At 34.2% G+C, this 115,343-nt stretch carries 107 protein-coding genes, 3 pseudogenes and 1 riboswitch (1 of these 111 running past the window's edge); of the genes and pseudogenes, 44 read left to right on the top strand and 66 right to left on the bottom strand.

Annotated elements, in window-relative coordinates; translation table 11 throughout:
• Positions 1 to 430 (bottom strand): annotated as a pseudogene (gene abc-f, locus AL499_RS09775) (ribosomal protection-like ABC-F family protein) (it extends 1,184 nt beyond the left edge of the window).
• Positions 431 to 757: 327 nt separating this feature from the next.
• On the bottom strand, positions 758 to 1,390 hold the full coding sequence (locus tag AL499_RS09770) for a stage II sporulation protein M (protein WP_080589016.1): 633 nt from the start codon (positions 1,388 to 1,390) through the stop codon (positions 758 to 760).
• A gap of 127 nt (positions 1,391 to 1,517) precedes the next feature.
• On the opposite strand from AL499_RS09770, the gene AL499_RS12685 reads away from it, so the two are divergent.
• Positions 1,518 to 1,697 carry a hypothetical protein gene (locus AL499_RS12685; protein WP_037540592.1) on the top strand — a complete coding sequence of 60 codons (180 nt, stop codon included), beginning with the start codon at positions 1,518 to 1,520 and terminating at the stop codon, positions 1,695 to 1,697.
• 449 nt (positions 1,698 to 2,146) lie between these two features.
• Here AL499_RS12685 and AL499_RS12775 read toward each other — a convergent pair whose 3' ends face one another.
• From AL499_RS12775 to AL499_RS09745, 4 genes are all read right to left on the bottom strand, one after another.
• Positions 2,147 to 2,500: a DUF443 family protein gene (locus tag AL499_RS12775; protein ID WP_226952540.1), complete on the bottom strand. Its 354-nt coding sequence runs from the start codon at positions 2,498 to 2,500 to the stop codon at positions 2,147 to 2,149.
• 229 nt (positions 2,501 to 2,729) lie between these two features.
• A complete protein-coding gene (gene rarD / locus AL499_RS09755; RefSeq protein ID WP_002492854.1) occupies positions 2,730 to 3,635 on the bottom strand; it encodes an EamA family transporter RarD in 906 nt (301 codons plus the stop codon).
• 498 nt (positions 3,636 to 4,133) lie between these two features.
• Positions 4,134 to 5,870 (bottom strand): phosphomethylpyrimidine synthase ThiC, encoded by a 1,737-nt coding sequence (thiC, locus tag AL499_RS09750; RefSeq protein ID WP_002492852.1) that lies wholly within the window; start codon positions 5,868 to 5,870, stop codon positions 4,134 to 4,136.
• A 311-nt stretch (positions 5,871 to 6,181) separates the two neighbouring features.
• Positions 6,182 to 6,283, bottom strand: a riboswitch (TPP riboswitch).
• A gap of 305 nt (positions 6,284 to 6,588) precedes the next feature.
• Entirely contained in the window at positions 6,589 to 8,364 is a 1,776-nt protein-coding gene (locus AL499_RS09745; RefSeq protein WP_002492824.1) for an oleate hydratase, read from the bottom strand.
• Positions 8,365 to 8,567: 203 nt separating this feature from the next.
• Between AL499_RS09745 and AL499_RS09740 the strand changes: the two genes are divergently transcribed.
• Positions 8,568 to 9,155: a TetR/AcrR family transcriptional regulator gene (locus AL499_RS09740; RefSeq protein ID WP_002492814.1), complete on the top strand. Its 588-nt coding sequence runs from the start codon at positions 8,568 to 8,570 to the stop codon at positions 9,153 to 9,155.
• 219 nt (positions 9,156 to 9,374) lie between these two features.
• Here the strand turns inward: AL499_RS09740 and yut are convergent, their stop codons facing one another.
• Entirely contained in the window at positions 9,375 to 10,271 is an 897-nt protein-coding gene (gene yut / locus AL499_RS09735) for an urea transporter (RefSeq protein WP_002492837.1), read from the bottom strand.
• Between the two features lie 208 nt (positions 10,272 to 10,479).
• Between yut and AL499_RS09730 the strand changes: the two genes are divergently transcribed.
• The 12 genes from AL499_RS09730 to AL499_RS09675 all read left to right on the top strand — a co-directional run bounded on the left by AL499_RS09730 (position 10,480) and on the right by AL499_RS09675 (position 20,499).
• Positions 10,480 to 10,782, top strand: a complete 303-nt coding sequence (locus AL499_RS09730; protein ID WP_002492818.1) for an urease subunit gamma — start codon at positions 10,480 to 10,482, stop codon at positions 10,780 to 10,782.
• 12 nt (positions 10,783 to 10,794) lie between these two features.
• The gene (locus AL499_RS09725; protein ID WP_002492822.1) at positions 10,795 to 11,202 is read left to right on the top strand and encodes an urease subunit beta; all 408 of its coding nucleotides are present in this window, start codon (positions 10,795 to 10,797) and stop codon (positions 11,200 to 11,202) included.
• Positions 11,202 to 12,917, top strand: a complete 1,716-nt coding sequence (ureC, locus tag AL499_RS09720) for an urease subunit alpha (protein WP_002492807.1) — start codon at positions 11,202 to 11,204, stop codon at positions 12,915 to 12,917. The genes AL499_RS09725 and ureC overlap by 1 nt, the downstream gene beginning before the upstream one ends.
• A gap of 12 nt (positions 12,918 to 12,929) precedes the next feature.
• Entirely contained in the window at positions 12,930 to 13,382 is a 453-nt protein-coding gene (ureE, locus tag AL499_RS09715) for an urease accessory protein UreE (protein ID WP_002460241.1), read from the top strand.
• On the top strand, positions 13,375 to 14,064 hold the full coding sequence (locus tag AL499_RS09710; RefSeq protein WP_002492794.1) for an urease accessory protein UreF: 690 nt from the start codon (positions 13,375 to 13,377) through the stop codon (positions 14,062 to 14,064). Before ureE ends, AL499_RS09710 begins: the two co-directional genes overlap by 8 nt.
• A 13-nt stretch (positions 14,065 to 14,077) precedes the next feature.
• Entirely contained in the window at positions 14,078 to 14,692 is a 615-nt protein-coding gene (gene ureG / locus AL499_RS09705) for an urease accessory protein UreG (protein WP_002460243.1), read from the top strand.
• Complete coding sequence (locus AL499_RS09700) at positions 14,692 to 15,549, top strand: urease accessory protein UreD (RefSeq protein ID WP_002478723.1); 858 nt, start codon at positions 14,692 to 14,694, stop codon at positions 15,547 to 15,549. Before ureG ends, AL499_RS09700 begins: the two co-directional genes overlap by 1 nt.
• Positions 15,550 to 15,868: 319 nt before the next feature.
• Positions 15,869 to 17,431: an ABC transporter substrate-binding protein gene (locus tag AL499_RS09695; protein ID WP_037540593.1), complete on the top strand. Its 1,563-nt coding sequence runs from the start codon at positions 15,869 to 15,871 to the stop codon at positions 17,429 to 17,431.
• A complete protein-coding gene (locus AL499_RS09690) occupies positions 17,424 to 18,383 on the top strand; it encodes an ABC transporter permease (RefSeq protein ID WP_002460247.1) in 960 nt (319 codons plus the stop codon). Before AL499_RS09695 ends, AL499_RS09690 begins: the two co-directional genes overlap by 8 nt.
• A complete protein-coding gene (locus AL499_RS09685; protein ID WP_002492811.1) occupies positions 18,373 to 19,140 on the top strand; it encodes an ABC transporter permease in 768 nt (255 codons plus the stop codon). The genes AL499_RS09690 and AL499_RS09685 overlap by 11 nt, the downstream gene beginning before the upstream one ends.
• Positions 19,107 to 19,880 (top strand): ATP-binding cassette domain-containing protein, encoded by a 774-nt coding sequence (locus tag AL499_RS09680; RefSeq protein WP_002492849.1) that lies wholly within the window; start codon positions 19,107 to 19,109, stop codon positions 19,878 to 19,880. The genes AL499_RS09685 and AL499_RS09680 overlap by 34 nt, the downstream gene beginning before the upstream one ends.
• On the top strand, positions 19,867 to 20,499 hold the full coding sequence (locus AL499_RS09675; protein WP_002492839.1) for an ATP-binding cassette domain-containing protein: 633 nt from the start codon (positions 19,867 to 19,869) through the stop codon (positions 20,497 to 20,499). The genes AL499_RS09680 and AL499_RS09675 overlap by 14 nt, the downstream gene beginning before the upstream one ends.
• Before the next feature lie 271 nt (positions 20,500 to 20,770).
• Here AL499_RS09675 and AL499_RS09670 read toward each other — a convergent pair whose 3' ends face one another.
• The 4 genes from AL499_RS09670 to AL499_RS09655 all read right to left on the bottom strand — a co-directional run bounded on the left by AL499_RS09670 (position 20,771) and on the right by AL499_RS09655 (position 24,896).
• Positions 20,771 to 21,217, bottom strand: coding sequence for a DUF2871 domain-containing protein (locus AL499_RS09670; protein ID WP_002492821.1), 447 nt, complete (start codon positions 21,215 to 21,217; stop codon positions 20,771 to 20,773).
• Positions 21,218 to 21,401: 184 nt separating this feature from the next.
• Positions 21,402 to 22,760: an MATE family efflux transporter gene (locus AL499_RS09665; protein ID WP_002478718.1), complete on the bottom strand. Its 1,359-nt coding sequence runs from the start codon at positions 22,758 to 22,760 to the stop codon at positions 21,402 to 21,404.
• 100 nt (positions 22,761 to 22,860) lie between these two features.
• Positions 22,861 to 23,289, bottom strand: coding sequence for a MarR family winged helix-turn-helix transcriptional regulator (locus AL499_RS09660; protein WP_002460253.1), 429 nt, complete (start codon positions 23,287 to 23,289; stop codon positions 22,861 to 22,863).
• Positions 23,290 to 23,618: 329 nt separating this feature from the next.
• On the bottom strand, positions 23,619 to 24,896 hold the full coding sequence (locus AL499_RS09655; protein ID WP_002492848.1) for a YhgE/Pip domain-containing protein: 1,278 nt from the start codon (positions 24,894 to 24,896) through the stop codon (positions 23,619 to 23,621).
• A gap of 156 nt (positions 24,897 to 25,052) precedes the next feature.
• Here AL499_RS09655 and AL499_RS09650 point away from each other — a divergent pair, with 156 nt between their 5' ends.
• A complete protein-coding gene (locus tag AL499_RS09650) occupies positions 25,053 to 25,667 on the top strand; it encodes a TetR/AcrR family transcriptional regulator (protein WP_002492806.1) in 615 nt (204 codons plus the stop codon).
• Between the two features lie 68 nt (positions 25,668 to 25,735).
• A complete protein-coding gene (locus AL499_RS09645; RefSeq protein ID WP_002492827.1) occupies positions 25,736 to 26,677 on the top strand; it encodes a magnesium transporter CorA family protein in 942 nt (313 codons plus the stop codon).
• A 154-nt stretch (positions 26,678 to 26,831) separates the two neighbouring features.
• On the opposite strand, the gene AL499_RS09640 is transcribed toward AL499_RS09645, so the two are convergent.
• Complete coding sequence (locus AL499_RS09640) at positions 26,832 to 28,274, bottom strand: sucrose-specific PTS transporter subunit IIBC (RefSeq protein WP_002492840.1); 1,443 nt, start codon at positions 28,272 to 28,274, stop codon at positions 26,832 to 26,834.
• A 156-nt stretch (positions 28,275 to 28,430) separates the two neighbouring features.
• On the opposite strand from AL499_RS09640, the gene AL499_RS09635 reads away from it, so the two are divergent.
• The 4 genes from AL499_RS09635 to AL499_RS09620 all read left to right on the top strand — a co-directional run bounded on the left by AL499_RS09635 (position 28,431) and on the right by AL499_RS09620 (position 32,698).
• Positions 28,431 to 28,814, top strand: coding sequence for a YbgA family protein (locus AL499_RS09635; protein WP_002492829.1), 384 nt, complete (start codon positions 28,431 to 28,433; stop codon positions 28,812 to 28,814).
• Positions 28,815 to 29,553: 739 nt separating this feature from the next.
• Complete coding sequence (gene rsp / locus AL499_RS09630; protein WP_002460261.1) at positions 29,554 to 31,659, top strand: AraC family transcriptional regulator Rsp; 2,106 nt, start codon at positions 29,554 to 29,556, stop codon at positions 31,657 to 31,659.
• Between the two features lie 62 nt (positions 31,660 to 31,721).
• Positions 31,722 to 32,150 carry a pyridoxamine 5'-phosphate oxidase family protein gene (locus AL499_RS09625; RefSeq protein ID WP_002492825.1) on the top strand — a complete coding sequence of 143 codons (429 nt, stop codon included), beginning with the start codon at positions 31,722 to 31,724 and terminating at the stop codon, positions 32,148 to 32,150.
• 203 nt (positions 32,151 to 32,353) lie between these two features.
• Positions 32,354 to 32,698 (top strand): DUF4889 domain-containing protein, encoded by a 345-nt coding sequence (locus AL499_RS09620; protein WP_002460263.1) that lies wholly within the window; start codon positions 32,354 to 32,356, stop codon positions 32,696 to 32,698.
• Between the two features lie 226 nt (positions 32,699 to 32,924).
• Here the strand turns inward: AL499_RS09620 and AL499_RS09615 are convergent.
• The 3 genes and pseudogenes from AL499_RS09615 to AL499_RS09600 form a co-directional block, all read right to left on the bottom strand.
• A pseudogene (locus AL499_RS09615) lies at positions 32,925 to 33,107 on the bottom strand (IS5/IS1182 family transposase); the annotation flags it as partial.
• 379 nt (positions 33,108 to 33,486) lie between these two features.
• Complete coding sequence (locus AL499_RS09605) at positions 33,487 to 34,764, bottom strand: cation:dicarboxylate symporter family transporter (protein ID WP_002460267.1); 1,278 nt, start codon at positions 34,762 to 34,764, stop codon at positions 33,487 to 33,489.
• Between the two features lie 165 nt (positions 34,765 to 34,929).
• Positions 34,930 to 35,289: a DUF3139 domain-containing protein gene (locus AL499_RS09600; protein WP_002460268.1), complete on the bottom strand. Its 360-nt coding sequence runs from the start codon at positions 35,287 to 35,289 to the stop codon at positions 34,930 to 34,932.
• 249 nt (positions 35,290 to 35,538) lie between these two features.
• On the opposite strand from AL499_RS09600, the gene AL499_RS09595 reads away from it, so the two are divergent.
• Positions 35,539 to 35,967, top strand: a complete 429-nt coding sequence (locus tag AL499_RS09595) for a MarR family winged helix-turn-helix transcriptional regulator (RefSeq protein ID WP_037540505.1) — start codon at positions 35,539 to 35,541, stop codon at positions 35,965 to 35,967.
• Positions 35,968 to 36,190: 223 nt separating this feature from the next.
• Here the strand turns inward: AL499_RS09595 and AL499_RS09590 are convergent, their stop codons facing one another.
• The 14 genes from AL499_RS09590 to AL499_RS09525 all read right to left on the bottom strand — a co-directional run bounded on the left by AL499_RS09590 (position 36,191) and on the right by AL499_RS09525 (position 53,527).
• The gene (locus AL499_RS09590; protein ID WP_002460271.1) at positions 36,191 to 37,345 is read right to left on the bottom strand and encodes a nitrate/nitrite transporter; all 1,155 of its coding nucleotides are present in this window, start codon (positions 37,343 to 37,345) and stop codon (positions 36,191 to 36,193) included.
• A 355-nt stretch (positions 37,346 to 37,700) separates the two neighbouring features.
• On the bottom strand, positions 37,701 to 38,354 hold the full coding sequence (gene nreC / locus AL499_RS09585; RefSeq protein WP_002460273.1) for a nitrate respiration regulation response regulator NreC: 654 nt from the start codon (positions 38,352 to 38,354) through the stop codon (positions 37,701 to 37,703).
• A gap of 20 nt (positions 38,355 to 38,374) precedes the next feature.
• The gene (gene nreB, locus AL499_RS09580) at positions 38,375 to 39,409 is read right to left on the bottom strand and encodes a nitrate respiration regulation sensor histidine kinase NreB (RefSeq protein WP_002492810.1); all 1,035 of its coding nucleotides are present in this window, start codon (positions 39,407 to 39,409) and stop codon (positions 38,375 to 38,377) included.
• A gap of 12 nt (positions 39,410 to 39,421) precedes the next feature.
• Entirely contained in the window at positions 39,422 to 39,871 is a 450-nt protein-coding gene (nreA, locus tag AL499_RS09575; RefSeq protein ID WP_002478710.1) for a nitrate respiration regulation accessory nitrate sensor NreA, read from the bottom strand.
• A 22-nt stretch (positions 39,872 to 39,893) separates the two neighbouring features.
• On the bottom strand, positions 39,894 to 40,568 hold the full coding sequence (gene narI, locus AL499_RS09570; RefSeq protein WP_002478709.1) for a respiratory nitrate reductase subunit gamma: 675 nt from the start codon (positions 40,566 to 40,568) through the stop codon (positions 39,894 to 39,896).
• On the bottom strand, positions 40,561 to 41,136 hold the full coding sequence (narJ, locus tag AL499_RS09565; RefSeq protein ID WP_002478708.1) for a nitrate reductase molybdenum cofactor assembly chaperone: 576 nt from the start codon (positions 41,134 to 41,136) through the stop codon (positions 40,561 to 40,563). The genes narI and narJ overlap by 8 nt, the downstream gene beginning before the upstream one ends.
• Complete coding sequence (gene narH / locus AL499_RS09560; protein ID WP_002492798.1) at positions 41,129 to 42,682, bottom strand: nitrate reductase subunit beta; 1,554 nt, start codon at positions 42,680 to 42,682, stop codon at positions 41,129 to 41,131. The genes narJ and narH overlap by 8 nt, the downstream gene beginning before the upstream one ends.
• On the bottom strand, positions 42,672 to 46,355 hold the full coding sequence (locus AL499_RS09555) for a nitrate reductase subunit alpha (protein WP_002492838.1): 3,684 nt from the start codon (positions 46,353 to 46,355) through the stop codon (positions 42,672 to 42,674). The genes narH and AL499_RS09555 overlap by 11 nt, the downstream gene beginning before the upstream one ends.
• Before the next feature lie 254 nt (positions 46,356 to 46,609).
• Positions 46,610 to 47,542 (bottom strand): uroporphyrinogen-III C-methyltransferase, encoded by a 933-nt coding sequence (gene cobA, locus AL499_RS09550; protein WP_002478707.1) that lies wholly within the window; start codon positions 47,540 to 47,542, stop codon positions 46,610 to 46,612.
• The gene (gene nirD, locus AL499_RS09545; protein ID WP_002460283.1) at positions 47,533 to 47,847 is read right to left on the bottom strand and encodes a nitrite reductase small subunit NirD; all 315 of its coding nucleotides are present in this window, start codon (positions 47,845 to 47,847) and stop codon (positions 47,533 to 47,535) included. Before nirD ends, cobA begins: the two co-directional genes overlap by 10 nt.
• 3 nt (positions 47,848 to 47,850) lie before the next feature.
• Positions 47,851 to 50,256 carry a nitrite reductase large subunit NirB gene (gene nirB / locus AL499_RS09540; RefSeq protein ID WP_002492809.1) on the bottom strand — a complete coding sequence of 802 codons (2,406 nt, stop codon included), beginning with the start codon at positions 50,254 to 50,256 and terminating at the stop codon, positions 47,851 to 47,853.
• A gap of 231 nt (positions 50,257 to 50,487) precedes the next feature.
• Positions 50,488 to 51,207 carry a sirohydrochlorin chelatase gene (locus AL499_RS09535; RefSeq protein ID WP_002492799.1) on the bottom strand — a complete coding sequence of 240 codons (720 nt, stop codon included), beginning with the start codon at positions 51,205 to 51,207 and terminating at the stop codon, positions 50,488 to 50,490.
• 185 nt (positions 51,208 to 51,392) lie between these two features.
• Entirely contained in the window at positions 51,393 to 52,211 is an 819-nt protein-coding gene (locus AL499_RS09530) for a formate/nitrite transporter family protein (RefSeq protein WP_037540506.1), read from the bottom strand.
• A gap of 311 nt (positions 52,212 to 52,522) precedes the next feature.
• On the bottom strand, positions 52,523 to 53,527 hold the full coding sequence (locus AL499_RS09525) for a YdcF family protein (RefSeq protein WP_037540507.1): 1,005 nt from the start codon (positions 53,525 to 53,527) through the stop codon (positions 52,523 to 52,525).
• Positions 53,528 to 53,661: 134 nt separating this feature from the next.
• Here AL499_RS09525 and AL499_RS09520 point away from each other — a divergent pair, with 134 nt between their 5' ends.
• Genes AL499_RS09520 through AL499_RS09510 form a run of 3 tightly spaced genes read left to right on the top strand, consistent with a single transcriptional unit; the run spans position 53,662 to position 55,805 of the window.
• Positions 53,662 to 54,351 carry a lantibiotic protection ABC transporter ATP-binding subunit gene (locus tag AL499_RS09520; protein WP_002492834.1) on the top strand — a complete coding sequence of 230 codons (690 nt, stop codon included), beginning with the start codon at positions 53,662 to 53,664 and terminating at the stop codon, positions 54,349 to 54,351.
• Positions 54,352 to 54,357: 6 nt separating this feature from the next.
• Positions 54,358 to 55,116, top strand: a complete 759-nt coding sequence (locus AL499_RS09515; RefSeq protein ID WP_225306484.1) for a lantibiotic immunity ABC transporter MutE/EpiE family permease subunit — start codon at positions 54,358 to 54,360, stop codon at positions 55,114 to 55,116.
• The gene (locus tag AL499_RS09510) at positions 55,113 to 55,805 is read left to right on the top strand and encodes a BsaG family lantibiotic immunity ABC transporter permease subunit (RefSeq protein WP_002492793.1); all 693 of its coding nucleotides are present in this window, start codon (positions 55,113 to 55,115) and stop codon (positions 55,803 to 55,805) included. The genes AL499_RS09515 and AL499_RS09510 overlap by 4 nt, the downstream gene beginning before the upstream one ends.
• 159 nt (positions 55,806 to 55,964) lie before the next feature.
• Here AL499_RS09510 and AL499_RS09505 read toward each other — a convergent pair whose 3' ends face one another.
• The 4 genes from AL499_RS09505 to AL499_RS09490 form a co-directional block, all read right to left on the bottom strand.
• The gene (locus AL499_RS09505) at positions 55,965 to 56,144 is read right to left on the bottom strand and encodes a hypothetical protein (RefSeq protein ID WP_002460294.1); all 180 of its coding nucleotides are present in this window, start codon (positions 56,142 to 56,144) and stop codon (positions 55,965 to 55,967) included.
• 61 nt (positions 56,145 to 56,205) lie between these two features.
• Positions 56,206 to 56,685, bottom strand: coding sequence for an SRPBCC family protein (locus AL499_RS09500; protein WP_002460295.1), 480 nt, complete (start codon positions 56,683 to 56,685; stop codon positions 56,206 to 56,208).
• 53 nt (positions 56,686 to 56,738) lie between these two features.
• Positions 56,739 to 57,347 (bottom strand): thioredoxin domain-containing protein, encoded by a 609-nt coding sequence (locus tag AL499_RS09495; RefSeq protein WP_002460296.1) that lies wholly within the window; start codon positions 57,345 to 57,347, stop codon positions 56,739 to 56,741.
• Positions 57,348 to 57,368: 21 nt separating this feature from the next.
• Positions 57,369 to 57,728 carry a DUF4467 domain-containing protein gene (locus AL499_RS09490; protein ID WP_002478697.1) on the bottom strand — a complete coding sequence of 120 codons (360 nt, stop codon included), beginning with the start codon at positions 57,726 to 57,728 and terminating at the stop codon, positions 57,369 to 57,371.
• 252 nt (positions 57,729 to 57,980) lie between these two features.
• Between AL499_RS09490 and AL499_RS09485 the strand changes: the two genes are divergently transcribed.
• Positions 57,981 to 59,228: an aminoacyltransferase gene (locus tag AL499_RS09485; protein WP_002492835.1), complete on the top strand. Its 1,248-nt coding sequence runs from the start codon at positions 57,981 to 57,983 to the stop codon at positions 59,226 to 59,228.
• A 421-nt stretch (positions 59,229 to 59,649) separates the two neighbouring features.
• Here the strand turns inward: AL499_RS09485 and AL499_RS09480 are convergent, their stop codons facing one another.
• The 4 genes from AL499_RS09480 to AL499_RS09465 all read right to left on the bottom strand — a co-directional run bounded on the left by AL499_RS09480 (position 59,650) and on the right by AL499_RS09465 (position 63,399).
• Entirely contained in the window at positions 59,650 to 60,381 is a 732-nt protein-coding gene (locus AL499_RS09480; protein WP_002460301.1) for an amino acid ABC transporter ATP-binding protein, read from the bottom strand.
• The gene (locus tag AL499_RS09475) at positions 60,378 to 61,097 is read right to left on the bottom strand and encodes an amino acid ABC transporter permease (protein WP_002460302.1); all 720 of its coding nucleotides are present in this window, start codon (positions 61,095 to 61,097) and stop codon (positions 60,378 to 60,380) included. Before AL499_RS09475 ends, AL499_RS09480 begins: the two co-directional genes overlap by 4 nt.
• Entirely contained in the window at positions 61,078 to 61,857 is a 780-nt protein-coding gene (locus tag AL499_RS09470; RefSeq protein ID WP_002492813.1) for a transporter substrate-binding domain-containing protein, read from the bottom strand. Before AL499_RS09470 ends, AL499_RS09475 begins: the two co-directional genes overlap by 20 nt.
• 120 nt (positions 61,858 to 61,977) lie before the next feature.
• On the bottom strand, positions 61,978 to 63,399 hold the full coding sequence (locus AL499_RS09465) for an MDR family MFS transporter (protein WP_002492795.1): 1,422 nt from the start codon (positions 63,397 to 63,399) through the stop codon (positions 61,978 to 61,980).
• Positions 63,400 to 63,567: 168 nt separating this feature from the next.
• On the opposite strand from AL499_RS09465, the gene AL499_RS12565 reads away from it, so the two are divergent.
• Positions 63,568 to 63,669 carry a putative metal homeostasis protein gene (locus AL499_RS12565; RefSeq protein ID WP_002478693.1) on the top strand — a complete coding sequence of 34 codons (102 nt, stop codon included), beginning with the start codon at positions 63,568 to 63,570 and terminating at the stop codon, positions 63,667 to 63,669.
• Between the two features lie 180 nt (positions 63,670 to 63,849).
• On the opposite strand, the gene AL499_RS09460 is transcribed toward AL499_RS12565, so the two are convergent.
• Entirely contained in the window at positions 63,850 to 64,536 is a 687-nt protein-coding gene (locus tag AL499_RS09460) for a 2,3-diphosphoglycerate-dependent phosphoglycerate mutase (protein ID WP_002460306.1), read from the bottom strand.
• Between the two features lie 312 nt (positions 64,537 to 64,848).
• On the opposite strand from AL499_RS09460, the gene AL499_RS09455 reads away from it, so the two are divergent.
• A complete protein-coding gene (locus AL499_RS09455) occupies positions 64,849 to 65,274 on the top strand; it encodes an aggregation-promoting factor C-terminal-like domain-containing protein (protein ID WP_002478692.1) in 426 nt (141 codons plus the stop codon).
• 225 nt (positions 65,275 to 65,499) lie between these two features.
• Here the strand turns inward: AL499_RS09455 and AL499_RS09450 are convergent, their stop codons facing one another.
• Together AL499_RS09450 and AL499_RS09445 are read right to left on the bottom strand one after the other, a co-directional pair.
• Positions 65,500 to 66,366, bottom strand: coding sequence for a cation diffusion facilitator family transporter (locus AL499_RS09450; protein WP_002460309.1), 867 nt, complete (start codon positions 66,364 to 66,366; stop codon positions 65,500 to 65,502).
• A gap of 159 nt (positions 66,367 to 66,525) precedes the next feature.
• Positions 66,526 to 66,912 carry a GtrA family protein gene (locus AL499_RS09445; protein WP_002478691.1) on the bottom strand — a complete coding sequence of 129 codons (387 nt, stop codon included), beginning with the start codon at positions 66,910 to 66,912 and terminating at the stop codon, positions 66,526 to 66,528.
• Between the two features lie 154 nt (positions 66,913 to 67,066).
• On the opposite strand from AL499_RS09445, the gene AL499_RS09440 reads away from it, so the two are divergent.
• The 3 genes from AL499_RS09440 to AL499_RS09430 all read left to right on the top strand — a co-directional run bounded on the left by AL499_RS09440 (position 67,067) and on the right by AL499_RS09430 (position 70,403).
• Entirely contained in the window at positions 67,067 to 68,242 is a 1,176-nt protein-coding gene (locus tag AL499_RS09440) for a glycerate kinase (protein WP_002492841.1), read from the top strand.
• 37 nt (positions 68,243 to 68,279) lie between these two features.
• On the top strand, positions 68,280 to 68,993 hold the full coding sequence (locus AL499_RS09435; RefSeq protein ID WP_002460313.1) for a hypothetical protein: 714 nt from the start codon (positions 68,280 to 68,282) through the stop codon (positions 68,991 to 68,993).
• 210 nt (positions 68,994 to 69,203) lie between these two features.
• Positions 69,204 to 70,403 (top strand): putative multidrug effflux MFS transporter TcaB, encoded by a 1,200-nt coding sequence (locus AL499_RS09430; protein ID WP_002478689.1) that lies wholly within the window; start codon positions 69,204 to 69,206, stop codon positions 70,401 to 70,403.
• A gap of 200 nt (positions 70,404 to 70,603) precedes the next feature.
• Here AL499_RS09430 and AL499_RS09425 read toward each other — a convergent pair whose 3' ends face one another.
• Positions 70,604 to 71,077, bottom strand: coding sequence for a GyrI-like domain-containing protein (locus tag AL499_RS09425; protein WP_002492816.1), 474 nt, complete (start codon positions 71,075 to 71,077; stop codon positions 70,604 to 70,606).
• 162 nt (positions 71,078 to 71,239) lie between these two features.
• Between AL499_RS09425 and AL499_RS09420 the strand changes: the two genes are divergently transcribed.
• Positions 71,240 to 71,887, top strand: a complete 648-nt coding sequence (locus tag AL499_RS09420) for a C39 family peptidase (RefSeq protein WP_002478688.1) — start codon at positions 71,240 to 71,242, stop codon at positions 71,885 to 71,887.
• A 167-nt stretch (positions 71,888 to 72,054) separates the two neighbouring features.
• On the opposite strand, the gene AL499_RS09415 is transcribed toward AL499_RS09420, so the two are convergent.
• The gene (locus AL499_RS09415; protein WP_002478687.1) at positions 72,055 to 72,870 is read right to left on the bottom strand and encodes a metallophosphoesterase; all 816 of its coding nucleotides are present in this window, start codon (positions 72,868 to 72,870) and stop codon (positions 72,055 to 72,057) included.
• A 252-nt stretch (positions 72,871 to 73,122) separates the two neighbouring features.
• Here AL499_RS09415 and AL499_RS09410 point away from each other — a divergent pair, with 252 nt between their 5' ends.
• A complete protein-coding gene (locus AL499_RS09410; RefSeq protein ID WP_002492812.1) occupies positions 73,123 to 74,481 on the top strand; it encodes an amino acid permease in 1,359 nt (452 codons plus the stop codon).
• Positions 74,482 to 74,610: 129 nt separating this feature from the next.
• The gene (locus tag AL499_RS09405) at positions 74,611 to 76,674 is read left to right on the top strand and encodes a cation:proton antiporter (protein WP_002492802.1); all 2,064 of its coding nucleotides are present in this window, start codon (positions 74,611 to 74,613) and stop codon (positions 76,672 to 76,674) included.
• A 59-nt stretch (positions 76,675 to 76,733) separates the two neighbouring features.
• Here the strand turns inward: AL499_RS09405 and AL499_RS09400 are convergent, their stop codons facing one another.
• Together AL499_RS09400 and AL499_RS09395 are read right to left on the bottom strand one after the other, a co-directional pair.
• A complete protein-coding gene (locus AL499_RS09400; protein ID WP_002492845.1) occupies positions 76,734 to 77,678 on the bottom strand; it encodes a hypothetical protein in 945 nt (314 codons plus the stop codon).
• 388 nt (positions 77,679 to 78,066) lie between these two features.
• Positions 78,067 to 79,893 carry an APC family permease gene (locus tag AL499_RS09395; protein WP_002460323.1) on the bottom strand — a complete coding sequence of 609 codons (1,827 nt, stop codon included), beginning with the start codon at positions 79,891 to 79,893 and terminating at the stop codon, positions 78,067 to 78,069.
• 281 nt (positions 79,894 to 80,174) lie between these two features.
• On the opposite strand from AL499_RS09395, the gene AL499_RS09390 reads away from it, so the two are divergent.
• Positions 80,175 to 81,686, top strand: a complete 1,512-nt coding sequence (locus tag AL499_RS09390) for a serine hydrolase FLP (RefSeq protein WP_002492815.1) — start codon at positions 80,175 to 80,177, stop codon at positions 81,684 to 81,686.
• Positions 81,687 to 81,797: 111 nt separating this feature from the next.
• Positions 81,798 to 82,619, top strand: a complete 822-nt coding sequence (yidC, locus tag AL499_RS09385; RefSeq protein WP_002492843.1) for a membrane protein insertase YidC — start codon at positions 81,798 to 81,800, stop codon at positions 82,617 to 82,619.
• Positions 82,620 to 82,682: 63 nt separating this feature from the next.
• Here the strand turns inward: yidC and AL499_RS09380 are convergent, their stop codons facing one another.
• From AL499_RS09380 to AL499_RS09365, 4 genes are all read right to left on the bottom strand, one after another.
• Positions 82,683 to 83,534: an NAD-dependent epimerase/dehydratase family protein gene (locus AL499_RS09380; RefSeq protein WP_002460327.1), complete on the bottom strand. Its 852-nt coding sequence runs from the start codon at positions 83,532 to 83,534 to the stop codon at positions 82,683 to 82,685.
• 203 nt (positions 83,535 to 83,737) lie between these two features.
• Positions 83,738 to 84,004 carry a GNAT family N-acetyltransferase gene (locus AL499_RS09375; RefSeq protein ID WP_002492797.1) on the bottom strand — a complete coding sequence of 89 codons (267 nt, stop codon included), beginning with the start codon at positions 84,002 to 84,004 and terminating at the stop codon, positions 83,738 to 83,740.
• Positions 84,005 to 84,184: 180 nt separating this feature from the next.
• On the bottom strand, positions 84,185 to 85,117 hold the full coding sequence (locus tag AL499_RS09370; protein WP_002492820.1) for a 2-dehydropantoate 2-reductase: 933 nt from the start codon (positions 85,115 to 85,117) through the stop codon (positions 84,185 to 84,187).
• Between the two features lie 182 nt (positions 85,118 to 85,299).
• The gene (locus AL499_RS09365) at positions 85,300 to 86,694 is read right to left on the bottom strand and encodes an MFS transporter (protein ID WP_002478679.1); all 1,395 of its coding nucleotides are present in this window, start codon (positions 86,692 to 86,694) and stop codon (positions 85,300 to 85,302) included.
• A gap of 307 nt (positions 86,695 to 87,001) precedes the next feature.
• Here AL499_RS09365 and AL499_RS09360 point away from each other — a divergent pair, with 307 nt between their 5' ends.
• The 4 genes from AL499_RS09360 (at position 87,002) to lrgB (ending at position 91,307) form a co-directional block, all read left to right on the top strand.
• Positions 87,002 to 88,756 carry a sensor histidine kinase gene (locus tag AL499_RS09360; RefSeq protein ID WP_002492853.1) on the top strand — a complete coding sequence of 585 codons (1,755 nt, stop codon included), beginning with the start codon at positions 87,002 to 87,004 and terminating at the stop codon, positions 88,754 to 88,756.
• Complete coding sequence (locus AL499_RS09355) at positions 88,757 to 89,518, top strand: response regulator transcription factor LytR (RefSeq protein WP_002492804.1); 762 nt, start codon at positions 88,757 to 88,759, stop codon at positions 89,516 to 89,518.
• Positions 89,519 to 90,144: 626 nt separating this feature from the next.
• Positions 90,145 to 90,606 carry an antiholin-like murein hydrolase modulator LrgA gene (gene lrgA, locus AL499_RS09345; protein ID WP_002492530.1) on the top strand — a complete coding sequence of 154 codons (462 nt, stop codon included), beginning with the start codon at positions 90,145 to 90,147 and terminating at the stop codon, positions 90,604 to 90,606.
• A complete protein-coding gene (lrgB, locus tag AL499_RS09340) occupies positions 90,606 to 91,307 on the top strand; it encodes an antiholin-like protein LrgB (RefSeq protein WP_002492514.1) in 702 nt (233 codons plus the stop codon). Before lrgA ends, lrgB begins: the two co-directional genes overlap by 1 nt.
• Positions 91,308 to 91,579: 272 nt before the next feature.
• Here the strand turns inward: lrgB and AL499_RS09335 are convergent, their stop codons facing one another.
• From AL499_RS09335 to AL499_RS09295, 9 genes and pseudogenes are all read right to left on the bottom strand, one after another.
• Entirely contained in the window at positions 91,580 to 92,221 is a 642-nt protein-coding gene (locus tag AL499_RS09335) for a DUF443 family protein (RefSeq protein WP_037540441.1), read from the bottom strand.
• A gap of 132 nt (positions 92,222 to 92,353) precedes the next feature.
• Positions 92,354 to 92,665 carry a DUF4176 domain-containing protein gene (locus AL499_RS09330; RefSeq protein WP_002460342.1) on the bottom strand — a complete coding sequence of 104 codons (312 nt, stop codon included), beginning with the start codon at positions 92,663 to 92,665 and terminating at the stop codon, positions 92,354 to 92,356.
• Positions 92,662 to 93,296: pseudogene (locus AL499_RS09325) on the bottom strand (DUF443 family protein). The gene AL499_RS09330 and the pseudogene AL499_RS09325 overlap by 4 nt, the downstream one beginning before the upstream one ends.
• Positions 93,297 to 93,379: 83 nt before the next feature.
• A complete protein-coding gene (locus tag AL499_RS09320; protein ID WP_226952589.1) occupies positions 93,380 to 93,964 on the bottom strand; it encodes a DUF443 family protein in 585 nt (194 codons plus the stop codon).
• Between the two features lie 103 nt (positions 93,965 to 94,067).
• The gene (locus AL499_RS09315) at positions 94,068 to 94,616 is read right to left on the bottom strand and encodes a DUF443 family protein (RefSeq protein WP_002492549.1); all 549 of its coding nucleotides are present in this window, start codon (positions 94,614 to 94,616) and stop codon (positions 94,068 to 94,070) included.
• Between the two features lie 504 nt (positions 94,617 to 95,120).
• The gene (locus tag AL499_RS09310) at positions 95,121 to 95,801 is read right to left on the bottom strand and encodes an ABC transporter permease (RefSeq protein WP_002460346.1); all 681 of its coding nucleotides are present in this window, start codon (positions 95,799 to 95,801) and stop codon (positions 95,121 to 95,123) included.
• Positions 95,801 to 96,742 (bottom strand): osmoprotectant ABC transporter substrate-binding protein, encoded by a 942-nt coding sequence (locus tag AL499_RS09305; protein ID WP_002460348.1) that lies wholly within the window; start codon positions 96,740 to 96,742, stop codon positions 95,801 to 95,803. The genes AL499_RS09310 and AL499_RS09305 overlap by 1 nt, the downstream gene beginning before the upstream one ends.
• A 22-nt stretch (positions 96,743 to 96,764) precedes the next feature.
• Complete coding sequence (locus tag AL499_RS09300) at positions 96,765 to 97,400, bottom strand: ABC transporter permease (RefSeq protein WP_002460349.1); 636 nt, start codon at positions 97,398 to 97,400, stop codon at positions 96,765 to 96,767.
• On the bottom strand, positions 97,400 to 98,650 hold the full coding sequence (locus AL499_RS09295) for a betaine/proline/choline family ABC transporter ATP-binding protein (RefSeq protein WP_002478670.1): 1,251 nt from the start codon (positions 98,648 to 98,650) through the stop codon (positions 97,400 to 97,402). The genes AL499_RS09300 and AL499_RS09295 overlap by 1 nt, the downstream gene beginning before the upstream one ends.
• 385 nt (positions 98,651 to 99,035) lie before the next feature.
• Here AL499_RS09295 and AL499_RS09290 point away from each other — a divergent pair, with 385 nt between their 5' ends.
• Positions 99,036 to 100,088, top strand: coding sequence for a 2,3-butanediol dehydrogenase (locus tag AL499_RS09290; protein ID WP_002492437.1), 1,053 nt, complete (start codon positions 99,036 to 99,038; stop codon positions 100,086 to 100,088).
• Between the two features lie 160 nt (positions 100,089 to 100,248).
• On the opposite strand, the gene AL499_RS09285 is transcribed toward AL499_RS09290, so the two are convergent.
• Positions 100,249 to 100,845, bottom strand: coding sequence for a YdeI/OmpD-associated family protein (locus AL499_RS09285; protein WP_002460352.1), 597 nt, complete (start codon positions 100,843 to 100,845; stop codon positions 100,249 to 100,251).
• A gap of 120 nt (positions 100,846 to 100,965) precedes the next feature.
• Here AL499_RS09285 and AL499_RS09280 point away from each other — a divergent pair, with 120 nt between their 5' ends.
• Entirely contained in the window at positions 100,966 to 102,315 is a 1,350-nt protein-coding gene (locus tag AL499_RS09280; RefSeq protein ID WP_002492534.1) for a carboxylesterase family protein, read from the top strand.
• Positions 102,316 to 102,471: 156 nt separating this feature from the next.
• Here AL499_RS09280 and AL499_RS09275 read toward each other — a convergent pair whose 3' ends face one another.
• Positions 102,472 to 103,647 (bottom strand): MFS transporter, encoded by a 1,176-nt coding sequence (locus AL499_RS09275; protein WP_002492478.1) that lies wholly within the window; start codon positions 103,645 to 103,647, stop codon positions 102,472 to 102,474.
• 126 nt (positions 103,648 to 103,773) lie between these two features.
• Positions 103,774 to 104,001, bottom strand: coding sequence for a hypothetical protein (locus AL499_RS09270; protein ID WP_002460355.1), 228 nt, complete (start codon positions 103,999 to 104,001; stop codon positions 103,774 to 103,776).
• 157 nt (positions 104,002 to 104,158) lie between these two features.
• On the opposite strand from AL499_RS09270, the gene AL499_RS09265 reads away from it, so the two are divergent.
• Positions 104,159 to 104,836 carry a response regulator transcription factor gene (locus tag AL499_RS09265; RefSeq protein WP_002478666.1) on the top strand — a complete coding sequence of 226 codons (678 nt, stop codon included), beginning with the start codon at positions 104,159 to 104,161 and terminating at the stop codon, positions 104,834 to 104,836.
• A complete protein-coding gene (locus tag AL499_RS09260; RefSeq protein ID WP_002492527.1) occupies positions 104,829 to 106,292 on the top strand; it encodes a HAMP domain-containing histidine kinase in 1,464 nt (487 codons plus the stop codon). Before AL499_RS09265 ends, AL499_RS09260 begins: the two co-directional genes overlap by 8 nt.
• Positions 106,293 to 106,782: 490 nt before the next feature.
• On the opposite strand, the gene AL499_RS09255 is transcribed toward AL499_RS09260, so the two are convergent.
• The 4 genes from AL499_RS09255 to AL499_RS09240 all read right to left on the bottom strand — a co-directional run bounded on the left by AL499_RS09255 (position 106,783) and on the right by AL499_RS09240 (position 109,907).
• Entirely contained in the window at positions 106,783 to 107,559 is a 777-nt protein-coding gene (locus tag AL499_RS09255) for an ABC transporter permease (protein WP_002478664.1), read from the bottom strand.
• Positions 107,552 to 108,214, bottom strand: coding sequence for an ABC transporter ATP-binding protein (locus AL499_RS09250; RefSeq protein WP_002460359.1), 663 nt, complete (start codon positions 108,212 to 108,214; stop codon positions 107,552 to 107,554). The genes AL499_RS09255 and AL499_RS09250 overlap by 8 nt, the downstream gene beginning before the upstream one ends.
• Before the next feature lie 126 nt (positions 108,215 to 108,340).
• Complete coding sequence (locus AL499_RS09245; protein WP_002460360.1) at positions 108,341 to 109,120, bottom strand: CPBP family intramembrane glutamic endopeptidase; 780 nt, start codon at positions 109,118 to 109,120, stop codon at positions 108,341 to 108,343.
• Positions 109,121 to 109,142: 22 nt separating this feature from the next.
• Positions 109,143 to 109,907, bottom strand: a complete 765-nt coding sequence (locus AL499_RS09240; RefSeq protein ID WP_002478662.1) for a CPBP family intramembrane glutamic endopeptidase — start codon at positions 109,905 to 109,907, stop codon at positions 109,143 to 109,145.
• A 315-nt stretch (positions 109,908 to 110,222) separates the two neighbouring features.
• Between AL499_RS09240 and AL499_RS09235 the strand changes: the two genes are divergently transcribed.
• On the top strand, positions 110,223 to 111,800 hold the full coding sequence (locus AL499_RS09235) for an FMN-binding glutamate synthase family protein (RefSeq protein ID WP_002492398.1): 1,578 nt from the start codon (positions 110,223 to 110,225) through the stop codon (positions 111,798 to 111,800).
• A gap of 253 nt (positions 111,801 to 112,053) precedes the next feature.
• On the opposite strand, the gene AL499_RS09230 is transcribed toward AL499_RS09235, so the two are convergent.
• Positions 112,054 to 113,592, bottom strand: a complete 1,539-nt coding sequence (locus AL499_RS09230) for a bifunctional metallophosphatase/5'-nucleotidase (protein ID WP_002492393.1) — start codon at positions 113,590 to 113,592, stop codon at positions 112,054 to 112,056.
• Positions 113,593 to 113,608: 16 nt separating this feature from the next.
• Positions 113,609 to 115,132, bottom strand: coding sequence for a hypothetical protein (locus AL499_RS09225; RefSeq protein WP_002492436.1), 1,524 nt, complete (start codon positions 115,130 to 115,132; stop codon positions 113,609 to 113,611).
• Positions 115,133 to 115,343 lie beyond the last annotated feature (211 nt).

Raw genomic sequence — 115,343 nt, 5'->3', positions numbered from 1 at the left:
CTTTACGTATTTTAGCATGTATTTCATACCCGCCATTTTCTTCATAATATGTCTGCAATTCACCATAGCGCGCTACTAATGAATTTATATTTTCTCTTTCTTCAATCATTTTAGTTTCAATTGTTTCCAGCTATTTTGATATCGTATCTAATTCTTTAAATACAGATTTTATACATTGATAAACACTTTCACTTTTTTCATAGTCAGGTATTTGATTTAAGTAACCTATCTTAATATCCTTCTTCCAACTAATCACACCAGTCGAAGGTCTTTCCATGCCAGAAAGTAGTTTTAATAAAGTGGTCTTCCCTTCACCATTACGACCTACTAATCCTACAGTATCACCAGAATTAAGTGCTATTTTAATATGATCGAATAATATATCTTCCGTATATTTTTTAGAAATATTCGATGCATTTAGTATATTCATTTTTCTTCCTCCAATTTATCTATAAGGAAGAAATATATTGTGTCAGTTCCTTATAGATTGATCATTAACTTCAAAATAGACAGACTCCGCCAATTTTGTAATTAAGATCGAAAATTTGTTGCGTATGATTTGTAAATATCTGCAACAATGAACTATAAGAAACATTTAGACACCTCCTCAAATGTAATTTATAAACATTTTACAATAAAAAAGGATTCACTTAAAGCGTATGCAGAGCATGATTATTAATATGCTTATTTCGAAGATTTCTTTTCAATATTTTTTAAGGAAAATATCATTAATTAAATATTAATCAACTTTATTACCTTAGTTCATCAATTGATATATCCAATCTGCGACATAAGTTTCTGTAAATGCAGCAAGTATAATTAATGGTAAGGTGAAAATAAAATATATTTTAATAACTTTAAATAGACTCTTTTTAAAAGGATAATTGTCTTTCTTCTTTTTTCTAAACAGATTGGTTACTTTTCTTACAATGGCTTTGTTTAACATATATAAGCCACTTGCAAGAATACAATATGCCATGATTTCAAGCGTATAGTGTGGTATGTATGCAATGATTGCGGTAAATGCTTTGTGTAAATCAAAATTAAGAAAAATTCCAAACATGATTCCTGGTATAATAACTGAGATAACAATGTTTAACATATAAAGAAATGGTATCGGTATAAGTGCTAATATAAACATTTGAACTGGCACGAAACAACCATTATTTACTATAAAATGCCAAACTTTATTTAGCCCTTGGGGGTTACTACTTATATTCGTAGATGAATTCCCTAAATGTTTGACATCATTAATTGCAGGATGACAGAAATACGTAATGATTGTCGTTATCATCAATATAATTGTAGCTAAAGCGAATACTTTCAGTGCATGTTTATATACATTTTTATCTATTGATTTTATCAAAGTATCTCCTCCCATATTTATCATATTATCAAACACTCTAAAATTTCAAACTATTTAAAAACCAAAACAAAGTAAAATATTGTAACGTTGATTAATGTCATTATCCTGCTTTTTTAATTGCATGTGTTAAGCAAATTAAGTTTATCGATTATTGAACGAAATTAATCAACAACATATAACTTATTCTATAAAAGACCTTATTTTCAAAACATTACAACAAGCCAAGCAAATTGGAGTGGGGCCCCAACAAAAAGGCTTTCCAAAAGAAAACCAACGGACAAAGCAAGTTGGGGTGGGGCCCCAACAAAAAGGCTTTCAAAAAGAAAGCTAACGGACAACGCAAGTTGGGGTTGCTAAGACAGTATCATAGACACACGAAACCATATCATACGAAGTACTATAAACAAAAAAGCCAGTAAATGCATTTACAAAAACGCATCTACTGGCTCATTTTTCTAGGATTAATATCCCAGACTGTACTCATTTGATTTAAGCCTTTACTTTAATATGACTCATTTTACCGGAAGTTTCTGAATTACTATAGAGTAGTTGATCAAATGATAAAATAATAGCTAACATGATAATCAATACATTAGAATTGAGATGGGGCTCCCCCATTGAACCAAAAATTTTGAAGCTTAAGAATACGAAACTCACAACTGCAATAACATATAAAATAATACTTATCACCATTGTGAATATCTCTGGAAAGATATAAGCACGTTTCTCAGTTTCTATTTATTCAATATTTAATCTTTTTCTTTTTCGCTTATCTATTAGCTATTTTATAATAAATATTAAAACCATCAATGCAATGATAATAAGCGGAGGATAATGTTTTAGAAAAAAATTGTCGACCACATTGGCTCTATAGTAAATGAACAATATCACGATGCCAATTAATGTTATCATCATATTTTTGACTTTTCTTTCCACCGATTGTTGTACTGTTGTTAAACTAAAGTATGCGTCGTCACTGATTTCCATTAAACGATGCGGGAGAAGGTAATTTAATAATGGAAAAATGTAAGTTAATTTATTTCGATTAAGATCAATGACATAGTGCTTTTCTCCATCATGAATAATTTTATATTTGCTATTATTTTTAATTGAATCGATGGTTACATGCTTCATAACGAATCTTTCCCTTTCCATTGAATTACGTTTGTATCATCAGTCTTGCAAGTATTTTAAACTTTTCAATTCATAGTCATTTCATATTATATAATAATTTCCCTAATATTTATCATATAAATTGATTTTTTTGTAAAATTTTAAGCTTTTCATGCATAGCTCACATTAAAAAACCAAATGAACACCGTCTTATGTATACATAGACGATAGTCATTTGGCTTCTCCATATTTATTCTGGTCGAACGTTGCGCTTCATTTTCACGTATTGAGAAATACTGTATAATGCAATGCCAATCCAGATAAAGATAAATGTAATAAATTGATGAATATCAAATGGTTCTTTGAAGACAAAGATGCCCAGTAAGAAAATAATAGTTGGGCTAACATACTGAATAAATCCTGTTAACGATAATGGTATGCGACGCGCACCTGCTGAGAACAAGATTAATGGCACTGCTGTTACCGCACCTGAGAATAGCAACCAGAATGATGCCATATTGATACCTACTGAAGTATGGTGTATTTGCCATAAGTAAATGATATAAATGAGTCCTGCTGGTGCTGTCACAATACATTCAATGGCAATACCCGTCATAGCATCTACACGAACTAATTTTTTCAATAAGCCGTAAATGCCAAATGAGAAAGCCAACATGAGTGAAATCATTGGAAATTCCCCTACTCGAATGGTCATATAAAGCACACCAATTGCGGCAAATACAATGGCTAATGACTCAAATTTATTAAACCTTTCTTTTAGAAAAATAAATGCCAATAAAATACTTACGAGTGGGTTGATATAATAACCTAAACTGGTTTGTAGCACATGTCCATTTGACACAGCCCAAATAAATGTCCCCCAATTAAGCGTAATAACATAACCAGCGACAATAATGGCAATAAGCTGTATCGGTGTCGCAAATAAGTGTGTTAAATCACGTTTAAATGAAGTACTTTGTTTGAGTATGTAAATCATGATAATCATAAAGATCATTGATAAGATAATTCGATACGCTAGAATTTCAAAAGCGCTGATATTGCCAATGAGCCTCCAATAAATAGGTAAAATTCCCCATAATAAATGCGCACCTAACGCAAACAGTACGCCTTTTTTAAATTCAATATTGGAATTCATAACTAAACCTCCTAACACAATTCCCCTGGAAATAAGTCTCAATAATATTATGTTATCAATAGTTATGACATTTTAGTATACTTCCTGCTCAAAAAATTAAAATTTGTCATACTATGCAACTATGATTAGGTCATGTCATCTTTATACTGACATTAAAATCGCATGGTCAATCAATGACATATAAATATTCAATATTTTAGCAAGACACTAGATAGAACAAGCCCCGGGGCCCCAACAAAAAGGCTTTCCAAAAGAAAGCCAACGGACAACGCAATTTGGGGTGGCCTCAACAAAAAGAATTTCAATAAGAAATTCCACAAGCAAAGAAAAATTGGCTAAACCAGTTTTTTCTAGCAACGTAAACCGACCCTTAAGCAAGCGAACCAATCATCATAAGCATTGAATTATAAAGAAAGCACAAAGACGATTTTTAATGTCAAATCATCTTTGTGCTATTATTTTGATATTTATGTTCCAGCCTATAATAAATCATGTATCCTAATGATAAATTTTATTGCCGGCTGCTTGGAATTCTTTCGCTTTTTCTTTCATACCTGCTAGCTGTTCTTTGTATGAATCACGAATATCATGTGATAATTTCATTGAACAGAATTTAGGACCACACATACTACAGAAGTGTGCAATTTTCGCAGATTCTGATGGCAACGTTTCATCATGGAATTCTCTTGCGCGATCTGGATCTAATGACAAATTGAATTGGTCTATCCAACGAAATTCGAATCGCGCTTTACTAATTGCATCATCACGCACAGTAGCACCTGGTAACCCTTTTGCTAAATCTGCGGCATGGGCTGCTATTTTATAAGTAACTACGCCGTCTCTCACATCATCTTTATTTGGTAAGCCAAGATGCTCTTTCGGTGTAACGTAACATAACATTGCTGTGCCATGACTTGCGATTTGAGCCGCACCAATTGCCGATGTAATATGGTCATACGCTGGCGCGATATCTGTAACTAATGGTCCTAATGTGTAGAACGGTGCTTCCTTACAATAGAAATCTGCTAAGTCTTGGTTCTCTTTAATCTTATGCATTGGAATATGTCCGGGACCTTCAATCATAACTTGAACATCATGTTTCCATGCAATTTCAGTTAGCTCTCCTAATGTTTTTAACTCTGAAATTTGACTTTCATCATTGGCATCATAAATGGAACCTGGGCGCAAACCATCTCCGAGTGAAATTGCCACATCATATTTATTTAAAATTTTACAAATATCTTCAAAATGCGTGTATAAGAAGCTTTCTTCGTGATGTGCCAGACACCATTGTGCAATGATTGAACCGCCGCGTGAGACAATGCCGGTTAAGCGATCGACAGTTAACGGAATATAGTGTAATAGCAAGCCAGCATGAATGGTAAAGTAATCAACACCTTGCTCCGCTTGTTCAATAAGTGTATCGCGATATACTTCCCAAGTTAAATCTTCCGCCACGCCATTCACTTTTTCTAGAGCTTGATAAATGGGTACAGTCCCAACCGGAACTGGTGAATTACGAATCAAATATTCCCGTGTTGAGTGTATATTTTTACCGGTTGATAAATCCATCATCGTATCTGTCCCCCAATGAATTGCCCAAACGAGCTTTTCAATTTCTGCTTCTATCGATGATGACACGACCGAATTACCGATATTGGCATTGACTTTAACGGCAAAGTTTTTCCCGATAATCATCGGTTCTGATTCTGGATGATTAACATTATTAGGAATAATTGCACGTCCTCTAGCGATTTCATCTCTGACAAATTCGGGTTCTACCTGTTCACGAACCGCAACAAATTTCATTTCTTTCGTGATGATGCCTTGTTTCGCATAATGCATTTGTGTCACATTTCCACCTTGTTTGGCACGCTTCGGTTGATATTGAAAAGGATGTGCCACATAATTTTTATGGCCTTCCTTTTTAAAACCGTTATCGATGGATTGTATTTTTCGTCCTTCATAGCTTTCAACATCTTGTCGTGCATCAATCCATGACTTTCTAAGCTGAGGAATACCGCTGTCAATGTTCACATCATAGTTATCGTCATGATAAGGTCCAGCAGTGTCATAGACGGTAATAGGATCGTTGTGAAATGCATCGTTCTCTAATTGCGTATCCGATAATTCAATTTGACGAAATGGCACTGCAATATCGTCATCGCTTCCCTTTTTAAAAATACGTTTGCTTGCCGGAAAATTCTTTTTAAAACGAATCATTTCTTGTTTCATATAAACAGCCTCCTAGATGCTAGACGTGTTTAATATTACTTTGAGAGAAATCCACATAAAAAAGCATTCAGCCTAATACTGAATGCATAAGAAAATAAGCGAATTTATACAAAAAACATATATGTATCAGATAATAGCCAATATCTTTAAAATATTGGTATTTTAACTTGAGTTAACGATATGCCCTATATCTATAACTAACTCTCGTGTTTACTGTACAATCTGTTCTGGCAAAAAGTAAGCAACAGACTACGAGTGAAACACATGCTTAAATAAACTGATAAACATGATGATGTTCTAATTCTTTAGTATAAATGGCTCACTTGCTTCCCTACGCTAGTATTATCTAGATCAGGTTAAAAGGGTTGGAGAAATTCTCCTTTCAGCAAATCAAAGCACCCCTAGCAGATGATATTATGTTGCAGGTATAATTATACCAAACGTGTCATTTTCCTTCAAACCGCTATAAAATAGCACATTTATCTTAGATTATTATGTTGATAGTGATTCTATGGTCATCAATGTCGTCGTATCCCTCAGTCTATCAATGTGATGATTTTTATTATCTATTGTTTGAAAGCATTCGTATCATTGCCTTGATAACTATTTAGATAGACAATTTGTAATCATCAGAAATCAATTCATTCTAAATAAAAAGAAGCCCCACTTCTACTTTGCTAAGCGGGGGTTCTTTTTCAAAATGAAACATCTCTTGCACCTATAGCAACTTATGTTGTTTCAATAATTGCTCTATATACGTGCCTTTTATTTTTTTCAAGAAAGCATTAAGGGCAACTTGTTTTAGTTTCTTTTGCTCGACCAGTTCAACCAAGCCTTTACCATCATTGAGTTCGTACATCGCGTCCATTAAGACACGCAAATCAAATTCTGTCGCAACAACTTCTGGGACACCTCGATCTATGTTCAACAATTGATATACGGCTTCCATGGCAGTTCTTACTGAATATTCTGTAGTAAAGACCGTATCTCTCTCTGTTTCTGCAAAATTACCAATAAATGCTAAATTGCGTGATTGATGTGGCACAACAAGTGGTCTATCACCTATGGCTCTTGGCATAAAATATGAGCAAATATAAGGCATATAAACTGGTATGCTATTACATTGGTTTTGAGCAAGATCTTTAATTTGATTAGTAGGCACACCCATATGATATAACCATTCTTGGCAAATTTCGTTACCACTACATTCCACAATCGGCTTGTTGATATAATCCCCTTTGACATTAGAATAGAGTGCATAAATCCATACACTCACCTCATCTTTAGGTTGTGCTTTAAATTGTTGTTGGCGATTAACAGTAAAACTCATTTGCCATGCCGAATCATTAACCGTAATAATACCTCCAGTTACCGTCTTGCCGGCAAGGGGATCCCTCTTACATATGCTTTCGATAGTATCAATGATTATCTTATTATTTGTCGTTGCAGTTGCTGACACAAACCAACTTTTTTCAGGTAAATCTTGATAAAACTTTTCTGGGTGACCAAACTCAGGGCTTTGTTTAGCAAGATTACGCCATAAGTTCCAACTACCTCCTGTGACTTTCGTAGGAGGTGCTGGGATTTCATTATCTCCATAAGTTGAGCTTTCAGTAATACTACCATTTGTCACAAAGACGAGGTCATTCGGCGTTAATAGCATTGTCTCCTCTTTGCCTTGACGTTTAAGTTTCATTTCGCGAGCAACCTTCTCTGTCGTTGTAACATCTACTTTAATATCAAGTACTTGAACATCATATTCAAACTGTACACCATGGGATTCTAGATAGGCAATCATAGGCAGTACTAGTGATTCATATTGATTATATTTTGTAAACTTAAGGGCACTGAAATCTGCTAATCCACCAATGTGATGCACAAAACGCATCAAATAGCGGCGCATTTCCATCGCAGAATGCCATGGTTCAAAGGCGAACATCGTCTTCCAATAAATCCAAAAGTTCGAATTCATAAAATCTTTTGAAAAGACCTCAAAAATCATCACATCATTTAAATCTTTTTCTGTCATCAAGCATAAATCTATCATTTCTTTGATTGCTTGTTTCGTTAAAGTGAAGTCACCATCCGTTGGTAACTGATGACCTCTTTTTTCAATCACACGGCATCTTGAGTAATTGGGATCTTCTTTATTTAACCAATAAAATTCATCTAATACAGAAGCCCCCTCTACTTCAAGTGATGGAATAGATCTAAATAAATCCCATAGACATTCGAAATGATTCTCCATTTCTCTTCCGCCACGTACGACATAGCCTTTCATAGGAAGTTCATCTCCATCTAAACTTCCACCAGGTTTAGCTAATTCTTCTAACACATGGATTTTTGCCCCATCCATTTGCCCGTCTCTAACTAAGAAACATGCAGCTGCTAAAGATGCTAATCCTGATCCAATTAAATAAGCTGACTTTTGTTCTACGTTTTCAGGTTTTTTTGGTCGCGCAAACGCTTCATAATTTCCATTACTATAGTACATTGATATCACTTCCAAAATTTGTCATATTTTTTAATTTTAAAGATGAAAAGTAGTAAACTATAAGTAATTATTCAGAAAATAAATCTACCCTTCTCTTATATTATAAATAGATGAAGGTCTATTATTGTGAGGCATTTATATGTGTCTGTAACTTAAGCGACATTTACGAAAAATTGTCCTATATCGTATTGGGAGTGAATATAATGAATAAACAAGATTTACGTGTGCAAAAAACACATCAAGCACTCATGACAGCTTTTCATCAACTGCTAAAAACAAAGACTTTTGAACAAATCACGATTCAGGATTTATGTCATAAAGCAAATATTAGACGGTCAACCTTTTATCGCCACTTTAATGATAAATACCATTTACTTAATCATGTCGTCGGGATTTTGATTGACCATTTCAGAGAACTGTACTTACCTGAAATTAATCCAGATAACCCAAGACAATTTTTTGAAAAGCTAATGACTGATATTTTAACATTTATTCATCATCATAAAGATACGGTTCGTAGCGTTATTACTTTAAATTTTTACGGAGAAGTTTATAACATTTTTTATGATCAAATCTACGCAGCAGTAAAGAAGCAAATCGATTTTGATAAACAAAATGGTCAATTTTATGTAGACGTCACGATTTATAGTGAGTTTTTAACAGGTGGTATTTTAAGTATTATTACAAATTGGATTCAACATGGTCAACAACAACCTATCGATAAAGTAGTAAATGAAATTGTAACAATTATTTGTGGTGCTAGAGAAATCCATTTGAAGAAATTGAAATAACGTAAAAAAATTTTTAATCCCCAATAGAGACAGACTCAGTAGAATTTGTCTTTATTGGGGATACATTATAACCATTTCATTATGAATAACATGTTTTATTTTTAAAGGTTAATTTATGAATCATTTTTTGTCGGCTTCCATAGTCGGTTAATTCATTTCTGGTATAAGCGTGCGTTTTTTGAACATTCACTTTACGCTTCTTGCATGTTTTTGCATCACTTAATTTTCATTTGACATTTTTCCCGCAAACAACACGAGCCACGTGGCAAAAATAAATGGTGCCGTTAATATAGGTAATCCAACTGGCGTAAGCAACGTTGCTAGTGCACCATGCATCACTATCGTTAACAGCAATCCTGTGATAACTGCAATATACTTATTCAATTTAGTCATGAATGTTGCACCTAAAGCAATCCCTGTAAGGACAGCATTATAACCATATAAGCCATTTGCGATGGTTGGATAATCTCCACCTAATAATGCAATACATGCAACTGCAAATATACTTGAAATTAGCGCATATACTCCACCCTTAATTGAACCTAAAAAGATACCAATCAATATCAACACACTACCACCAATAGATGTCACTAAGAAAATTTCACTAAAATTCGTCGTTATGCCACTTAACCAACTTATATGATGGTGGCTAATCACTGGATGTTTAACATGTAGGGGTAAAATATCAACAGTAACACTTAATTTTGAAAACTGAGTCGTCATTGCTAGGATTAACCAAGTCATTAAGACAAATGGAAAAGTTAACATAGGAACGCCATAAGACTTTAAAAATTCACGTGTAGCAGCACCTACTGGCAACGTTAAAATAACACTAATAACTAAAACAATCCAAGCGATAGTGGTTGATTGTAAGAATAACGCCAGTCCAATCGCTGTTAGTACTGAGTTATAACCTGCTAATCCATTGTGAATTTCCTCGGCACTATAATTAAAATATGGTGCCAACAAAACTGACAATGCACTGCCTAATGCTGCAGCTAAACCCAATTCCCAATCCGCCACAAATAATCCAATCAAAATAAATAATCCAGTCCATTTACTATTAATCAAGACAACTTGAGCAATGTTCTTCAAAAACACATCTATTTTTTCCACAAACTCACCTTACTTATAAATTTTTGAGATAATACAAATTTTAGCATTTTAAAGCTGTGAAAAAAATATTTTTGTATTAGTTATAATTTTATAACAGCAATTTGATGTATAAAAATTTATTAAAAATAGTAAAATACTTGTTAAACTCCTTTAGTAGTTCTAATATGGTTTATGCACTTAAATTTAAATTTAGAAAGAAGGAATTGATTTGCACTTTACACAGCGTGAGCAAGATAAATTAATGATAGTTGTTGCCGCAGAAGTAGCAAGACGCCGTAAAGCACGAGGCTTGAAGCTTAATCACCCTGAAGCACTTGCCCTGATTAGTGATGAATTATTAGAAGGGGCTCGGGATGGCAAAACAGTAGCTGAGCTTATGAGTTATGGTAAAACAATTCTAAATGAAGAGGATGTTATGGATGGCGTAGCAAGTATGATAACTGAGCTTGAAATAGAAGCGACGTTCCCAGACGGCACGAAACTTATCACTGTCCATCACCCTATTGTATAAGGAGGCAAATTTATGATTCCTGGAGAAATTAAAGTCAAAAACACTGATATAGAAATTAATCAAGGTCATCCAGAAACTGTTCTTACAGTTAAAAATACTGGTGATCGTCCTATCCAAGTTGGTTCTCACTTTCACTTTTATGAAGCAAATAAAGCTTTAAAATTTGAACGTGAAAAAGCTTATGGCAAACATTTAGACATTCCAGCAGGTGCAGCCGTTCGGTTTGAACCAGGTGACGAAAAAAAAGTACAACTTGTTGAATATGCTGGTCATCGTAATATCTATGGTTTCAGAGGTATGGTCAATGGCAAAATTGATGAAACACGCGTCTATCGCCCTACTGGTGAGCATGATGGCTATGCTGGTGTCTTCAATGACCAAGGTGAAGAAAACCTTAATAAAAAAGGAGGACAAGATTAATGAGCTTTAAAATGACGCAATCTCAATATACAAGCTTGTACGGACCAACTGTAGGTGACTCAGTACGACTTGGTGATACTAATTTATTTGCACAAGTTGAAAAAGATTATGCCAATTATGGTGATGAAGCGACATTTGGTGGCGGTAAATCTATCCGTGATGGCATGGCACAAAACCCAAACGTCACTCGAGATGATCGCAAAGTGGCTGATTTAGTGCTAACGAATGCCCTTATCATTGATTACGATAAAGTTGTAAAAGCAGATATTGGCGTTAAAAATGGCTATATTATGGGTATTGGTAAAGCCGGCAACCCTGATATTATGGACAATGTAGACATTATTATTGGTGCAACCACAGATATCATCGCTGCTGAAGGTAAAATCGTAACTGCAGGTGGCATTGATACACACGTGCACTTTATTAATCCTGAGCAAGCTGAAGTAGCACTTGAAAGTGGTATTACAACACACATTGGTGGTGGCACAGGTGCTTCTGAAGGAACAAAAGCAACAACAGTGACACCAGGTCCTTGGCATATCCATCGCATGTTAGAAGTAGCTGAAGCGCTACCAATTAATGTCGGGTTCACTGGCAAAGGTCAAGCAGTCAATCATACAGCTTTAATTGAACAAATACATGCTGGTGCCATTGGCCTCAAAGTACATGAAGACTGGGGAGCAACACCTTCAGCATTGCGTCACGCATTAGATGTTGCAGATGAATTTGATGTACAAATTGCTTTACATGCTGACACCTTAAATGAAGCTGGCTTCATGGAAGATACAATGGCAGCCGTAAAAGATCGTGTACTTCATATGTACCATACTGAAGGCGCTGGCGGTGGACATGCACCCGACTTAATCAAATCCGCATCATATCCAAATATTTTACCGTCCTCTACGAATCCTACATTACCATATACACAAAATACAGTTGATGAACATTTAGACATGGTCATGATTACACATCATTTGAACGCTTCAATTCCAGAAGACATTGCATTTGCTGATTCCCGTATTAGAAAAGAAACCATTGCTGCCGAAGATGTCCTTCAAGACATGGGTGTCTTCAGTATGATTAGCTCTGATTCTCAAGCGATGGGACGTGTGGGCGAAGTGATTATACGAACTTGGCAAGTCGCACATCGTATGAAAGAACAACGCGGTGTTTTAGAAGGTGATACAGAATATAACGACAATCATCGTATTAAACGTTATATCGCAAAATACACAATAAACCCTGCCATTACACATGGTATTTCTGATTATGTGGGTTCAATCGAAAGTGGAAAATTAGCTGATTTAGTCATGTGGGATCCTATCTTCTTTGGCGTTAAACCTGAGCTTGTAGTTAAAGGAGGTTTAATCAATTCTGCTGTCAACGGTGATGCCAATGGTTCTATACCAACATCAGAACCTCAAAAATATCGTAAAATGTATGGCCAATATGGTACAAACATACAACATACAGCCATTACATTTGTTTCTACCACGGCTTATGAAAATGGTATTTATAATCTGCTTAACTTGAAACGTATGGTACGTCCAGTACATGGTATACGTAACTTATCCAAAAAAGATATGAAGCATAACCACGCAACACCAAAATTAGACGTAGATCCACAAACATACGAAGTATTTGTTGACGGTGAAAAAATTACAAGTGAAGCTGCGACTGAATTACCACTAACTCAAAGATACTTCTTATTCTAGGAGGATATGTTAATGATTATTGAAGAAATACAAGGCAATATTGCTAATCTTACTGCAGAAGAAAAAAGTAAACATATTGAAAAAGTGTACCTTGAAAATTCAGACTTGGTTAAACGTATTCAACGCGTGACAACAGATCATGGCACTGAACTTGGTATTCGTTTAAGACAGCCTATCGATCTACAATATGGCGATATTTTATATCAAGATGAGACGAATATGATTGTCGTAGATGTTAACTCGGAAGACTTACTTGTTATTCAACCACGCACATTACAAGAAATGGGAGACATTGCGCATCAACTCGGTAATCGTCACCTACCAGCACAATTTACTGAAACTGAAATGCTTGTCCAATATGACTATTTAGTAGAAGACTTACTTAAAACATTAGGTATCCCCTATAGTCATGAAGATCGAAAAGTAAATAAAGCATTTAGACATATAGGACATTCGCATGATTGATCATTCACATTTAAGACTATTCCAGTTTTGTGATTCACAGTTTCCAACAGGTGCGTTCAGTCATTCATTTGGGCTTGAAACTTATATTCAACGCGATGCAGTTAAAGATGCTGCAACATTTAAAGCATGGTTACAATTATTCTTAGATGAACAATTGACTTATTCAGATGGCTTAGCTATGCGCCTCGTTTATCAAGCTTTGGAAGATGGAGATACCGAGAAACTATTAAAAGTCGATCGTTTAATCTTTGTACAAAGTCTCCCTCGCGAAACACGCGTAGGCGCCAAACAAATGGGTACGCGCATGGCGAAATTAGCCAATGAGCTTTATGACAGTGAATGGATAGCATGGTATCTTAAGCAAATGGCTGAGAAGCAAGCTAAGTTGCATCCAGCTATCTGTTTCACCATATTAGGACATTATTTAGGTGTAAATATCGAAACAATTATTGATTATTATCTTTATCAAAATGTTTCCAGTTTGACTCAAAATGCAGTCCGTGCCATTCCACTTGGCCAAACAACGGGTCAACAAGTTGTGAAAGACTTGATTCCTTATATCGAACATACGCGACAACATATTTTCACATTAAATGAGGAAGATTTCGGTATTACAGCACCGGGTCTAGAGTTGAACCAAATGGAGCATGAAAATGTTAATGTGAGAATTTTTATTTCTTAGGAGGTTATAAGTTATGGCAAATCCAATTAAAATTGGTATTGGCGGTCCTGTTGGTGCAGGTAAAACACAATTAGTTGAAAAAATAGTGCGCCGCCTGTCTAAAGATTTAAGTATCGGGGTTATTACTAATGACATTTATACGAAAGAAGACCAAAAAATATTAGTGAATACTGGCGTATTAGCTGAAGATAGAATTATTGGTGTTGAAACAGGCGGTTGTCCACATACAGCCATCCGTGAAGATGCTTCAATGAACTTTGCAGCCATTGATGAGTTGTTAGAACGCAATGAGGATATCGAGCTAATCTTCATCGAATCTGGCGGCGATAATTTAGCAGCAACATTTAGTCCTGAACTCGTTGATTTTTCTATTTACATTATTGATGTGGCCCAAGGTGAAAAGATTCCACGTAAAGGTGGACAAGGTATGATTAAATCTGACTACTTTGTAATTAATAAAACAGATTTAGCTGAATTTGTTGGTGCGTCTTTAGATCAAATGGCCGAAGATACAAAAACATTTCGTGGTAATCGACCTTTTACCTTTACAAATCTTAAAACCGATGATGGTTTAGATGATGTGATTGAATGGATTGAACGTGATGTATTACTTAAAGGATTAGCTTGATGGCTGACAAAGCAAAGCAAGACATCGAACCATCTTGGACAGGTCAGCTTGATTTAACTGTCTTTCATAATGGCAAGCGTTCGGTTGCACGCAATATCTTCTTTGAAAAGGCATTAAAAGTGATGCGCCCTGTCTATTTAAATCAATCTAAAATTCCCACGTTCTATATTGTTAATGTGGGTGGCGGCTATCTAGATGGCGATCGCTATCGTATGAATATTAATATTGATAACGGGGCAGCAGTCACGCTTACATCACAAGGTGCCACGAAAATATATAAAACATTAAGCGATCGCGTTGAACAGTATCAAACGTTTAACATTGCGCAAGATGGCTACATGGAATACGTTGCAGATCCTATTATCGCTTATGAAAATGCGAAGTTTTTCCAACATAACGTATTTAACTTAAAAGATAATGCCTCTATGTTTTATACAGATATATTAACACCTGGTTATTCAACAACTGACAAGAACTTTACGTATCATTATATGCATTTAATTAATGAAATCTATATAGATGAAGCATTAGTCACTTATGATAATTTACTCATGGATCCAAACAAAACCAATATGAATTCAATTGGTTATATGGAGCACTATACACATATAGGGTCAGCCTATTGTATTCACCCGAATATAACACAAAAGCTTATCGATGAGGTTTATGCCCAGATTAAAGATTTTACACAAACGTATGATTGTCGACTTGGTATTACACAATTGCCAACACACGGTTTTACCGTTCGCGTGCTCTCAAACATGACTCAAGACATTGAGACAATTCTATATAACGTTCAAGCTTATATCGCAGATAAATTATATCATCGTAAGCTAGATTTCTTAAGAAAATATTAAACTCAAGAACAAGCACCTTATCGTTGATATTATTTCTAACAATAAGGTGCTTGATTTTATGAATGGCGATGATTTATAATTTTCAGCTTATGTTTGCGATATAAACTTTTTAACAATTTAAAATAAGCGTGAGTCTAGTACATCATTATATTTTAGACTCTGATATTGGCAGTAGTTGACTGGATTGAAAATACGCTGATACCAAGCTTTATCAAACCTAGTCAACCTTGGCGGGGCAGGACTACGAATTCATAATGAATTTTTCCCGTTCCCTGCTTATATCAACTCTATATCAATATAATCGAAAGAAGGTTAAATAATGAAAAAGCACATGTTGTTTTCACTTTCCATGTGTGCTGTACTCATCCTAAGTGGTTGTGGGTATCAACACCGTGATAATAAAGAAGTAACATTGTCACTACCACGAGAATTTAATCCTAATCAACTTGATGCACAAGGATTTGATGTACCTATGCCAGTGTATAGTGCAGTGTATCAATCGCTCGTAAAATATGGTGAAAATGGCAAAATAGAACCTGGACTAGCTAAATCATGGGACGTATCAAATGATGGTAAAGATTATACCTTTCATTTAAAACAGCATGTAAAATTTAATGACGGATCTAACTTTGATGCATCAGCAGTCAAATTTTCAATAGAAAGAGCCAAAGCAACTGATAAGACAGATCCTATGGAAACGTTGGATAAACTCAAATCCATTACTGTCAAAGATAAATATACTGTGGAGATTAAACTTAAAAAGCCTTCTAACCAAGTGTTACCAGAGCTTACCCAGATTAGACCACTGCGTGTAATGAGTCCGCATGCAGTTCAAGGCGGTAAAATAACTGGTAAATTTAAGAAAGCAATCGGCACTGGGCCTTTCAAAGTAGCCGGTTCGACAAATGAGACGGTGACGTTTAAACCCAATAAATATTATCGTAATGGCCATCCATTAGATTATCGTCTTACTTTTCAATCGATTGAAGATAGTGATTCACGACATCTAGCGATTGAAAGCCATTCCATTGACATTACTGGTGGCGCATTAGGTCAGATGACACCGCAACAAGTTAAGGAATCTTATCGTAACAAGCATTTAACCGTACATAAATATCCAAGCACTGAAACGCAATTTATGGGTTTCAATCCAACTAACAAAGTATTACAAAATAAAAAGATGCGCGAAGCAATAAGTAAGGCTATCAATGTCAATCATCTTTCTTCAAATAAAACGTTAAAAGGTTTATTCCAAAGTGGCGTGCAATTTGTAAATAAAGCTAATCAAAATGACCATACGTATGCCCCAGCTGAAGCGCAACGCTTGATTAAGCAATTAGGTTATACAAGAAATGGTGATGGTTACTTCGAAAAGGACGGTAAAGTACTTTCACTGAAACTCGCCCTTCAAACGGACGAATTTCCTGAATGGAAAATGAAAGCTGAAATCATGCAACAAGCATTGAAAAAAGCAGGCATTAAGTTGGATATTAATGTCTTAGATGCACAAACCTATTATGAAACATTGACGGTACGTAAAGACTTCGATCTTATCTATTATCGTAGTTATACGAATGGGTTGATGCCTTATAATTTCTTGAATGCACGTTTTAAACAAAATGGTAAACAGCCAGGGGCTTTTGCGGATAATCAGAAATTAACATCAATGATAGAACAATTTCCTACAATTATTAATACGCATCAACAGCAACAAGCCTTTAACCGATTGTCTAATTATATTGACAGCCAATATCTTGCTGTGCCTATCGCATACCCTAATGAAACATTTGTTACGAGTCCTAAGATTAAAGATTTCGACTTCTCTGGACAAACGGACGCACCTATAAACTTTGATAAATTGAAGGTGTCAAATCATGATTAATATCGTTAAACACATCATTAAACTAATGATTTATTTGCTCATTATTTCATTTATACTATTTATTCTGTTAGAAAACACAACCGGCAATCCGGCGATTCAATATTTACATGAACATGGTGTTGCTCAAATTACTCAAGAACGCATCAAGTTTGCGCAAGATAAACTTGGCTTGAGCCAAGCTTTGCCCGTTCGTTATGTTCAATGGGTTGGCAATGCCTGTACTGGTAATTTAGGAACAAGCTTTAGCAATGGTGAACCCGTTACTGAACGAATTATCAAAGCAACTGCGCCAACACTTAAATTAATTTTAGGGTCAGCGATGATTCTATTTCCACTTGGTTATATTATTGGATACATATGTGGGAATCATCCAAATCACCTATGGTCAAAAGTCACTACACGTATTGCTCAAATCATCACATCATTACCTGAATATTGGTTAGCGATTATCTTTATTTATTACTTTGGCGTAAAGTGGCACTTATTCCCTTTTGTAGGAAGTAATAGTTGGGCTTATTTTGTACTTCCGATTACGATTTTAGTACTCGTTGAAGGGAGCCATATGATTTTATTAAGCAGCCACCTTTTTGAACAAACATTATATAGTCAACCTTATCAATTAGCTCAATTACGTCACTTCAAATTAAAAGATCGTATTTATTTACAACTGAAAGAAATTTTAGCACCGTTGTTGACGATTACAATTAACAATTTCATTCACTTATTTAGTCGTATCATTATTTTAGAAGTAATTTTTAGTATTTCTGGTTTAGGAAAATTATTAATCAATGGTATAAATATGCGTGATTATCCTTTAATTCAAGGTATCTTAATGATGATTATATTCATTATTTTACTTCTCAATTTCTTTGGAGATATTTTACTTGAAAAAAGTGATCCTCGACTAAAAATGTCTAAAACGTTAGGAGGCCATATAACATATGAAAATTAAGTACTGGATATGGCCTGTCATTATTTTAATTCTAATCATGCTTACCTATCTATTATATGATCAAGCAAATATGATTCATCAAACAGCAGCACTCATGCCACCCACTTGGTCACATTGGCTAGGGACAGATCATTTAGGCCGAGACTTTTTAACTCGCCTCTTTGTAGGAAGTATGGTCACATTGGGATTAACCTCGTTTATCTTAATTGGCACGGTGATACTAGGCCTTATTCTAGGTTTATTGTCAGCAATGATTGGTCACTGGTTTGATTCCATCATGATGGCCCTGGCTGATATGTTAATTGCTTTACCAGCCATTATAATTGCCCTCGTTGTACTTGGATTTATGAATAATTCTATTTTAGGCTTATGCTTTGCCTTAATTATTGGCTGGTTAGGACGTTATTTACGTTATTTTAGAAATTTAGCACGCGATGCGCAAAAGCAACCTTTCGTCAAATATGCGCCATTGAGCGGTTTATCTAAGCTAGAAATAATTATCTATCATATTGTACCTCATTTATTAAGCAATGTGATGGCCTTAGTTACTGCAGATTTCGGTAAATTAATGCTTAGTATTCCTGGTTTAGCATTTATAGGTTTAGGCGTTAAGCCACCCCTACCTGAGTTAGGCGCCATCCTTTATGATGGTAAGAGTTATTTCTATTCTGCACCTTGGCTATTCTTTTTCCCAGGTGTCTTACTAGGAGGTTTCGCATTGATATGTCAGTATCTCAACCGTCGTTTCATTCATTAAAGTCGCTATTACATTTGCAAGATGTCTCTGTCTATCATCATAAAGTTGCTTTACTAAAACAGCTTAATTTAACAGTTAAAGAAGGTAGTTTTCATTGTTTAGTAGGTGAAAGTGGCAGTGGTAAATCATTATTGGCGCGCACCGCACTAAACATGCTACAACCTGAGCTTCACTACACTGGACAAGTGGACATTAACCTTGAAGATACGGATGCAATGTTCCAAGATACAAATAGTAATTTCTTTCAAAATGTGCGTATCCAAAAACATTTCGATGCCTTGTTTGACTCGGTACATTCTAAATTATCAAGACAAGAACAGCATCACTTTGTTGAACGCCAATTTAATCATCTTGGTCTCAAAAACAACTCGAAATTACTTGACTACTACCCTTTTCAACTTAGCGGTGGTATGGCACAGCGCATTGCATTAATTATGTCTATTGTACGAGAAGCCAAATTTCTCATTGCTGATGAACCAACAAGTGCATTAGACTATGATAATCGAAATCATTTAATGCTTTTATTACATCATGTGATACAACAACATGGTATGACAATTCTATTTATTACGCATGATTTAGAACTTGTCATAGATTATGCAACACATATCAGCGTGATGTACGAGGGACAAATCGTTGAAAGTGGTAGCTCTAAAGAGGTTTTAACGTCCCCTCAACATCCATATACTCAAAAGTTAATTGACTTAGCAAATAGGAGAACACAATATGTTACAGATTAAGCAATTAAAAAAATCGTATTCTGACAAACAAATATTCACGAACTTCGATTTAACTGTAGGTAATGGTGAGCATTTAATCATTAGCGGCGTAAGCGGGAGTGGTAAGTCTACATTAGCTCAAATCATAGCAGGTCTAGATAAAAACTTTCACGGTAGTGTCAGTTATGACAACTTAGTTCTAGGTAACGTCTCTGACATTGAATGGATGAAATACATTCAATATGTGCCTCAGTATAATGCAAGTACTTTAGACCCTTTAAAGTCAGTGGCATGGATACTTAAACAACCTTTGAAACACTTTGATATACCTGTTAGTGAACATTCAGAGCGACTGCATCAAGTAATACGACAATGTAAAATAGATGATCATTTACTAAACAAAAAAGTAAGCCACTTAAGTGGCGGCCAATTTCAACGTTTATGGATAGCTAAAGCATTGCTAGTTAATCCCGATATCTTAATATTGGATGAAGCGACAACAAATTTAGATGTCATTAATGAAGAATTGATATTACAAATGTTGCGGGAAATGAAAGACTTGCAACTCATTGTTATCACACACGATCCTTATTTATTAAACAGTCTTCCAGGTAAACATTTAGAAATTGCACATGCGTAAGCAATTGAATAGGGTATGAAAATGACTTTATAGATATCAAAGCAGTATATTGATAGTACTAAATCGTCGACTGTCATGACCTACCCAGTATTCTTGTCACAATACGAAATACATTTATTTTGAAAAATAAGCCGCTACGTATAATTAAATACACAACACTAATTAAAAAATGCATAACAAAAATGGCAGTTTCTATATTATTTCAATAGAAATTGCCATTTTTCTTTAACTCTGAAACGATTTATGTTCTAAATTATTGCATTTATCTTGATTAATGTTTGTCTGTTTTATGTCTTGTTCTAGATTCTGCTTTGGGCTCTGTTAAGGCAGCCTGACGCAATAAGAAAAAGAGTAATAATAAGCCGGCCAACATACCAGTGTGCCCCATTCCTGCAAAGCCTGAAAATGATTCCGGCACATGTTTACCCATGACTTGGAATGAACCTTTTGTAGCCATCATACCAATTGTAGTCAATACGCCAATATTATAAATTACAAAGAACCAATTAAATAAATAATAGCTACTTAATTGAAAGACTTTTTCTAGCCCAATAAGTATTAAAAACATGAACATACCTAAAATCAATGTATGTGTATGTACGACTGATAATTGTGTATCACCAGTAAAGTTATATGCTTTTGTCAATTCCCGATAGTAAAAGCCACTTAATAAACCTACAATCATATACGTTAAAAATGCATAAAGTATTCTGCGCATCTTCAATCCTCCCTCACATTCTTATTATAAAATAAAATGAATTTCTTTAAAGTGACAAAATAAAGAATGTTCCACTTTTATGTCCCAGACTGTTCTTTTTTTACAATAAAGAAGCCAGTAAATGAAGTTATAAAAATCATTTACTGGCTATTTTTCTAGGAATCATGCCCCAGATTCCACTTTACTACTCTGCTTCTATTAATGCACTTTTATCAACGGTAAGTTGATTGCGTGATAAGTAAACAATGAACATAGCTAACAATGAACAAATTGTTTCAGCCACAAGTAATGACCATACTACACCTGTTAAACCGAAGTATTTATCTAACACAAAGAGCACTGGAATAATAATAAGTCCTTGTGCTAACGCCATAATCATTGCACCACGCCCTTGACCTGTCGCTTGTAACATCCCAGTGAATAAGAAACCAATACCATTTAGTAATAATGATGTCATCGTTACTTTTAACATAAAGGTTGCTAATGCCACAATGTGTATATCGGTACTAAATAGTTGAACAATTGATGTACCAAACAACATCACGATAACCATGCTTACTGCGAAAATCACACCAATTGAAAGTACAACCGCTTCAATCGTATGTTTCATTCGTTCTTTATTTGACATAAAATTATAAGCAATAAGCGGTACAACACCTTCAGCTAAGCCCATAATAATAAGTTCAGGAAATTGTACTAATCTAAATGAAATACCATAACTTGCAATCGCTTCGTTACCATATTTAGCTAAAAACAAATTGAGTATAAGTCCTGTAATACCCATTAAAACAACCATTAAGAAAGCAGGAATACCGATTTTAAAGATATCAACCATAACTTCTTTGCTTGGCAACGCTTCTTTAATATTTGCTGAAATAATATCCTTTTTTACTACAAAATAAATAATAAAGAATAATGCAGCTACAACATTTGAAATTGCTGTTCCTAAAGCAGCTCCTACAACATCTAAATGAAAGCCAAAGATTAAAATAGGGTCTAGAATCATATTTAATACCACACTAGAAAGCATACCTGCCATAGATATCATTGGTTTACCAATTGCTCTAGCAAATTGTTCTAACACAAAGAATAATATGACAGCTGGCGAACTCAAAAACATCACTTTCAAAAAAGAACTCGTAAAGTGTACAGTCTCTCCACTTGCTCCCAATACTTGCGCGATTTGATCTGTAAATGGAAAGGCAAGTGCAGCTACAATAATACCTAATATAAGGCTACTATATATTGAAAAACTACTAATCACTTTACTTTTACTATAATCTTTCGCACCTAACATACGAGAAATAAACGTCCCCCCACCTACGCCAAATAAATTACCAAAAGCCATTAACAAAGCAAAAATCGGCATTGTTAAAGAAATTGCAGAAATCATATGACTGTTATCTAAAAATCCAATAAAGTAAATATTTAAAATACCATATATCACACTTAATAATGAACCAATCATCATAGGTAATGAAAAGTGCATCATAGATTTAAATATGGGTGCTTGTTCAAAATAATATATTTGTTCGTCTTTCATTTTCAAATTCTCCCTTAAATTAATTCGATATCTAATAATTAGATATCTAACGATATATTTAAAATTTAAAGTGACCATGATAGCCATGTATCACTTATTATTATGACTCTATTGCTAAATTGTTTAACATTCGTTTAAAGTAATTTTGTAATTGTAGCTTTTCAACATCAGAAAAATCTTCTAACATTTTTTGTTCAACTTCATCAAATATACCGATAAATGATTCTACAAAAGCTGTTCCTTCTGTCGTTAAGCGTAATATTTTACGTCTTGAATCTTGTGCATCAACCGTACGATAAATCAAATCCATCTTTTCCAAATTCTTTACTGTTGCACTAACAGTAGCGCCTTTACGATTAAAGGCTTTAGAAAGATCCTGTTGTGAAATCCCATCATGTTGATGACGATATAGATAGCCTAGTGTATGGCTTTGTTCTTGTGTAATGCCATACTCATCAAGCTTACGATCAGCATAACGTTTCATCTCATGTGCGAGTGTTCTGATTAAATATTGATACGTATAATTCATATTATGACCTCATTAGTTAGATATCTAACGATTATCATACGCTCTTTTTTAAAATAGTCAACCGATATATTAAAGTTTAAATTTTCAGTTTATAATCAGCTGTTGCCGAATGTCTAATCAGGGATATCATTATGTTTTAGGCTATGAACTAAATTTCGGCAGTAGTTGGCTGGACTGAAAATACGCTTATACCAAGCTTTTTCAATCCTAGTCAACCTTGCCGGGGGGACTATAAATTCATAATCCATTCTGTACCGCTCCCAAGAAACGCAAAATGCTAATCACTGCACTTTGCGTTTCAAATTTTATATTGTAAATGTATTAATATCTTATGATGGTACTTCGGTACGTTTTGTACTGTGTTTTCTCACTAAAGCTGCAACTAAACTTGAAATCGCTCCAAAAATCATAAAGCCAATCAACATCCATATCGTTGTTGAAAATTCGATTTGATGATTTAAATAAATCAATTCCTTCAAACTTGTGGCGTAATGCGTGAACGGATTCCAATCATAAGCATAATGTTGATAGCCTTTAGGTAACATTTGTTTTGGTAATGTGACCATTTGCATACTAAAGAACATTAGAATGAAGAATAATGGTATTGATTTCATTCCTAACCACACCATCACACCTAAAATCAATCCTACAAATCCAAGAATTGACAAACCTACAAACACTGCAATACGCACAGGATGATCAAAGTCAAAGCCGAGTACATCTTTCATAAAATAAATATAAGCAAAGCTACCAGCAAATGCTGATACCGCAGCCATAATCATTTGACCAAATGAAGCGATGACTCTATGCTGAATTGCAAAGTTATTACTCGTTCTAAAGGCAAAGAATAATAAGATAGAAATAACTAATGAGCCTATCCATACTGGCATAAACATTAAGAATGGTGCATTACCTCCACCTTGATGGTCTTTCACTTTATTTACTGTATGACTATCCACGTTTACTGGATTCGTTAATCCTTCGATATCACTTGCTTTAACATCAACATGCTGTTGTTCCAATGTATTAATGCTTTGTTTTGTAATTTGTTGGTTAATATTTTGCCCCATTTTCGTTAAAACGCTATTAGCCAATTGTGAACCTTGCAAACTTGAACCTTGGCTGACATACGTTTTAAATTGAGCTTGTTTCACGTCAACTTTTTGGTTACCCACCTTTTTCTGCATTTGTTGCACAGCTTGTGGTGGAATTTCACCAGATGCAACCTTTTCTTTCATTTCTGCTTTTTTACTATCCATCACAATCTTTTGCGTTTTGCTCATCGCATTTTTAGAAAAGTCTTTATTGAAGACAGCAGCACCGTAATATTTTTCATCCTTCATGCCTTGCTTTAAGTCTGCTTCATTTTTAACTTTAACCCATTTAATGGTGTCTGAGTCACTATTTAATAATTTATCTTCTAATTTATCTCCAATATTTACTTTTTTACCTTGTATATTAATACCTTCATCATGATTAACAATTGCGATAGGCATTTCTTTAGGTTTTGGATTATATGCTGGATAAAACGCTAATGAAAAGATGATTAATAGTAAAATCCCTGCAATAGGCGCAATCCATAATAATTTGCTTTTAAAAATATTCATCAAACTTACCTCCTTTATAAAACAACGTGTTGAATATTTATCACGTTGTTTATTATAATAGGTATGAACAAATAAACAATAAGCAATGTATGACAAAGTGTACGTTAATGAACACATTCGTTCAATTTGTCTTATAACTAGGAGGTTTCAGTAATCGTGAAAGAAGATCGTCGCATTAGACGGACTAAATCTGCCATTAAAGAGGCATTTATTGATTTGTTAAATGAAAAAGAAATCGAAAAAATTACGATACAAGATATTACCAAACGTGCCGATATTAATCGGGGGACATTTTATTTACACTTTGAAGATAAGTATCTACTATTAGATAAAATGGAAAATGAATGTATCGCTGAAATTTCCAATGTAACAGAATTTTACAATGTCTTAGGTAACGATGCTGAAGAAACGGGACGCTTATTTATTAAAAATGTACTAACTACTATTTTTCATCATATTGATCGTAACATCAACTTTTATCGCACAATTTTAAAATTAGACCGTACAAGTCGCTTGGAAGAAAAAATGAATTCATTATTCAAAGAAAACATGCAAAATTATATAAGTGTAGACCATGTTATCGCTGGCATACCCGAAATGTATTTCTATAGGTATGTGTCCGGTGCCACGATTTCGGTAATGAAGTATTGGGTTCAAGACCCCAAACGCTTGCCTGTGGATGAACTGATTTTATATATTTATAAAATTGTCTACAATGGCCCCTTACGTCTTTTATCAGAACATCGCCATCATATGCATCAACATGATTGAGCACAAAAAGTTAAAGTGTGGTAAAGTATTAACAACTTAGTAAGTAATATTGAAAGGAATCAGTAAGTATGATTGCAGCATACAAACATTTAACACAAAATGAAATAGTAGAAACAGATTTGGACCACGCACCTTCTTGGATTAACGTTGTAGAACCTGACCGTGATGAGGCAGATGCGCTAATTGAGCGTTATCAAATTCCCGAAGACTTTATACGTGACCCTTTAGACGCAGAAGAAAGTGCACGTATTGAGTATGACGAAGACTCTGGTTATTCACTAATTATTATTGACTTACCTATTGTCAATTCAACCAATCGACGTGTGCTGTCATTTGTCACGATTCCACTAGGTATTATTATTGGAAATGGCATCATTATGACTGTCTGTGATGCTGAAAATGAATTTTTAGAACATTTTGCGCGACAACAAGATATTAATCTGAAATTCCATAGTCGTTTTGCTTTAAATATATTATTAACCATTGCGAATCATTATAATCGCAACTTGCGTTTGTTGAACAAATCAAGAATTCGCATTGAGCGTGAATTGAAAAATAATATTACGAATCGTCAGCTATATAATTTGATGGAAGTTGAGAAAAGTTTAGTTTATTTCTTAGCTGCATTAAAAGGAAATGATACAATTATCAAAAAATTATTCCGTTTACCTGCGATTAAACGTTTTGAAGAAGATGAAGATTTATTAGAAGACTTAATGATTGAAAACAATCAAGCGATTGAAACAACAGAATTGTATACACGTATTTTAGAAAGTATTACCACGTCATATGCTTCATTGTTGTCTAATGAAATGAACAATATTATGAAAACTTTAACGTTGTTTACCGTATTACTGACCTTACCAACTTTAGTCTTTAGCTTCTTTGGTATGAACGTCCCGTTACCGATTGACGATCACAGTTACGCCTCTTGGATTATCGTTATAGTCGTATCATTAATTTTAGTCACAATTGTTGGCACCTTTTTATGGCGCAAACAAAAAATATAATAAACAGGTTAGGACATAAATCCGAAAAAAACGGCAGTAAGATGATTTTCAATTAGAAATTATCTTACTGCTGTTTTCTATTTACAATACGACACATGAAAACATTTTTGGCGTTGTAATTTTAAGACGTTATATTTATGTCTTAAACAATTTTCTATGATTTAACGTCTTGATAAGCTTTTCTACGTGATAATATAATAGTCAGCCCTGCTGCGATGATAAACGAAATCACCATTCCAATAAAGTAATGTAACCATCCACTATGAGATGCGCTGATTGAAATAAATCCAGGTAACCCCGCTGTACCAAGCGCAATGGCTTTAACTTTAAAGAATGAAATATAAGCTGCTCCAAAGGCTGAGCCAACAATTGCTCCAATAAATGGGTATCTTAATTTTAAATTAACCCCAAACATGGCTGGTTCAGTAATACCAAGTAACGCTGAAATTCCAGCAGCAGATGCTACACCTTTTAATTTTTTATTTTGTTTAATAATAAAGAAAGCTGCTAACGCTGCACCACCTTGTGCCACGTTTGACATCGTCGCAATTGGAAAGATAAATGAACCTCCTGTATTTTTCACATCTGCAATCAGTGTTGTTTCAACAGCAATAAAGCTATGATGCATGCCTGTAATAACGATTGGAGCATAGAATAAACCAAAGATAAAGCCACCAATCGCACCTCCAAATTCATATAACCATGTTAAACCATCAGATAACCAATAGCCTAACTGACGTGTAATCGGTCCAACAAATAAAAATGTTAAAAATGCTGTTGATAAAATAGCTAATAAAGGTGTTAATAGGTTATCTAATACCGTTGGAATGACTTTACGTAGTCCCTTTTCAATATTTGCTAAAATATAAGCTGCAAATAACATAGGTAATACTTGGCCTTGATAACCTACTTGATTAATATGTAATCCAAAGATATCCCAATGTGGTATCGCTTTACCCGCTTCCACTGCCTTTGGAAAATCATAGGCACTCATCAATGATGGATGTACTAAAATCATCCCTAACGCTGCCCCTAAAAATGGATTTCCACCAAAGCGTTTAGCTGCACTAAATCCAATTAAAATTGGTAATAACGTAAATGGTGCATTGGCAAAGATATCTATCATACTTGCTAAACCAGCAAATTGGTCATGCTTTTCAATAAGCGATTGACCTTTATAGAACAAATCTGGCGCGGTTAAAATATTATTAATCCCCATTAATAAACCGCCAGCAACAATCGCTGGAATAATCGGAACAAAAATATCAGACAACATTTTGACAAAACGTTGTAGTGGATTCAAATTTTTAGCAGATTTCTCTTTAACCTCTGAAGTTGTTGAAGCTTCTTTTCCTGTTATTTTTTCTAGTTCAGCAAACACATGGTTTACGGTGCCTGACCCAATAATAATTTGATATTGTCCGCCTGTTGAAAACGTCCCTTTCACTACATCCATTTGTCCCAATTTCGTTTCATCAACAATACTTTCATCCTTTAACACGAGTCTGAGTCTAGTTGCACAGTGTGCCATGGCTTCTAAATTCTCTTCACCACCTATAGCTTCAAGAATTTCTTGTGCCGCTTGTTTATAATTCATGCAAGATGCCTCCTTTAAAAATAGAACCGGTTCCAATAACTCACTTTCATTGTAAACGCATACAATTACAAAAGCAATAGTTGCCACAAAATTTTAACTAATTAAATCTTTTAAATATGGGTAAAAATGCTATAACTAATGTAAGGAGTCGATACGATGAAAACACGTGGTAAAATCGAACAATTATGGCGCCAAGAAAAATATCATGTGATGATGCATAGTCAACAACATTATAATCATATACGTGCAATGCTTAAATCAACACCAACTTATGCTGAGGTTGAATCAGCAATCAATGAAGCACTGTCACAATCCCCTACAATGGGAAGTATGATTAATTGCTACGATCATATGTGGGGCTATTTTAAATCCAAAGCAACTGACACAGAAAAACAACATGCACAATACTTAAAGCACGCTTTTCAACAACAGCAAGTGTCATTTGATGTGTTATTAACATTTATAAAATCATTAGCTGACCGTTATCATGTACACTATTTACAACAGAGTCATATATTACAACAGCGCCCTCATCAATAATATTTTGATAAGGGCGCTTTGGATATCCATGGGCTGTTATTTAACACAAAATTTCTATAATAAACAATATTGAATTAAGAAGAAGTAAACCATATAGAAAATTCGTTTATAAATATGAACCGCTGACGATACATTAACATCTATGTCTGGGGAGTATTGACAACTGTAATGATATCTTATTACTACTTATACTTAATGATTAGGTTGCGCTAGAAGCTATTCTCTGCTGCTGATTCTGTGTATGTGATGCATAAGTCATTCTACAATCATGACAACGTCTCATGATGTTATTCTATGATGTTTGTTCTATAAAATATGTGACGTCATTTAATTGAATAATAACTATAAACCTGCTTCTGTTGCCATATACATTACATGATGATTTGCGATGTCAATTGTCGTAACAGGTTCATGACATTGTTCATTGCTGTTGTTCATAGGTGTTATTGTGTTAAATCACATTACCAATTTGATTCAAATTGATATCTTTATTATGCACAAAAAAGCATGTTTGCAACCTATTAAAAATTTCCAAAATGTAAACACCATATTTCTAATTCGACTTTTAAGTTGTGCAAAACTGAAAATTTTAAGCTATTTTTCATGAAATTTGCTATATTTTTTTAAAGTTTACTATTACTATTTAGGTTTATTTCCGCTATAATAGCAAATATTATTCACAAAACATGACTTTTTCTTGTTGCGTGTACACGAATTTTATTTTAGGAGACCATATTAAATGACTTGCACTTTAGTAATACATGAACGTTTATCAAGCGCTCCCTCGCGCAACATTAATCAAATTATTTTACTTTTTTCATTAACTAATGAACTTCGCATGACAATAAATAGCTCGACCTTTGACTTGGACAATCATATCGCCATCATTAACCATGGGGATATATTTAATATTGAACAAGGTCAAAATATCGTAGAACTTCGCATTCCACTCGTGTATTTTTATATGAAAGATACTCAATTCTTTTATCACTATTTTGATCGACATCTGTTGCAATCAAACTTGTACATTAAATCACTATTATTTAACCGTATCCATCAGCATGTTAGTGATGAGATTGACGATGATGATACGATATCAAAGATTATCCAAACACTTTTTAAAGAAGCAGTAGTGAAGCATCCATCTTTATATACACCGCGTATGTCAGTCAATCATCCGAGTTTCACTAAGGCGTTGACATTTATCAATCAGCACGTGTTATCTTATATTACTTTAAGTGATGTCGCACAGCATTGTAATATTTCCGAATCTTATTGTTCAAATCTTTTCGGTCGTTATTTGCATATGAATTTCAAAGAATATTACACAACGTTAAAACTATGTCGCGCACTTCATTTGCTGTTAACAACTCGTTATTCTATTAGTGCAATAGCGACAGAAATTGGTTTTACAAGCCATACTAATTTTACAAATCAATTTAAAAAGTTTTTAAACTTTAGTCCAAAACAATTTCGTATCCGACTGCAAAACATTGTGGACAAACCACAATTACATTTTACTCAAGCTATTCCAGATCATCTTTTGTCCTATATTAATCAAAATACACGACTTGAACAATTAGCTATTGAAACGACTAATATTCATATTGATCATTTCAAACCACAACAACAGACACAAACTGCAACTGCTTTTATTCGCTTCAACACGTTTAATGAACTCTTTCATTATCTTTTCAATGAATATTACAATATTGACTTATCGTATTTACCGCATCCTACTGTGCTAATCAATGACTTGTCTAATGATTGGATGCAACATTTAAATCAAAATTTACTCAATCTAAGTATTGAAAAGTTGTTTGATAAGAACATCAGCTTAGCGTTAACCATTAAAAGTAAGCAACAATTTGATAGTGTGTATCAAATGATTTTAAATTTCTTAAACGACACACAAGATTATAAGAAACATCTGAAACAAGTTAAGTTTATGCTGATATTTGATAGTGCATCCATGACACCACACGATATCCATCTTGCACATTTAAAGCTTAAAAATAAACATAAAAATATTAAATATGGCCTTATCATAGATGGTTTACTGCGTCATTTTAAAACAGTTCAGGAGACGTATGACTTAATGCACAGAATGAACTTTCATTTTTACTTTATTGATATAGAGAATACCAACATCAAAAATTTACTTGTTGATAAAACGAAAGGTTTCACACATACAGCAACGCATTTTGAAAACTATTTGCGCTTTATACAAGAATCACAAATACCTTCTTATAAATTTGTGTATAGTCACCTCTCAAAGCGGTGCTTTAAATATACAAATAATGGAAGTCTTCCATTACAATTATCTGATTTAGTTTGTCACCTTACACAATTGATGAAATATGGTGGTGGTATTTGTTATCGTCTCTTTGAAGATGACTCCCTTGACATTGCTCTATTTAACAAATATGGTAGTTTGAAACCGATTATGCACTTATATCAATTTGTTGCTGCTTTTATGAATGAACCGATCGAAATTACAAATAATTATATGTTAAGTCGTAAAGATGGGGATTATCACTTTTTAATCTTTAATAAAATAAATGACCGTTATTTATCAGACAATAAACAAATTTTCAAATTAAATAACCGGTTAAATACGCAAACACAATTCATTATGCAGACATTAAATCACGAGCATGGCATGATAGCCAACTTATTACCTCAAGATAATAATCCACGATATATAGAAAAGCATATTTTGAAACATTTAGACCGCAGTAACTATCCTAAAACTGAATTATATATTCAGCAAATACAGCATGAAACGCGAGAAATTACATTAAAGCACGATGAAGTCAAATACTTGTGTATCAAGCCAACCTAAGTAAAGATCAACGTTTATTTCTAATTATTTTGGGCAATACCATTATTAAGGAGATGATTCATTTGGATAAAGCACAAGCAATACAAGAGATGACTGATGTCTTAAACACTTCTAAAGTAGGCGTACTTTCTACAGCCTATCATAATCAGCCAAACAGTAGATACATGGTATTTTACAATGATGGTCTTGAGCTATACACTAAGACTAATATTAATTCAATCAAAGTAGCTGAAATACAAAATAATCCTCGTGCCTATATCTTGTTAGGATATAACGATACGAAACAGCGTAGCTTCGTAGAAATTGATACCAACATCGAAGTTGTAACAGACCAACAAACGATTGATTGGCTATGGGAAACACAAGATAAAAGTTTCTTTTCTTCTAAAGATGATCCTGATTTATGTGTCTTAAAAGTGACGCCTAAAACAATTAAATTAATGAATGATCCTGATTTAGATACCCCAGCAACACTGGACTTATCCGAATAAGCGAATTAACAATTAAAGGAAAGCCTGTTATCTTGAAGTATAAGACAAACAAGCTTTCCTTTTATATTTGCTTATTAAAGCATAAACATGTTATCAAATTTTGACATTTTTAAATTTTAAGTCAGATTTAAAATAATTCAATATTGCATTCTTTGAGCAGGTCTTGTATAAATAAAATAACAATATATAAAGGAGATTCTAACATGAAAAGTAAAAAGGGATTAGGAATTACATTAATCGTAGTAATGCTTATTGCTTGCGTTGTTTTAGTTGTTCTCATGATGACTGGCGCTAAAAAAGATACGTATTACGGTATTATGAAAAATGATACAACAATTGAGAAAATGGTTAGTGAAAAAGACCAAAAGGTAGAAAAAAATGTCAAACTTCCAAAAGACACAGATGCAAACGTTCATAAAGGAGATTTTGTCTTGCTTGTTAAAAATGAAAATTCAGACGAATTCTCTCGTGTATCTAAAGTGAAACATGATGATATTCCACACGGTTTAATGATGAAAATTCACGACATGAAACATATGCATCATTAATTTTGCATAGAATACAATAAATCCCCAGCTTGATTGTATACTGAACCCAATAGTTGTATTGGTTCAGCACATGCTTAGCTGGAGCCCTTGACTGGATTGAAAATATGCTGATTCAATCCTAGTCAATCTAGCCGGGGTCTGGGACATTAAGTTCTTAAACAATGTAAAAAAGACAATTTCTATTAAAATTATTTGATAGAAATTGTCTTTTCTCTTATGTATTAGATAATATACAGCTCGTTATCATTTTAGGGTGATAAGATGTAGTCCCACGATGGTGTTTGAATTCATTATCTGGGATTGTTTCAACAATTTCATTTGCATATCGAGAAATATCATTTGTAGGAATAAGTATTGAAGTTTCCATTGTGTATAGTGTAAGTTGATTCATATTATAATCTTTATACATAAGGCACCTCGTTAATTTAGTTTAGTGAAGTTTATTAAATGATACGAAAGTGCCTTATTTTTTTAAAGTATGTTGATGTAAAATTACATATAAATGCGACGTATTTTGGCGAGACTCTTGAGGAAACAGGACGAGTTGAAGACTACAGGCTGAAGCTGTCCCCTAAGAAAGCGAGCCAACAATACGAAGTATTGAATAAAAAGAAGCGCTCAGATGAGTTGAATTCAATTCATCTGAGCGCTATTTTTCTGAGATTTATGTCCCAGACCCTTTCTGACATTTATATCCCAGACCCCTTTGTTAAAATTTGATTAATTTTACTTGTTACCATTAAAAAACCGAGCTCAATGGCTCGGTATAAAAATGTCAGATTTATTTTTTAAATTGATTCTAAGTATTTTTGTCCTTTTTCTTTGTCGTAAACATTTTCCCATTTTGCAATAACTACTGTTGATAATGCATTACCACAAACATTGACACATGTACGTACCATATCAAGAATACGGTCAACACCAATGATTAGTGCTAGTCCTGCTGCCGGTATGTTCATCGCACCTAACGTTGTTAATAGTACAACGATGGACGTACCAGGAACAGCCGCCATACCTTTAGATGTTACCATTAATGTCACCATCAACATAATTTGTTGGGACAATGTAAGATGATGGCCATACATTTGCGCCACAAATAATGCGGCAATTGATTGATACAATGCTGAACCATCTAAGTTAAAGGTATATCCAATAGGTATAACAAAAGATACAATATCTTTTGGTGAACCAAATTCTTCCATTTTCTTCATCATACTAGGCAATACTGCCTCAGAACTAGATGTTGAAAAGGCTAATAAAAGTTCACTTTTCAGTATTTTAATAATAGATAAAATACTAACTCCGCACATTTTAGCTACAATACCTAAAACAACAAGTATAAAGAATACCATTGCAAATACTACTAATAATACTAATTTCAATAAAGGTAAAAGTGCTGATGCACCAAATGTAATAATTGTTGTACAAATAAAGGCAAATACACCTAATGGTGCTAATTTTAAGATTTTATTAATCATCCAGAATACAGCATCTAGTGTCCCACTTAAGAATGCCTTAACAGGTTCACCCTTTTCTCCGATTGCTGCCAATGCTAAACCAAAAAATACAGCAAAGAAGATAATCGGTAATAATTCACCTTTTGTTAAAGCTTCGAAAAAGTTAGTAGGTACAATATTTACAATTGTATCAATGAAATGATTACCATATGTAGAATGTTCAGCTGCTTGTGCTGTTGTTTGATATTTTGAGATATCGCCAGAAGGTAATTTAGAACGATCTAATCCTTGACCTGGTTTAAACAAGTTTGCAAGGATAATACCTAATGCAATTGCGATTGTTGTTATAATTTCAAAATAAAGAATTGTCTTCCAACCATATCGTCCAACTGTTTTAGACTCACCTACACCAGAAATGGATAAAGCAAGTGAACAGAACACCACTGGAATTACAATCATTTTTATGAGATTAAGAAATACATCTCCAAATGGTTTAATGTAATTCGCAACTTGGTCTTGTCCATAAAGTAAAAGTCCGACGATAACCCCTAATACTAATGCAATTAATACTTGCATTGGTAAACTTATTTTTCTCTTGAATAGAGCCATACTGCAACCCCCTCATCTGACATCGCTTCATTATATCATTTATAAATAAAATTGGATATAAATTTTTAAAATATTACAGCGATAATGTTTAAATATTCTGTTATTTAACCGTATTAACATATCAGATACGCGTATATTGTAGCGCATCTGATAGTGTTTTTTAACTTATGGTTTATAGTTTTGGTCAAATGTATTATGTTTCGCACCCTTAATATTTTTCTTTGTTTCAGTATCGAAACCTTCTAAGAAAATACCTTTTCGTGTGCTAATTGGCTGAACAACATAAGTTAATTTTGGCTCATCTTTAAACACGATTTCTTTATAGTATACACCTTTTTTGGCACTATATTTTGTTTCCTCTTTTTTAATTAATCCTTTAAGATGCTTATCTTCTATGTAACTATCCACAAGCTGAATATTTTTATGACTTTGATACATTTTCATTCCAAAAAAGAAAGCAATTGCGACTACTAAAGAAATCACTAATATGATGATAATTCTGGTGATAACCTGCTTTTTGGTCATTGTAAATCTCCCTTTACTAAAATCTTTAACATGTCCGTTAAATTAAGGTACTATTCAAACTATTATGAATGAAACAGCACGATTTTTAAAGTATATCACTTCACTTGTAACAAATTTTTCTTAAAATATGTGAAATTGTTTACAAATATATTGTATATCAACTATAGATTTTATAATTATAAACTAATTGCATAAAACCTTGACATCCCTAACTATTCCTACTATTGTTATGGGATAAGGAGTGATTAAATGCAGCATAAAGAAAGCTATTTAGACAATCAGCTATGCTTTTTACTATATGTATCATCAAAGGAAATCATCAAAAAATACACCACGTATTTAAAAGAACATGACCTTACTTATACAGCTTACATCGTTATCATGGCTATAGAAGACAAAGAAAAACTGAATATTAAGACATTAGGTAATCGAGTTTATCTTGATTCAGGTACACTTACGCCTTTATTAAAAAAACTCGAAAAAAAAGGTATTGTCACACGCATACGTGAAACAAATGATGAACGCAACTTGCAAATTTCACTAACTGAGCAAGGTGTAGCATTAAAACCTGAATTAGCTTCTATTTCAAAAAATGTATTTTGTGATGCAGGCGTTAGCAAAGAGGAAGCACAAAAGCTCATCAAAATTATGCATCAATTTGTTGTCGATAATTTTTAACAATGATGATTACAAGCGATTAAAGTGACTATTCATTAACTCATTATTAGATGATACTTCTTGGCTGCTCATTTCAATCACTTGATGCAACATTTTATTGTTATATACTAATGATTATACTTATAAAAAGCCCTTGTTCATTGCGCACGTTTAACATCGCAAAGAATAAGGGCTTCTAAAACGTTGAGCAAGCAACTAGTCATAGGCTTATACTAACTTGATTTTATACATATTCCTTTTTATATAAGTGAAACATTGTAGCAAAAGCCACGACCCCAAATAATGCAAGTAAAATAAATGCTAAATGACTTGTGCCAGTTAGAGACTTTGCCAACGAAATAATCAAAGGTGGGAAAAAGCCCCCGAGGCCTCCCATCATAGAAACGATGCCATTCGCTGTACCTGATTCTTTAGAAAAGTATGATGGTACAAGTTTGAATACAAGACCATTTCCAATTCCTGCACATACACTTATCATTAAACAACCAATGGTAAAGAGTGCGATATGATCTGATACCCCCAAAATAATTGCACCAATAATTAAAAATATAAAGTCCATCATTAATCCTTTTACGGCATTAAATTTATCACCTATCATACCTCCAATTGGACGTAAAAATGTAGCTAAAGCAATAAATACACCCGACCGAATACCCGCATCTACTTTATCTATAGTGAAATGATGCACTAAATAATTCGGTAAAAACAAACCAAATGCCACAAAAGCACCAAATGTGATAAAGTACCATAAACTTAAATAATATGTTCTATAATTACCAAATAAATCCTTCATTTGTGCGATTAAAGGAATTTTAACCTTCGGCTCTTTTCCATCTCCACATAAAAACATAATCAATGCAAAGACAGCTATAAATATAAGATAAAAGCGTACAGTTGTTTGCCAGCCAATAATCCCTGCAATAGGTGGTGCTAAAAAGGAAGATACTGCTGTACCAATATTACCTACACCATAAATACCATTTGCTAAACCAACTTTATCTTTAGAAAAATACTTCGGTATTGACGTTACACCCACAGAAAAGATGGCACCACCAACACCTAGAAAGAAACCAGATGTCATAAGCATGCCAGGTGTTTGTGCAAGACTCAAGAAGTAAATTGGAAATAATAGCACAATAAAACTACTGAAAAACACCCATTTTGCGCCAACCACATTGGTTAAATAACCAAATGGAACACGCAATATTGAGCCTAAAATTACTGGAATTGCTACAATAATTGATATTTGCACATCACTTACTTTAATATCTTGCGACATGAATGGCATTAATGGAGATATAATACTCCACGCCATAAATCCAACAACTAGACTCAATGTTTGTAAACCAAGTTGAAAGGCACCTTTTGTCCTAAACATTTTTTCACCTTCATTATTTATGTAATTAGTGTTAGTACATGCATGAGGATAGCAATCAACTATATGACATCACACACCCTACTTGAGACATATTTCTATAACACATACCAACTATAATTAAAGTTTATAATCCTTGTGAAAAATTGAACATAAGGATAATCCCTGATGTTTATAGGCAATTTCCCTATTTGTTATCGGTCGCTATTTATGTCATTTTAGTTCTGATATAAAAAATGCACAAAGACAATTTTTAATTTCAAATCATCTTTGTGCTATTATTTTGAGATTGATGTCCAACCTGTGTATGTTATTTCACTTTTTATTTTCTTGTTATACACCATCAATTTAAATAAGATCAAAAATCTAATAACTTTTTCTTGAGTGCATATTCTACAAGTTCTGGCTTAGATTTTAAGCCTAATTTTGACATAATATGCGTCTTATGTGCTTCTACCGTTTTGACGGAAACAAAGAGCTTTTCTGCAATTTCTTTATTGCCATAACCTTTAGCAATTAATGGTAAGATTTCCAATTCTCGTTTCGATAATATTTTAAAAGGATCATTTGTAGTGCCAGTATCATATTGTGGCTGATTGACAAACTCATTAACGAGAGATGTTGTCAGCTTCATATCCACATACATCTCACCTTGATAAACAGTCCTTACTGCTAAGATTAGCTGTTCATCTGGTGCATTTTTTAGTATATAACCTTTAGCACCATTTCTTAGAACATGGAATAAATATTCTTCGTCATCATACATCGTTAATATTAAGATTTTTGTTTCTGGAAAACTGTCTGCAATTTTACTTGTAGCAATTAAGCCTGATTCGCCAGGAGGCATACTTAAATCCATAATTAACACGTCAGGCTTATGCTCCATAACCTTTTGATATGCCTCTACGCCATCAGCAGCAGTATCTACAACTTCCATATCGTCTTGAAAATTCAGAATCATTGAAAACCCTGTGCGCACTACTGCATGGTCGTCTGCTATAACTATTTTCAATTGAATTCCCCTAACCTACATTAAATTGGTATTTCTAATGTAATAATTGTTCCTTTGCCAATTTGAGTATCAATATTTACATTACCATTGACTAGCTCTGCACGTTCATTCATTCCATATAAACCTAGACCTGTTCCTTTAGGCTGTGACTGAGGGTTAAAGCCCACACCTTGATCAATCACTTCTGCAATGATGTGATCACCTGTATCTTGGATACTCACATCAATGTGATTCACGCTAGCGTATTTCAAGGCATTTAAAATACTTTCTTGCACAACTCGATACACAACGGTTTCAATGTCGCTATCATAGCGCTTACCCTGAATATTCGCCTGATAACTAATGGCTAATCCATAGGTTTGTTCAAAGTGTTTAAAATAAGATTTAAAAGCTGCTTCTAAGCCTAAATCATCTAAGGATGATGGCCGTAATTCGACAGAAATATTTCTAATATCGTCGATTAAATTGGCCATCAAGCTTTCAACTTGTTGGGCTTTATCGGTAATTAATACTTTATCTTGTTGATATTTTAATAATCTCAATTCAATATTAATATTTAATAATTCTTGTACAACACTGTCATGTAATTCTCGAGAAATACGTTTACGTTCGTTCTCTTGAGCGGCAATTACTTTTCGAATCATTTGACGTTGATACATTTTTTCTTGACGCTCAATTTGTGGAGAGATATTTTGCAAAGTAAACGCATAAATACCTTTTACGTCATCGATACATTGATATGTCGCAGTAAAAGGTTGTACCTGTTGATCTACAGTTTTCATAAACACTTGGAAGTTTGCATCTGTTGGTTGAGTCGTATCCATAAAACAATTCATACAGCTTTTTAATGCAAATTCGTTGGAATAGCCCTCACACTGACGACAAATTGCATTGGTCATGGTACTGTAATTGTTGTCTTCTGAAATAATTTCCTTTGCTGCATCATTCATTGCGATAACTTTACCGTATTTGTCTACAAAGACAATCTTTTCCTGTGTTGTTTTATAATATTGTTGTAATAACTGCTCTAATTGTTCTTCATTAATATTGAGCACTCCTATCACCTATCATCCTTCTGAAAATACGCTTAGTTTTCCTTGAATATTAACCTTATCAAAATTGTCTGGTAATGGCTTATTTTGACGTTGACCAAGCAATAATACGCCCCATAACTCATTTTCAAACCATAGTGGAATCGCAATCAAACTCGTTAAATTTTCACTTAGTAAAATGGGGTACTTTAAGCGCTCTTCAAAGCCAATCTCTTGATCAACCTGCTCAATGATCATTCTTTTACCAGTTTTCATTACCATACCAGCGAGGCCACGCCCTTTTTTTAAAACAATTAGCTTATATCTATCGTTGGTATTGCCAGAAACAAATTGCCATTTAATTGGTGCGCCTGAGCGAAAGCGTTCTGGTGTCGCTATCGCAGCAAAATCATAGCCTTCACATTGTCTTAAAGTTTCTAAATCTGCTTGCAAACTGTTCGTTTCAATATAAGATCGAGGAGACAATATATTAACCCTTTCTTTAATGTTATTTATGTTTACGATAAATGATATACCGACGATTCACATATGATAATGGTACGCTCCATACATGGACTAACCTTGTAAATGGCCAACATGCCAGAATTGTAAATCCTAATAAGATATGACACTTAAATGATAGTGGGACATGATTCATCAACATGGCATCCGGTGAGAATGTAAATAGATGTCTAAACCAAATTGATATCGTTTGACGATAATCAAAATCTGGCGTAACCGCATTTGTAACTAACGTCGAATAACATCCCATAAAGATAATAATGAGTAATAAGAGATTAACAAATATATCTGATGCTGAACTTAAGCGTCTAACATTCTTAAGTGTTAAGCGTCTACTTGTTAACAACAACATGCCAATCAACGTCATTATACCAAAGATACTACCAATATACACAGCGCCAAAGTGATACAAATGATTGCTAACACCTAAAAACTCTATCCAGTGTGCTGGAATGGCTAAACCAACAACATGCCCCAAAAACACAGGAATGATACCTAAATGAAATAATAAACTTCCCCATTTCAATTGTTTCTTCTCAATTAATTCGCTTGATTTAGCTGTCCATGAAAATTGATCATATTTATACCGCGCGATATGACCAATTACAAAAATAGCAACACAAAGATAGGGATAAATCACCCATAAAAATTGATTAAGCATGTGTTGTCACCCCTTTTGGTGCTTCAAGACATTCTTTTAATGTCTGACGCAAAGCACGGACCACATAGGCATACGGATTGTGATCCTCAGCCAACAAGTTTGCCATCGTATACGTGCCATCTTCAATAATCATAATGACTAACTGAATATTATCTTCCGCACGTGGATCATCATGCCATTGTGCCACATGTAAAAACTGCAACATTAGCGGTAAATAATCAGACAGTTCATTATCAACCATTTTCAAGCCAAACATCTCATATAAGACCTTTAATTTAGCCAACATCTGCCCGCGTTCTTTTTGTGTATCAAATTTATTATATGTCATATATAATGGTGCCTTCTTACTAAAATCAAAGGTATCCGTGTATATTGCCTTAATTTCTGATAAAGTGTACTGTTCCATCATTGTGCGATAAGCAACAAGGTCGGCATATGCAGGATGTGAAGGCGCTATGGTCTCTTGAAAGATATTTTGATTGAAAGTGATTTTTTCTGGAAAATTCAGTTGCTGTGCAATATAGCCAAAACTATCTTGATATTGTCTAAAATTTGCAAGATTAATCACGGAAAATACCTCCATAGAAATGATCATTATAAACTTCTTGTCCTGTCTTTCCAGAACCTACTGCTACGCCACAACCTTCACAATTTTCTCCAAAATATTCTCCACCATACCCTTGGCTACCTTGTGCACGATACGTATCTAAGTAAGTTTCTTTGTGTGATGTAGGCACTACAAATCGCTCTTCATATTTAGCTATACCTAACAAGCGATACATATCTTTTAACTGCTGCTCAGATAAGCCTAATCTTTCTAATTTATGCATCGCAAATGGTTGATTCGTTACTTGAGCACGCATATAACTTCGCATCATTGCCATGCGTTGCAAAGCTTCTTTCACTGGTTTCGTATCTCCAGCTGTAAACAAGTTTGCTAAATACTCAACAGGTAAACGCATTTCATCAATTGCTGGGAAGATCATATCTGGATCTTGCTTAGCACCTTTACCTTCAAAATAACTCATGATTGGACTAAGCGGCGGACAATACCATACCATAGGCATCGTTCTATATTCGGGATGTAGCGGAAAGGCCAACTTATACTCTATAGCCAACTTATATACCGGAGAATGTTGAGCTGCTTCGATCCACTCATGGTTAATGCCGTCCTTTTCAGCCTGTGCAATCACATCTTCATCAAATGGATTTAGAAAAATATCAAGTTGCTTTTCGTACAACGCTTGTTCATTTTCAGCAGATGCCGCTTCATGCACACGATCTGCATCATATAAAAGCACACCTAAATAACGCATACGACCCGTACATGTTTCAGAACAAACTGTAGGAAGCCCGGCTTCAATTCTTGGAAAGCAGAATGTACATTTTTCTGCTTTATTTGTCTTCCAGTTAAAATAAACTTTTTTATACGGACAGCCAGTCATGCAATAACGCCAACCACGGCAGGCTTCTTGGTCAACAAGTACAATACCATCTTCATCCCGTTTGTACATTGCACCAGATGGGCATGATGCCACACAACTTGGATTTAAACAATGTTCACACAAACGTGGCAAATACATCATAAATGTTTCATCAAATTGAAACTTGATATCTTCTTCAATTCGTTGAATATTAGGATCTTCTGGTCCAGTAACATGTGCACCTGCAAGATCATCTTCCCAGTTAGGACCCCATTGTAAATCCAACTTATCACCTGAAATAACTGAATGTGCTTTTGCTACAGGAGAATGTTGCCCTTGTTTAGCTGTTGTCAAATGTTCATAATTGTAAAACCATGGTTCATAGTAATCTTTAATTACTGGCATATCAGGATTATAGAAGATTTTTCCTAAAGCAATTTTTGACCAGCGACTCCCTGATTTAAGTTGAAGTTTGCCTTTATTGTTGCGCACCCAACCGCCTTTATATTGCTCTTGGTCTTCCCAACGTTTTGGATATCCAACACCTGGCTTTGTTTCTACATTATTAAACCACACATACTCCGCACCCGGTCTATTCGTCCATGTATTTTTACATGTCACACTGCACGTATGACAACCAATACATTTGTCTAAGTTCAATACCATTGCAATTTGTGCTTTAATCTTCAAGCCAATTGACCTCCTTCATTTTTCTCACGGCCACATAGATATCTCTTTGATTGCCAATCGGTCCATAGTAGTTAAAGTGATAGCTTATTTGTGCATATCCACCAACCAGCTGTGTCGGTTTTAAATGAATACGAGTTGGTGCATTATGAGAACCTCCTCGCGTATCTGTGATTTCTGAGCCAGGTGTTTCAATATGCTTATCCTGTGCGTGATACATAAACATTGTTCCTCTAGGCATTCGATGAGATGTGACGGCACGCGCAGTCACAACACCGTTTCTGTTATATACTTCGAGCCAATCATTATCACTAATGCCATGCGCCTCGGCATCTTCATTTGATAACCAAACAACAGGTCCACCTCTAAATAATGTCAGCATGTGCTGATTGTCTTGATAAGTCGAGTGGATATTCCATTTACCATGTGGTGTTAAGTATCGTAATACTAGGGCATCTTGTCCGCCTTTTACTTGTTTATCTCGTGTGCCAAAGACCATCGGCGGTAATGTCGGTTTGTATACTGGTAAACTTTCACCAAATTGCTGAAATATTTCATGATCAATATAGTAGCTTTGTCTTCCTGTTAATGTTCTGAAAGGAACAAGTCGTTCGATATTTGTTGTGAACGGTGAATAGCGACGGCCATTTTTATTTGATCCAGGAAAAACGGCAGTTGGAATCACTTCTCTAGGTTGTGCAGTAATATTTAAAAATGATAGCTTTTCGGCTTCACGTGCGCTAGAAATATCTTTCAATGGCATACCGGTTTGTTGTTCTAAATCGGTATATGATTTTTGAGATAACTTACCATTCGTCGCAGATGAAACATTTAAAATCGCATCAGCCACTTTCCTTGCTGTATCGATACGTGGACGTTGATTTCTGATTGATGTTATGTCGTCATCATTCCAAGTTCCTATCATACTTTTTAGTTCCTCATATTGTTCACCCGCATGATAACTCACACCATGCGCACCTATTTTCCCGTTTTCCAACAAAGGTCCTAACGTAACAAATTTGTTATATATTTGAGTGTAATCCCGTTCAACTACAGTAAAATTAGGCATTGTGCGTCCGGGAACTGCTTCTATTTCTCCTTTAGACCAATCTTTGACTTGACCGAATGGTGTTGAAATCTCTTGCTTAGAATCATGACCTAATGGTGTAGTCACAACATCCTTATAAGTACCTGGCAAATAATCTTTTGCCATTTCTGAAACTGCTTTACTTAATGTCTTATAGATATCCCAATCTGAGCGCGATTCCCATAGTGGATCTATTGCAGGATTGAATGGATGTACGAAAGGATGCATATCCGTTGATGAGATATCATGCTTTTCATACCAAGTTGCAGCTGGCAACACAATATCTGAATAGAGTGGTGTAGCTGTCATTCTAAAATCTAATGATACTAATAAATCAAGTTTGCCTATTGTATCGTCTCGCCAAGTAATTTCTTCAGGCTTATCATGCTCATTAGGTTCAGCCATCAAGCCAGATTTAGTACCTAATAAATGCTTCATAAAATATTCTTGCCCTTTTGCAGAGCTTGAAATTAAATTTGAACGCCAAACAAATAATGTTTTAGGATGATTCTTCTTCAAATCAGGATCTTCAATTGCAAACTGTGTTTCTTTATTTTTCACGGCATCAACTGCACGTTTAATAATTGCTTCGTTTGACGCATCGCCAGCTTCTTTCGCCTCTTCTCCAAAGAGTAAGCTGTTTTTATTAAACTGTGGATAAGATGGTAACCAGCCTAAGCGAGCAGCAGTCACATTGTAATCAGCAGGATGCTGGTGCTTAACATGTTGTGCAAGAGGTGAAGTTAAACTAGCTACATTGGATTCTTCATATTTCCATTGATCAGTCGCAAAATAAAACCAACTTGTACCATTTTGTAAGCGTGGTGGTGCTTGCCAATCTTTGGCAAAGGCAACCGTATTCCATCCTTCAATAGGACGACATTTTTCTTGTCCAACATAATGTGCCCAGCCTCCACCATTTACACCTTGACAGCCACATAACATGACCAAATTTAGAATTGAGCGATAAATGGTGTCAGAATTAAACCAATGATTAATACCTGCACCCATAATAATCATCGAGCGACCACCAGTTTCTATCGCATTTTGCGCAAACTCTCGTGCAATTTGAGTCACAGTCGATGCTTTAACACCAGTAATTGATTCCTGCCAAGCTGGTGTATACTTGGATTGCTGGTCATCATAGGATGTTGCCTCCATGGCATGATTGAAACGCTGTATACCATACTGACTAGCCATCAAATCATAAACTGTCGTCACTTGAACGTTTTGACCATTGGCTAACTGTAACGTGTATGTTGGAATTGGTCGCTTAAAGATTCCATCACCATCGCTATCAAAATATGGAAATTGAATGGTTTTGATGTCATATTCAGTATTCGCCATCGTCAGTGTTGGATTGATTGTTTGACCATCATCAGTTTCCAATTTAAGATTCCATTGTTTACCTTCTTCCCAACGTTGTCCCATCGTGCCATTAGGTACCACAAACTGTTGGCTCTCTAGATCATAAATCATTGGCTTCCATTCATTATTGTCACTGTCAATACCTAAGTCACTTGCACGTAAAAATCGCCCTGCTTTATAGCCTTGCTTATCTTGGTCTAACATAATAACAAACGGCATATCCGTATACTGTTTGGCATAATTAATAAACATTTCATTCGGCTCATTTTGGTAAAATTCTTGTAAAATCACGTGTGTCATCGCCTGAGCAATTGCAGCATCAGTACCTGGATGCGGTGCCAGCCAGTTGTCGGAAAACTTTACGTTTTCAGCATAATCCGGAGCGACCGAAATAACTTTAGTTCCTTTATAACGTACTTCGGTCATAAAATGCGCGTCCGGTGTACGTGTAAGAGGTACGTTTGATCCCCACATAATAATGTAAGCTGCATTGAACCAATCACTTGATTCTGGTACATCTGTTTGTTCACCCCATATTTGTGGTGATGCAGGTGGTAGGTCAGCATACCAATCATAAAAACTCAACATTTCTCCACCTAATAAACTAATAAATCTAGCTCCAGCAGCATAACTAATCATCGACATAGCTGGAATAGGTGTAAATCCAGCAATTCGGTCTGGTCCGTCTTTTTTTATCGTATATAAAAGCTGCGCCGCAATGATATCTGTGACATCTTTCCAACTAGCTCTGACGTGTCCACCCATACCTCTTGCTGATTTATATCGCTTAGCTTTTTCTTCATCTTCAACTATTGAGGCCCATGCTGCAATGCGATTACCGTTGTTTTCTTCAAGTGCTGTAGTCCATAAATCCAATAGTTTACCTCTAATATAAGGATATTTAACACGCAACGGACTATACTCATACCAAGAAAATGATGCACCACGAGGACAACCTCTTGGTTCAAATTCAGGCATATCCGGACCACAACTTGGATAGTCAGTTTGTTGATTTTCCCAAGTAATCACGCCATTCTTCACAAAAACTTTCCAGGAACATGATCCTGTACAATTGACCCCATGCGTAGTACGAACGACTTTGTCATGGCTCCAACGTTCACGATACATTTTCTCCCATTCTCTGCTTTTACTTTCTAAAATGGACCAATTACCGTTAAATTTTTCAGTTGGCTTAAAAAAGTTCAATCCAAATTTCCCCATCTATATGTCCTCCCGTAAAAGGTTTAACACGAGTGCTACATTCAACATTCATATCATTGTCTTAGTTACATTGTATATTTTTTCACAAAGTTCTAATATTAGGGAATTGCCTAATTGCCTTAGTTGAAACCCTAAATTTTCAAAAATAAAAAGAAGCGAGACAGAATTCATAATGACTTCTGTCCCGCCCCGGCGAGTTTAACTGCCAATATATAGTTTATAGCCTAAAACATAGTGATGTCCCAGACTCACACTTACTCCATATAGATATAATCACACTGATGTTGTGCGATGATATGTTGAAATAAATCGTGCTGACTTTGATGTGCTGTCTTACTTGGTTGTATCAGACATGGTGTTCCTATATCTGCTAAATGTTCAGCTTGTATTAGCGCCTGTTCTTTTTCACCTACGAGTATCTTTAATATGCTATCTCTGCTGTTAGCCTTAGGTATTTGTGACATATGTTCTACGATAGGACCAACCAAACAAATGCCAGGTTGTCCTTCTAAATTTATCTTAGTTAATTGCGCTTCGATGGTTGATAAACGCCCTATTACGGTTGTTTCGTTATACCAAGAAGCATTAAAAATCACTGCAATTGGATAATCTTCAGTTGATACCGCAGTAATTTGTTGAATAATATGCCCTAAACGCTTAACTCCCATATAAATGGCAAGTGTACCACCATTGTGTAAATTTCTAATATCTGTTTCATTGCTGACATCATCTTTGAAATGCCCTGTTGAAAAAGTGACACTTGGTGCAACTTGACGCATCGTTAGTCCGACATTCATAGTTGCTGCTGCAGCACTCGCAGACGTAATGCCTGGGACAATTTCTACTTCTATCGCTTGTTGTTTTAATGCCTCAAGCTCTTCATAAACACGACCAAATATCGCAGGATCACCACCTTTTAATCTAACAACATGTTTATATTGATGTGCCGCAGCAATCATTTTATGATTAATCTGTACTTGTTGAATGTGTTTATGGTATGGCTTTTTACCGACATTAACGAAGACTGCTTTCTCTGACGCATACTGTAAAATAAGTGGATTGACTAAACGGTCATACAATATAATATCCGCTTCTCTAATTAAACGTTCGGCTTGTTTCGTTAATAAATTAGGATTTCCTGGACCAGCGCCTACAAGATATACCTTGCCACCATTGGCTATAGACATACGTAGACATCTCCGTCAATGACTTCTACTGGATATACGGTTACACAACCTTCATCAGGTTCTTGAACTTCACCAGATGCTAAATCAATTTTTTGATCATGCAGGGGACAGTATACATATTCACCACTGACCGTTCCTTCTGACAAAGGACCTTGTTTGTGCGGACAAACATTATGAATAGCATGAATATGACCACTTTCAGTTAGAAATATACCTATTTCATTACCATCAACAATGACCTTTTTCCCTATTAAAGGTGTTAAATCATCGATTGTTAATACTTTTACTTTTTCTCCTGTTCTCATCGTTTACACCTTCTCAACTTCAAAGATTTTTTGTGCATGTTTATTGTGAACAATTGCTTGCCAAGGTTCTTCTGAAACTGCTTGTTTCGCATCCATGATACGTGTATATAATGCATCTTGTCTTTCAGGATCCAACAATACTGCTTTAACATTATCGAAACCTAAACGCTCTAACCAAGGAGCTGTACGCTCTGCATACACACCTGTTTCACGGTAATATTGCATCAATGCACCGCAAAGTTTAATCACTTCATCTTCTGTAGCTACAGTCGTTAAGAATTGACCTTTGGTTACTTCTGTACCACCGTTACCACCAATATAAATCTGGAAGCCATTTTCAACAGAAATAACACCAAAGTCTTTAACCCCTGATTCTACACAACTTCTTGGACAACCTGACACACCCATTTTAAATTTATGTGGTGTGTCGATATATTCAAATGTTTTTTCTAAACGAATTCCTAAGCGCGTCGTATATTGCGTCCCAAATCGACAAAACTCTTTACCAACACAGCTTTTAACAGAACGAGTTTTCTTTCCATAGGCAGATGCAGAACGCATGCCTAAATCTTGCCATACTTGTGGTAATTGTTCTTTTTTCAATCCATATAATCCGATACGTTGTGAACCAGTAACTTTAACTAGCGGTACATCATATTTTTTGGCTACTTGTCCAAGACGTATCAATTGATCTGCATCTGTGACGCCTCCACGCATTTGAGGTATGACTGAAAACGTACCATCATTTTGAATATTGGCATGATAGCGTTCATTAGCAAAACGTGACTCACGTTCATCTGCATGTTCATGAGGATAGACCATATTTAAATAGTAATTAATAGCTGGTCGACATTTAGGACAACCATTTTTATCTTTAAAGTTCAAGACATGTCTCACTTCTTTAGATGTCTTTAAGCCTTTAGCTCTAATTTGTGTGACGATTTGATCTCTAGTCAGTTCTGTACAGGCACAGATTCCTGTTGGCTTAGCAGTGTAAAAGCCATCACCAAGCGTATACTCTAGAATTTGGCTGATTTGCCCTTTGCATTTTCCGCATGAATTACCCGCTTTAGTCATTTTAGTCACTTCTGCCACAGACGTTAAACCTTTAGATTTAATTGCATTTACAATGGTGCCTTTATCTACACCATTACAACCACATATCGTTTCGTCATCGCTCATATCAGTAATTGATAAACCAGCATCGGCACCTTTTTTCTGTAATAGTGCCATTAACGTATAATCTTCAAGTGATTCATGCTTTTTCATCATGCTATAAAACCTAGAGCCATCGTCCGTATCACCGTATAGTACAGCTCCCACAACCGCTTGATCTTTTAAAAATACTTTTTTATAAACGTTATCTACGCTATTAAATGCTTCTATACCGTGTACGTCTTCATCTTCAACAATTTGTCCAGCACTGTATAAATCGCACCCAGATACTTTTAAGGATGTGAATGTTGTTGAGCCATGATAGCCCTCTGTTTTTCTACCAGTTAAATAATCGGCTAACACTTTGCCTTGTTCATATAAAGGTGCAACAAGTCCATATACGTGTCCTTGATGCTCAGCACACTCTCCAACAGCATAAATATGTGCATCACTCGTTTGTAAATAATCATTAACGACAATACCTCTGTTGACCTCTAGTCCAGCATCACGGGCAACTTGCACATAAGGTCTGATACCCACTGCCATCACAATAAGGTCTGTTTCTATCACACGACCATCTGCTAATTTAATAGCTTCAACATCATCTTGACCAATAATTTCTTGTGAGTTCGCTTGTAACTCAATCTTCATACCTTGTTGTTCCAAATCCGCTTTGAGTAATGCGCCCGCCTTTGCATCTAATTGCATTTCCATCAACCAATCTGCTAGATGTAAGACAGTAACTTCCATGCCTTGATCTAATAATCCACGCGCACATTCTAATCCAAGAAGACCGCCTCCAATAACGACGGCACGTTTTTTCGTTTGTGCAATTGTCATCATTTGTTCAGTATCTTTAATCGTTCTCCAACCGATTACACTTGGCAAATCAGCCCCTGGAATAGGTAATACAAAAGCTGATGAGCCTGTGGCAAAGATACAAATATCATAAGAAACCGTTAGCCCTTTTGATGTTACAACATATTGTCCTTCGCGATTAACGTGCTCAACTGGGTCATCGATAATTAAGTTAATATCATGCGCTTTGTACCAATCAAATGGATTCATAATTGTGTCGTCAATCGTCATTTTATTTTGTAAAATATTGGATAGCATGATGCGATTATAGTTAGGATAAGGTTCTTTACCAATCACTGTAATGTCAAAGGTTGAATCGGAACGCTCTAGCATTTCTTCTATCGTGCGTATACCTGCCATACCATTACCTATCAACACTAATTTTTGCTTAGCCATAATGTCGCCCCTTTTAATCTTTTAAAGATTGCTGGAAATACCTATGCCCTTAAAGGTTCATTAACTTGATTAATAATATTCCAGCTATCACTTTTCAATTTTATTGTAGACCAATACAGGCAATTTTTGTGAATAAAATCACAAAATTAGGGAATTCCCTAACATAAAAAAACAACCAATAAAGTGCGAAACTTTACTGATTGTTACTGATATCATCTTTAATTATTTTCTTTAAAATGATAATTCCTCAAGACGTGCGCTAATAATATCTTTCAAAAGCGGATCGAAATTCAGAGATGGTGTAATAAGCAATTCTGATTGTATGTCCATTTGCGCGATTAGTTTTTTTACTTTATTCACTAAGCGTCCATCATATAAAAACATTGGCACGATAATTAACTTGGAAAAGCGCTTAGCTAACTTATCCAAATCATTTTTAAAGCTTATATCGCCATACAATGTTCTGGAGAATACAGGATAATCTGTAGCTAGCTGATGATTAAAGGTTTCTAATTCATCATGTGCTTGTGTATAAGAGCGACTACCATGTGCGATTAAAACAACTGCTACTTTACCTTTGTCATCTTTGTCGATATGAACTTGTTCAATGCGTTGTTGAATAATTTCCTGCATTAATGCATGCGTTCCTAAAGGCTGACTTAAGCGATAGTTAATATTTGGATGTTGCTCCTTTATTTGTGCTAATATTTCTGGAATATCCACTAAATAATGCATGGCAGAAAAGATGAGTAGTGGCACAATTTTAAATTCTGTTTCTCCTTGATTCAAATAATGCGTCATGATGCGTGAAATACTTTTTTCTTCACTTTCAATAAACGCCAAATCATATGGATAGCTTTCATGCTCTAACAATTGAGCCACAAAGCCTGTTAATGCCTCATTTTGATCTCCTTGACGCATGCCATGCGCGACTAAAATATTCGCTACCATCGTATCCCCCCGATACATGATTAATAATGTTGATTAAAATAATAAGATTTAATGTATCATAAGTCAATATTTTTCTAAAAAAGGAGCGTAACGTCCTACATAAAAGTCTGTTACACTCCAAAGCTGTATTTAGAATTTCTAAAATATAATCTATATATTTCATTATAGCATCTATATCATTTTAATTATTTAACTAAACTATCTCGTGTACCATTCAGGTAAGCATATACGAAACCAATAAAGATACCGCCACCTATATAGTTACCAATAAATGCAAAAACAACATTTTTCAATACACCTAACCATGACAAAGCATCCAAATTAAAGAAAGCCATACCTGCATATAATCCTGTATTAAAGACAACGTGTTCATAACCCATAAAGACAAAGACAATCACGCCACACGCAATGAAGAATGCTTTTGCTAAACCTTCTTTAAACTTCATAGAGACAAAAATACCAATATTGATAAAGAAGTTACAAAAAATAGCTTTAACTAAAATATTGTACCATGTCGAATCAATCGTTTTCTTATGTACCAATGCCGTTAAGCTTTGAATCATTTCAGGTGTCATAATATGCACAAATTTCATCAAGAAAAATAAAAAAATCCCACCAATAATATTACCAATAAAACAAAAAGTAACCACTTTCATTATTTTAGACATAGAAATCACTTTATAATACCAACCCACAGTCAAGTACATAAAATTACTCGTCAATAGTTCTGAATTAGTTAATACGATCAATACTAAGGCTAAGCTAAATGCGATTGCACCAAGCAAATTAACCAGCCCGTCATTAGTTCCGGCAAACTGTGTCTTAACAGCAAACATAAATACTGTTACAATCGCCAATAAAAAGCCAGCCATAATCGCTTTTACCATATATCTCCCTGGCGTCTTATCAAGCATGACTTCCTTCATTTGCACTTGACCAGCTGCACTTTCAATTTGTGCACGTGTCGCATGTGTGTCATCAAGTGTCTTTGCATTTTTTAACATCTAAACTTCCTCCTATGTATGTCATCATTTAATATAGACCTATTATATCCATAAAGACATAATAAAACTATAAAGCTTTAAAAAAATACACATAATATATGAAAATTTTAAAAATTAAAATGTAACATACTATAATTTTTCGCTTTTGAAATAATACATGTATTTTCTATGAAAAGCAGCTTATGTATCACACAAATTCTAAATAAATCGACATTCTATATTTGAAACTAAAACATATAAAAAGCTTCCATTAAAGATTGAGCTCAACGCCCTCCCTAATGGAAGATCCTTATATTACTATATTAAATCTTTTAAATATTTACCATTGTAAGAATATACCATGCGATACTAGCCAACATAATTACAAGATGAAACCACCAATCCATTTTAATAATGGCAATCACTTCTCTAATAAAAGCATTGGTGAAAAAATAGCTTTTCGTTTTACTGCCAACGCTGTAAAAATTTTTAAAATGCAATTTTTTCGCTAAAAACATCACTCTTAGAATATGAAAATCATTTGTGCATATTAAAATATTAGGTTTATTTAATGGTAAATTTTCTATCATTTCCTTAGAAAAATATAAATTTTCATATGTCGTTTTCGATTGTTGTTCACAAATAATCTCATCCTCAACGATACCTTTATCTACTAGATATTCCTTCATAGCAACTGACTCAGGTCGCAGCTCATCATCACCCTGGCCACCACTCACTAAAAACAAATGCTGCTTATTATTTTGCTTTTGATAAATTTCTAAGCCTGCATTAATTCTACTAGCTAAAAGTGGTGTAACTTTATTATTTATTAAACCGGATCCTAGCACTAAAAAAATATCAATAGACTTATTGCTATTTAATGTTGAATAAAATATAGCTAAAAGCCAGCAGCTCAATATTAAGCCAAAAAAATACGTAAATATTAACGTAGTGAATAAATATGTTACAAATATATATTTTGACACATCATTGTTAACGATAAACGATACTGGAAATAAAGCAATCAAAATTACAATCCACATCGCTAACGATAAACTCAAAAAGTTTGTAAGGCGACTGCCTTCATTTTTCAATAATTTTTTACTATCCCAAAATAAATAGAGAATAAAGGCGATAATCACGAGCATTGACAATAATAAATAACTACTTAAAACCATTAAGTTAAAATCAAATAATCTATTCAAATAATAAGATACTAAAATATACATTAAAACAATGATAATAGACGTACAGTAAATATTAAGTCGACTATTTGCTTTAAACAGTAAATATGCTATACCTAAAAGAATGAAAACAACCAATAATAATATATACATTTTTTCTCCTTTAATTAAATTCACTATAACACAACAATGTTTAAATGATTACTTATTTTGTTACTTACAAAAGTGTAAGTAGTAATATTTTTTTCTCGTGCTACGATGAAATTAATCACAGAGGAGGTATCTTAATGAACACTTACAAAATAGAAACCAAAAATTTATCCAAAAAGTTCAAAAACAATGTAGTCTTAAATGATATTAATTTAAAAGTTGCTCCAAACGAAGTCTATGGCTTATTAGGTATTAATGGCGCTGGAAAATCAACATTACTTAAAATCATTTGTGGTATATTATCCAGCTCACATGGCGAAATATTTTTAGATGGCGCACAGATGGTCAGAAATGATTTATCAAATATTGGCTCGTTAATAGAGTCCCCGCCCACTTATAACCATCTAAATGCTTATGATAATCTAAAAATCGTAGCTTTAAATGAAAATATACCTTTTGACAATATTCCACAAGTATTAAAAAAGGTCAAACTGAAAGTAGATAAACAGAAAAAAGTTAAAGATTTTTCACTGGGAATGAAACAACGTTTAGGCATTGCAATGGCGCTAATAAAAAAACCAAAGTTATTAATACTCGATGAGCCATCAAATGGCCTTGACCCTTATGGTATACAAGATTTAAGAACATTATTGAAAGATTTAACTCAGCAAGGTACAAGCATCATCGTATCAAGTCATATACTTTCCGAAATACAAATATTAGCTGATCATATCGGTATTATTCACAACGGTAAATTAAAGTATCAAAAAGAAAATAATACTAATGAAAATCTAGAAAAAATATTTTTCGATATTACAAAGGAGTAAATTATGATGAAAAATTTAAAGACTGAATTACTTAAATTAAAAAGTTCCTCAGCTATGTATATGCTCATTTCATCGCCATTAATATTTTTAGCTTTTGCAATATTTACGGCGTTATTTGCTCAAGGTCAACCTGATAAGAATGAACTTTCTCCATATTTATCTTTGACGTTTAATTTATGGCCGTTTTTCGTGATACCTATACTTACATGTATCGTTGCTAACTCTCTCCTCAATATGGAAATAAAAAACAATCATTTTTCTTATTACAAAAGCAACAATTGGTCTATTAACAGCATGATTAAAAACAAAATCATTGTAACCATCATAGGCTTTATCATTCATGCTATCTTGATATTTATCGTTTCAATGATTGGTAACGCATTAACTTCTGGTGCTCCAATAAACCCATTACTAATATTCGTGACGATAACACTTATTTTAATTTCTAGTTTATCGTTGATACCTATAAACTTTATTTTAGTAAGAAATACAGGTGTTTTTCTTGCGATATTTCTAAATCTTTTTTTATCAATATTAAGCATAATTACTATAACTATGACAAAAATATTTTGGATTCTCCCTTGGTCTTATATCGGTAGAATTCCATTAATCACTTTATCATTACATCCAAATGGTACTTTATTATCTAAGTCGAGCCCATTTTTTAATGATTTACATGCTTTATTAATCGTTTTAATCGTAAGTACCATTTATTTCGTTGCATTTTTCTTCTTAAATAATAATAAATCTTGGAGGATAAAATGATAAATGAATTTAAAATCATAAAATTAAAATTTATATCAGACATTTTAACCTATATACCACTCATGTTTACACTTTTTTATATTTTATGTATTGATCTCTATTTAGGTCCCTCATGGCATAAAACAGCTATTCAAATATATACTGGTTGCTTTAATGCGATTACGCCATTAATATTGTCCATCACAGTGTTTCAGACAATTAAATTTGAAGAGGGCATAGGACATTTCAACCATATTTTAAGTAAGACTAGCCGTTTATCATGGGCTCTAGCCACACTCATGTATATTTATATAAACTACGTCCTATCGTTAATCATTTCTATTTTAAATTTAATCATCATGAGTGAAAACTTAAATATTAGCTTATTTTACTTATTGACTAGTCTGCTATTTAATATTTTAATAACAGTCATCATATTTATGATCGGTCTCTTTATCAAAAGCGTGCTTGCAATTGTTGGAGGTATATTTAGTGTAATATTTAACATCTATTTTGGTGTGGAAGTTTTAGGCGACCAGTCATGGTATTACATGCCAATCACATATGCTACACGCTATATTCCTATGTATATCCAAAATAGTGTACCTTATGTTTTAACGTTAATCCTATACGTTATGAGTTTAATCATTATTTGTGGCTTTTTAATGCTAACCATTAAGAAATGGTCAGGTAGAAAAATTAATGATTAATTTATGAGGTACATCGTATTGATTATGAGGCTCATATAAGCAATATTTATCAAAACTTACAGTATAAGGAAAAATGCTATTAACGAATTGAAATAGTTCATTCATTAATAGCATTTCCCAATATATTCTTATAATAATAGGTTAAGTTGTTCAACATACCTATTGACGTTTGAGTTGTGATAAAATTTTTAATCCTAAAGCAAAGTAGCCATAGCCAAGCGCTAGTCTTAAGAGATATTTTAATGTAGGACTTTTAATCCACTTAGAATTAAATATTAATGTCGGTACCAATGTACTATATGCATATAAGACTAAAACTTTTAAATATCTTGATTTCATTGTTATCAACCTCTTTTCAAGATTATTTTAACGTAATCGCATTAAATAAAGCGTGTCATTTTCATGACAATTCTTTTTTTAGTAGTTGTTCAAGCTGAGTTAAAGTCTTTCGCATACCAGTTTCAACACCCATGGATAACGCTTGTTCAGCAGCTGTCGCAGTTGGAAAAATAGTCGTAGAAGTCACTTCTGTTTGTTGCTTATTCAATTGTTTGAATTCTAATACCACTTTCATCCCTGGTAATCGTGTATCTTTATCACCGTCTTTTGTAGCAAAGAAATCAAAGTAAACAATCTGATACGGTGCTTGAACCATATGGTATTCGGTTAATGTATAACTAGTCGCTTCTGGTGTTGTAATAGCATAAAATGCTTTTCCACCAGTCACCGCTTCAAAATGATAGACCTTAATTTTAGCACCTGGTGGATGAAACCATTGTTCAAATAGTGATTGTATTGTATAAGCCTTGAACACTTCAATGATAGGAGCATGAAATGTTATATGCGCAATGATTTGATTTAATTGGCGTTCAATGTGCATATGACCTATCCTCCTTTATATGTTAGTTGATCAATATGTTTTTTACGAAGTGCTTATTTATCAAGTTGTTGTTCCCAGCTTTTTATATCATATGGGTCTTTTACTTTTTTACCATTAATAAATACAGTTGGTGCTTTGGATATATGATGCTTCTTATATAATTGTTTATCTTTATCAGCCGCTTTCCATGACTGACTATTTTCTTGTTTATAATCTGCTTTGATTTTGTGCTTTTGTTGTTGACTAATATTAAGTTGATCTATTTGTTTGTCGATTAATTTTGGTGTAATCCATTCTTTGTCATCATTTTTCTCTTGTGCAGCGTATATTTTTTGTTGAAAATCTAAATATGCTTGTGGGGCAATAGCATTAACTGCATGGCCTGCACGCGCACCAATAATGGAATCTTTGCCTAAAAAAGCCATGTTGATGAATTGATAGTCTGCTTTACCTGTATCAATATATTTCTTTTTAATTGTTGGCATGACTTGTGTTTCTACTTTTTTACAGTATGGGCACTTGTAATCGCCATACTCAACGATAAGGGGTTTATTATGTTTAGTAGCTTGTGGTGCACTCGGAGCGTCTTTCTTTTGTTGTGCACATGCACTTAAAATAACTAAAAAAGTCAATAATAGTATGATGGGTAATCGTTTTTTCATATGTGCTCCTTAACGTTTAGGTTAGTTCATATTTTCTTCTTTATAATCTGGATCGTGCTTTTGAATATATCCCTTTGCATCGAAATTTTCTTTAAAACTTATCGTTTTACCACTAAATTGATACGCATAATAGTGAATCTCATCATTATCACTAAGCGGTTTATATCCTAAAATGACATATTTGCCATGTTCAAAGACATAAATGTTAGCATCCTTTTTATCAAAATGCTTAACGACGTCGCCTTGATCATGTTTTGCTAAACGTTCTTGCTTATCATCTTGCATTTTAACCGCCTTATCTATCTTTTCGGTATATTTACCACTGCTGCAAGCTGTCAGCAGTAGAACGATTAATGTTAAGGCCATTGCTAACTTTTTCAAGTTATTCACTCCTAAGCTTTTAATTTATTTAATCTAGGATTCCCTATCATCCTTTAATACATGTCTAATCATACAACGATACGGGCAAACGTGCCAGTTGAAATAACAAGTTAATAAATGTTAAATAATATAATATTACTTTTATTCCATTTTCGAACTTATACAACTAAAGTATGATGGAATAATATGTGTATTTATAATGTAATTTTGTTACACTATACCTATTCAGTAAAATAGAGGAGTAGATTTAATATGAAGTTCATGACTATCACTGCAGAAGAATTCAATCAATTTACAAAAACACATTTTTCACATTATACCCAATCAAGTATGCATTACCTCACTCGCTCAGAAATGAAACATGATGTTCATTTGGTTGGCGTAAAAGATGACCAGAATGAAGTAATTGCTGCTTGTCTATTAACGGAAGCACCTGCCTTACGCTTCTTTAAATACTTTTACACCCATCGCGGTCCAGTCATGGATTACAGCAATATTGAATTAGTTCATTTTTTCTTTAAATCTCTCACAAACTTTTTAAAACAACGCAATTGTCTTTATGTCCTTGTTGATCCATATATTTTAGAGAACTTACATAACGCAGATGGTGAGATTTTAAAATCTTACGACAATCGTGCAGTAATAAAAACATTAGAAGATTTAGGTTATAAACATCAAGGCTGGTCAGTTGGCTACGATATGATGAGTCAAATTCGTTGGCTTTCTGTACTGGATTTAAAAGACAAGAACGAAGATCAATTGATGAAAGAAATGGATTATCAAACGCGTCGCAATATTAAAAAAACCTATGAAATGGGTGTCAAAGTTAAAACATTGCCGATTGAAGACACGCATACGTTTTTCGAGTTATTCCAAATGGCTGAAGAAAAGCATGGTTTTTCATTTAGAGATGAACCTTACTTTATAGAAATGCAAAAAATATACCAAGATCATGCAATGCTAAAATTGTCTTATATCGATTTAAATGATTACTTGGCTACGTTAAAGGCAGATCGTGATAAATTGAAGCAACAGCTTTCAGACATAGAAACTGCTTTACAAGAGAGTCCAAACTCTAAGAAAAATAAAAATAAACATACACAAGTAACGCAACAAGTTGCAAGTAATCAACGCAAAATTAAAGAAACTGAAACTCAAATGGATAAAGAAGGTCATATCTTAAATTTAGCGGCTGCATTATATATCTATAACGACCATGAAATGTATTATTTATCCAGTGGTTCAAATCCAAAATATAATGCTTACATGGGTGCATATCGTTTACAATGGGAAATGATTAAATTTGCGAAAGAACATCATCTCGACCGTTACAATTTCTACGGTGTTACTGGAGACTTTAGTGAAGATGCCGAAGATGCTGGCGTACAAAAATTTAAAGAAGGCTTTAACGCTCAAGTATATGAATACATTGGAGATTTTATTAAACCAATTAAACCGGTATTTTATAAACTACAACAATTTATCGCACATAGAAAATAATTAGTTGGGTCAGGTTACCTAAAAAATTAAGAAGCAGGACAAAATTCATATAAAAATATCCAGTAAATAACTTTTATAAATTCATTTACTGGCTTCTTTATTTACTCGTATTGTTGGCTCGCTTTCTTAGGGGACAGCTTCACCTTGTCTTGTACTCCAAAGTGTCTCACCAAAATACGGCGCATTTATATGTAATTTTATATCAACATACTTAAAAACAGTCTGGGACATCATTATGTTTTAAGTTATGAACTCTATATTGGCAGTAGTTGACTGGATTAAAAATACGCTTATACCAAGCTTTTTCAATCCTAGTCAACCTTGCCGGGGCGGGACTAAGAATTCATTATGAATTCAGTCCCGCTCCCTTTTTTATTTGTCCAAGAACTTTATGCCCCAGACTCCTAATCATTCTATGTTGTTATTCTTCATTAATGACATTCAAAAAGCGTCTTAGCTCATCTGTTTTTGGTTGATTAAATAGTTGTTCTGGTGGACCTTGTTCCCCGATAATGCCGTCATGAATAAACACGATACGGTTAGACACTTCTTTCGCAAAGCGCATTTCATGGGTCACAATAACCATCGTCATTCCCTCATCTGCAAGCTCTCTAATCACTTTCAATACATCTGTAACTAGCTCAGGATCTAGCGCAGATGTAGGTTCATCAAAGAGCATGACCTTAGGATTCATGGCTAATGCACGCGCAATAGCCACACGTTGTTGTTGTCCACCTGATAAAGCGTGGGGACGCTGGTCTTTGACACTTATTAAACCTACCTTTTCTAATAAAGCTAATGCTATACGTTCCGCTTCAGACTTTTTCATTTTCTTAACGGTAACTAATCCTTCCATCACATTCTCTAACGCTGTTTTATGAGGAAAAAGGTTATAGCTTTGAAATACCATACCTGATTGTTTACGCACATTAATTTGTGACTTCTTATCATCTGCCGTGTAAGTAACACCGTTAACTGAAACCGTTCCTTCAGTTGGAATTTCCAATGCATTCATCATTCTTAATAATGTTGTTTTACCAGAACCAGAGCGCCCAATAAATGTGATGACTTCTCCTTTTTCTACCGTCAAATTGACGCCTTTAATCACTTCTTTATCGTTGAAGGATTTATGAATATTGTTAAGTTCTATCATGAACGATACCCTCTTTCAATTTTAGATTCATATAATCCTTGGAGCACTGAAATAATAAAGCAGACAACCCAATACATGATGGCTACTAAAATATATATTGTAAAATATTCATACGTTGTTGAAGCCACCTCTTGTGCTTTACGGAACATTTCCGCTACTAAAATAAAGCCTAATAGCGATGTATCCTTTATCAAGCTTAAAAATGTGTTTCCTAAAGCAGGGATAGACACACGAATAGCCTGAGGTAAAATGATACGTTGCACCGTTTGACGATAAGTCATCCCAATGGAATATGCTGCTTCAGTTTGTCCTTTCGGAATGGAAATAATACCACCACGAATAATTTCGGATGCATACGCACCTACATTTAGAGATAAACCTATAATTGCAGCAATAACTGGTGCAAGTGTCCATTGATTATCTGCATCACCTGTGATTAATCTTCCTAATTCTGGTATACCATAGAAGATAATAAATAATTGTACAATCATTGGTGTGCCTCGAATAATTGAAACATATATACGTGCAATGGCTCTTAATATTCTACTGGTTGATATTCGCATTAAAGCAGTAAATAATGCAAGAATTAACCCAAGAATAAAAGTCACAATTGTAATCGGAATAGAATATTTAACTAATCCTTCTAACATAGGTCCGAAGGCTTGTCCAGCTGCGTCTAAAGCATGTTGCTGTTCATTATTGAGGTTTAGAAACATCTTCACCAAACCATTTCTTACCTATTTTAGCTAATTCGCCACTATCTTTTATTTTTTTCAAGCCTTCATTAAAGTCTTTAACGACTTTACTGTCAACCTTTTTAGAAAAAGCAAAGCCAGATTTACTTTGTTCTGCCTGACCTTTAATAGCTTTAATCTTAGCGTTCGGTTTTTGTTTTGTGTAGTCTAAATAAGATAAACTATCGTTAAAAGTACCATCAACACGATTAGATAATAATAAGTCCATAGATTGGTTAAATCCATCCACTTTAGTAATATCAGCGCCTTTATCTTTAGCTAATTTACCATAGTTAGATGTAAAGGTTTGCGCTAATTTTTTCCCTTTAACATCGTCAAATGATTTAATATCCTTTTCATTGTCACGCACAACTAACACAGCATTTGAATATGTGTAAGGCGTTGAAAATTGATATTTTTGTTCTCTTTCTTTATTGATGCCTACTTGGTTTGCAATGACGTCAAAACGGCCCGCATCTATACCAGCAAACATTGAATCCCAAGATGTTTCATTAAATTTAAGTTTATAACCTTCTGCTTTTGCGACTGCTTTAATCACATCTATATCGTAACCAGTTAATTTATCTTGTTTATCATGATACGTAAATGGTGCATAAGTTCCTTCTGTTCCAACCTTTAAGGTTTTATCACTACTCGCTTTATCATCTTTAGATGATCCACCATTTCCACATGCTGCTAATACAAAAACAAGCGCAATTACTGTAAATAAAAGTCTTTTCATCTGAATAGTCCCTCCATATTCCTATTATTTCTATCAGAATAGAATAATTTTAATCCTATCCTTACTATTAGTCAATAAGGAGTTACTCATTACAATCATTTTTCATGCCTTTACATAAGCCTATTGACGCTGATTTTTTAACATAAAAGTAAGCAATAAACTAATAACTGTAATGATAACAGCAAATAAAAATCCAGCATGATAGCCATGTAACACCGCATCAATTTTTATTTGAGCTGTCATCTCAGCTTTGGTCATTCCACTATATTGTTGTATATCTGGCGAAAATGCTTGACTTGCTTGGGAAAGAATAGTGATTAAAGCCGCCGTCCCAATTGATCCAGAGATTTGTTGCGCTGTATTCGTCATGGAAGAGCCATGTGCATTTAACGCTTGCGGTAATTGATTCATAGTATGTGTCATAATAGGCATTAAGCTCAGAGCGATACCAATCATTCGTATACCATAAATTGTTGTTAAAATAAGTGCCGACGTATGCTCATCCATAAAAATGAAATAACATGTTGTCACAATAACAATAATGACACCTATAAATGCTAACAATTTCACGCCAAAGCGCTCATATAATGCGCCAGATATCATTGACATTATTGCCATCACTATTGCACCAGGTAACAACATTAATCCAGAATCTAATGCTGAGCGGTGTAAGACATTTTGTACAAACATCGGAAGCACGGTTTCTGAACCTATCATTGAGATCATTGTTACTGACATAATCGCTAGTCCAACGGCAAATTGCTTATTTTTAAAAACTTCAAAATTCAATAATGGTACGTCAAGTTGATATTGTCGCCACACAAATAAAGCAATAAAAATCACACCAACAATTATAGTTGTCAGCACAATAGGATTATTCCATCCGTCTGTTGCAATAGAGCTCACTCCATAAAGCAAGCCACCAAATCCTAATACTGACATTGTTATGGATAAAGTATCGATTGGAGCATACACTTTTGTGCCAACATTTTTAACCGTTTTTAAAGCAATTAAGAATGTGAATGCTGCAATAGGTGCTACTACGTGAAACAACGCTCTCCAATCTAAATATTCAACTAAATAGCCAGATAATGTCGGCCCAATCGCCGGTGCTAGTCCAATTACCAAGCCAAAGGTCCCCATATATTTGCCGCGTTCATGTGGCTCGAAAATATCTAAAATCGTTGTCATCATCAGTGGCATCATAATGCCAGATCCTAATGCTTGAATAATACGTGCGATTAATAAAACAGAAAAATGAGGACTAAATCCGCCAATTATCGTCCCAATAAAAAAGACAGCAATTCCGACTAGAAACACTTGTCGTGTCGTATAACGCTGAATTATAAAGGCAGACAAAGGAATAACAACACCGTTTGTTAATAAGAATGCTGTTGTTAACCACTGCACTTGTGAATACGCAATATGAAAATCTGCCATAATACTAGGTAACGCGGTTGTTAGCAGTGTTTCATTAAGCAATCCAAAGAATCCGCCAAATAACATCGTGATAATCATTGTAAGTTTTTGTTGTAGTGACATATGTTCCTCCCACTAAAATAACATCATACATTTCATAAATAATAGTTATTTTACTAATAAATTCAACACTCCCCTAATTTTTTGCTTAAAATAAAAATAAATCGTAATAATTCCTATTTACAAAATACTATTAATCCTTCATACTATATGAATAAGGGAGGCGATAATATGAAGCAAGATGTACAAACTGCACGTCGAAACTTAAAAAGCCCTAATATTAAAACTAGAAAACGTGCATTAAAAATTATCAAGCAACATAAACGCAAGTAACCCTATCACTCACTTAATAAATAGAAAACAAATTGTTGCATATTATTTTAATATTTCATTATTCATACTTATCTTTATTCACACTTATACTTTATATTTATCTTTATTTCTTAAGCACTTACATTAAATGACATAAAAGCCATTACGTCGCATTTCACGCAACGTAATGGCTTTGATTTATTAAAGATAATATTTATTTGTAACGTTTAAGTTATCATCTAATTCATAAACAAGTGGCGCACCTGTTTTAATTTCGTAACCGATAATGTCTTCATCTGAAACATCTTCTAAGTATTTGATTAAGGCGCGAATAGAGTTACCATGTGCAGAAACTAATACTGTTTGACCATCTAATAAATGTTGTGAAATATGGTCTGTCCAAATTGGTACAACACGATCTAATGTTGTTTTTAAACTTTCAGAGTATGGCATCATACGTTTATCTAAGTGACGATATTTTCTGCTTTGTAGATATTCTTCACGTTGTGCTTCTGTTTCAGCTGGTGGTTCAATATCATATGAACGACGCCATTTATGAACTTGTTCTTCACCAAATTCTTTTCGCGCATCATCTTTATTTAATCCTTGAAGCTTACCATAATGTCTTTCATTTAAACGCCAGCTTTTATGCACTGGAATCCATAACTGATCTGATTCTTTAAGGATATAATTTGTAGTTTCTAGCGCTCTTTTTAACAGTGATGTATAGGCTACATCAATTTCGATGTTGTTCTCTTTAACCTTACGTCCAGCTGTGACTGCTTCGTTAATACCTTGTTCAGATAAATCGACATCAGTCCATCCTGTAAATAAGTTTTTTGCGTTCCATTCACTTTGTCCATGTCTACATAAAATTAATTTAGGCATGTAAAACACCTTCCTATAACTGAGATTTTCTTGTTGCAGTGAACAATGTATTTTTTTGTTACTTATATTATAAAACGACTTGCACAAGATTACTATCATTGACATGCTATTTTTGTAATAAATTACCTGAAATTGTGATCTAGAAGTGATATTTGTCGCAAAATTGCAAAAGTTGTTATTAAATTATGAGCTGTTAGTAACCACCAATGACTTAATCTTTGCTATAATTAAGTTTCCGTAATTGATTTTGATAACGTAAATAAGGGAACCGTTTTTCTTCATATTATCCTGTTTATTAAAGGAGTTTTTATTATGAGAAAATCAATATTAGCATTTATCGCTACGGTATCAATTGGGGCAGCAAGTGCTGAAACTTATACACATACGGCACATGCAAATGACTTAACAAATGAACAACAAAAATCAACACCACCTACCACACAGTCTATACAAACAACAACCTCTTCTCCTGAAAGTGATAACGATGTAGATGCTGTATATGACCGCTTTATGGCTGCAGGTGGGACTGAAGAACTTTGGGAAAAAATTGTGTTACCTGAATCAGGAGGCAATCCGCATGCTAAAAATGGAGAATATTTTGGCTTAGCACAAACTAAGTTATCTTGGGGCTATGGAACCGTTGAACAACAAACACGTGGCATGATTGAATATGCTCAGTCGCGCTATGGTTCAATCAATGCAGCAGTTAGATTTCGGACAACGCATGGATGGTGGTAAGAAAGCACACTAGGAACAGACAGCCATACATTACGGTGTATTGAATATAACAGAAGCGGGACTGAATTCATAGTACCGCCCCGGCAAGGTTGACTAGGATGGAAAAAAGCTTGGTATAAGCGTATTTTAAATCCCTTCAACAACTGCCAATATATAGTAAATAGCCTAGAACATAATTACGTTCTAGGCTATTTACTCATAACTTAAAATTTTTTAATTCAAAATCTATTGGTAATATGGTTCCGGATGGACATAAACAGATGAAATTCCCTTACCATGCAGATGGCTTTCAACCCGATCACAAATATCATGTGCCTCTTTAAGCGATAGTTTAGCATCAACAGCAATTGTTACATCTAAAAATATACTGCTACCATGATAACGTCCTTTTAAACTATTCACTTTAATCACATCCGCTACTTCCAACACATCATCACGATATTGTTGTAACTCTTCCTCATTAAAGCCGTCACTTAAGGCAAATATCGATTCTTTAAAAATGCCAAACCCTGTATAGATAATTAAAAAACCTAAAATTGTAGCTAAAATAATATCGACAATTGGTAAACCAAATTGTGTAAACACTAGCCCTATCGCCGTTCCTATACTCACTAAACTATCCGATAAATTATCTTTCGCTGCTGAGTTTAGTGAGCTGCTATTTGTTTTCTTAGCGAGTTGACGATTAACTATATAAACAGCGAACATGATTATACCGCTAATTGCACTAATCACAATTGTTATCGCACTTGGTGTGTGGTGGTCTCTTGTAATTAATCTAGGTACATTTTCAATAACAACTTGAATACCTACGAACATGATTATAAATGATACTAATAATGTTGATATATTCTCTGATTTTAAGTGACCATAAGGATGATTTTTATCTGCAGGTTTAATCGATATTTTCAAGCCTACAATCACTGCCAATGACACTACAATATCTGTCATATTATTTAAGGCATCCGCTCTTACTGCCGCAGAATCATAAATAAAACCTGTAAGATATTTCGTAACAGATAAAATAATATAAACAATCAAACTGAGATACGCGCCACGCTGTGCCAGTTTTAAATTTTCACTTTGCGACATTCAACTAACCACCTTAACATCCTTTATTAAAGCTAGTATGAATGAATTTTAATTGTTTTACAATAATTATTAATTTCGATATTTTTTGTAATAATAACATAACTATTTTATTAGAAGCACCTAAAATTTTAGTTATAATCACATACACTTTATAGCTCGTTAAAATTTGTCTCTAAGTATCCATTTAGACATAACAAATGTAATCGGTATGGTTATGATTAAACCGGCAAATGGTGCTATTTCTGATGGGAAATGTAGCCAGCGAACAAATATATATAATAACGCCGTTTGCATTCCCATATTAACAACTTGTGTAAATGGAAAACTTAAAAATTTAACTAGCGTCGGTTTAACTTTATAAACAAAATAACAATTTAAATAGTATGAAATAACAAAACTAACTACAAAACCGGTAATGTGGCTTACCATATAGTTTATGTCGAAGACCTTTAACAGTAATAAATAAACAATATAATAGTTTAGCGTATTAATGCCACCAACTATAATAAATCTTAAAATTTCATAATGTGTTGCATTTAATTTCATGATTGATTCCTCATTACCCTTCATCTTCTTTATTAAGACAGCGCCTATATTATCGTTTCTCGTACAAATAATATGCTATTGGTGTATTATTTTTCAAGCTATTTCTACTATAATAATAGTATAGCAATAAATGTCATAGACAAGGAGTGGCTTTATGTCCATAAAACATATTGTTATCGCACCAGATTCATTTAAAGAAAGCATGTCTGCTAAACAAGCAAGCCTTGCCATCAAAGAAGGCTTTGAACGTGTTTTTAATAATACTGTTCATTATGAACTCATTCCTATGGCAGACGGTGGCGAAGGAACAACAGCAGCATTAGTGGAAGCATTAAATGCTGATTGGCGATATATTCGTGTACGAGATCCATTATCACGACCAATTATGGCTGGATATGCCATTACACCGAATAAAGATACAGCAATCATTGAAATGGCAGCAGCTTCTGGACTCCATCTTGTTCAAACTAGTGAACGTAATCCATTAATAACGTCCACGATTGGTACTGGCGATATCATTCTTGATGCATTGAATCAAGGTGTTAAACGTATCATTCTTGGTATTGGAGGTAGTGCAACAAATGATGATGGTGCAGGCATGTTAACTGCACTTGGGGTTCAATTTCTCGACAACAATCATCAAATCTTACCACAAGGTGGCGGTGCGCTTGCTCAATTATCGAAAATTGACAGCACAAACCTTGATAAACGTTTAGCAAAAGTAACGTTTAAAGTTGCCTGTGATGTAACTAATCCATTATTGGGATTACAAGGTGCCAGTGTTGTTTATGGTCCACAAAAAGGTGCAACCGAAAAAATGATACCAAAGTTGGATTCCGCCTTGGCAAACTATCATGATAAAATAAAAATAGCTTTAAACAAAGATGTAAAAGATATCCCAGGGGCTGGTGCAGCTGGTGGCTTAGGGACTGGTCTACTTGCCTTTTGCCAAGTCACAATGATGAAAGGCATCGAACTTGTATTAGAAGAAACTCAATTTAAATCTTATGCCGCGCAAGCAAATTTAGTCATTACTGGTGAAGGAAAGATAGATGGACAAACAATTTATGGAAAAACACCTATTGGAGTAGCTAAAGCAGCTAAACAATTTCATTGTCCAGTCATCGCTATTTGTGGCTCATTAGGTGACAACTATGAGGCAGTGTATCATCACGGCATCGATAGTGTCTTTAGCATCATTGAACAGCCTGAGACATTAGATCACTTATTAGAGCATGGATATGATAATATGGTAAAAACTGCTGAAAATATTGCACGCTTGATTAAACTCTCATCGTCTTTTCAGCTCTTAAACAAACAAAACAACTGATTAAGTATTTCCCAGAAAATATTAGAGGTGATGTTACATGAAACGAACAGAAAAATATAGAGACAGTTATGAACAAGATAAAGAATATCAAAATCAGCAACAACGTCAGCAGCACGCGCGTTATCAACAACAACGTTATACAAACCAACAGCAAGCACAATATCAAAATAACGGAGATAGATATCGTCAACAGCAAGCACGTTATGATGAAAATGGCAATCGTTATTACAATGATCGTGATTTTCGTAGAGAACAACAGTTAGAAGAAGATAATATAAGACAGAAAAAGTCTAAAAAATGGTTATATATTATCATCGCCCTGCTTTTAATTGTCGTTGCCGTGTTTGTGACACTTGCATTTATGGGTGGAGATAGCAATAGCGATAAAGTAAGTAACGATCCCAACGTATCACAGAACTACCAAAAACAAGTCAAAGATAAAGACGATAGTATTACAAGTCAAATTGAAGCGGCTAAAAATGATATCAAAGACAAAGTCAACACAGACAATACGATTCAAAAACTACAACAAGAAATCAATAGCTTAAAACAAAATGAACAAAATAATGCAGATTCAAAATTCACTAAATTTTATCAAGATCAGTTAGATAAATTAAAAAATGCCAACCAAGCACAACAAAACAATGCAGACCAAAGTAAAGTTGAAGGTATGCTTGATGATATCAATACTAAATTTGATAGTCTTAAAGACAAAATAGAAAATTTTATCAATAGTTTTAGTGGGAAATAAGTTACTTATTAAAGTTGAAGACCATTAGGTAACATTTTAATATATAAGCAGGACTGAAATCATTATAATGACGTTAGATTTCAGTCCTGCTCTTTTTCTTTTTTGCTTAATGCACTATCACAGCTATTTATATTATGGCAAAATGTTGGTATAATTAAAAAATTAAAATATTTAAAATAAAACATGAATTTAACATTCGAGGAGTCTTTTATGTCTCAGTCATTTCGTACGTTTCCTATTACTTTGTTAATCATATTAGGTGTTATTACTGCCTTTGGCCCTATGACCATTGATATGTATGTTCCTTCATTACCTAATGTACAACATCATTTCGGGTCATCCACATCAGAAGTTCAATTAACGCTATCCTTTACTATGATAGGCTTAGCCATTGGTCAATTTTTATTTGGTCCGTTATCAGATGCATTTGGTCGTAAAAAAGTTTTATTAATGATTTTAACGATATTTTTAATTGCTTCATTCGCGGCAACGCTAACGGACCACTTACCTCTATTTTTAATTTTACGTTTTGTTCAAGGCTTAACTGGTGGTGGTGCCATCGTTATAGCCAAAGCTTCAGCTGGTGATAAACTCCATGGCAATGCGTTGGCTAAGTTTTTGGCGGCGCTAATGGGTGTCAATGGAATAATTACAATTATCGCACCATTGATTGGTGGTTGGTCACTTAAACTAGGGTCATGGCATGTCATCTTTATTGTGCTAACAATTGTCACATTTATACTTATTATAGGTGTATTATCGCAAATGCCAGAAACAGCAAAAGATACACATTCCAAATTAAACTTTAGCCACATTTTTTCAGACTTTGGACAACTGTTGCGTAAACCCAAATTTGTCATTCCTATGCTATTACAAGGATTGACATATGTGATGTTATTTAGTTACTCATCTGCATCACCTTTTATTACACAAAAAATATATACACTTACCCCGCAACAATTTAGTCTGATGTTTGCAATTAATGGCATTGGGTTAATAGTTGTCAGTCAAATTGTGGCGACATTAGTTGAATATATCCATAGACACACCTTATTAGTTTATTTAAGTATCATACAAATTATTGGCGTAATTCTAATTGTTATAACTTTAACATATCATCTACCTATATCTGTATTGATGATTTCGTTCTTTATTAATATTTGTCCAGTTTCCTCTATTGGGCCTTTGGGTTTTTCAATGGCAATGGAAGAACGTACTGGTGGTAGTGGCAACGCATCAAGTTTACTAGGTTTGTTCCAATTTATTCTTGGCGGCATGATTTCACCACTTGTAGGCTTAGCAGGGCAATTTAATCCAATGCCCTACTTAATTATCATTAGTACTACAGCTGCCGTGTTCATTATTTTACAATTTACTTATTTTAAAATTAATAAGCCGTATATTAAATAAAATATATCAGTTTGGGACATCATTATATTTTAAGCTATGAACTAAATATTGGCAGTAGTTGACTGGAATGAAAATACACTTATATCAAGCTTGTTTCAATCCTAGTCAACCTTGTCGAAGCGGGACTATGAATTCATAATGAATGCTGTCCCGCTTCTATATTTTTATAACATTACCGTTTCGTTGTTAACTTGCTTACCTTATTCCGACTCTATCGGAAGCCATATTTCAGCTACATAATCATCACTTTCAATATCTCCTGGCAGGTAAAGTTCAAAGAAATTGGCATCTTTGATACGAAAACCTTCGCGCGGCAACAAGTTCACATGAATATGGCGCATTGTGCGTTGTATAGATTCTGGAAAAGGTCCACTTGTCGTCACAACTAAATAATCACCTTTGACTAATTGAACCTTTGAATATCCCTCATGTGGTATAGATTGATTTGTGACACCTATTAAATAATCCATTCGCCCGTCTTCGTGTGAAATACACACGCCTAATAAGCCATTTAGTGTGCCATCACTGTGGCGTGCTAATTCTTCATCGATATGTGCACTTATCACATCCTCCCAAAATGATGCAATATGTTTTTGAGCTTGTGTACCACTTCGATAACTTCGATGAAAACCAACAACTTGTATTTCTTCTAGCTGTTCTAATCTATATTGCATAAATCTATCCCCTTTTTATTTTTCTATAATTATTATAGCCACAAAATGAATCATTTAATCTAGTAGTCAAAACTTTTTAATATACGAATTTGGCATTGCGTTATATAATAAGTTGTATTATTTTTGGACAGTGTGTTTACACGTACCGAGGAGAACGATGTCATGAGTAAAACAATCTTAAACGTTAAACCAATCAGCCAACTTTTCCCTTTACCCTTAGTTATGGGATGCGAAGGCGTTTCTGCAGCAATGTTGCTGCAATATAATCATCATACTACGAAAGCCACAGATATTATGAAAAACTGGCCGACACATAAAAATAATCCGTATAAAGGTTATGTTGGTCATCAATTATTTATTAAGTTTGGACATCACCAAACGATTTTTCCTGAAGCGTTTGTCCCACATCTTCAACAATTTGATGCACGCGTCAGCAATGGTACAGGACATGCATTATCCGAACTTGAACAGATTATTGATCAAGGCCAACCTGTCATTATTTATCACACAAGTTTAGGACAAAAGCCATTACACAAAATCTATCATTTCGATCAAAAACCTACGCCGACCGTCGCAAATATTCATGTGACATTATTAATTGGCTACGACGATACCCATTATTACTACATAGATCCATTATGGAGTCACCTAGGTTGGAAAATTGTCTTTCCAGCTATATTACCAAATAAATTTCAAATCATTAAAATTAGTAAACAAAAAATGGCTACGAGTTATAATGCACCTGGTCAAAAATGCATTTATATCAATCCTAACAGTGAACAACCTAATAACCTCTCAAGTAATAGGTAACTTCGAAATGCATATTAAATACAAACAGAGCATGCTCTGTTTGTATTTGTCTATAAGTATTTCATTTATATTCGCTCTCTTATTTTAATTCGTTTTTAGAACCTCTTACCATGTAATTAATGTATGATACTTATCATTTTTAATCATTTAGCAACCTATGTTTCTTGTTAATCATTAATTGTAAAATCCATTAATGCATGATTGACTTCTGATATGATATCATCCGTTCGCCATTGCCGTTGATAGCCAAGACATGGGCAAAGATACGTTATGCCATTTTCTGTCAGTTCTTTTCTAAAATGCACATGCCCCATAATGCTATAACGTACAGGATAATCCTGATAGATACTGTCAATGTCTGTCGTCCCAATATAAGCATTAAAAAAATCAAATAGACGATGTGGTGTCGGAACCATAAATGCAGGGTGAGTCACAATATGCGTTACTATAATAAGTTTTCTTGGTGCTACTTGTGAAGCATGCGCTCGTAATTCATCAGCAAACTGTTTTGATAATTGCCGATCATCCACTGTCCAATCAATACGGACTTTGTCTTGCCAGGTCGCCCCATAATGCTTGCCGCTTTGTAACTGTTCTTCTGAAAAACGTTCATGTGCATAGCTATAATCATACCAAGCCGTTGAGCCTATAATTGCCCAATTGTCATTGATAATATAAGGCTGTGTCATGAGACACTCTGGTTGTTGACGAAAAGATGTGACAATATCAGTTGAGCTATGATCTAATTGATCTGACCAATAGTCATGATTGCCAGGTACAAATAGCACAGGAATATTTATTTGGGCTTTAACTTGAGAGATAAACGCACACGTCATTTGATAATTGTTAGAAATATCTCCGGCTATAATTAATAAATCCAATTGCCGCTTGATGGCACAGTCAACCAAAGCCTGCATGTAACCTTCACTATTTATATAAGTATGTCGATCGATATGTAAATCTGAAATAGTGCCTATTTTCATAAAACTTCCTACTTTGCTTGTTACTTATAATCATTATGTCACAAGCACTACACATTTTAAAATTTTGAAACTTACATATACCTAAAGATAATTGTAATTTCTATAATTAACTGTATAATAAAACCATATTTCATCATAATTACACATAAATATACATTATTATGACCTATAAAAAATATTTGACCTCAAAGTTTAAATAGCATATTTAGCTATGATTTCGACAAGCTTATCGTTTATATGGAGGATGACTTTATGGCACAGCAATTACAAAGAGAATTAAGCAATCGTCATATCCAATTAATAGCCATTGGTGGCGCTATTGGCACTGGTCTCTTTTTAGGTTCAGGCCAAACCATTTCGTTAACTGGCCCTTCCATATTATTGGCATATATGATTATTGGCATGGTGTTATTTGCTTTCATGCGTGCTTTAGGAGAGTTGTTGCTAAGTAATACGCAATACAATTCCTTTGTGGACATTGCCAATGACTTTCTCGGTCCTTTTGGCGGCTTTGTAATTGGATGGACGTATTGGATTAGTTGGATTATTTCCAGCATGTCAGACTTGACAGCTATGGGACAGTATTTTAGCTTTTGGTTTCCTAATTTTCCCCATTGGATTACGGTTTTATCTATCGTATTTATGCTAACTTTATTTAATTTATTAGGGGCGAAATTATTTGGGGAAATCGAGTTTTGGTTCGCGATTATTAAAATTATAACAATTGTCGCCATTATCCTTTTAGGTTTGGTGATTATTTTATTTGGAATACACACTTATTATGGACAAGCTTCTTTTACTAATTTGGCACAGTATCAAGGGCTGTTTCCTCATGGTTCATTTGGCTTTTTAATGTCATTTCAAATTGCACTATACTCATTTGTTGGTATCGAATTAATTGGTGTCACTGCTGGGGAAACGAAGCATCCAGAAAAAACGATTCCACAGGCTATCAATAATGTACCTGTTCGCATATTATTATTTTATATTGGTAGTTTACTGGTCATCATGTCTGTGATTCCATGGGATAAAATTGGTACAAACAGTAGTCCTTTCGTAACAATGTTTAAATTAATCGGTATTCCATTTGCGGCTGGTATTGTCAATTTCGTTGTGTTAACTGCTGCCGCTTCTGCAACAAATAGTGGCATCTATTCCAATAGTCGTATTTTATTTGGATTGGCTAAAAGAGGCTTAGGCCCTCAACCGTTAACAAAAACAAATCATCATGGTGTGCCTTTTATTGCCATGCTAATATCGTCAGTCATCTTATTAGTAGCCGTATTACTCAATTATATATTTCCTAACGCGATACAATTATTTATCTATGTAACAACGCTATCTACTGTGCTCTTTATAGTGGTATGGTCCATGATTGTTGTGTCTTATATCAAATATGTACGTCAGCATCCCCAACAACATAAACAAAATACATTTAAATTATTAGGCGGACAGTGGATGGCCTATGTTATTTTAGGTGTCTTTGCTTTGATTTTCATTTTATTATTCTTTAGTAAAGAAACAAGAATGGCTCTATTTATCTCACCAATTTGGTTTATCTTTTTATTTCTTTTCTATCGGCGTCGCCTTGCAACAAAGATTAAAGAATAAATATCAAAAATATTCATCCCTCAATCACTTTAATATCGTGACTGAGGGATACTTTTTAACACTTCTTTATTTCATTCTAGGTACTTCATGATAAAATAACTATATTATCTATACTAGAAGGAGTGCGTTATGGAATTACTTGAAGCTTTCTTATTATTTATTACTGCAGTGATTATCAGTTCGATTATTTATAATCGCTTTCCTAAAATTCCTGCTGCATTTATACAAATCGCCTTGGGTGTCTGTTTATTCATACTCCCCATTCCGATTCACTTTAAATTTGATTCTGAAGTCTTCATGTTTGCGGTCATTACACCGTTATTATTTGTTGAAGGCACTCACGTGTCGCGTACAAAGCTGATGGAGTACAAAAAGCCCATCGTCTTAATGGCCATGGCGTTAGTATTCGCAACAGTTATTGGTGTCGGCTATTTTATTCATTGGATTTGGCCTGATTTACCTATGCCAGCAGCTTTTGCTATTGCAGCGATTTTATGTCCGACTGACGCTGTAGCAGTATCCGCTATTACAAAAGGAAAAATGTTACCCAAAGGCTCAATGGCTATCTTAGAAGGCGAATCATTACTCAATGATGCTGCAGGTATCATTTCCTTTAAAATTGCAGTAACAGCCTTAGTTACAGGGTCATTTTCTGCCTTTCATGCCATAGGACAATTTATTGTGTCCACTATTTTAGGTATTTTAATTGGCATTATCATTGGCACTTTGGTAGTTCGTTTACGTATTTATCTTACAGCAAATAAAGGTTTAAAAGATAACAATACATTAACATTTATCCAACTTTTGACACCTTTTGTTGTTTATTTTATTGCCGAAGAACTACATGCATCTGGAATTATTGCCGTCGTCATTGCTGGTCTCATTCATGGCTTAGAGCGTGACCGTCTCATTCGTGCCCAAACGGAATTACAAATGAACTACAACCAGATTTGGACTACACTGAGTTATGCATTAAATGGCTTCGTTTTCGTAGTACTTGGCTTTATCGTTCCTGAAGTTGTGGATGAAATTATTCGCGTAGAGCCAGAAAATATTATGTTTTTAATTGGCATTACGCTTAGTATTGCCGTAGCCATTTATGTTTTTCGTTATATATGGGTGTATATTTGGTTTAAGGACTTTTATGCCCCTAAAAATGTGCAGTCTTATTTGGATGATGACAGTGGTTCTATTCCAACACGTAGTCGTTATGCATTTATCATGACGATGTGCGGTATTCACGGTACCATTTCATTATCAATGGCTTTAACACTTCCAGAATTAGTAGGTCAACAGCAACATTTTGAATATCGTAATGATTTATTATTTATCGCAGCCTTAATGGTGTTAATTAGCCTGATCTTAGCGCAAATTATACTGCCGCTCATCACACCATCAGCACATGAGACAGATTTCCAAGGAATGAGCTATCAATCGGCAAAGATTTTCATTGTACAGCAAGTCATTGACTCTTTTAAAGAAAAGTCAACCTCACAGCCAGACATTGACTATCGACCAATTTTAAACCAATACTTTAATGAATTATCTTTCTTATTAAATATAGAGCCTGATAATAAAAATACAAAGGAATTGCGCCGTTTAGAAGATATTGCAGAAAAAATAGAGACAGAAACGTTAGAACGTTTAATTGCTAAAGGAAGTATCACTAAGCAAGATATTTCGAATTATAGAGGTGTAATTGAATATTCTCAATTTTTTAGAGAAGCATCTTTCATCAAAAAGCTCTCACGCTTTATCAAATTATTCTATCTACGCCTTAAAGCACTTAAAAGCAGTGACAAATCTGAGCGTAATGATATACGTCAAAAATATCAAGATGGCTTTAAGCATGTGCAAAAAATTATGCGTATCGTCAACCATAATATCATCTTAAAAATGCGTGAAGAACAACATAGTGGTAACGTACTTGAAGTAAGCTTAGTCATTAATCGCTATACGAACCTTACTCAAACCTTACGTCAAAGTGCTTCAAAAATAAAAGCACGCCAAAAAAACGAATTAATTGTTAGCAATGAAACCCAACAATCATTAAAATTACAAGCACTATATACACAACGTGACGTACTCGATAAACTGATTGCCAACAATAAAATAACGAATGATATCGCGAAACAAATTCGTGAAAATATCAACTATAATGAAATTGTGTTAGCCAGTGAATCAACACATTAATTGTACAAATATAAAGGTACGACCTCCTTAACTATGGAAGTCGTACCTTTTTAATGAATTTAAGAATCATGTACACCTTGGTCTAATACTTCTTTTTGCTCTTTAATGAATTTCATCATAGATAGATAATTACTGTTACCAAAATCCCTAGAACCACTCATAAATTCAATACCACTTAAATAAGCAACTTGTGGTTCTTTATCACTATTATAATTAAACGGTGAGAAAGTATAGAAAGCAAGTACTGGCACTTGATCTTCTTTCTTTTTCGCTGGTGCTTTAGCGATGACTGATACATTGACTAATGGAATACCAGAATATTTCATTTGTCCTATACCGTAAGACACTGGTTTAGGAGCTACCAATTGATTTAATGTTTTAATGTCTTTCATTTTGTCACCATCTAAAGCTTTTTCAAAATCAGCTGTATAGAATCCTGGTTCGATTGACGCATAAACGAGTTTACCATCTTTATATTTAGTTAAAATCTCAGCATAAAACTCTGGGATATTGCTCTTTCCTATTTTCTTACCACTTGGATCAACATACCAATAGTCAATTTGTTTCAGACCACCTGGATTTTTTATTTCTTTACGTTTAACACCTTTTTTATCTTTAAAGAAGTCATCAACTTCTTTCATAGATGCCCCTTTTGATTCTTTAACATAGTTATAATCTGCAAGTTCAACCTTTTTCATAAGTTCTTTATAATCTTTCCAACCTTGCATACCTGTTTTATTTGTTAATGACTTTTCAGTAACAAGTGGATCCAACTTGCCCATGATGTCTACTTTTTCTTTTTTACTTGCTTTCTTTTCTAATTCTTTATATTCTTTTTCTTTGTCAGTCATCTTATCGTCATCTTTAATTTTAACTGTTTCAGTATCTGTTTTAGATGATTTATCCGATTTGGTTGATGACTCTTTGTTATCATTATCATGGTGTGAGCAACCAGCTAATGTAAGTCCTAATGCAAGTAAAATCATAACTATACCTTTACGCATATTTGTTCCTCTTCTCTATTCGTATTTAATACTAGCGTCATACAATTCAAAAACGATGTTATATTTAAATTTTACAATAGTTGACTTACTATTTAAATAACTTTTTTAATATTTTAAGCAAAATAAAAAAGAAATCCGTATAGCACATAAATTTCTATGACATGTTAAAAAAGGAGCGGAACAGAATTCATTATGAATTCGTAGTCCCGCCCCGGCAAGATTGACTCGGATTGAAAAAGCTTGGTATACGCATATTTTCAATCCAGTCAACGACTGCCAATATATGGCATTCATAGCCTAAAACATAATGATGTCCCAGACTTTTTATGCTTTTATTTTTGGATTTATATCCCCGTCTAACCTCTATCATCTGTACAACAGGGTTTAATTATTTTTTTAACTTATACGGAATCGTCGCAAGAATAACATTTTTTTGATAGAATAAATGCATTTTCAAGCGAATACTCGTTTGATTGTGTAAAAAGTTATGCCATGGCTTTTTAGTTACAAATTGAGGTACAACCACGGTGATGACATAGTTCTTATCATTAGCTTTTTTATTAATTTTATCAATAAAGCGTGATATTGGACGTATCACACTACGATATTCTGAACGTAAAATAACCAAACGTATATCTGGAAAATGAGCTTTCCATTTATTTTGCAAACATGTTTCATCTTTATCTCCAAATGACACATGCACAGCAATGACGTCATCTGCAATCATTTGCGCGTAATAAATAGATTTATCAACGGCAGATGTAATACTACTAATCGGTACTAATGCTAAATTTTTATCCACGATTGGCATGTCTTGAATCATCGCATTTGAACGTAATTGTTCGGCAATATCTCTATAATGCATTCGTATTTTTAAGAAGCCAATAACGACGATTGGCAAGAAAATGAGAATTGGCCAAACCTGATTAAATTTCGTAATTAAGAATATCATAAATACGACAAAAGTAATGGTACCACCAACTGCATTCGCAATCAGTTTGACAGCCCATCCTTTTTCTCGACCCTTTATCCATTTAATGACCATACCAAACTGGGCTAATGTAAATGGAATAAATACACCTGTGGCATATAATGGAATGAGATTTTCAGTCTTACCATCAAATAAGATAATTAAAATAATCGCAAGTACTCCTAAGACGATGATAGAGTTAGAATAACCTAATCTATCACCTCTCGCCGTAAACATGACTGGCATATATTTATCTTTAGCCATGCTTGCAGCTAGCATTGGAAAGGCCGTAAAACCTGTATTTGCAGCAAGAACTAGAATCATTACTGTCGTAGCCTGTACAAAATAATATGCCACATTCTGGCCTAATACATGTTTAGCTAATTGTGATAGTACCGTTGTTTCTTCTTGTGGTAAAATGCCATACCAATATGATAAGCCTACGATGCCCACTAATAAGAAGCCCAAAATACTACCCATAGCGATAAGTGTTTTAACTGCGTTATTAGGTCCTGGTTCTTTAAAGTTTGTTACAGCATTAGAAATCGCTTCTACCCCAGTTAATGACGATGCCCCAGAAGAAAATGCTTTTAATAGCAAGAATAAGCTTACTCCTGGCACAGCCGTTCCTACAGCTGATTGCATGTGTGGTTCTGCCTGACCTGTAGCTACTTTAAATGTTCCTATAATAATCATCACAATAAGACCCACAATAAATAAATACACCGGATAAGATAACACCGTAGCAGATTCTGTTAAACCACGTAAATTTAACAATAAAATAAACAATACTAATAAACATGCAATTAACACTTTATGTGAATAAAGTGTTGGAATTGCAGCAACAAGTGCATCTGCACCTGATGAAATACTTACCGCTACCGTCAATATATAATCGACAAGCAAAGAGCCACCTGCGAGTAAGCCCCATTTTTCTCCCAAATTAGATTTCGATACCATATAGGCACCGCCACCTTTAGGGTAAGCATAAATGATTTGTCTATATGATAGTGTCAATGCTGCTAACAAGATAAGCACTGCAACTGCAATTGGTAAGGTATACCATGCTGCTGCAGCACCTACAATAGACAAGGTAAGCAGAATTTGTTCTGGACCATAAGCCACGGATGACAAGGCATCCGAAGATAAAATCGCTAATGCTTTAAATTTACTAATCTTTTCATTCTTTAATTCTCTATTTCTTTTAGGTTTGCCAATAATTAGTCTTTTAAATTGATTGAACATAACTACTCTTCCTTATTTATTACATTTCGATGGATAAACTATACTCCCATCTCTAAGAAAAGTATACCGCTGTCATAGAAATTTAATAAATATTTTTGCCCAATTTGTTACAAATTGCCATAAATATTTAACTGCTTTACTATTGTTTTTATATTATAAAATAATTGCTAGCAATATATGAAGCCCTTTATTACGCGTTTTATAATTAAAATTGTTATAATGAGCATATATTTTAAAATGAGTTGAGTGCAATAATTTAGCATAATTAGGGGTAAATCACGTTGAAGAAGAAAATATTTGCCTTTTTAGGCGGAACCATCTTGGTGGTCACTATACTTACGATCGCCATGATAATCAATCACCATATTAATCAGAAGAAGACAGAAACGATGTTATCTAAGTCATCACAACATTATATAGATAAAATTATCACAAGTGAAATGGATAGTGGACATATTCCCGGACTATCTGTATTGATTATGAAAGATAATAAAGTCTATTTAAATAAAGGATATGGCTATGCAAATACCAGTACTAAGGTAAAAGCCACACCGAAAACACGTTATGAAATTGCTTCAAATACAAAAGCTTTTACAGGCTATGCAATTTTACAATTAGAAAATGAAGGCAAACTGCATCTCTCAGATAAAGTTTCTAAATATGTTCCTGGTTTTTATATGAAATACAAAGATAAGAGAATAGATGATATCACGATAAATCAGTTGATTGCACAAACGAGTGGCATTCCTGGAGATATTACAGATAATGACACCATTACCAGTAAAAATGATAGTCTAAGTGGTATCGTTGATAGCATAAAAGGACGTGAACTCAATAATAAACCAGGTGATCAATTTGAATATTCAAATATGAATTACGACATTTTGGGATTAATTGTGCAAAAGGTTTCAGGCCAATCTTATTCTAGTTACCTTGAAAACCAAATTTTCTCACCACTCAATATGCATCAAACCTATGTTAAAGGTGATACCGAGAAAAAAGGTTCAACAGCTCAAGGTTATGAAATCAAGCATGGCAAAGCCGTAAAAGATAATCCTAAATATAATGTTGGTGATGGCCCAGCCGCTTATATGGTATCTAGTACAAAAGATTTAGAATCATGGATGAGCCGTCAACTTAACCCAACACAAGCCACGCAATCTTTAGTTCAGTCTTCACATAAGCCGAAAGTTAAAACGGCAGACGATAATAAAGCGCCTAGTTATGCAACTGGCTGGTTCGTTGATGACTCAGAAGCAAATACAATTGTATATCATCCTGGTACCCTTGAGAACTTCTCATCGTATATCTTGCTAAATAAAAAGAAAAACTATGGCATTGTTGTGCTGGCCAATGCCTATTCAGATAAAACACCTGACATAGCTGAAGATTTGAACAGTCAAATTTTAAATAACAAAAATTACACAACAATTGAAAATGCAATTAATCAAAGTTCATTAGTTTCTTACGTCATTATCACTTTAAGTCTGTTCATCACAATTGCCATTGCTTTTTACATGTTACGTCGAATAATCAATATCTATCACGGTACATTTGTCATTCATGTTCAATGGAAACTTTTAGGTTACTTTTTAATTATTATGGCTGTCTTTATTAGTCTCATGACAGCTATCTATTTGCTACCAGATTTAGTTATGGGCAACACCAATTGGGACTTTATCATGGTATGGTTACCACTGCATGCCAAACTGGCATTGTGGTCTGTTATGCTCACTATCTTATGCGCTACTATCACATTAGTAACAATGCTATTCTCTAAGAAAAAAAGATAAATTTTATCGTTAAACCTAATTAATTTGAAATAAAAATTAATTAGGTTTAGTTATTTTTTTAATCTTTGTGTTATGCTATGTTTAACAATTATTTGTTGAAGGAGCTTAGCAATGAATAAACATACACGACTCTTATTCTTTAGCTGCATACTGCTACTAGCTGGCTGTAATTATTCAAAAAAACAACATCAAACGGGATTCTTTTTTTATGTATTTGTTAAACCTATTGATTGGCTGTTACACAGCATAGGTCAACTCTTTCACAGCTATGGTATTGCAATTATTCTCATTGTCATCATTATTCGTTCCATTCTGTTACCGTTAATGTTAAATCAAATGAAACAAATGCATACATTACGAGAAAAACGTGCCATCGTACAAGATGAAATAAGTGACATTCAAACACAAATGCGCCAAGCTTCAACGCCAGAGATTCGTAAAGAAGCGAATCAATTGTTGTTAGCTAAATATAAAGAATATGGTATTAGTCCATTTAAAAGTATTTTAGGATCTCTTCCAATCTTTATTCAAATTCCAATCATTTTAGGATTGTTAGCTTGCATTAAGCATCCAACCTCTGATGCATTGGCACAACATCCACATTTTTTATGGTTTAACCTCATGCATCCAGATATTTGGTTGGCATTGTTAGCTGGTTTACTTTACTTCATTCAACCACTGGTCAATGCAATCCATTATCCTAAAGGACAACGCAAAACTTATTATACTATGATGGTGCTTTCTCCTTTATTCATCGTTTATGCTTCGCTGCATTCAGCTGCAGCTATTAGTCTCTATTGGGTTGTTAGTGCTTCATTCTTAATTGTACAGACTCATTTTGGCCATCGTCGATATAAGAAACAAGCTCAAGCGGCAGCAATACAACTTGAAAACTACATCGCCCAACGTGATCAAACATCTTCACAACACTGACATATGTAAAAAGCACGCAAGTCCTCCACCGAAGACGCGCGTGCTTTCTATTATCTCGCTTAATTATTGAATTGGATTCATGCCATCTTTCCATGATTTATATTGTAGCGTGCCACCTTGTGACTTAAATTTCTCATTTGATACGCCACGTTCGAATGGCTCTGCAGGTGTAATATTCACTTTAGGATTAACCTTTAGTTGTTGTTTATACCATTGTGCAAAGTCAGAACCTTTGACCGGTTCATCATCTGCAACATTATAAATACCGTTAGCAAAGTTAATTGCTTGGATAGAAGTTTCTACAGCATCATCTAAATGAACAAATGACGTCACACCATCTGATAATGTTACCTCACCATCAATAAATTGATTATAAATCATGCCATCCTTGCCATACCATGTTCCTGGACCATATAACCAACCAAAGCGTAAAACTACATAATTATCCATACGTGCTGTTTGTTCCTCTAAACCTTCAACACCTTCAACCGTAATTTTACGATCACCAGTAGAATGATCATCTAATGGTGTCTCTTCTGTAGCTAAACCTTCTCCAGGTTCATAAGTAAATGCGATACTTTGGGCAATGACTTTTTTCACATGATGTTTTAATGCAGCATCAATTAAATTTTTAGAGCCATCAATACGTACTTTTGTATTTGCTGCCATATCAACCTTTTTCAAATCTGTAATTTGATTAATAATTATTTCGGGTTGAAAGTCAGCAATCGCTGCTTCAATCGTGTCAGCTTTTAATATATCTCCAATGTATGCTTTAACATTTGCAGCTTCTAATCTTTGCTTGCCTTGCTCAGAAGTCGTAAAGCCAGCTACATCGTACCCTTCTTCTAATAGACGTTGCGTTAATTTTGTACCAATTAGTCCTGTCGCACCTGTTACAAATATTTTTACCATATGACGTCACCTCGTCCTTATTTTATCATCGTAGCACTCAACAATATGTTGCAGCATTAAAGTTAACACTAGTTACATTTCACATGTGCACATTGTGTTTAAAAACATTTTTTAAAATTAATAATGTAATATGCATACATTAAAGTTGATTTTTAAATAGTAACATATCAAACAGCTGAACTCCATTATCACAAACTGGATAGTCATAATTGGTAATAAAAAACTTTCTTTGTTTCAACATACTTAAAACCAAGACTACGATAAAATGATTGTGTTACAGGACTATCACTTGTACCACCATACATTGTCGTACCACGATAGTCAGTAAAAATTTGTTCCATTAAACGTCTACCAAGCCCTTGGTGCTGATAATTGATGTCAACAGCAATATTTTTAATTTCATAGAAATGCGTATTTCGCATGTCAATCACTGCAATGGTGATAAACGTTTCTCCCTCTAAATAACCCACGACGTATGAATCATATGGATCATAAAGATAACGCAGTAAAACTTATCGTTCAGGATTCTTAGTTATCACTCGATATATCAGTTCTTCCATCGTCTATTCCTTTTGTAAAAAAGACTGAGCATACACATTATCAATTGGTAATTAATTATAATGCTTGGTCTCAGTCTTTCATTAGTGATTTTATTTCGCTTGTCGTTGGCTCTCTTTAGCATGGATTAAGTTCGTTACAAATTGGTTCACAGGTGCATCGATACCATGTTCCTGTCCTAATCGTGCAACCGCCCCATTGATGTAATCTATTTCTGTAAGACGTTGATTATTGATTAAATCTTGATACATCGAAGGAAAATGTGGTCCTACTTTATGGTTTAAATCCACTAAGTAGTCATAAATATCATCTACGTTTAAATGTACCCCGTCAATGGTTGCCACTGCTAATATTTCTTGCGTTAATTTATAAACTAAATTTAGTGCATATTCACTCGCATTTAATGTTGACAAACGACATTCTAAGACTGTACATAGTGCATTTGCTGTTCCATTTACGCAAATCTTTTTCCAAATCGATTGTTGTAAATTTTCGCTTTTCAATGGATTTAATCCTGAATGTTTCAAAATATCAAAAACAACATCAACATTTGCCTGTCCTTCAGGTATTAATGCGCCAATTTCAACTGGTCCAGCACCCATTAAATGTGTATGTCCTGGTGATTCAAGGCCTGCTGTCCACACCGTCACACCACGTACAATGCGTGCTTCATCTACATAATTAACGATGACATCTTCATGTTTTAATCCGTTCATCGTACAAACCATAATCGTGTGTTCATGAATATGTGGCTTAATCTGTTCTAACATGTCACTTAGTTGCATTGATTTAGTAAATAGAAAGATGACATCATACTGATCACCTTTAGGAATTTCTGTATCGTGATACATTGGGATATTTAAATGATTTGCTTCCCCATTAATATCGATATGTAAACCATCTTGTTTGACAGCTTGCGCTTGTGGTTCCCAGCCGTCAATAAATGTCACATCATAATTTTGTTTATACATCATAGCGCCAAAGCCACTACCTAAAGCACCAGATCCTGCAATTGCTATCTTCATGTTTGTATGCTCCTTCTTTCACCTTAATTAATTTTAAAATACTACTTAACTATGTTAGCGTCAACAACATTAACATAATATTCTTAATTTTTAGATAAAATGGACTAAAAATTTTGAGACAACACTTATTTTATAAGTCGTTGCCTCAATGATGTTCATAAAAATGCTCCATACTAATATTTTTACGGTGTCATATTGGTGCGTTTTGGTACAAGTAATAAGATCATAAAGAATGCTAATACTGCAATTCCAGCGTTAAAGAGCACACCTGCAGCACCGCCCCACTGTAAATTCATTGCTGATGCAAATAGGCCATAAATTGTGCTGGACATAGCAACACCAAAGGCATTCCCTAATGACGATGCCATTTTATAGACGCCAGAAGCGACTCCTACTTTCTCATCCGGCGCTTCGGCAACTGCCGTATCAGTTGATGGTGTCGCATACATTCCAAGTCCAGTACCAAAAAGCAGATACCCTACAACGCTAGAAATGATATACCATATATCTGGCAAGAACGTTAATGACAGTAATAATAAACCTATAAATGTAAACGCACTGCCAAATAACAATGGTCGTTTAGCACCTTGTGCTTGTAAAATCTTTTCTCCTACACGAATCATGATTAATACTGATATTAAATAAGTAATAGAAATCATACCAGCTTGTCCTGATGTAAAGCCTAATTTTTGTTGATAAAACGTATTAATAACTACAATCGTACCACCAGCAACGCCATTTAACATAAAGTTTGATACTGTAGCACCACTATATCCTTTATTTCTGAATAAATGAAAATCTACCAATGGATTATCAGCTTTATTTTCATAGATAAGAAAAGCAAAGCCCGCTATAAAGAACACAACAAATAATGTGAGAATCATTGGTGAGAATAGTCCTTTATCTGATGCTTGCGTCACTACAACATTGACACTTAACAATGTGATCACTAATAAAATTAGTCCAATAACGTCAAATTTTTTAACTTCTGAGCCAGTTGTTTCAGCTTTCGTTTCCGGTGTATGTTTAATTAAAAAGAATGCAACAAATGACAGCGCTATTGAAATAATAAATATCCAGTGCCATCCAATTGTAGATGCGACCCAACCGCCAAATAAAGAACAAATACCACTGCCTCCCCATGATCCAATAGACCAATAGCTTAATGCACGTTGGCGTTCTTTACCTAAAAAGTATGTGTTAACAATAGCCAGTGTTGCAGGCATGATACATGCTCCAGCAAGTCCTTGTAAAGCACGTCCTGTAATAAGTAGCCAAGGAAATGGTGCAATAATAATTAATAATGAACCCACGATATTTAATGCTAGCCCTAAATAGGTCATCTTGACACGGCCAAACTTATCAGCGATGTCTCCAGCACCTACGACAAACAAGCCAGCAAACAGGGAAGTTAAACTAACAGCAATGTTAATTGTCCCTATATTGGCATTAAATGAAGACTGCAGCGCTGGTATAACACTCACTACTGATTGCGCAAACAACCAAAACGTGAGGACCCCAATAATAATACCTGCTAGCAGTCGATTATCTCCCCTAAATTCTTGTGAAGTGTTCATAATAAAAAATTGCCTCCTAAAATTTCAAACTGAGATGAATGATTGTATATTGAAAACGTTATCATATCTAAAGCTTAAATGGAATTACATACTTAATTATATTATAAAAGCATGTTAACTATTATTTCTATAAATAGTCGGAATATATGTTTATAGATAAATATTTTACTCTATTCATTTTCAATTTTCCACAGTTAACAAAACAATGACTGTTTAACACATGAGCATAAAAACCTGTTAAAATACTGTTATATAACACTTTTCAGTTATTTAGAAGTGGAAAATATTTTTTTGGGAGTATGGCACAATGTTCAACCTTTTTATTTTATTATTAGAACGTGTAGGGCTTATTATTATCATTGCTTATTTATTGATGAACACAAGTCATTTTAAAACAATGATGGGAGAGCGAGAAAAATGGCGTTCACAGTGGCAATTGTTAATTATTTTTGGCCTATTTGCGATTACTTCAAATTTTACAGGCATTGAAATTAAAGATGGTCAAATTATTTCAAGCAATATTTATTATCATTTAAATTCTGAAGCTTCCATGGCAAATACACGCGTGTTAACGATAGGTGCATCCGGATTAATTGGGGGTCCATATGTTGCCCTTTTTGTAGGTATCATATCCGGTTTATCACGCATGTATATCGGAGGCGCGGATGCCTACACCTATTTAATTTCATCTATTATTATAGGTTTAACATCAGGGTTTATCGGACATTTAGCCATTAAAAATCATCGTTATCCAACGGTTCTGCAAGGGGCAGTTATCGGTATTATCAATGAAGCGATTCAAATGCTATGTATATTAATATTTTCAGAAGATACCACTGCTGCTATTGAACTCGTACAATTAATATCTTTACCCATGATTTTAATTAATAGTATTGGCACCGCAATTTTCTTAAGTATTATTTTATCCACATTGAAACAAGAAGAACAAGCACGTGCCGTTCAAACTCACGATGTATTACAAATAGCTAATGAAACACTGCCTTATTTTAGAGCAGGGCTTAATGAAGCTTCTGCTAAACGTGTGGCAGAGGTGATTTTACCGCTTATGAATGTCTCTGCCGTAGCAATCACTAATAAAAAAGATATCTTAACACATGTGGGCGCAGGACGTGATCATCATATTGCCAAAAAAGAAATCATTACAAATTTGTCCAAAGAAGTGATTAGAAGTGGACAATTAAAAGAAGCCGAATCTAAAGAAGGCATTGGTTGCAATCATGACAATTGTCCACTTGAAGCCGCAATTGTTATTCCACTTTATACCAATCATAATGTCGTTGGCACATTAAAATTCTACTTTAAAGACAAACACGATGTTACAAATTCGACAAAGCAGTTAGCACGAGGCTTAGCCGAGATTTTTTCAAGTCAGTTAGAACTGGGTAAAGCAGAAACACAAAGTAAATTATTACGTGATGCAGAAATTAAATCATTACAAGCGCAAGTTAATCCGCATTTCTTTTTCAATGCTATCAATACAATATCAGCATTAGTACGCATTGATAGTGAAAAAGCACGTAAATTACTGTTACAACTAAGCCAATTCTTTCGTTCAAATTTACAAGGTGCGCGCAATAATACCATCACATTAGAAAAGGAATTGCAACAAGTTGAAGCATATTTGTCACTCGAACAAGCGCGTTTTCCTAATCGATTTCATATCGATTATCACATCGATAAACAATACCACCACATTTTGATACCGCCATTTATTATTCAAATATTAGTGGAGAATGCGATTAAACATGCGTTTAAAAATAGAAAAGCAAATAATCATATTACCGTCACTGCTAGTCAACACGACGATGCGATTCAATTAACTGTAACTGACAATGGTCAAGGTATTCCAAAAGAACGCATACCATTGTTAGGTCAAATAAGCGTCAACTCTGAAACAGGCACTGGCAGTGGTTTAGAAAATTTAAATCGTCGATTAATCGGCTTATATGGCCCAACTTCACAACTCTCTATTACTTCTACAAATAAAGGAACTCGTGTCAGTTGTATGATTCCTTATCATGAACAAAAGGAGGATATTTAAGTGAACATATTAATCGTAGATGATGAACCTTTAGCACGTAATGAATTACATTATTTATTAGATAATATTCCAACAGTAAAACATGTGGAAGAAGCTGAAAATATATCAGAGACTTTAGAACATTTACTATATGCGTCTTTTGATGCTGTTTTTTTAGATATTAATCTCATGGACGAAAGTGGTATTGATCTTGCAGAAAAAATAAAAAAGATGCAACATGCACCTTACATTATTTTTGCAACGGCACATGACACCTTTGCAGTTAAAGCCTTTGAGTTAAATGCTACAGACTATATATTAAAACCATTCGAGCAACAACGCATTGAACAGACGATAGAAAAAATTGCCCGCACCAAACAGTATGTAAATTCAGCGGCAGATAAAAATAAATTAGAACCACAAAATCATCAAAATATAAACACGCATACGAAGCAAACCGTACTGCCGATTGAGGTGGATGAACGCATTCATGTGCTTAATGTAGAAGATATTGTAGCCGTAACCGTCAATAATGGCATTACAACCATTCATTCAGTAAACCAAGATTACCAAACTTCTGAAAAGCTCAATTATTATGAAAAGAAATTACCCACAACACAATTTCTTAAAATACATCGTTCAACCATTATTAATAAAGTGCATATTAAGACTGTAGAACATTGGTTTAATTATACTTATCAACTTACCATGACGTCTGATATCAAGCTACAAGTTAGCCGATCATATATGAAAACATTTAAACAAGAAATAGGTATAGATTAAAGCATAAATCTAACACACGAATCAAATGCAAGACGCTGATTCGTGTTTTTTCTTATTTACAGGATTAATTTAGTTAATATTTTTACATTGTTTTAGTGAAGATTTACAGTCTATGAACAGGATAAGACATAAATTCCAAAATAATTGCACAAAGATGATTAGAAATTAAAAATCCTCTTTGTGCTTCTTTTATATACAATACTTTTTTGATTGGCAGGTATACCAGTGGACTCTATCACGTTGAAATGCACTTCACTTTGTTGGGTCCACCCCAGCTTGCGTTATCCGTCGGCTTTCTTTTCGAAAGCCTTTTTGCTGGGGCCCCCTCCCCAGCTTGCGTTGTCCGTCGGCTTTCTTTTCGAAAGCCTTTTTGCTGGGGCCCCCTCCCCAGCTTGCGTTGTCCGTCGGCTTTCTTTTCGAAAGCCTTTTTGCTGGGGCCCCCTCCCCAGCTTGCGTTGTCCGTCGGCTTTCTTTTCGAAAGCCTTTTTGCTGGGGCCCCTGCATCTGGGGTGTGTTTTTTTGTATGTGGGGGTGTGTTTTTTGTATGTCGGGGATGTTTTTGTCACAGTGAAGCGTTTTCATATTAAAATGTGATCAAGATTAATAACCAGGGGGAAATTGATATTATGGCAAATGAAAATGTGAATAAAGCAAAGGCTCATGGTCAGTCTGTTGTGTCTAAAACGTATAACTTTTTCCAGCAAGCATTAACAATAGCAGTGATTTTACTTATTTCGAAAATCATTGAAAGTTTTATACCGTTTCCAATGCCAGCTTCAGTAATAGGGCTAGTATTACTGTTTATTGCATTGTGTACTGGTATTGTGAAGCTGGGACAAGTTGAAAGTGTTGGTACAGCGTTAACGAATAACATCAGTTTCTTATTCGTACCTGCAGGTGTTTCAGTTATTAATTCTTTACCAATTTTAAGCAAAAATCCAATTCTAATTATCTTATTAATTATTATTTCAACATTACTATTACTTGTATGCGTTGGTTTTGCATCGCAATTCTTGGTAACAAAATCATTGTTCCCAACGGCTGAACAAAATGAAAAATCTAGACATGTTGAGGGGGATAATCACTAATGATTGAACATTTAGGAATCAATACACCTTATTTTGGAATATTAGTTTCATTAATACCATTTGTAATCGCACAATACTTTTATAAAAAGACAAATGGTTTCTTCTTACTAGCACCGTTATTTGTAGCCATGGTTGCTGGCATAGCTTTCTTAAAGCTAACAGGCATAAGCTATGCTCAGTACAAAGTCGGTGGAGATATTATATACTTCTTCTTAGAACCAGCAACAATTAGCTTCGCCATTCCACTATACAAAAAACGTGATGTCTTAAAAAAATATTGGTTACAAATTTTTGGTGGAATCACTCTAGGTACACTTGCTGCATTGATTTTAATTTACTTAGTCTCTACATTATTCCAATTAGGAAATACTGTAAGTGCTTCTATGCTTCCACAAGCAGCTACAACAGCGATTGCATTGCCAGTATCAACAGGTATTGGTGGTGTCAAAGAACTTACATCATTAGCGGTTATTCTTAATGCAGTGGTTATCTCTGCCTTAGGTACTAAAATTGTCAAATGGTTTAAAATCTCCAATCCAATTGCACGTGGTTTAGCATTAGGCACAAGCGGACATACACTAGGTGTTGCAACAGCCAAAGATTTAGGTGAAACAGAAGAATCTATGGGCAGTATTGCAGTCGTTATCGTTGGGGTCATTATAGTAGCAATTGTTCCACCGCTAGCTTCTATTTTATTCTAAACAAAAACTCATAAACGGTTGATTCAATATAGAAGAAATGGGAGCGGTACTATGAATTCATAGTACCGCTCCAAAAGATTGACTAGGATTAAAAAAGCAATGTATCAGCGTATTTTCAATTTTTTCAACTACTGTCAATATAAAGTTCATAACCTAAAACGTAATGATATGCTCCTACCAAAGCAAATATTGAAAAAATGAAAACTTTGAATTGTGTTTTTTATAATCTTATTTATTAAGTGTTCCTAATTCCATGGCACTATTTTCGTGGTTCAACCATGGCAATTCATTTCTTTGTTTTTTAATATGATATGAACTTTTTTATCCATAATCGCAAACATATTGACAAAAAAGAAAGCCGCTATTATGCCTATCCATACAATAAACATAAATATATTATATAAGTGATCTATTGTAAGCATCTCCATAGTCACCCATGAAATTCCTCCAAATAAAAGATAAGAAAATAGTGTAAAACCAAAATTTTTTAATGTTGGTATGAGTATAATTTTTGATTTAGTTTTATTTCTCTTATATATATCTAGTGTTACTTTTTTATTGATGTATAAGAAAAAGATAAATATACCTAAAAATCCAATAACACAACTCAATATAGCCACACTTTCTTGTACTTGAACATTAAATACGTCGATATATTTTCTAAATAGTACGTTTAAAATTATAATTATCCCAACACCTATACTTGCCCCACTATTTTTAACAGGTTTCACGATATCTAAATTGTTATATTCTTCTTCACTCAATTTGGCATATTTTTTTGGGACAAACCAATTAATCATTGGAAATAGAAATGTAATCCAGTGACTGATGGTATCAACCATAAAATAGTCATTATTGTATTTTATAATTCGATATTTGGGATTCATATTTATAATTTTTGATTCACATAGCACGTTAATCACTTCCATTTTATTGAAACAATAGTGTCTAATAACCGACATCTTTATTTTTTTCTTTTGGTTAAAAATAGCTAATGAAAATTGATATGTTTCATCAGCTATTTTATAAAATTCACAACTATAGCTTTATTCTAAACCAAATTGTTTTTCTTCTACTTCTCCACGAGTTATATCATCGCTTAATTCATTTAGCATTTCTTGATACAACTCTTGAAATCTTATTTCATCATCATCTGAGTATCCTTCAAATATAACGCGATCGACATTTTCAGTATTAAAATAATATATTTGATTTTCCACTAAACCTAATGGATATTTACAAGCAGAATAGTCAAACATTACTTTTTTATCGTCTTGTTCTATAATTGGACCTCGATTCAATATCATCATTTTTTGTGATCCACCTTTTAAATAGACAATGCTACCTATTGTAATCATATCTTCACCTCTTTGTTTTTTAATATGACATGTACTTTTTTATCCATAATCGCAAACATATTGAAAAAAAGAAAAGTGCTATACTTCCTATCCATATAATAAATATAAATATATTATATAAGTTTTCTACTGTTAAACCATATAAAATCATCCATACAAATCCTCCCAAAAAAATATAAGAAAATAATGTAAAACCAATATTTTTTAATGTGGGTATGAGTATAATTTTTGAATGGGTTTTATTTATCTTATATATATCGAGCGTTACTTTTTTATTAATATATAAGAAAAAGATAAATACACATAAAAATCCAATGATACAACTTATAACAGCTATGCTTTGTTGCACCTGAACATCAAATATAAAGATATATTTTCTAAATAGTACGTTGATTAATATAGCAATACCCAGCCCTATACTTGTCCCACTATTTTTGACAGGTTTCACGATATCTAAATTGTTATATTCTTCTTCACTCAATTTGGCGTATCTTTTTGGGATAAACCAATTAATCATTGGAAATAGAAATGTAATCCAGTGACTGATGGTATCAACCATGAGATAGTCATCATTGTATTTTATAATTCGATATTTTGGATTCATATTTATAATTTTTGATTCACATAGCACGTTTACCACTTCCATTTCATTGGAATGATACTATCTCTCAGAAACTATTAACTATTTTGATGTGACTTTCTATACTTTATTTTTTAAAATGATATGTACTTTTTTATCCATAATCGCAAACATATTGAAAAAAAGAAACCCGATATTATGCCTATCCATGCAATAAAAATAAATATATTATATAAGTTTTCTATTACTAGACCATAGAAAGTCATCCATGAAAACCCACCGAATAAAATATAAAAAAATATTGTGAACCCAAAATTTTTAAATGTTGGTATGAGTATAATTTTTGAATGAGTTTTATTTCTCTTATATATATCTAGCGTTACTTTTTTATTGATGTATAAGAAAAAGATAAATACACCTAAAAATCCAATAACACAACTCAATACAGCAACACTTTTTTGTATTTGAATATTAAAAATATTGACGTAATTACGCAAAAGTGCACTAATCAAAATTGCTAGTCCAGCACCTATACTTGCCCCACTATTTTTAACAGGTTTCACGATATCTAAATTGTTATATTCTTCTTCACTCAATTTGGCATATCTTTTTGGGACAAACCAATTAATCATTGGAAATAAAAACGTGATCCAATGACTAATCGTATCAACCATGAAATAGTCATTATTGTATTTTATAATTCGATATTTTGGATTCATCCTTATAATTTTTGATTCACATAGCATAATTACCACTTCCATTTCATTGGAATGATACTATCTCTCAGAAACTATTAACTATTTAGATGTGACATTCTATACTTTATCTTTTTAATATGATATGTACTTTTTTATCTATAATCGCAAACATATTGAAAAAAAAGAACGCTGCAATCCATATCACCCATAAAATAAATATAAATACATTATATAAGTTTTCTACGGCTAACCCGTAAAAAATCACAAATGCAAAACCACCATATAAAATATAGGAAGCTAATGTATAACCAATACTTTTTAATGTGGGTATGAGTATAATTTTTGAATGAGTTTTATTTCTCTTATATATATCTAGCGTTACTTTTTTATTGATATATAAGAAAAAGATAAATACACCTAAAAATGCAATGACGCAACTTATAACAGCTATACTTTGTTGCACCTGAACATCAAATATAAAGACATACTTCCTTAATAGGACACTGATTAAAATTGCTAGTCCAACGCCTATACTTGCCCCGCTATTTTTAACTGGTTTCACGATATTTAAATTGTTATATTCTTCTTCACTCAATTTGGCATATCTTTTTGGGATAAACCAATTAATCATTGGAAATAGAAATGTAAACCAGTGACTAACTATATCAACCATGAGATAATCATCTTTGTATTTTATAATTCGATATTTGGGATTTTTATTTATAATTTTTGATTCACATAGCACGTTAATCACTTCCGTTTTATTGAAACAATAGTGTCTAATAACCGACATCTTTATTTTTATCTTTTGGTTAAAAATAGCTAATGAAAATTAATATGTTTTACTCATATCGCTTTTAATTTCACTCATTAATATTCCACCTTTCAACAATTAAAGTTATATTAATCATTGCTATGTCTTATTCTTAAGAGTTTCACTCTATTTGAATAAAAGTTCGTAAGATGACTAAACAATTGTTAAATTAGAATTATTATAGAATAATAGATTATTTACATATGTTTATTCTATCTAAATATTGTGAAAATGTATATATCAATATTTGTTTTTAAACCTTATTTTCCTTTTTTTAATTTTTGACTCCTTTGTAAAATTTATCAGTCACAGCTATACAAAAAACCAGCCAACAAATTGATATATTTGCTGGCTGGTGTATTTTTAATTAATTGTTTGAGGTTGTGGACCTTTTTTCTTTTGTGTTGGATCAAGCTTGCGTTCTAACATTCTCAGTCCAATATCGATTAAAATGGCAATGAGCGCAATTGGTATCGCTCCGGCAAGAATAAAGGCTGTACCGTCTGTTGAGTTTGTACCACGTATGATAATATCACCCAATGTTGGTGCTCCAATAAACGAACCAATAGCTACGATACCAACCGCAACAACAAGTGCAATCCGTATCCCACCGATAATCACGGATAAGGATAATGGTAGTTCAATCATACGTAATACTTGGTTACTTGTCATTCCCATTCCTTTACCTGCATCTTTAATATTGGCATCAACTTCGACAATTCCCGTATACGTATTTTTTATAATTGGTAATAGCCCATACAAAAATACGGTCACTACAACGGTGGTTGGTCCAAGACCTAATGCTAACATTAAAATGGCTAACATAGCGATAGCTGGAACCGTTTGAATCACGTTGGCAATCGTAATCACAGGCCAAGCTAATTTTTTAAATCTAGCAATAAAAATACCAATAGGGATACCCACAATACTTGCAAATAGCACGCCATACACAGACATTAGTAAATGTTTAAAGAATAATCCCATTAAATAGCCGAAATTGGTCGAATAGTAGTGTGCTAATTGTTGTAATAAATTACCATCCATTATTTACTACCTTCTTTCTTATCATCAAAGAAATGATGTTTTTCTAGAAATTCTTTGGCTATGACTGCTGGTTCTTTACCTTGACCATCCGCTTCGTAATTTAATTTCTGCATCTCTTTAGTAGTGACGGTACCTTCTAATTTTTTCAATGCTTTATCTATCTCTGGATGATCTTTAATTAATTTTTCGGTTGCTAATGGACTACCATCATACGGTGGGAAAAATTTGCGATCATCTTTTAAAACTTTTAAGTTATATGCGGCAATACGTCCATCTGTTGAATAACCTACGGCAACATCTAATTTTTTGTTCTTTAAAGCATCATATACTAAACCAATCTGCATTGGTCGTGCACTATCAAATTTGAAGCCGTAGTCTTTTTGGAATGCTGGATAACCATCACCTTGGCGATTCATCCATTGGGTATCCATCCCTAAACGCAGCTCATCTTTGTATTTCTTTAAGTCCGATACTTTCTTTAAATGGTATTTGTCGGCAACTTCTTTGGTCACCATAAATGCATAGGTATTTTCAAAGCCAAATGAATTATAATATTTCTGATTAAATTTCTTTTTAAATAAGCGTTGTGATTCAGACATTGCTTTGTCTGTATCTTTCGTTGGTGGTGCAGCAAGGACACTTGTTAATTCTGTCCCTGTATATCGCACGGCTGACATATTGACATCCCCACGTTGTAAGGCGTTATGTTGAATAATACTTGAACCAAGATTACCAATAATTGTTGGTTTGATTTTACCTTTGGTCTCATGTTCAATCATATATTTTTCAATGTAGCCCATAATTTTTGTTTCACTTGTTTCGGTTGTTGTAATTTTGACATCATCTTTTGAATTGCCATCACCAAGGCCTGGTAAACTACATCCAGATAACACGAGTAGAGATAGGACCATGATGATTAAGCTTGTTTTCACTTTATTCATTATAATGTTCTTCCTCCCTCTATTATCTAGATACTTTTAAGCCTTTTGGGACGACCCATTTTTCAACTAATGATAATAAGAAATCAACAATAAGTGCTATTGCTGTAACAAGTATCGCAGCAGTAATAATCATTGGTGGTTGGTATAAATTTAACCCATTAAATACTAAATCACCTAAACCACCAGCGCCGACATAACTTGCTAATGTTGCCCAACTAATTACATACACGCTTGATAAGCGTATGCCACTAATAATCATTGGCAATGCAAGCGGGAGTTGAACGTCTTTCATAAGTTGAAGTCTAGTCATTCCCATGCTTGTACCGGCTTGAATAACATTTTTATCAATATTTTTCACACCGAGAATGGTATTGTTTAATATAGGTAGTAATACATATACGAATAATGCCACAATGGCAGGCGTTTTACCCACACCAAAAATAGGAATCATTAACGCCAAAATCGCAAGTGTTGGAATGGTTTGAAGCACCCCTGCAATCGTTAATACGATATTTGCTGTTTTTTTAGTTTTAGATAATAAAATTCCAAGCGGAACTGCTATCACAATGGCTAATAGTAATGCAATAATTGATATTTGGAAGTGTTCAATTGTCTTTGATACGAGTTGACTTCCATATTCTTGGAGAAATTCACGCATTAACGATCATCTCCCATTTCGTTTGTTTTATGGTCTAAACCATTCATTACATCTTGTTCTCGAGGTGGTGCATCTTGTTGTGATGTTGACTGTTTATCTTTGTTATCACTGTCCAATGGGGCGGCATCATCATTTTCGTCTCCCCATAATGAATCATAAACAATGTCTACAAGGTTTGCGCGTGTGATAAGTCCTATTAAAGTATTATCATCATCGACAACTGGCACATTACGTACATTTCGCTTTAAAATGGTACGCACAGAATCTTGTAATTTCGTATCGATATGTACTTTATAAACATCACGCTGCATCATATCAATTAATTCTTCACCTCTACGTAAACCTTGATTAATATCTTCAATATCTAAAAAGCCCAATAGTCGATTTTGATTATTCACAACAAATATGGTATCAACACGACGTTCTCTCATAATATTAACTGCATCATTAAGCGAATCATCTGCGTGCACCGTCACAGGTGTAATCATTGCACCTTCTACAGTTTTCATATTTGGTCTATCTTGGATCAATCTATTTTGACCAATAAAATCAACAACAAAATCATTAGCAGGATGTCTTAAAATATTATCTGGCGTATCAAATTGAACAATCTTTCCTTTTGACATAATACAAATGCGGTCTGCTAATTTAATCGCTTCATCCATATCATGCGTTACAAAAATAAAGGTTTTACCTAATTTTTGTTGTAACGTTTTTACTAAATCTTGCAATGTATCACGTGTAATTGGATCTAGTGCACCAAATGGTTCATCCATTAAGATAACATCTTGATCTGCTGCTAATGCACGTACCACCCCAATACGTTGCTGTTGACCACCTGAGAGTTCTGCTGGATAACGATCTAAATAATCCTCTGGCAAGTCAACCAACTTAATCAATTCTTTCGCTCTAGCATCCTTTTTCTCTTTTGACCATTTTAATAGTTTAGGTACTAATACAATATTTTCTCGAATTGTCATATGTGGCATTAATCCAATTTGTTGGATGACATAACCAATACTTCGTCGCAATTCAACCGGATTCATATCCCCAATATTTTTACCATTAATAGTAATTTGTCCTTCTGTTGGTTCAATCATACGATTAATCATTCTTAACGCTGTCGTCTTACCACTTCCACTGGTACCAATAAATGCAATAAATTCCCCTGACTCTATATCCAAAGATATGCGATCTACTGCCTTTTTGTTACCTGAGTATATCTTTGTTAAATTTTTAATACTTAACATCTATGTACTCCCTTTCTTCAATACATATCAGAAAATGATTAACATTATAAAAACCGTCATTCCCTTGGTTTAACAAATATAGTAATAAGTTAACAAGCGCATGACGGCTTTTACTTTAAATCTCATTTAATTGTGATTGTTAATCCATTTTCTTCGCATATATTTTTATGGTTACTTCATACATATACCCTAATTATTAAAAATAAACATATTAAACTTGCGAAAAATTAATTTTTTATAGAGTTTGCCTATTTTGTGAAAAAATTCGCTCCAGCTTAGATAAAATATAAATTTATTATTATTCGCCAAAATAGTTTGAATATTTCATAAATTAGTATTACTCTATATGTATACTAAGGATTCAAAATTGAGGAGATGTCTAATTATGAAAGCAGCAGTATGGTATGGTCAAAAAGATGTTCGCGTGGAAGATCGTGAACCAAAAGTATTAAAAGATAATGAAGTGAAGGTTAAAGTATCATGGACGGGGATTTGTGGTACGGACTTACACGAGTATTTAGAAGGTCCTGTCTTTATTTCTACAGAACAACCTGACCCTTTATTAGGTCAAACTGCACCAGTGACGTTAGGCCATGAATTTTCAGGCGTAGTTGAAGAAGTAGGTAAAGACGTAACTAAATACAAAAAAGGGGATCGTGTTGTTGTGAACCCTACCGTGTCTCGACATGAAAAAGAAGAAAATATCGATCTTTATGATGGTTATTCATTTATTGGGTTGGGATCTGATGGTGGATTTGCTGAGTTTACAAATGCACCAGAAGAAAATGTTTACGCATTACCTGACAATGTTTCAGCTAGAGAAGGTGCTTTAGTTGAACCAACAGCCGTTGCAGTACAAGCTGTCAAAGAAGGCAACTTATTATTTGGTGATAAAGTAGCTGTCTTTGGTGCTGGTCCAATTGGATTATTAACAGTTGTCGCTGCTAAAGCAGCTGGCGCAAGTAAAATCTATGTCTTTGATTTATCTGAAGAACGCTTAGCTAAAGCTAAAGAAGTAGGTGCAACTCACGTCGTTAATTCTGGTAAAGTTAATCCTGTTGAATACATCAACGAACACACTGACAACGGTGTTGATGTCACTTTTGAAGTTGCTGGCGTCGGCGTTACGTTACAACAATCTGTTGAAGTCACTCGCCCACGTGGGACAGTAGTCATTGTCTCTATCTTTGCGCACCCGGTTGAATTTGATCCAATGTTATTAACAAACTCTGGAGTGAAATTAACTTCAACTATTGCTTATACACCAACGACATTCCAACAAACCGTTGACTTAATCGCTAACGGTAGCTTGGATGTTAAATCAGTCGTAACGGATGAAATAGAATTACAAGACATTGTTGAATCAGGTTTCGAACAACTTGTAAATGATAAATCACAAGCTAAAATATTAGTAAAATTAAATGGCGACCAAAAATAATAATGTATTTATTTTATAGGAAAAGACGGTTGAATGGCATATTCAACCGTCTTTTCCTATAAGCTTTTTTCAAATTAAGCTTGATTACTGCCCTCATAATTTGTTGTTCAACCAATTAGAAATCTCAACTTCACTGTCTATCTTCTTTCTATTATATTTACTAATCCATCATACCTTTACCATCTAATATATGATTCACATATTTTTCCACTCTATTATGACGAGTTTGACTACGTTTTGCTTGCCCAATATAGTACATATATTGGCGTTGACGACCTGGTGTTAAACTTTCAAATGCCGTCTTTAATTCGGGCATCTCATCAAATTTAGAGGCTAATTCTTCAGGCATCTCATAGTCTGCAGTCTCTTTCAACGTCACTGTTTTACCTTGTTGTTCAACCTGGATTGCTTGTTTAACATAGTATAGAATCTCATCACGACGTTGTTCTATTTCCTTTAAAGAAGTAAAGCGTAGCTGTCTCGCTGCTTGGACCTTTTCTGTTTGTTGTACCAATGTACCATATTGATCTTCGAGTAAAGCGCCTTTATGAAATAATAATGCTACATAGTGTTTAAACCCGTGAATGAGCACGACATTTTTATTATTTAATGTGTAACATGGGTGCATCCATTTATACTGTTCTTCTAATTCTGTTTCATTAAAAATAAGTGTTCTTAAATATTGATATGCCGATTGCCATTGGCTATCTTTGCGCAAAAACGCTTCAACTTGTGCGTTGGTCTGCTTTTTATCCATCACTTCGCCCCTTTCTTTATTTTTATCAATTTAAGTTCATATTAGCCTGACACCAGAGCAATTGCAACTATAGGATATGTTATAGTAACAGTAAGTATCATATTAGGAGCGTGTATAGTCATGGTCATCGTCAAAACAGCTGGCGGCGCTATTGAAGGTACAACAAGTGATGGGATAGATTGCTTTCTTGGTATTCCTTACGCGCATGCGCCAATCGGATCAATGCGTTTTAAGCATGCACAACTTAAGACATCATGGTCCTCCCCATATCAAGCAATGCGTGTTCAAGCCATCCCACCCCAACCACAAAATAAGCTTGAAACCTTTTTTTCTTCGACACCTAGATCTTTTGTTCAAGATGAAGATTGTTTATATTTAAACATTTGGCGTCAAGCTAATGACAATTACCTTAAGCCAGTAATTATTTACTTTTACGGTGGTGGATTTATCAACGGACATGGCACTGCTGAACTCTATACACCAGAACATATCGTAGAGCAAGAAGATGTCATCGTAGTGACCTTCAATTATCGCTTGGGCGCCTTAGGTTATTTAGATTGGTCCTATTTTAATGCAAATTATGATAAAAATAACGGTTTATCTGATCAACTCGCCGCATTAAAATGGGTGCATACATTTATTGACTCTTTTGGCGGAGACCCAAATAATGTGACTTTAATGGGACAATCTGCAGGCAGTATGTCTATTATGGCATTAATGCAAATGCCTCTCGCAGTTACCTACTTTAAACAAGTCATCTTATTAAGTGGTACGCTCAAATTAGACAGTGCTGATGTAGGAACAACGAAAGCAAGACATTTTAAACAATTAATGGAACAGCGCTATGGTCATCATGATATTACGTTATTACATTCTTCCCAGCTATTACAGCTTATGGATGACGATGAACAAGCGCGTGGTAAATCGAAAGGATTAGAACTAATTTACGCACCAATAGCTACAAGTGACATGTCTCTACCTCTCCAAAATAATCGTAAACCTATGCTCGTATGCACCACACATGATGAAGGAGATATTTATATTACTGGCGAAGAACATAAGCTCACGCCTAGACGCTTTACAGAAGTGATGGCCTTATATGATATATATGTTAAGCCACATGACGTGCAAAGTGCAGTACAACAGTCACAAATCATTACATATTCTTATTTTTTAGCACCTGCATTGCACTTTTTAAAGCATTTCAGCACAACTAACCAGGCATGGTTAGCACGTTTTGATTGGTGCATACCACTTCATCATGACTACGGAAGTGCGTATCATATTTTAGATGTTATCTTTTGGTTCGGTAAAATGGACATCTTAGCTGCACACCAAGTATCACAATTAACGCATGCCCGACGACTAAGCAGGCAAATGATACGTGATTTAGCGCAATTTGCTCGCACAGGAACATGTCATTGGCAACCTTATTCTGCAACACACCAGCAACCATATGTATATAAGTAAAGGAGCGGGACAGCATTCATTATGAATTCGCTGTCCCGCCCCGGCAAGGTTGACTAAGATTGAAAAAGCTTGGTATACGCGTATTTTCAATCCAGTCAACTACTGCCGATATAGATTCCATAGCCTAAAACATAATGATGTCTCAGACATTTACTGCTAATTATTAATATAATGATTGCGTAAAGCTAAAGTAATGATAAGTCCAGCAAGTCCTATCGCAGCACTGACATAGGGTAAAAATGAGACCTCCCATTGCGATACAACTAAGCCGCCAATCATTCCTCCTATACCAATACCTGCATTCAATGCTGACATATTCCAACTCATAACCTGGCTTGTATCCCCTTCAACTTGCTCAATCAAACCACTTTGAATGGCGGGATTAGTGCTCCATTGCATAATATTCCATACAAAAATACCGATTAATAATAAAGCTGCATAAGGTAATATTATATTCAATAGCACCATCATAACAACAAAGACTGCGATTGATATCGTAAGCCAGCGCTTACTTGTCCATTTATCAGCAAACACCCCACCAAGTGAAGTGCCTATAACACCAGCGACACCGTTCATTAGTAATGCAACAGAGACAAAGCGCAATGTATAATCATGTGATAATATCAAGGGATTAATATAAACAAATGTGGCTGAATTTGCCACAAGTATTAAAAAGGTAATTGTGATAAATTTGACGACTTCTTGCGGTCTAATAATTTTTGAAGGCACATCAGATGCTTCTGTACCATTTGACTGCTCTGTACCAGCCACCTGTTGAAGTTCTCTTTGATGTGGTAAGTAGTACAGCATCAATATACCTGCTAGCACACTAACGACAATAATAAATAGAAAGGTGTAACGCCAACCTACTATATCCCCAATCATGGTTCCAAGTGGCACACCGAAAACATTAGCCGCACTAAATCCAGAGTATACAACGCCAATCATTTTCCCGCGATTTTTAGGAAGGGTTAACATGGCGGTTAAGGCTAACACTTTTACAATAATAAGCGAAGCAGCAGCAGATGATAGGATGCGACCTATAACGAGTATAGTGAAATTAGGCGCCAAAGCAATCATAGCATTACCTATAATGAATATAAGCAACGTCCATAACAGTACCGATCTTGCACTAAAGCGATGAGTTAATTTAACTAATATAGGTCCACAAATAGCAAACGTCAATGCATATAGCGTGACCAATTGCCCGACAACCGCTTCAGACACATGCAAATCAGCACTCATTAGATTCATGATTCCCGCAACCATCATTTCTACCATTCCAACAATAAAAACACTAAGAATAAATGTTGCAACACGCATGACTGACACTTTGTTTCTCTCCTTTCTATCATTCATTTTGTATTGCATAATAAAAAAACAGCTACGTCTGAAACTGTTTATGTCGTAACTGTTTCATTATATAATAAATTATTCTTTTTTGTATATAACTCCCATTTATATACGATCAGACTCATCTAAATAGTCCTCCGTGATGGTCATGGTAATCATGGCAATCGCAAAACCGATTAACGCACCATAGATGACATATGAATTGTGTAATAACAAATCAATACCAAAGTTTAAATGAAAGCGTGCTTCAAACCATGCAAAGACAAAGCGTAAAATATTAAATAGAAATAACACCGTAGCAATAAAACCAGAAGTATAAGCTACTATTTTCATTTATATATCCCCTTTTCTAATAAGCTTAATAATAACTTTAGTATAATCAAGATACTTTAACTTCAATTTATTATCAGCTTAATTCTTCCTTAAATATGTAAAAAGCATATAGTTTAATTAGCTAAAGTTTAATATGATAGAGTGTGAGGTGTTATATATGACAATAGATGTCCTAATTGTTGAAGATGATAAAGATATTAATGAACTGATGAAACTGTCCCTTACGACTAAAGGAATTAAACAAATAAAAGTGGCTTATGACATTGACCATGCAAAGACCTTACTGCATGACTTTAACTTTCAAGTTGTATTACTAGATTTAAATTTACACGCTGAGGATGGCTACCAATTGCTCAAATATATTGATTTATCGGTGACTAATGTTATCGTAGTTACAGCCAAAGATACCAATTTGGATGTATATAAAGGCTTTGAAAAAGGAGCCGTAGATTACATTAAAAAACCCTTTGATCCAATGGAGCTGTATTATCGGGTTTCATTACATCTTCATTCAGATGCCTGCACAACTTACCACTATGATTATTTAGATATCGACTTTAACAGCATGGATGTCCAAGTAAATGGACATTCTGTACCATTAACTGCCCGCGAATATGATTTGCTTATTTATTTTATCCGTCATAAAAATCAAGTACTGACAAAACAGCAATTATATGAGCATGTCTGGGGCTATGATACCGGTGTAGATGATAATACTTTAATGGTTCACATTCGGACATTACGTAAAAAGATAGAACGCCAACCTAATCAACCTACCTTTATTCAAACCGTACGCGGTAAAGGTTATATTTATAAGGAAGATGCCTATGAATAAACGTTTTAATTTTAAATTTTCAAAATATATGACATTATTTATGCTTGCGAATATTATTTTAGGTGTCGTATTCGTAGTATATTTGTTAATTGAAACTTATGACCGCATATATAGTGATATCAATACTATTGATCCTGATTATTTAATTGCAAATGATATTGTCAAAGAACCTAATCAACATATAAAGGATTTGGCAGCCGAACACAACGTTTCGCTTTATTTTACGGATACTGCGGGAAATATACTATATCCTCATACAAAAAAAGGACAAAACTTGAAGTCTCGAATTCTTAAAAATTTGCGTTATGCACATGCTGTATCAAATAAGAAAGGCACGTATATGGTCTATTTTTATCCAAATCAATCAACAACTCGTGTTAACAATGCACATCAAATTAAGACAGATCAACTATTAGAGAGCATTGTTTCTCAAGATTATAATAAATGGGACTATAAATTAAATCAGCATCATCTTAGCTTTATTAAGAATCCCAACCCTAAACCTATATTAGATGATGATGAATTGGGCAAAGGATTTGAAAATAGTGGAAAGTTCTATTTAACTGTTTTAATGATTTATGTGTTACTCAGTATTGTATTAATTGTTATTGCTACATTCTTTGTAACAAAGCGTGTAACAAAACCAATGTCTTATTATATTCATTGGATTAACCATCTAGCACATGGTAAATTGTACCAACCTACCACAAAAAGTAAGTTGAAGCGCTTTATTAATACTTATCCAGAATTACATCACAGTTTGTCACATCTAACACAACAATTATTAAATGATAAATTTTATCATAATCAAATGACTTATTATAAATCTAAATGGATTAGCCAAGTCTCCCATGATTTAAAATCACCTTTAACAACCATTTATGGTTATGCGAAATTAATACATGCCGATAGTGAAACACAACAATATGTAAATTTAATTACACAAAAAGCCTCATTTATGACTGAACTGTTAGAAAGTTTAAATCAAACATTTGATATTGAAACCAACCAGATACAGTATAGTAAAGAGCTTTTCCCCGTTGAATCAACGATGAATAAAGTAATTAATGTGATTGGCTATGACAATATAGACGTATACTTTCACACAGCATCACACAAGACATTTTATGGCAATAAGCTTTATTTTGAACGTCTAATGATTAATTTAATCAATAATAGTCTTGAACATAATAATGAGAATCCACATATTCAAATCCAGTTGAAGGTATACGGTTCACAGCTCATTATCGATTATTTAGATGATGGTATTGGACTGCCACATACTGATTTTAAATCATTAGTTCAGGAAACATATACAACTAAGAAAGATCGCGAAAGCCATGGCTTCGGTTTATCCATCATCAATGATGCCGTCAACTATCACCATGGAACAATACAATTACAACCAACAGCGCAAGGCGTTCACTTTCATATTATGTTACAAGACAAAAGCTAACATCATTGAAGTGACTAAATTATTCATCCTAGGATTATAGACCTATAACATCAACGCCAAAATTATAAAATCTGGGAAATCACAACTGAAGCATCATAGCCAGTAAATGTGTTGTCACAAATGCATTTCCTGGCTTCTTTTATGCTAATATAACGTTTTATTAACTCGCTTTCTTTGAGAATAGCTTCAGCCCACCTTAATCGACAGTATTTGTAATTTTGCGCTTTTTTCATCTTATACTGCTTTCGCAAGCACCCAACCAAAACACTTCGCTTACATATGTTTAAATATTTTTTTAAAAAATAAGGTCCTTTCATTTAATTTAGTATAGACATCTTAACTAAATTAAAGAGGTACCTTTTCTTCAAAAATGATTACATTGTTCAACTTACACTGATACAAGAATCTTCTGAATACATCCTAACTTATGATTTATTCAGATATGTGAAAACAATCATTAAAATGCTTCTAGATGCTATAGACGATGTCATTATGCTTCATCAACAATGTCATTATCACGTGCAACCAACTGATGACGCGCATTAAAGAATTGACCGTAGCTTAAATAAGTAGCAATTAACGCTGACATCACGGTAGACGTCGTATGAACAAAGACAACAAGCAATTGAAATTTGACCGCTTCTAATGGCGGTGTGCCACCTATAATTAAGCCTGTCATCATCCCAGGAATTGACACTAAACCATATGTTTTAACTGAATCAATGGTTGGAACAATCGCTAATCGAATGCTATCACGTACAGCATCTTTAGACGCAAGTTTTGGCGATGCAGCTAACGTTAACTTAGATTCAATATCATTTACATCTTTAACAAAGGCACGGTCTAAATGCTGATATGCCAAATTAATAGCTATAAGCCCATTGTTTGCCAACATACCACTGATTGGAATGACTTCATTTGGTTTAAAGTCTATCGCACCTGTCAAAATAATAGCCGTCAATGGAATAGCTGTCCCAATGATAATCGCAATGAGTGAAATCCAAAAGACGTGATGCATCACTTTTGAAGCCCTATGTAATGTATTCCATGAAGCGTTAATTATAATGATAAATACTGCAAGTAAGAGTAACCACGTGGCATCTATTTCAAAAATATAATGCAATAGAAAACCTAGGATAAGCAATTGGATGGTCGCACGTAGTGACGCTACAACTAAATCTTTAATAATATGTAAGCCTTCTTTATACGAAATGGCAATCGGTATGATTAACAATAATGCCGTTAAGCAAATGGCTGTATTACTCATTGTGCTTCAACTCCTCTTGCTTAGTAATTTGACCATCAACAATCGTAATTCGTCTGTCGAAATGACGCATGCTCTGATCATCACTATGTGTAATCCACATAACACCTACACCGGTCTTGGCTAAATCGAACACGAGCTGTTCTACAATTCGCTTATTGGCGGTATCCAAGGCACTAGTCGCTTCATCTAATAATAATAGTTCGGGTTGATACATCAACTGTCTAGCTATGGTAATACGTTGTCGCTCACCGCCTGATAAATGTTCGATGCGTGTATTTAAATTATAATGTCCTAAATTAAGATGTTGAAGTAATTGTAGCGCTTTAGTTTCATCAAACTCATCTGAATGGGCCATCGCTGGAAAACGCATATTATCACCAATATTTTGGCCAAAAAGTTCACTTTGTTGCATCAGATAACTTATTTTCGAGCGCAATACTTCTGGTTCATATGCATCGAACGGTTTATCGTTTAATAATAATTCGCCACTTGTCGGACTGATTAAGTTATCTATTTGTTTTAACAAAGTGCTCTTCCCACTTCCTGAAGGTCCTACAATGGCTACAGTTTCCCCTTTTTTCAATTGGAAATTGATATTGTCTAAAATTGTACGACGTGTTGCTTGATAACATAGATGTTTAATTTCTAATAACACGTAACATCGCTCCTTATTATGTCTTACTACTATCGTACCTTATTTTCAGGTATCATCAATGACGAATTAACAACAAAAAACTATGGTTAAGCATGCAATAATGATGTTTCTTAGCCTTTACAATAATTATAAAAATTGTAATAGTGTCAAAATAAATGAAAGTAAGTTATTAAAACTATGTAACGCTATTGTTACTGCTAAATTGCGACCACTCATGTTATATGCCACCACAAAACTGGTTGCCATAATTAAATAAGGTCCGATTTCAAATGGCGATGTTGCGTCAGTGACATGAATACCAGCAAATAGCAGGATTGAAATAATCGACATTACTGGATATGACAATTTCTTACCTAATTCATGAATTAATAAATGACGAAATAGCAGCTCTTCAACTATTGGTGTAATAATTACAATATTTAAAAATAATAACGGCCATACCTTGATATTACTAAATAGTTTTCTAATTTCTTGTTCATTCTGCGTATCATGAAATTGCCAATGTTCTGGTAAAAATTGCATTACGTTGGCATAGACGATATTCGCTACATACATGACCAACAAGACGATAATCATAAGATAAATATATCGTTGTAATTGCTTCACACGAGCGATTGCAGTGTTTAAAAGTGCACGATAATGTAAGGCCCAAAAAATCAAAACTACAGATAATTGTGCCAATAAAGCATAAAGTTGTGAAGTATAAGTTAAACCACTTGGCCGATGTAATAAAGTAAATGATAACCAATTGATTGCGTCAGCTAATATAAATGGCAAATACATATTACCTAATACGTATACAAGTATCAGTAAGAAATCACGTTTAACCATCTGGGGTTGTCGCCAAGGATTTTGATGATATGTCATTGATGAAATTCTGTTATTTTTTGTCATTCTATGATTCATAATAAACTCCTTTAATTTATGCTTAAAGATAACTTTGGTAGCTAAGCACTAGAAAGATGATACATTGCGTCATACTATGATATACATATGCTGCTAATAAATTTTGTTGTGACCATCTATATATGATAACAGCACCTATAGGAATAAGGCTGTAAATTCCAATTTCCAGAACAGAATGATAATGATAGGAATGAGCTACAACATCGGCAATGATGCTGAATATCATGGCAACTACCATGGGTATGCACTTCGCTAATTCGTGTATGAATAAATGGCGAAAAATCAGTTCTTCAACCAACGGCCTTAAGACAACCATCGATACCCAGACAAATGGTAATGCATGAGGATGCGTAAACATACCAGATAAGTACTGCTCAGATTGACTGTGTTGAAACCCCCAAGGTTGGTTAAGATGATGTGCTATACATTGACCGCCATAATAAGCCAATAATGTTAAACAACTTACAATGACGATTGGCCATAGCATAGGTTTGATATCACTACTTAAACGTTGATAAATTGTTCTTAATTTCTGCTGATACAAGAAGAAAAAGCATTTCAACGTCACAATTTCCGCAACAATGAAACTCAATGTTAATACAATGGGATAAATAACTTGTGTTGGTTTATCTTGTGTTAATACCGCCCAGATACCATAGACGCCAAATACTATGATGATAGGCATGAGAACCTTTAAGAAGACATAAACTGGAATTACCCAAAACAATCGTTTCTTTACGTGCGCATCAATGGGTTGTCGTGTATTATATGTATTTAATGTCTGCATAGGTCACCTCATTCATTTGAAGCTATCACATGGCTACCAACATCGTGCTGATACCATGCTCCGCGTATTGTTCACATTTCACTTTACCATGTTCCTTAAATTATGAAAATGTTAATTATTTTGACATTAAAAAATAAGTAAATCAACTTTAAAAAATAGACAGTCACTATATTTCTCATATGTCATATTTAAACGTTGTACTACTTTTATGCTTAATGATCATTAACTTGTATCCTTATATTAGTGGAACATTACATTGTTTTTCCATATAAATAATGTACAATAATCATTACAGAGATAACGGGGGGATAAAGAATGATATTAACAACAATGCAATTTATTGTAAATGTTATTATAGTAAGCTGTCTATTATTCGTTGTTTTATTAGGGCTGTGGTTACTCTTTAAAGACAAACATCAGAAACAACATAGCGTATTAAGGAACTTCCCTTTATTAGGAAGAATTCGTTATTTTTCAGAAAAAATTGGTCCCGAAATGCGTCAATACTTATATGCTAATGATACCGAAGGCAAGCCGTTCTCACGTGTCGACTATAAAAATATTGTTATTGCCGGAAAATATAACTCAAGAATGACCAGTTTTGGTACGTTGAAGCACTATGAACATGGGTTTTACATACAAAATGCAATGTTTCCATTACAGTCAACTGAACTAGTTATTGATAACCAACATATGATTTCTACATTTATTTATCAAGTTGATAATGAGCGGTTATTTAAACGAGACGAACATCGCAAACCAGCTGATATTAAACCATTTCAACTTGATGATCAGCATGCTGTCGTCATCGGCAATGATTTAGCACATCCGTTCATCGTTAAACGTTTAGTTGGACAATCTGGCATGAGTTATGGTGCATTAGGTCAACGTGCCATAACAGCACTATCTCAGGGGTTAGCACGTGCTGGCACATGGATGAACACAGGTGAAGGTGGCTTATCTGATTATCATTTGTCCGGTGGTGGGGATATTATTTTTCAAATAGGACCTGGCCTTTTTGGTGTCCGTGATCAAGAGGGAAATTTTAGTAAAGATGAATTTGTAAAATTAGTGAATCAATCGGCAATCAAAGCATTTGAGCTTAAACTTGCACAAGGTGCCAAGACCCGTGGCGGTCATATGGAAGGAAATAAAGTGACTGAAGAGATTGCACAAATACGCAATGTCAAACCGTTTCAAACAATTAATTCACCAAACCGTTTTAACTTTATTTCAAATGCAGCAGAATTAATCACTTTTGTTGATGAACTTAAACAGCTTGGACAAAAACCAGTTGGCTTTAAAATTGTAGTGAGTCATGTTGATGAAATTGAAACATTAGTGAAAGAAATGATACGTTTAGATAAGTATCCTAGTTTTATTACTGTTGATGGTGGCGAAGGTGGTACGGGCGCTACTTTTCAAGAATTACAAGATGGCGTTGGCCTACCATTATTTACAGCACTTCCTATTGTGTCTGGCATGCTTGAACGCTATGGTATACGGGATAAAATTAAGATTTTTGCTTCAGGCAAGCTAATCACACCCGACAAAATCGCCATTGCACTCGGATTAGGCGCTGATTTAGTTAATATTGCTCGAGGCATGATGATTAGTGTCGGCTGCATTATGAGTCAACAATGTCACCTCAACACATGTCCAGTAGGTGTTGCTACGACAGATCCTAAAAAGGAAAAAGCGCTCATTGTAGAAGAAAAAACATTTCGCGTAACCAATTACATCACAAGTCTACATGAAGGCTTATACAACATCGCAGCAGCAGTTGGTGTTAACAATCCAACAAATATCACAGCACAACACATCATACATCAACAACAAAATGGCAAGTTACAAAGCATAGACACATACAAACTTAAACTTCTGGAGCCATAAGTTAAGAAGCGTTAAACATTTCTTTTTACAACATGTAATAAGCATTAGTAAGTCTCACAATAAAATATAAACAAAGCCAAAAATAAAGGAGCGGGACAGAATTCATTATGAATTCGTAGTCCCGCCCCGGCAAGATTGACTAGGATTGAAAAAGCTTGGTATACGCATATTTTCAATCCAGTCAACGACTGCCAATATATGGCATTCATAGCCTAAAACATAATGATGTCCCAGGCTCATAGTTATTACTGAATTATATTTCTACTTTAAAATCCACAACTTGTGGCATGTTATTTAAATTGTGGTGCGTTAGATAATCGATTAATAGCTGTGCACCCTCCACTTGTATATCTTTAACCACCTTTGCTTCTGCAAACATGTTATAATCACCGCCACCTACAGCACGATAATTGTTTACACAAACGGTATAGATCTTATCTTCGACTAATGGCTGTCCTTCCACTTTAATATCATGCACGCGATGCCCCATAGGCTCGCTCACTTTAATATTATATGATACGCCTCCAAATATATCATAGTTATAATGTTGCGGTTTAGGATTTAAAAACGTGTCATTAATACCTACATCCCCGCTGTCCGTAAGATCAAAATAGCGTGCTGATTGTTCTAATGCTTCACGAATGCCCTTACCCGTCATCTCTAATACTTTAAACGTATTTGGAAACGGATAGTTATTGATAATATCACGCATTGTAATGGTCTTATCAAAGCCAGTCGCAGAATCAAATAATGCCGTACTTGCTATTTGAGCGCCACTTGTTTGTAATAATGCATGTAGTAACACATTAATAAAAGGGTGCGGTGCAATTCTTGCAGTAAATGGCTCGTCAACAATCATATTCTGCTGAATTTCAGCAATCGGCGTATCTAACCACGTGTCCACATCACTCATTAATTGACTATCTTTATCGGTTAATTTAAAAGCGCTGTCATCGTGCACTGGCAACAGTTCACTTGTACGCTGAACCAATTGTCTTCGATCATTGAATGTTAGCGTAACTTTACCAATTTGTGTCGCACGTGTTCCTGGTTGTAGAATAACTGTATCATGCTTGATAGCAGCAATTTCACGGTGTTGATGCCCCGTAATAAGCACGTCAATGTCCGACCCAAAGCGCTGCAATATCTCAGACGCTTCATTTTCTCCAGTTAATACTTCAGTTGGTTGATACGTGTCAATGTTACGTTCAAAGCCCCCATGATAACTAACAACTACGATATCAGCCTGTTCACGTACTTGAGGTAATATGTCCTCTAACGTTTGAACTGCACTATTAAATGTTAAGTGTTGAATATACTCTGGTCGTTCCCAATGTGGAATATATTGTGTCGTTAAACCAATAATACCAATATTGTATCCTTGCTTCTTAATATACATGATTCCTTGTTCTGTTAATGGTTTATTATCTTTTAAAATATTGGCACAAAGGATTGGATAATTTAAGCGATTGATACTTTGAGTTAAATAGTTGAGACCATAGTTAAATTCATGGTTTCCTAATGTACCAAAGTCAAAACCAATACGATTATAGATATCCGTCAATGGCTTGCTAGAATGTATATGTGTAGCAAGGTAATGACAAAAAGGTGAACCTTGTAAAAAATCACCATTATCTATTTTAAAGCTAGCATCATAGCGCTGACGATCTTGTTCAATTATGTGGTTCGCCAATAATAGCCCCATCGGTTTATAACCTTTTGTCTGTTTAAAATCTGTTGGGAAAATATAACCATGTATATCACTTAAAATGTAAAATGCAAGTTGTGTCATCGCATGTTGTCCTCCATTACTTCAATTTTTCAGTTTTAAGGGTTTTATCTCCTTGCTTTAACCGTATATTAGCCCCTTTTAAAGACTCCGTTACCTTTGCTGAAATCGTCACTGAAGCTGTGCCATCTTTATTGATTTTAATGGTTGGAAGTGAACCATAGCCGATATTACTATATGATTTACCATCCGTTGAAAATTGACCGATTTGTTTACCACCATCTTGATAAATTCCTAATTTCAAATTATCTAATGATTGGTTAGCCGGTAATTGTGACAAATTGATCGTGATGTTAAATGGCGTGTTAGCTTGCACATCTTTAGGAATAGCAAAGGCTACATTTTGCACAGCCGGTTGGTCTCCTGGTTGTTTATCACCATCAGCTTTAGTAGATTTTGTACTGCCATAACTACCAGGCGCAAACGTTGATCGATCGTACCAATGATAACCTTCAGGTGGTTGTGACCATGGTTCTTTTTGCGGTTCTGTTGAATTTTGTGGCTGTTCAAAATCATGTAACACAGTCGCTTTATCTAATTTTACACCACTTTTAGCTAAATTCGGTGTTGATTCTTTCTTACTTAACCAAGAAGTTAAATTATTCAACAATTGTGCGTTATCTTCTTCTTTAAAACCATCATACGTTTTCTTTGTTTTACCCGTGTCTTCACGTAAATATTTTGGAGAACTATCTTCTACCAATGAGGAGTCTCCAATAAAGGCAGCTTTTCCTTTACCTACCTTTGCAATAGCAATATAGGCACCTTCAGCTTTACCTCCACCATTATAAACACCTTGGTCAACTGCATGACTCCATTTCGCATTGTTACCTAAGTGATCAGGTGTGTATACAATTCCTTTTGCTTTTTTAGGATCTGTAATAGCAAGTGTTGAACCAGCATGCATAGACACAGATTTAACGCCTTTAGTAATGCCAAAACTTTCATCGCTTGAGACAAGATTAGATGTATTCAAATCCCCTAAAGCATTATAACGGAAACGCACACCAAAATTTTGGGCTAACCAGTCTGAGCTTGAAACACCTGCCATTGCTTTAGATTGTTTCTCTCCTTGATCCATATCCTTGGTCATATCCGCATAGGCACCACGACGATAGCCATTCATAGCTTCAGAAGAATCAATGCGGTTTAAATTTCTATCTGCATTGTAATGGTCTGAGATAAAAATGATACTTCCACCATGATTTACAAAATTCACAATGGCTTGTTGTTCATTCGTCTTAAATGGAATATTCGCTTCTGGTATGACTAAAATATCACTATTTTTTAATGACTCTTGACTAATATTTGCTTCCCCATCTAGTGATTTAACAGCAAAACCTTGTTTCTTCATTGAATCCGCATAATCAGAAAAACCACCATCAATAACCCAATCAGCCGCGCCAGCAGTTTGTCCATGAGAATTATCAAATAGAACTGTGCGTGAAGCTGTATTCGTTTCAGCTGCTTGTGTAGATGGAAACATGGATAATGCTAATGCTGAGGCAACTATAGTAGAGCTTACCACTTTTATCATTTTCATACTTGTCTAACTCCTTTTATTAACTTATTTTCACACACCAGCAGTATATTAAAAATCACACACAAACGGGTTACTATTAATGATATTTTATATATCTTTACCGATTTTAAATAATTTTTATTTAATTTTAACAAAAAGTTAACGAAATCTACACATAACATATAGTATAGTGTGCTACTCTATAATTGTCGATATTAAAGACATAGATACA

This window comes from Staphylococcus lugdunensis (assembly GCF_001558775.1).
Lineage (GTDB): Bacteria > Bacillota > Bacilli > Staphylococcales > Staphylococcaceae > Staphylococcus > Staphylococcus lugdunensis.
The sequence above is the reverse complement of the archived record's forward strand: the minus strand, read 5'-3'. Positions and strand labels throughout refer to the sequence as shown.

Bases quoted from the DNA above. Each gene is read 5' to 3' on its own strand.
- AL499_RS09770 (WP_080589016.1), bottom strand. From the start codon at position 1,390: ATGATAAATATGGGAGGAGATACTTTGATAAAATCAATAGATAAAAAT.
- AL499_RS12775 (WP_226952540.1), bottom strand. From the start codon at position 2,500: ATGAAGCATGTAACCATCGATTCAATTAAAAATAATAGCAAATATAAA.
- rarD (WP_002492854.1), bottom strand. From the start codon at position 3,635: ATGAATTCCAATATTGAATTTAAAAAAGGCGTACTGTTTGCGTTAGGT.
- thiC (WP_002492852.1), bottom strand. From the start codon at position 5,870: ATGAAACAAGAAATGATTCGTTTTAAAAAGAATTTTCCGGCAAGCAAA.
- AL499_RS09745 (WP_002492824.1), bottom strand. From the start codon at position 8,364: ATGTACTATAGTAATGGAAATTATGAAGCGTTTGCGCGACCAAAAAAA.
- AL499_RS09740 (WP_002492814.1), top strand. From the start codon at position 8,568: ATGAATAAACAAGATTTACGTGTGCAAAAAACACATCAAGCACTCATG.
- AL499_RS09725 (WP_002492822.1), top strand. From the start codon at position 10,795: ATGATTCCTGGAGAAATTAAAGTCAAAAACACTGATATAGAAATTAAT.
- ureC (WP_002492807.1), top strand. From the start codon at position 11,202: ATGAGCTTTAAAATGACGCAATCTCAATATACAAGCTTGTACGGACCA.
- ureE (WP_002460241.1), top strand. From the start codon at position 12,930: ATGATTATTGAAGAAATACAAGGCAATATTGCTAATCTTACTGCAGAA.
- AL499_RS09710 (WP_002492794.1), top strand. From the start codon at position 13,375: ATGATTGATCATTCACATTTAAGACTATTCCAGTTTTGTGATTCACAG.
- ureG (WP_002460243.1), top strand. From the start codon at position 14,078: ATGGCAAATCCAATTAAAATTGGTATTGGCGGTCCTGTTGGTGCAGGT.
- AL499_RS09700 (WP_002478723.1), top strand. From the start codon at position 14,692: ATGGCTGACAAAGCAAAGCAAGACATCGAACCATCTTGGACAGGTCAG.
- AL499_RS09695 (WP_037540593.1), top strand. From the start codon at position 15,869: ATGAAAAAGCACATGTTGTTTTCACTTTCCATGTGTGCTGTACTCATC.
- AL499_RS09690 (WP_002460247.1), top strand. From the start codon at position 17,424: ATGATTAATATCGTTAAACACATCATTAAACTAATGATTTATTTGCTC.
- AL499_RS09685 (WP_002492811.1), top strand. From the start codon at position 18,373: ATGAAAATTAAGTACTGGATATGGCCTGTCATTATTTTAATTCTAATC.
- AL499_RS09680 (WP_002492849.1), top strand. From the start codon at position 19,107: ATGTCAGTATCTCAACCGTCGTTTCATTCATTAAAGTCGCTATTACAT.
- AL499_RS09675 (WP_002492839.1), top strand. From the start codon at position 19,867: ATGTTACAGATTAAGCAATTAAAAAAATCGTATTCTGACAAACAAATA.
- AL499_RS09670 (WP_002492821.1), bottom strand. From the start codon at position 21,217: ATGCGCAGAATACTTTATGCATTTTTAACGTATATGATTGTAGGTTTA.
- AL499_RS09665 (WP_002478718.1), bottom strand. From the start codon at position 22,760: ATGAAAGACGAACAAATATATTATTTTGAACAAGCACCCATATTTAAA.
- AL499_RS09660 (WP_002460253.1), bottom strand. From the start codon at position 23,289: ATGAATTATACGTATCAATATTTAATCAGAACACTCGCACATGAGATG.
- AL499_RS09655 (WP_002492848.1), bottom strand. From the start codon at position 24,896: ATGAATATTTTTAAAAGCAAATTATTATGGATTGCGCCTATTGCAGGG.
- AL499_RS09645 (WP_002492827.1), top strand. From the start codon at position 25,736: ATGATTGCAGCATACAAACATTTAACACAAAATGAAATAGTAGAAACA.
- AL499_RS09640 (WP_002492840.1), bottom strand. From the start codon at position 28,274: ATGAATTATAAACAAGCGGCACAAGAAATTCTTGAAGCTATAGGTGGT.
- AL499_RS09635 (WP_002492829.1), top strand. From the start codon at position 28,431: ATGAAAACACGTGGTAAAATCGAACAATTATGGCGCCAAGAAAAATAT.
- rsp (WP_002460261.1), top strand. From the start codon at position 29,554: ATGACTTGCACTTTAGTAATACATGAACGTTTATCAAGCGCTCCCTCG.
- AL499_RS09620 (WP_002460263.1), top strand. From the start codon at position 32,354: ATGAAAAGTAAAAAGGGATTAGGAATTACATTAATCGTAGTAATGCTT.
- AL499_RS09605 (WP_002460267.1), bottom strand. From the start codon at position 34,764: ATGGCTCTATTCAAGAGAAAAATAAGTTTACCAATGCAAGTATTAATT.
- AL499_RS09600 (WP_002460268.1), bottom strand. From the start codon at position 35,289: ATGACCAAAAAGCAGGTTATCACCAGAATTATCATCATATTAGTGATT.
- AL499_RS09595 (WP_037540505.1), top strand. From the start codon at position 35,539: ATGCAGCATAAAGAAAGCTATTTAGACAATCAGCTATGCTTTTTACTA.
- AL499_RS09590 (WP_002460271.1), bottom strand. From the start codon at position 37,345: ATGTTTAGGACAAAAGGTGCCTTTCAACTTGGTTTACAAACATTGAGT.
- narI (WP_002478709.1), bottom strand. From the start codon at position 40,568: ATGCTTAATCAATTTTTATGGGTGATTTATCCCTATCTTTGTGTTGCT.
- AL499_RS09555 (WP_002492838.1), bottom strand. From the start codon at position 46,355: ATGGGGAAATTTGGATTGAACTTTTTTAAGCCAACTGAAAAATTTAAC.
- cobA (WP_002478707.1), bottom strand. From the start codon at position 47,542: ATGTCTATAGCCAATGGTGGCAAGGTATATCTTGTAGGCGCTGGTCCA.
- nirD (WP_002460283.1), bottom strand. From the start codon at position 47,847: ATGAGAACAGGAGAAAAAGTAAAAGTATTAACAATCGATGATTTAACA.
- nirB (WP_002492809.1), bottom strand. From the start codon at position 50,256: ATGGCTAAGCAAAAATTAGTGTTGATAGGTAATGGTATGGCAGGTATA.
- AL499_RS09535 (WP_002492799.1), bottom strand. From the start codon at position 51,207: ATGGTAGCGAATATTTTAGTCGCGCATGGCATGCGTCAAGGAGATCAA.
- AL499_RS09530 (WP_037540506.1), bottom strand. From the start codon at position 52,211: ATGTTAAAAAATGCAAAGACACTTGATGACACACATGCGACACGTGCA.
- AL499_RS09525 (WP_037540507.1), bottom strand. From the start codon at position 53,527: ATGTATATATTATTATTGGTTGTTTTCATTCTTTTAGGTATAGCATAT.
- AL499_RS09520 (WP_002492834.1), top strand. From the start codon at position 53,662: ATGAACACTTACAAAATAGAAACCAAAAATTTATCCAAAAAGTTCAAA.
- AL499_RS09515 (WP_225306484.1), top strand. From the start codon at position 54,358: ATGAAAAATTTAAAGACTGAATTACTTAAATTAAAAAGTTCCTCAGCT.
- AL499_RS09510 (WP_002492793.1), top strand. From the start codon at position 55,113: ATGATAAATGAATTTAAAATCATAAAATTAAAATTTATATCAGACATT.
- AL499_RS09505 (WP_002460294.1), bottom strand. From the start codon at position 56,144: ATGAAATCAAGATATTTAAAAGTTTTAGTCTTATATGCATATAGTACA.
- AL499_RS09500 (WP_002460295.1), bottom strand. From the start codon at position 56,685: ATGCACATTGAACGCCAATTAAATCAAATCATTGCGCATATAACATTT.
- AL499_RS09495 (WP_002460296.1), bottom strand. From the start codon at position 57,347: ATGAAAAAACGATTACCCATCATACTATTATTGACTTTTTTAGTTATT.
- AL499_RS09485 (WP_002492835.1), top strand. From the start codon at position 57,981: ATGAAGTTCATGACTATCACTGCAGAAGAATTCAATCAATTTACAAAA.
- AL499_RS09480 (WP_002460301.1), bottom strand. From the start codon at position 60,381: ATGATAGAACTTAACAATATTCATAAATCCTTCAACGATAAAGAAGTG.
- AL499_RS09475 (WP_002460302.1), bottom strand. From the start codon at position 61,097: ATGTTTCTAAACCTCAATAATGAACAGCAACATGCTTTAGACGCAGCT.
- AL499_RS09470 (WP_002492813.1), bottom strand. From the start codon at position 61,857: ATGAAAAGACTTTTATTTACAGTAATTGCGCTTGTTTTTGTATTAGCA.
- AL499_RS09465 (WP_002492795.1), bottom strand. From the start codon at position 63,399: ATGTCACTACAACAAAAACTTACAATGATTATCACGATGTTATTTGGC.
- AL499_RS12565 (WP_002478693.1), top strand. From the start codon at position 63,568: ATGAAGCAAGATGTACAAACTGCACGTCGAAACTTAAAAAGCCCTAAT.
- AL499_RS09460 (WP_002460306.1), bottom strand. From the start codon at position 64,536: ATGCCTAAATTAATTTTATGTAGACATGGACAAAGTGAATGGAACGCA.
- AL499_RS09455 (WP_002478692.1), top strand. From the start codon at position 64,849: ATGAGAAAATCAATATTAGCATTTATCGCTACGGTATCAATTGGGGCA.
- AL499_RS09450 (WP_002460309.1), bottom strand. From the start codon at position 66,366: ATGTCGCAAAGTGAAAATTTAAAACTGGCACAGCGTGGCGCGTATCTC.
- AL499_RS09445 (WP_002478691.1), bottom strand. From the start codon at position 66,912: ATGAAATTAAATGCAACACATTATGAAATTTTAAGATTTATTATAGTT.
- AL499_RS09440 (WP_002492841.1), top strand. From the start codon at position 67,067: ATGTCCATAAAACATATTGTTATCGCACCAGATTCATTTAAAGAAAGC.
- AL499_RS09435 (WP_002460313.1), top strand. From the start codon at position 68,280: ATGAAACGAACAGAAAAATATAGAGACAGTTATGAACAAGATAAAGAA.
- AL499_RS09430 (WP_002478689.1), top strand. From the start codon at position 69,204: ATGTCTCAGTCATTTCGTACGTTTCCTATTACTTTGTTAATCATATTA.
- AL499_RS09425 (WP_002492816.1), bottom strand. From the start codon at position 71,077: ATGCAATATAGATTAGAACAGCTAGAAGAAATACAAGTTGTTGGTTTT.
- AL499_RS09420 (WP_002478688.1), top strand. From the start codon at position 71,240: ATGAGTAAAACAATCTTAAACGTTAAACCAATCAGCCAACTTTTCCCT.
- AL499_RS09415 (WP_002478687.1), bottom strand. From the start codon at position 72,870: ATGAAAATAGGCACTATTTCAGATTTACATATCGATCGACATACTTAT.
- AL499_RS09410 (WP_002492812.1), top strand. From the start codon at position 73,123: ATGGCACAGCAATTACAAAGAGAATTAAGCAATCGTCATATCCAATTA.
- AL499_RS09405 (WP_002492802.1), top strand. From the start codon at position 74,611: ATGGAATTACTTGAAGCTTTCTTATTATTTATTACTGCAGTGATTATC.
- AL499_RS09400 (WP_002492845.1), bottom strand. From the start codon at position 77,678: ATGCGTAAAGGTATAGTTATGATTTTACTTGCATTAGGACTTACATTA.
- AL499_RS09395 (WP_002460323.1), bottom strand. From the start codon at position 79,893: ATGTTCAATCAATTTAAAAGACTAATTATTGGCAAACCTAAAAGAAAT.
- yidC (WP_002492843.1), top strand. From the start codon at position 81,798: ATGAATAAACATACACGACTCTTATTCTTTAGCTGCATACTGCTACTA.
- AL499_RS09380 (WP_002460327.1), bottom strand. From the start codon at position 83,534: ATGGTAAAAATATTTGTAACAGGTGCGACAGGACTAATTGGTACAAAA.
- AL499_RS09370 (WP_002492820.1), bottom strand. From the start codon at position 85,117: ATGAAGATAGCAATTGCAGGATCTGGTGCTTTAGGTAGTGGCTTTGGC.
- AL499_RS09365 (WP_002478679.1), bottom strand. From the start codon at position 86,694: ATGAACACTTCACAAGAATTTAGGGGAGATAATCGACTGCTAGCAGGT.
- AL499_RS09360 (WP_002492853.1), top strand. From the start codon at position 87,002: ATGTTCAACCTTTTTATTTTATTATTAGAACGTGTAGGGCTTATTATT.
- lrgA (WP_002492530.1), top strand. From the start codon at position 90,145: ATGGCAAATGAAAATGTGAATAAAGCAAAGGCTCATGGTCAGTCTGTT.
- lrgB (WP_002492514.1), top strand. From the start codon at position 90,606: ATGATTGAACATTTAGGAATCAATACACCTTATTTTGGAATATTAGTT.
- AL499_RS09330 (WP_002460342.1), bottom strand. From the start codon at position 92,665: ATGATTACAATAGGTAGCATTGTCTATTTAAAAGGTGGATCACAAAAA.
- AL499_RS09320 (WP_226952589.1), bottom strand. From the start codon at position 93,964: ATGAATCCAAAATATCGAATTATAAAATACAATAATGACTATTTCATG.
- AL499_RS09315 (WP_002492549.1), bottom strand. From the start codon at position 94,616: ATGGTTGATATAGTTAGTCACTGGTTTACATTTCTATTTCCAATGATT.
- AL499_RS09310 (WP_002460346.1), bottom strand. From the start codon at position 95,801: ATGGATGGTAATTTATTACAACAATTAGCACACTACTATTCGACCAAT.
- AL499_RS09305 (WP_002460348.1), bottom strand. From the start codon at position 96,742: ATGAATAAAGTGAAAACAAGCTTAATCATCATGGTCCTATCTCTACTC.
- AL499_RS09300 (WP_002460349.1), bottom strand. From the start codon at position 97,400: ATGCGTGAATTTCTCCAAGAATATGGAAGTCAACTCGTATCAAAGACA.
- AL499_RS09295 (WP_002478670.1), bottom strand. From the start codon at position 98,650: ATGTTAAGTATTAAAAATTTAACAAAGATATACTCAGGTAACAAAAAG.
- AL499_RS09290 (WP_002492437.1), top strand. From the start codon at position 99,036: ATGAAAGCAGCAGTATGGTATGGTCAAAAAGATGTTCGCGTGGAAGAT.
- AL499_RS09285 (WP_002460352.1), bottom strand. From the start codon at position 100,845: ATGGATAAAAAGCAGACCAACGCACAAGTTGAAGCGTTTTTGCGCAAA.
- AL499_RS09280 (WP_002492534.1), top strand. From the start codon at position 100,966: ATGGTCATCGTCAAAACAGCTGGCGGCGCTATTGAAGGTACAACAAGT.
- AL499_RS09270 (WP_002460355.1), bottom strand. From the start codon at position 104,001: ATGAAAATAGTAGCTTATACTTCTGGTTTTATTGCTACGGTGTTATTT.
- AL499_RS09265 (WP_002478666.1), top strand. From the start codon at position 104,159: ATGACAATAGATGTCCTAATTGTTGAAGATGATAAAGATATTAATGAA.
- AL499_RS09260 (WP_002492527.1), top strand. From the start codon at position 104,829: ATGAATAAACGTTTTAATTTTAAATTTTCAAAATATATGACATTATTT.
- AL499_RS09255 (WP_002478664.1), bottom strand. From the start codon at position 107,559: ATGAGTAATACAGCCATTTGCTTAACGGCATTATTGTTAATCATACCG.
- AL499_RS09245 (WP_002460360.1), bottom strand. From the start codon at position 109,120: ATGAATCATAGAATGACAAAAAATAACAGAATTTCATCAATGACATAT.
- AL499_RS09240 (WP_002478662.1), bottom strand. From the start codon at position 109,907: ATGCAGACATTAAATACATATAATACACGACAACCCATTGATGCGCAC.
- AL499_RS09235 (WP_002492398.1), top strand. From the start codon at position 110,223: ATGATATTAACAACAATGCAATTTATTGTAAATGTTATTATAGTAAGC.
- AL499_RS09230 (WP_002492393.1), bottom strand. From the start codon at position 113,592: ATGACACAACTTGCATTTTACATTTTAAGTGATATACATGGTTATATT.
- AL499_RS09225 (WP_002492436.1), bottom strand. From the start codon at position 115,132: ATGAAAATGATAAAAGTGGTAAGCTCTACTATAGTTGCCTCAGCATTA.